This is a genomic window from Aquimarina sp. MAR_2010_214 (assembly GCF_002846555.1).
Classification (GTDB): Bacteria; Bacteroidota; Bacteroidia; order Flavobacteriales; family Flavobacteriaceae; genus Aquimarina.
In genome coordinates, this window is record NZ_PJMS01000001.1 from 1,787,818 (window position 1) to 1,903,160 (window position 115,343).

Sequence of the window (115,343 nt, forward strand, 5' to 3'; positions counted from 1 at the left end):
GATTGCACAGATTATTTATAATTGGGAGATAGCGAAACAAGAAGAAGGACAATTGTTTTCAGAATTTTTCAATCTATTTAGTTTCGGAATGGGACTGGTCAGATATGCTCCTCTAGAGGATAAAAAGCTTACTTTCCTGTCGGACTTTGGATTGCGCGTTATCGCAACAGAACATACTAATGTCAATTTCATGGCGGTCAAATCAATTTCACAAAGCTTTCGACCTGTACATAGCAAAATTTTCACTTGTAGCCTTGATATGGACCAAAATCAGTGTGATAAGGAGCATGTGGCGCAGCTCTTAGCAGAGATTAGGTACAATAGCTCAGAAAGTGAGGTTGCCTATCGTCATGGAATACGATGGTTACCATTCTATGAAGAGCTTAGACCAGATAATAATACTGGTCAATCCCAATTGACTAAGAAAGGAATTTACCTTTTTATAGGAGAAGCTGACCCTTTATCATTACAATTAGCGAAGCATTTGTGTCAAACTTATGATGCTACTGTGGTTTTTGCCGGTAGTGAGTTTCCTGATCAAGAGACTTGGGAAACTGATAGAACAAAAGAAGGGTTGCCTAACGAAATGGCACAAAAACTACAAGAGCAGCAAGAATTCAAGACCCAAGGTGATAAGATTCTCTATTGGCATGTAGATAATGGTAACGTTAAACATTTATCCTCAACAATAGATCGTATCAATGATGATTTTGGGGTCTTGGCAGGAATTATCTATACACAAGCCGAAACATTGAAGAACATCAACCTCTCTGCAACGGATTTGGATAAGAATCTGGTAACCCAACGATTGGAAGAAAGTATTAAAGGGTTTATCACCATATGGGCTTTGAAGCAACAGAGGGAAGTAGGGTTTTTGTGGATTCCCGCAGCACTCAATGCTTTCTTTGGTCAAAATGATCTTAGTATCAATGCTGTCTTTGATGCCTATGTACAAGCTTATCTGGAGCTTCACGCCCACCAACTTGACGATTGGTTTCAAGTATATATCAATGAAAGTGGCTTCGAATCCACGATAAGTACTTTTGAAGATTCACTTCGCTTGCCCTCAGGGCAAACTTTATGGGCTTCATCACAAAACCCTTCTGTACTTCAGGGGCAAGACTTAGAAATTTTGGAGTCAAGTACTGAAACTATAAAAAATAACACCGAGCGACCTACGTTGAGTGTTGTTTATCAAGCTCCTTGTAATGAGGTGGAGAATGGTTTGTGTAAGCTCTGGTCGTCTTTCTTTGGCTATGAGCAAATTGGTGTCAATGATGATTTTTTTGAGTTAGGTGGTGATTCGCTCAAAGCGATGTCTCTACTCCAACGGATACACCAACAATTTGGTATCGAAGTGGGATTACAAGATTTTTACGAAAAAGCTAACATAGCAGCACTGGGAGTGGAGATTGAACTGGCCAACCAACTGATAGCCGTTCAAAAACAAGAAAACAAAAGAAAAACTATAAAAATTTAAACTATGAATATCATCGATCTCGTAGGTGAGTTGAATGACCGTAAGATCAACGTCACCCTAGATGGTAATGACCTGCAACTCAGTTTTGATGATGAATACATTGATGAGCAGATTATCGAAAAAATTAGAAGTCATAAGGCAGAATTAGTGGCTCACCTAAGGAAATATTCGGTAAGCAAACATGCACTGAGTGCAATTAAGCCTTTAGCAACCGCAAGAAACTACGATATCTCTGATGCACAGAGAAGACTGTGGGTTTTAAGTCAGTTTGATGACGGCTTATTGGCCTATAATTTGCCAAGTATCATAGACCTCAAGGGATCGTATGACATACCAAATTTTAAGCGAGCTATTGATGCGGTCATCGATCGACATGAAATTTTAAGGACTGTCTTTAAGGAGGATGAAACTGGTGAGTTGAAGCAATGGGTATTGTCCCGTGAAGCATTGGCTTTTAGCGTATGCGATAAGGATTTTAGAAATTGTGAAAATCAACAGGGTGAGGTAGATGTCTATGTAGAGCAAGATTCTTTCCAACCCTTTGATCTTGAACAGGGGCCTTTGATACGAGCTAGTCTTTTACAAGTAGCAGATAATCAATATGTTTTCTATTGTAATATGCATCATATTATTAGTGATGGTTGGTCTATGAAGGTATTGGTTCAAGACGTTCTCACGTATTATGAAGCTTTTAAACAGGGCAGAACACTGATATTACCTGGTTTGGAAATACAGTACAAAGATTATGCAGCATGGCAATTGGGTATGCTGCAGGAAAACCAGTCCAATAACCACAAGGCTTATTGGACCGAACGTTTGCAAGGAGAACTACCCCAATTTGACTTGTTGGGGAAACAGCAACGCCCGAAGATAAAAACCTATCAGGGGAAGACCTTGGAGACTATTTTAACTAAAGAACAGACAAGTCAGTTCAAGGCATTTGGACAACAACAGGGTGGCAGTCTTTTCATGACTTTGTTGGCAATATGGAAAGTGCTCTTGCATCGTTATACAGGACAAAATGATATGATCATTGGATCACCGGTAGCAGGCAGAAACCATCCGGATCTTGAAAATCAAATTGGTTTTTATGTCAATACACTGGCACTTAGAAGCCGGATTGATCCTGAACAGACTTTCATCGAATTTTATAGTGATGTTAGATCGTCTGTGCTGGAGGCTTTTGAACATCAAGTGTACCCATTTGATCGATTGGTAAATGACCTGGATCTCAAAAGGGACACGAGTAGGAATGCCATCTTTGATGTGATGATCATCTTACAGAATGCAGGTGAACAAGTGCAGGGATTCACCCCGGATTCAACGCTACTTAATGGCATATTCGATCATGGTAAATCTATGTCACGATTTGATATAGAAATCACACATGAAGAATTGGGTGAATACCTTTCCATTAAGGTCAACTATAATACTGATCTCTATGAACAGGAAACAATTGTGAGTTTGATAGGACATTTCCAATCCATAGCTCAACAGGTATTGATGAACAATAGCCAGATCGGTAACATCAGTTATCTATCTCAGAGTGAACGAGTACAGCTGTTAAAAGGTTTTAATGATACAGCTGTAGATTATAGTAAGGTGTCTGTGATAGAACTGTTTGAAGATCAAGTGAAAAAGACGCCTAACGCTATAGCAGTTTGCTGCAGTGAAAAGCAGATGACTTACAGGGAGTTGGATGAAATGAGCAATCAATATGCCCACTGTTTAAAGGAACATTTGTGTATTATACCCTTAGATAACATTGGCGTTATGCTAGAGCGCTCTGCTTTGAGTATTGTACCAATACTTGGAATTCTTAAATCAGGAGCTTGCTATGTACCTATTGATCCAACTTACCCAGAAGCCAGGATTCAGTATATTCTCAAAGATGCACATATTCAACATGTGTTGACCCAGACTAATTTGATGGAAAAGCATGATATACCAAAACAAAAACTATGGGATATCACCAAAATGGACTTCTCTACCTATTCCCGGGATAATCTTCTACCGGTTAATACATCTGGGGATGATGCCTTCATTATCTATACTTCAGGGTCTACGGGTCAGCCCAAGGGAGTTCGGCAGACGCATCGCATGTTGACTAATCTGGTTCAGTGGGATATAGAACAGTCAGGCATTCGACCAGGAACACGTTATTTACAATATGTTTCCTTTAGTTTTGATGTTTCCATGCTGGATGTGTTTTTTAATCTTTGTGCAGGAGGAGAACTTTATATTTCTAATGAGCAGGAGCGTACTGATCACTTACTGTTAAAGAATGTGATCATAAAAAGAAAGTTGCAGGTGCTATCCTTTCCTTTTGCGGCCATGAACAATTTCTTCAACCAACTGGAGTTGAAAGATTTTGATGGGCACAGTATTGAGCACATCATAACTGCTGGAGAGCAGCTCTATTTAAGCAGTCCTTTATCAACATTTTTAGAAACTAATCCCGAAGTAGTGCTTCATAACCACTATGGTCCTTCAGAGACACATGTCGTAACGAGTCATTCCATGAGTGCGAAACAGGGAAATCTCGAAAAGCGAGCACCAATTGGCAGAGCCATTTCTAATACAGATATTTATATACTAGACACCCGTCTTCAGCCGGTGCCATTGGGGGCCAAAGGTGAATTGTATATTGGAGGGGACAACTTGGCCAATGGTTTTCTCAACCTACCCGAAGAGACTGATAAACGTTTTGTGTCACACCCCTTTAAAGAAGGAGAACGGGTATACAAGACAGGAGATTTGGCTTATTATAGACCTGATGGGATCATCGAATACCTTGGTAGGAAAGATGATCAGGTTAAGGTCAGAGGATTTAGAATCGAACTGGGAGAAATAGAACATGCACTTCTGCAATATGAAGCGGTATATGAAGCCGTGGTTCTGGTCAAGGACCAGAATCTGCTCGCCTATGTGATTCATAAAGCAGAAGGAAATTCAGATGAGTTGCGAAGTTTTTTGAAGCAGCGCCTCCCTGAGTATATGCTTCCATATTATTACGTGTCTTTGAAGGAATTTCCTTTAACTTCTAATGGTAAAGTGGATAAAAAAGCGTTGTTGGAGATTGGGGATACTGGTTTTGAGTCTAGTGCAGCTTATGTTGCTCCACAATCTAAGCAGGAAAGAAAGGTTGTTGAGATATGGGAAAAGATATTACAAAAGGAAAAAGTAGGGGTCAATGATGATTTTTTCGAATTGGGAGGGCATAGTCTTAACGCAACCAAGCTCATCGCAGCATACCATAAAGCATTTGGGGTTAAATTGAGACTGCAAGATATTTTTACCCATTCTACACTCTGTGCTCAAGTAAGCTTAATTAAGTCCTCTAAAGAAATAGCGTTTGAAGAAATACCCAATGCCCAACCTCAAGAAAACTATCCACTTTCCGAAGCGCAAAGAATGATTTGGGTCAAGAGTCAGTTTGTAGAAGGCTCTAGATCTTATGTAATGCCTACTGTACGAGAGCTTAAGGGTAACTATAATATTGATATCTTAAAGAAAGCACTATTCGCTCTTATAGATCGACATGAAGTATTAAGGACGGTCTTTAAAAAAAATGAAATAGGAGAAGTAAGACAATACGTGTTGTCTCCTGAAGAATTTTCCTTTGAGTTTGATTTGATAGACATTCAGGAAGAGGAAGACCCCGAAGGATATATTAAGCAATATGTTTTTGAAAAAGACTACCTGAATCAATTCAATCTAAAAACAGGACCTTTGTTCAGAGCTGGATTCTTTAAGAAAGCAAAAAACAGTTATGTTTTTTATTTCACTTTCCACCATATTGTCACAGACGCTTGGTCAGTAAATATCATGACACGTGATTTGATGGCACTTTACAATCAGATTAAACAAGGGGAACCCTCTAGTCTCCCGGTATTAAGGATTCAATATAAAGACTATGCTACTTGGCAACAATCAGAATTGCTCAAAACAGAGAATAAAGTGCATGAGAACTACTGGCTAAAGAAATTTTCCGGAGATTTATCTCGGATAACTTTGCCATTTCAGAAGAAACGTCCAAAAATTAAGACTCATAATGGTAGGTACTTGAGTTGTTATTTATCCGAATCCTTGACAGAAAAGATGGATGCATTTAGTCTAGCTCAGGAAGGTAGTTCTTATATGACTTTGCTTGCGGTCTGGAATATTTTGTTTTACAAATACACTGCTCAAGAAGATATTATTATCGCCTCGCCAATTGCTGGTCGCGAACATGTCGATCTACACGATCAAATAGGCTGTTTTATCAATACACTAGTTATGCGCCCTTATCTTGATTCAGAGAAGACTTTTTCAGAATTTTACGATAAAGTGAAGTCAGAGACCTTAGATGCCTATGCACACCAAAAGTATCCGTTCGAGCTAATAGTAGAGAAACTTGATACCAAGAGAGAGCTAGACAGAAACCCTGTGTTCGATATTATGCTTGCCGATCAAAAGGTTGGACACTTATTTTCTGGAGATGCTTTTGAAAATAAGAAATTAACAGAAAGCGAACTGGAAAATATCGAAGATTTAGGAATGAGGTATGCTAAGTTTGATCTGGAACTACACTTTTATAGGGTCCAGGCATCGACTAATTTTCGCCTGAAGTACAATACGGATCTTTTTGATAGGAAGAATATAGAATCAATGGTGAATAGGTTTAAATTCTTACTTGCCGAAGTATTAGATAACCCCGATCAAAAAATCAAAAACATTTCAGTTATCACCACTTCCGAAAGAGAGAAAATACTAGGTAAATTTAATAAAGCTTCTGAAGTTATAAAAGATGACAATATCGTAAGCCTGTTCCGTCAACAAGTTATGAAAAATCCGAATAAGATTGCTATAGAGTGTGATGGCAATGAAATCTCTTATATCGAATTAGATAAGTTAACAAATCAACTGGCTAACTATATGGTTCATAATCATGATATTGGTATTAATGATATCGTTGGAGTTAGTTTACCGCGAAGTGAGTGGTCCGTAATTTCGATGCTGTCAATATTGAAGGCCGGAGGAGCGTACTTGCCGATCGATATTAATTATCCTGAGACTAGAATTAATTATATAATCAATAACAGTCAATGTAAAGTCTGTATTGATGCCGAGGTCTTGAAATGTTTTCATCAAGCAAAAGATGGACTTCCCAAAACCGCACCAGATATATGTTTAGAAGGAGATAATTTGGCTTATGTTATTTATACCTCCGGTTCCACAGGTAAACCCAAAGGAGTTCTGGTTCCACACCGTGGTGTAGTGCGCTTGAGTAAGATGGAGAACCTTCCATTAGATGCAAATACTACAATCTTGCAGTTGTCCTCTGTGTCCTTTGACGCGGCAACTTTTGAGATTTGGTGTTCTTTGCTCAATGGAGGCCAACTGGTTATGTATCCTGAACAGTTCGTGGATTTGAAAACTGTTAATCAGATTATCCAAACAAAAATGGTCAATACGATTTGGCTAACAGCGGCCTTATTCGATCAGTGGGTCAACAGCGGTATTGCTAACCTACCATTGCGTTATATCCTATCAGGTGGAGACGTACTAAGACCCCAAAGTGTGGCCCGTGTTTACGAGCAGCTCCCTAAGGCTTGTGTGATCAATGGTTACGGCCCTACTGAAAACACAACTTTTACTTGCTGCTATGAAGTACCTCGAGATCATGATTTTTCCACAAATATTCCTATCGGTAAGCCCATCTTAGGGACGCAGGTATATGTCTTGGATGCTCAGGATCGATTATGCCCTGTAGGTATTGTTGGAGAACTTTGCACTACAGGCTTGGGCCTTTCTCATGGATATCTGAACCAGCCTGAACTAACACAGACCAAATTCATAATTCACCCTCTGGCTGCTCCGGAAGTAGGAAAGTTGTATAAGACCGGGGATTTGGCTAAATGGTTACCAGACGGGACTCTTGAGTTTGTAGGTAGGGTAGACGATCAGGTAAAGATTAGGGGCCACAGGATAGAATTGGGAGAAATCGAAAAGGCTGTCACTATGTACTCGAAAGCTATTCAACAGGTCGTTGTGAGGCCTACAGAATTCAATGACGAAAAATTATTGGTAACCTATTTTACTGCTCGGGATTTTGAAGATAAAGAAGGATTGAAAGATTACCTGACCAAAACCTTACCGAAGTATATGGTCCCGAGTTTCTACATTGCTCTAGATGAAGTTCCTATTACTTCCAATGGAAAAATTGATGTTGATGCACTTCCCTCGGTACAGGAAAAAGACATGATCAAAAAGGAATACATTGCTCCCAAAAATGAGATGGAAGTACAGGTATTACAGGCATGGAGAGAAGTCTTGGGTATCGAAGATATTAGCGTTACAGACAACTTCTTTGATATAGGAGGAAGCTCTATTGCTATTACTAGGCTTTATGATAAGATTTCGACTATGACCGCTCAACCGCCCAAAATGGCCAGTTTGTTTGCTTACAATACAATCAGAATGCAATCAGAATATCTTCAAAAAGAAGTACAACCTAGTCAAGAAACAATGGAAATCAATGAAATTGATTTTTGATGAATTAGTTGAGCAATGCTGATATCCCCACTATCTCTTTGTTTACTTGCTTACTATAGAGAATGGATTACTTTTTCAACTTTATCATTTAATCTGGATGGTACAGAGGAAACCACTATTAATCTTCTTGTGGACCTCCGGGTTTAGGTATAATAAATATATAATTATTACAATTTTCACATGAACGATATAGCAATTATTGGGTATTCCGGTGTTTTTCCCGGAGTTGACTCCTTGGATGAATTAGCTTGTCAATTGAAAGAAGGCAATACGGCTATTCAAAAAATCACTCGAAAACGACTGGAAGACACATGCTTACCTTACAAGGAGTCTTATTACCTCGCGGGATATTTAGATAATATCACCAGCTTTGATCCTAAGTTTTTTGGGGTTTCGCAAGGAGAGGCAGAACAGATTACCCCACACCAGAGGTTATTATTGCAAGAAGCCTATAAGACTTTCGAACATGCTAATTATCGACCTTCTGATCTGAAAGGATCTAATACGTCAGTATACGTCGGTGATGTGGATACAAATTATTACCTCATGGCTAAGCATCCATCTCCAGCACTGATAGCTGGTAATATGAAGTCACTCAATGCCGGCAGGATAGCTCGTTTCTTTGATCTTAGAGGTGGGGCTTACAGTATAGATACAGCATGTTCTTCTACACTAACAGCTATTAATTTGGCATCTACGGATCTATCCTCTGGACAGTCGGACATGGCTTTGGTCTGTGGTGTAAATCTCTATATTTTCCCTGCAGAGTCAGATACGGGAGTCTCTATGGGTATAGAGTCTGCAAAGGGTAAGTGTGCACCTTTTTCTTCCTATGCTGATGGAACTCTTTCTGGAGAAGTAGCGGCTTGTGTATTGCTCAAAGACTATGAAGGCGCACTGGCCGATGGTGATACGATTCATGGGGTGATCAAAGGTGTCGCTGTGAATCAAGATGGGGCATTGTCCTCGAGTATTACAGCACCTAGTAGTGAAGCACAGACCATGGTTATCAAAAAGGCATTAAAGAATGCAGGCATGACCCCTGAAGATGTGACCTTTATTGAAGCTCATGGAACAGGTACCAAATTGGGAGATCCTATCGAAATTGAAGGGTTGGCTCAGGTGTTCAGTGGTTTGCCAGAAAATGAACCGGTTTATTTATCCACAATAAAGTCTAATATTGGTCATACTAATAGTGCTGCAGGTATTGCAGGGTTGATTAAGGTGCTTTTATCCTTTAAGACAGATACTTTGTTTTCTTCGGTTCATGCATTTCCTCTCAATGAGTATATCGATTTTGATGAAGCAAGAGTTTCTGTTTTGAAGAGTTCGAAACCTTGGGGAAAAATTAAGAGAACAGATAGGAAAGTAGCAGGAATCAGTTCATTTGGATTAATGGGAACCAATGTACATATGTTGGTGGAGGCGCCACCAAAAGTAAAAAGATCTTATACTAAGAAGAAGAGGCGACAACTATTCTGTGTGACCGCCAAGAGTAAAACATCCTTGGAAGCTTATAAAATTAAATTAAAAGATTTTTTGGATCAACCCCGATTGTCTCTTTCTACTCTTGCAGAAACACTCCATACTTCGAGGGAGATATATGCGCATCGACAATTACTTTGGGCAAGTGATGCCGAAGAATTAAGAATCGGACTGGACAGTAATCAGGGTTATTTAGAGAAAACCAATGGTAAATCTAACGTAATACTGGTTTTTGATGAGATGATGAATATTAAAGCGAAAACATGGCAAAAATATGCTGAGTTTTTTCCAGCATTAACTCTTACAAAGCAAAAAACAACTTTTACTTCTGCCCAGATATCTTTGTTAATTCAGCTTCAAACTTATGAACTATGGAGAAATTCAGGGATGCAGATAACAGATATGATCGGTAGTGGCCTTGGAAAGTTGACCATCAGAGTCTTAAAAAAAGAAATTAGTCAAGAAGAGGCCATGGTAATGGCTAATGAGCAGGCTGGTAAGCCGCCCAATCCAGAAGTTTTGAAACAAAAAGCCATGAATTTGTTGCAACGCTATAAAGAGGGTGTTTCTTTGGTTAATATTGGTTACCAGGGTATCTTAGGTGAAATCTTTAAAAATAAGACCGATGGCACAATTGCAGAACACTATGTCTTCGGATTAACAGAGTCAAATGCTTTTGAACAAGCTTTATATACCCTATTCAAGCTAGGAAATCAGATCGATCCAAGAATCTTATATCTTGGAAACCAACGTTCAACTATAGTTTTACCTACCTATGAATTCGATAGTGTGAGATGTTGGCTGAGGCCTGAAGGAGATTTGTTCACAGATGAACCATCACCAACGGATGGATTATTAATAAAAGGTACCTTACAAGATGAGGCACTTCGGGATTTACCTATTGTGATTCGGCTACAACAACTCTGGGAAGAAGTATTAAAAACCGATATAGATGAAGGAAGCGATTTTTTTGAGTTAGGAGGACATTCTCTGAATGGCCAACAACTGATCAATAGAATCAATGATGTTTTCGGAATTGAAATTGAAATTGATGAGATTTTTGAACACGGTACTCCTATAGATATGGCAGAACGCCTGACATCATTGGGATGCACATCGGTATCGCAGAAGACAAAGGGCGAAGTGATTCCCGCAATACAAGCGCAGGATAGTTATCCTGTCTCCTATGCACAAAATCGACTATGGTTGTTGGCAAAACTATCCAATAATAGTCCTAGCCTTCATGTTCCATCCACAACTTTTTTAGAAGGCCAACTGGATTTGGATATCTTGTCTAAGGCTTTCAAACAACTCTTGCAACGGCACGAGTCTTTGAGAACTATTTTTATTTTGGAAGGATCAGGCCTGAGACAAAAGGTTTTGAGTGTAGAAAAAACCGGTTTTGTACTAAATTATGAAAGTAGGATTGGTGATACTGAAGCTGAATCAAGTACTTATCTCAATACCTTACAAATGAGTCCTTTTGATCTAGAGAAAGGACCATTGATCAGGGTAAATGTTCTTCAAGTTGAAGCTAACAAATACTTGGCAGGCATTACCTTGCACCATATCATTTGTGATGGCTGGTCAATCAATATTTTACAAAAAGAACTGTTTCATATCTATAATGCCCTCAGCAATAAAAAACCCGTACAGCTTCCGGTATTGAATATCCATTACAAAGATTACTCTGTATGGTTACAGAACAAAGAATCTTCACAGGAGTTTCAACAAGCCAGAGCATATTGGTTGAAGCGGTTTGCAGTGCCATCGCCAGCACTTAACCTAAAAGGCCAAAAAGCAAGGCCTAAATTGAAAACATACCGAGGAAGGATAGAGCGGTTTGTCATGCCTGATTCCTTAACCAAGGATGTTCAAAATCAACTTAGAAAAGAAGGTGGTACATTGACTATGTTATTGAATACAGCCATCAATGTAATGCTTTATAAGCTTTCAGGTCAGACAGATGTTACCATAGGAATGCCATTCGCAGAGCGAGTGAATCAATCTCTAGAACATCAGATAGGGTTGTATTTAAACATGTTGGCGTGTAGGACGAAGTGGAATGGAGAGCTTTCTTTTAAAGATTTGCTGGCCAAAACCACCACTGTTCTGAAAGAGGCGTATAAACATAAAGTCTTTCCTTTTGAGATGTTAGTCAATGAATTAGACCTTAAAAAAGATCATAGTCGATTTCCATTGTTTGACGTTGTCTTGTCAGTACAGAATTTTGTGGATATAAATGTTTTGGATGAGATCAACGATAACATTACAGCTCCTGTTGAGGTCAAACCGACGCAAGAATCCCATCAGAATACGGCGCAATTTGATTTAACTTACCGTTTTTTTGAAGGAGAAAAAACCATATACTACGAGGTAGAGTATAATACCGATTTGTTCAGTGCAGATACTATAGCACAATATCATGAATACCTAATGCAGATTTTCGATGACTGTATCAAATACCCTGATCGACCTTTGAAGGAAATATCATTCTGCTCGCCGGCATCGGTACAAAAGCAATTAGAGCTATTGGCTGGTAGTCAGGATACTGTTTCCATAGAGGGAAGTATCGTAAAGCATCTTAATCAAGTATTTTTACAACGGGCCGATAGTACAGCCTTAGTCTATGAAGGACAAAAGTATACCTACAGAGAGCTGAACCTGCTTTCTAATCAGGTGGCTAATTATCTTCTGGAACAGCACACTGTTGAACAAAATGATACCATTGTGGTCTCTGTGAACATGTCTCCATTATTGATTGGTTCCCTTCTCGGTATTCTGAAAGCCGGACTAATCTATGTACCGGTAAACAACACTATACCAAAACAACGCCAAGCCTATATTCAGGATCGAGTGAAGGCCAAGGTGGTCATCGATAATGCCTGGTTGGAAGAGTTTATGGCTGTAAGAGATGAAATTTCAGAAGATCAACCGATTATCGAGACTACTGCTGATGATGCAGCTTACATTATATTCACTTCTGGCTCTACAGGTAAACCGAAAGGGGTGATTATTTCGCATAGGAGTCTATTGGCGTTACTTCTTAATTGCAAGGACGCCCACTACGATTTCTCAGATGAAGATGTATGGACACTCTATCATAATTACTCTTTTGATGTCTCTATTTGGGAGATTTTTGGTAGCCTTTTGTTTGGGGGGCAATTACATCTATTACCCAAAGAAAAAATCATGGATTTCAAAGCTTACATCAATACAATCAATTCACAAGGTATAACGATACTCAACTTTACTCCCAAAGTATTTGCCGAATTTGAGCGCTTTAGGGTGCAACATCAATTGAGGTGTCCAAGTGTACGCTATGTAGTATTTGCCGGAGATACCCTTTATCCAAATATCTTGCGACAATGGAGTATAGATCATCCTGATACTAAGATGATCAATATGTACGGTATCACAGAAATTACTGTACATGGCAGTTTCAAAAAATTAACAACAGAGGATATCGAACAGAATGGTCAGGTCAGTAATATTGGAAGTGCTCTTCAGGGAGTGAAATTTTACTTGTTTGATGAGCATCTCAGATTGTTGCCTGAAGGTGATATCGGTGAGATTTATATATCTGGTAATCAGGTAGCTAAAGGCTATTTTGAACAAGAAGAACTCACTGATGAACGCTTCATTAATGAAGAACACTACGGTCTAGGACGCTTGTATAGAAGTGGCGATTTGGCCAGGTGGCTACCCGATGGTAATCTGGAGTTTATCGGCCGAAAAGACAATCAAGTGCAGATCAATGGTTTTCGGGTAGAGCTTAATGAAATCAAATGTGCACTTTTGGAAGTGACAGGTGTCGAAGATGCTCATGTCAGCTTGGTACAAGAGGAAGGTACTGATTACCTGTTAGCCTACTATCGTGTAGCCAAGAACGAAGATGAAAAAGAACTCAAGAAGCAATTAAGCCTACAGCTACCCCACTACATGATTCCCAACTTTATGGTACAGGTAGAAGTATTTCAACTTAATAGTAATGGGAAAATAGACACAGCGCAGTTACCTACTATTAGTGACATTAAAAAAAGAGGTTCTATTCAATCTCAAACTACTGAAGATAATATCTTAACAGAGGTCCAACGTATTTTCTGTGAAGTACTAGGCTATGAAAAGGTCAAAGAAGATATCAATTTTTTCGATTTGGGAGGTAACTCACTGCAATTAATAAGATTGCATGGAGAAATAGATGCCCAATGGCCTCAACTATTGATGATATCGGATCTGTTTGAATTGAATACCTGTCAAGCTATTGCTACACATCTCAAGAAGCAGTTTAAGGATAGTGTAGAAACTGGTGAAAACAAGGAGGAGACTACTCCAAATGTAGAATTTTTAGAAATTTAAAAATATCAAAATATGATGAATGAAGTAGCATTGACCGGAATCAGTCTTCGTTGTTCCGAAGCAGACACTATTCCCGAATTTTTGGACATCATAAGTAAAGCAAAGGTTTGTATGGTACAGCCCACCAAAGAGCGGCTAGAAATCGGAGGTATACCATTGGATAAGGAATACTTTCCGTTCGGTTACCTAAAAAGGGTGGATCAATTTGATCATGAGTTTTTCAAAATTTCCAAATCGGAAGCCGATGCTATTGATCCTATGTATCGAATCTTATTAGAATTGGTTTGTGAAGCTATTGAAAACAGTGGCTATAGTTTAGATATAGTCTCCAAAAAGAAGACTGGGCTTTTTGTTACCACCAATCAGAGTTTTTACAACCTGATGTATCAATCTTCTCAACAGGGGCTAGATTTTACTGGTAAAATGCCAGCTATGGCAGCTGGAAGGATAGCGCATCTTCTAAACATTAAAGGTCCTGTTTTCTCTATAGATACAGCTTGTTCATCTTCGTTAGTTGCAGTACACGAAGCTATTCAAAAATTGAAAACAGGAGAGATTGACATAGCCATCGTTGGCGGAGCTAGAGTTTTGTTTGAGTTTTATGAACGGAAACATTTAGTACATGAGGATATTGCTATCCTAGCTCAAGATGGGCAGTGTCGAGCCTTTGATAATGAGGCAAACGGTACTTCTACAGGTGAAGGTGCTGCAGTTGTTGTACTTAAAAGAAAGGAAGACGCACTCAAGGATGAAGATCATATTTATAGTATACTCAGAGGCTCTGAGGTAAATCATGATGGAGCCCGCTCTAATGGCTTGACAGCGCCTAGTCCAGTTGCTCAGAAGGAGCTATTACTCTGCGCCGCTGAAAAATCAGGAGTGCCACTTCGGTCTATAGGTTATATAGAAACCCATGGTACTGGAACAAAACTAGGAGATCCTATCGAATACAAAGCAATCAAAGAAGCATTTGAAGACGAAAACGAAGAACATCAAGTGAGGCTGGGTACTTTAAAACCTAATATTGGTCATTTGGATAATATGTCTGGTCTATTTGGATTGGTTAAAGCCAGTTTGACACTGAAAGAAAAGAAATTCTTTCCTTTAGCTAATTTTGACACTCTTAATGAATTGATTACTCCTAATTCTCATGTGGTCATAGAGAAGGCAGGCGCAACCTGGTCTAATCTTCAAAGAGATCCTCGTAGAGCAGGAGTCAGTTCTTTTGGAATGAGTGGGACAAATGCTCATGTGATACTAGAAGAGTATCAACCTAACAAGCTTCAAAAAGAATCAAACCAAGATCAAGAACCATTATGGATCAAGCTATCTGCAAAAAATGCAGCCTCTTTAGAAGAATATATATCAAGAGCTAAACAGTTTTTGAAGCAAGAGAAAGAAGAGTGTTTGGGAGATGTGACTTTTACCTTTAACCAAGGCAGGACAGACTACCCCTATCGTATTGCTTTTTCAGGTTCGAATAAAGAGGAGTTACTTATGGCTTTGGATGTACAGCTAAAAAGTACGAGTAGTAATTCCCAGTTGCCTAAAGTACATCAAAAAATAGCCTGTTTACTACTATCAGATGAACTTAGCAAAGTCGATGTCGATAACTTTAATCAGGGAGATGGAGGGCACTTTTATGCTAAAGCTCAACAAACTCTTGGGCAGAAAGTGATGACAGAAGCATTAGGTCAAACCATTGCTTACCAATCAGCCTTGTATGGGCATTTGCAGAGCAAGGGCTTTCATTGCAGTCATATAATTTGCAATGGATACCTAGCCAAGAAATCAAAAGAACTGATTGAAAGTGGTTATTGCAATATTGATTCTGGAGTTGAAAAACCAATTAATGAGCCTATAAATTGGGATAGATTGGCTGAGTTGCTTATTCGACTATCAGAGCAAAATATAGCGCTCATAGTAGTAGGTAAAAACGAGAATAACCTAAATCGTCTCACTAATATGGCACAAGAGCAGAAGTTGACTCTGGTTCGCGCCGTTGATACTTTGAACAAAGGCTGGGAGAATTTTTGGGCTTCTTGCTATAATGCAGGGTTTTCCTTTGATTGGGATGCTTTTTATCCAAAAGGGAGGTACCAAAAAAGGGTAGTGCCTACTTATCCCTTTCAGAAAACTTCCTGTTGGAATCCTATCAGGAATCTTTTGTTTAATGAAGAGGTACAGGAAGAAAGTGCTAATGATCAAAGCTTTGATCTCTCAGAAACGGAAGAAAAGGTAGTTTTAGAGATACTTAAGAAAACCTTACAAAATGAGAAAGTCACTCTTACAGATGATTTTTTTGATTTAGGAGGTAATTCGATAGTAGGGACACAATTCATCAATCGGATTAATGATCTTTATGAAATAATAATAGAGTTCGATGAACTTTATGAATGTTATGAAATCGGAGATATTGTTAGTCTGGTCAAAGAGCGTCGTAAGGAGGCTGAGAAACCAGTAACAACTCCAACGATCTTATCTCATAAAGAAAAGACGGACTACTTTCCCTTGACTAATACTCAATTAAGATTTTGGATAGACTCACAGACACCCCAAGGTTTGGCCGCTTATAATATTAATATGAATGTTCGCATCAAAGGAATGCTACAAGAAACAGTACTTAATAAAGCGTTCGAGTATTTAATTCGTCAACATGAGAACTTTAGATTATTATTCGTGATGAACGAATCTGGAGAAGTAGTTCAGAAGCTAGTCCAGCCTGATGAAATACAATTCACATTAGAGAAAACCGATGTCTCCGGAAATTCAGATGCAGTTATTCAGGAATTTATAACACAGGTTTATCATCAGCCTTTTGATTTAGAGAAAGGTCTCTTACTCAGAGCAAAGTTGTTGCGTCTAGGTGCTGAAGAAGTGGTATTGGTAATGTCTTTTCATCATTTAATTTTTGATGGATGGTCAGCAGGTATTTTTTTAAATCAGCTGGTGACTCACTATCAACAGTTATTAGTAGGTGTAAAACCATCTCCTGTTGTTGGACCAACTTATACAGACTATCTAAAGTGGTTTGCAGAAAATACCACCAAAGAGCGAATGCTCCTACACCGTAATTATTGGAAGGAGAAATTATCAGGAGAAGTGTCTCAACTGGATTTAGGACAAAAAAGGGAACAGCAGTCATTTAATGGTAAAAAGGAAAAATACTTGATTGACAGGGAGGTATGTTCCCAACTAGAGGCCCTAGCGATAGCAAATAGAACAACTTTGTTTGTTACTTTATTGACAAGTATCCGGTCTTACCTTTATAGATTATCCGGACAGAATATCATCATTGGAACTCCCATTTCAGGAAGAATGGAGAAGAGATTTGAGCAGTTACTTGGTTTATTTCTGAATACATTACCGTTGAAAACGAAGATTCATAAAAACGGGACAATGATTGACTGCTTAAAGAAAGAACGTGATACGGTTACAGGAGCACTACAACACCAAGTATACCCTTATGATGCTATTCTCGATGATAAAAATCATCATAAGGAAGCGGGTTTTTCTCTATTCAATGTACTAGTTGTCTTGCAAAATCAAAATCAGCGTTTTGATATCGTCAGTGATGCATCTGTCGATCTTCCATTTCAAATCTCACCCGGTTATGAGGTGAATGATACGCCTGCACAGTTTGATTTGACTTTTACCTTTCACCAGACAGTGCATGCTTTAGAATTAGAGTTGTGTTACAATACCGATGCCTTTACTATGGAGATGATCAAGTCACTGATGCATAATTTTCAGTTTTTCCTCTCTCAATTATTAGAAAATCCTAATGAAAAGATATCAGCTATTAAACTAGTTCGACCAGAAGAAAAGTTACAGATTTTGGCGTTGAATGAGAAGCCTTCAACGAGCAGTGGCATGACCTTGCTAGATCTTTTTCAAAAACAAGTAGAACAGCATCCAGAAAATGTGGCTATTAAATTTGGATATAACATTTTGAATTACAAAGAGTTAAATCGGATTTCTGATGAAATGGCAATGTATTTGTCACAGCAGTATGCTCCAAAAACGGACGACTTAATAGCTGTTGAGCTGGTTAGAAGTGAATGGCTTCCGGTTACCATACTGGGTATCCTTAAAACTGGAGCAGCTTATTTGCCTATTGATCCAGGTTATCCAAAAGCGAGGATTGATTTTCTGAAACAAGATAGCCAATGTCGAATGAGCGTGGATGAAACAGAATTGCAGAAATTTATGCAACAACGAGCACATCAATGCGATAATTATCAAGTCCCAGAGATAGACGAAGAGCAATTGGCTTACATTATTTATACTTCAGGAACCACGGGACTCCCTAAAGGTGTGATGATAGAACACAAGAGCATTGTCAATTACTTACAGCACCAATCAGTCTTTTTTGAGGTAGATGAGCAAGACACCTTTTTATGGTTTTCTAGTATGTCATTTGATGCTTCGGTGGAACAATTGTTCCTTCCATTGGTCAATGGGGCAAAGCTTTTCATCCCCACTAAAGAACAAATATTAGATACTACTTTGTTCGAGACACTTCTAGTGGAAGAACAGATTTCACACCTTCATGGGGTGCCTTCTTTCCTTCGTACTCTACGATACAAACCAGAGATGTGTTTGAAGCGCATCGTATCGGGAGGAGAACCATTTGATAACAAGGTTTGGGATACTTGGCAAGGGAAAGTACAGTTGTACAATAAATATGGGCCTACCGAAGCAACCATAACTACCCTTGAAACCGAAGTGAATGAAACCGTCCTTAATCTTCGATCGATCGGCCGTCCTATTCGTAATAGTACTTGTTATATTCTTGATACTAATGGTAGCTTGCAACCTATTGGGATGGTAGGGGAGATTTGTTTAGGAGGTTCATGCCTGGCCAGAGGGTATTTTGGTCTACAGGACCTGACAGAACAAAAATTTGTTCCTCATCCACTTTTGGAAGGTGAACGACTCTACAAAACTGGGGATTTAGGCAGGTGGTTGCCGGATGATAGCGTCCAATACATAGGACGTGTAGATAATCAAGTAAAGATTCGAGGACATAGGATAGAGTTAGAAGAAATTTCTTATCATTTACAGAGCTTCAATCAAATTCAGGAGGCAACTGTAATTGCGCAGGAGCTGAAACCAGAAGAGTTAGAGTTGGTGGCCTATTTCGTAGGTCCACAGTTAGAAGATACTAGTGATCTTCATGATTACCTTGCTGAAAGGCTCCCTTTTTATATGATTCCTTCATATTACTTGAATATGAAATCGTTACCGCTTACTGCTCATGGTAAGATAGACCGTCATTCTTTACCTTTGCCTTCGGATCATTTGCTTACAGACCAGCGAAGTTATGTTGCTCCTAGTACAGCAACTGAAAAGACTTTAGCGAAAATATGGGAAACGTCACTTGAAATTGAAAAGGTAGGAGTAAAAGACAATTTCTTTATGCTTGGAGGTAATAGTATAAAAGCAATTAAGGTGATTTTTCAAATCAACAAAGCTTTTAGTCTTAATCTGAGTATTAATACGTTATTTATCCACCCTAAATTAGCCGATTTAGCAGCATATATAGACTTCGAAAAGAAACAGTTAATCTTGACTGCTGATAAAAGTACGTTAAACGAAATAGAACTATGATTGAGTTTCTTAATGAAATAACTGCCGCAGGAATTTTAGTGGAAGTATCTGAAGGCAAGTTGAAGTTGTTTTCCGAACAACCAGAGATAGCTCCAGACTTATTGATCGCCATCAAGGAGCGGAAAGGAGAGATTATTGACTATCTTCAACAGACTAGTACAACGGTTACCTCGCCAACTCTAAAAATACCAAAAGCTGCTCCGGGTAGCGTCTATCCTTTGTCAGATGCACAACGTAGAATGTGGATTTTGAATCAGTATAAAGGAAGTTCTGCTGCTTACAATATGCCGAGCACCGTAGAGTTGGGTAACAGCCTGGATATGAAGGCAATGACCAAGGCTCTACATGCTGTCATTGACAGACATGAAGTATTGCGTACTGTCTTCGAAAAGACGGAAGAAGATGAACTTTGCCAAAGGATACTTTGTCAAGAAGATTTAGATTTTCAGGTAGGGTATATTGACTTGACAAATCCACAAACAAAAGTGCGCAGTATAGAGGCTTACGTTGCACAAGATGGTCATAAAACTTTTGATTTGGAAAAGGGACCGCTATTGAGGGCTTGTATCTTTAAAACAACCAACGAAAGGTTTGCCATGTATTATAACATGCATCATATCATTGGTGATGCTTGGTCAATCAAAGTTTTAGGTCGTGATGTAATGGCTTATTATGAATATTTTGCTAAAGGAGTAGCTGTCAAACTTCCGGAACTTAAAATCCAGTACAAGGATTATGCCGTTTGGCAGTCGTTACAGTTAGATTCAGAACAACAGCGTGCACAAGGAACTTATTGGTCGAAGCAACTATCCGGAACTTTACCTGTTCTTGATCTTCCCGCATACAAGCATCGACCACAAGTAATGAGCTACCGTGGTGAAGTACTTAAAACTTATCTGAATCCAGAGATTACCCAATGTTTGAAAAAATTTGGTCAAGAACAGGGAGGAAGCTTATTCATGACTTTGCTAGCAATTTGGAATGTACTTCTTTATCGTTATAGTTCGCAGACTGATATCATTATTGGTACTCCCGTGGCAGGTAGGAACCATCGGGATTTAGAGTTTCAGATAGGCTGTTACGTCAATACATTGGCGTTGCGTCAGCAAATTAATCCTAGAGAGTCTTTCGCTGATCTTTATAACAAGGTCAAAGCCATGATACATCAAGCCTATGCTCATCAGTCCTATCCTTTTGATAGATTAATAGACGATCTGGGTATACCAGCAGATAGAAGCAGGAGTGTTTTGTTTGATGTCATGTTATTACTGCAGGAAGAGGAAGCCCATGAAAGTGAAATGCATATAGAGGCAGAACCTATCCAGAGTGGAGAAATCATTGGTCCTGTCTCATGTATAGCAAAATTTGATATCACTCTTTCTTTTATTGAGCACCAAAAAGGGTTAATGTTTCAGGTTATTTATAATTCAGATGTTTATGAATCTGAAATGGTGACTAATTTGATAAAGCATTTTATGGCATTGCAGACCAAATTAATGGAACAGCCTGAGCAAAAAATAGAAATGGTCAATTTCCTCAATTCATTTGAGAGGAAAGCCTTGATCGCTGACTTTAACGGTACAGAATTTGATTATCCTAAAACCAAGAGTTTGGTAGACCTCTTTAAGGAACAGGTTGCAAGTAGGCCTCAACAGGTAGCTTTGGTAGACCTCAAGGGTAACTTGACTTACCAGGAACTAGACATTATGTCCGATATTTTGGCTCAATGTCTTGTCTATGAATACAATACCACATCTGATGATTTTGTAGCGATTAAATTGCCCAGGGGCTTGTCCATGATTGTCGCTATAATCGGAGTGCTTAAATCAGGGGCAGCCTATGTGCCCATGGATGTGGACTACCCATTGCAAAGAATCCAATTTATCGAAGAAGATAGTCAATGCAAAACAGTCATAGACGTGGTAGCCTATCAACGGATGACTTCTAACACTATAAAGAAGGAGGTCAAATTACCAGAAGTAAATTCTGATAATTTAGCTTATGTGATCTATACCTCAGGTTCTACAGGAAAACCTAAAGGGGTTATGGTAGAGCACAGGAATGTTATCAATTTGATTACTTATCAAACAGAGAAGTTTGGCATTAACTCCTCAGACAGTTTTATACTGTTTTCGAGCATCTCTTTTGATGCGTCTGTCGAACAAATTTACTTGACCTTATTTAATGGGGCGAGACTCTATGTGCCCTCAAAAAATGAATTGTTGGATAAGGAACATTTTACTCGATTGCTTGTCGAGCAGGAAGTGACTCATATTCATGCAGTCCCTTCTTTTCTAAGAGACCTTATCCCTTATACATCTTCCGGTATTCGTCGTTTGGTCTCGGGGGGTGAGCTTTTTGAACCCTCGATATTTGATAACTGGTTTGGACGCCAAGTAAACATCGTTAATGAATATGGTCCTACAGAAACAACTGTAACATCACTTGAGTATTTTTTAAATGATGATTCAGTTGCTCCTTCTGTCATTGGAAATCCGATAGCCAATACTCAAGTATATGTAATGGGGGAAGGGCAGACCTTACAACCTATTGGTGTGCCTGGAGAACTTTACATTGCAGGAGATGGTGTGGCTAGAGGATATTTGAACAGACCAGAACTCACTTCAGAACGGTTTCTGGAAAACCCTTTTGTAGAAGGAGCAAGGATGTATAAAACAGGAGACTTGTGCCGACGTTTGGCCGATGGTCGAATCGAATTCTTGGGAAGGATTGATGATCAGGTAAAAGTAAGGGGTTACCGAATAGAATTGGGTGAAGTGATGCATGCTTTAGTACAATTACCACAAGTAAATACAGCAGTAGTTGATATTTGTGATGTAAAAGGAGACAAGTGTTTAGTCGCTTACTATACTTCGGCAGAACAGGTGCCTTCTACTATTTTAATCCAACAACTTTCGACTACGCTACCAGAGTATATGTTGCCCTCTTATTACGTACAATTAGAGAAGATACCACTTAATGCCAATGGCAAGATCGATCGAAGGGCCCTTCCTTCGCCTTTGGATCAACCTCACTTGCAATATAGTTATGTACCTCCCTCAACTGAAACAGAAATCAAGCTAACGGAAATATGGGCAATAGTACTTGGAGTTGATAATGTTGGTATCGAGGATAATTTCTTCACCATAGGTGGTACAAGTCTTAAAGCGGTTAAAGTTATTTTAAAAATTAATAGACAGCTGAGAGTTAATTTGGTCATGGATGTCTTGTTTTCTTATCCCAGAATTGTTGATTTGGCGAATTACATCGAAACCCTTCAGTTTAAAAGTGATGTTACTTCTGCAGCGACAATAGAAATCAAAAAGGTAGAAGAGAATGATAGCTACCCACTATCCGATACTCAGCGTAGAATGTGGATTATGAGTCAGTTTGGAGATGGAGCATTGGCATATCATATGCCCGTTACAATAGAACTATCGCAAGATATAGATTCATTAATTTTAGAAAAGGCCATCAAGGCAGTAATCGATCGTCATGAAATACTAAGAACGGTTTTTGTGATGGGCGAAGGTGATGAGATACGCCAACGGATACTTGATCCAGAGACTTCGGGTTTTTCTTTAGGTTTCTTTGATTTGGAAACGAAGAGTAATGCAGCCTCTTTAGTGAAAAACTATATTGCAGAAGACCGTTATAAGACTTTTGATTTTGAAAATGGTCCTCTTCTAAGAGTAATGCTCTTTCGAATTTCCTTTGATAGTTCAGTACTCTACTACAATATGCACCATATAGTTGGTGATGCTTGGTCCTCTCAATTGCTTGCTCAAGAAGTGATGGCGCATTATGAATACTTCCAAACCGGTAAGGAAATTAAACTTCCTGCTTTACGCTTACAGTATAAGGATTACACGGCTTGGCAGCTCAATCAATTGCAATCAGTAGAGAGTGAACGGCAGAAATCATACTGGTTGAAAATTTTATCTGGTGAACTTCCTGTACTGGAGTTCCCGGGTACCAAACAGCGCCCTCAAATAAAGACTTACCGAGGTGAGTCTTTGATGATGTGTATTGACCGTGAAGCCACTGCAAAATTAAAGTTGTTCAGTAGAAAAGAGGGTGGAAGTCTTTTTATTACACTCCTATCTTTGTGGAATGTTCTATTATACCGTTATAGTTCTCAAAAGGATTTGATCATAGGTTCGCCCGTCACGGGCCGTGACCATCCAGATTTAGAATATCAGATGGGCTGTTATGTTAATACCCTTGCTTTACGTAATAAAGTAGACCCAGAAGACAGCTACAGTACCTTTTACCAAAAAGTTAAGGCGGCTACCTTGGGTGCTTATGCCCACCAAAGATACCCATTTGATCGACTGATAGATGAGCTTAGGGTTCGAATTGATCAAAGTAGAAGCCCTTTGTTTGATGTTATGCTCGTGCTACAAGAAGAAGTGAGCTTAAGTCAAGAAACTGATGATGAATTGAAAATTGGCGAAGGACTAGAGCTGGCTTTTGCCAAATTTGACTTGACAATTGTGTTCACCGAGGTACAGGATCGACTGGTTTTTCAAGTTACCTATAATTTAGATATATATAGTCAAGCTTTAGTGCAAGATTTAATGACGCATTTTGTCCGATTACAAGATCAGCTAATGAGAACCCCGGAGCAAGAAGTGGGTAAGGTAAATTTTTTGTCAGATCAGGAACAAAAACGTCTCTTAGAGGAGTTCAATCTCACTGAGTTTGATTACCCAAAGACCAATACCATTTTGGATTACTTTAAAGAACAGGTTTTATTGCACCCTAATCGGCCAGCAGTTGTGGACAGTAATCGTGTATTGACCTACCTGGAACTCAACGAGCAATCAGATTTTTTTGCATCTTATCTGAGTGGTTTACTAGGAATAGTTAAAGGCGATTTGGTCGGTTTGAAACTTCCCAGAAGTAATGATATTGTGATTGTTATTCTAGGAATTCTCAAATGCGGGGCCGCTTATTTGCCCATAGATATTGATTACCCTCAGGCCAGAGTAGACTTTATTGAGCAAGATAGCCGATGCAAGGTTATTATTGATCACGATAAGTGGGCCAATTTTCAGGATAATATCTTTGATTGGCATGGAAAACTTGTTCTACCTTTAATTGATTCAATGGACTTGGCCTATGTTATTTACACTTCTGGCTCTACAGGTAAGCCAAAAGGAGTTATGATAGGACATGGAAATGTAGTAAACCTGATAACTTATCAAACGCAGTATTTTTCTATCGATGAAAGTGATTCTTTTATCCTCTTCTCAAGTATTTCTTTTGATGCTTCCGTTGAACAATTGTTCCTAGCATTATTCAATGGCGCTAAACTCTATGTGCCTTCTAAAGAAGAGTTATTAAGTGAAGAGGAGTTTGGAAGAATGTTGGTTGAGCAGCAGATCAGTCATATCTTAGCAGTCCCTTCTTTTCTGCGTCATCTGAAACCGGAAAGCGCTCCATATTTACGACGCTTATCCTCTGGTGGAGAAGCGTTTGATCCAAGGTTGGTCGATCCGTGGAAAGATCAAGTACAGATCATTAATCAATATGGTCCGACCGAAACAACCGTTACTTCTGTTGAACATTTTGTAAAAGTTGATGATCCAACACCTTGCGTGATTGGAAAGCCCTTGGGTAATACGCAGTGTTACATCTTAGGGGATGCTCTGGCATTGCAACCAATAGGTGTGGCTGGAGAACTCTACATAGGTGGACATGGTTTATCTCAAGGTTATCTTCATCGAGAAGAATTAACCAAAGAACGCTTTATAGAGAATCCTTTTGTCCCGGGTAAACGTATGTACAAGACCGGTGACCTTTGCCGTTGGCTACCTAATGGTGAAATTGAATTCTTGGGTAGAGTGGATTATCAGGTCAAAATTCGAGGATACAGGATAGAGTTAGGAGAGATTGAGCAGTATTTATTAGAAATAGAGAATATTAGTGAAGTCGTTGTACATGCACAAGAATCTGCGGATGACTCATACTTGGTAGCTTATTATATATCAAGTAAAATTATTGATAGTGAATATCTTGTAAATGAGATGAAGCGTAAGATCCCTAACTATATGGTGCCTTCTTACTTTGTAGCTTTGAAAGCAATACCGCTTAACGCCAACGGAAAAATAGATAAAAAAGCATTACCTGAACCCGCAAAAGATACCAAGAATACCTATGTAGCTCCAAGTAATACAGAAGAAAAAACTTTGTTAAATATCTGGGCCAAATTATTACGGTATGAAAAGAAGAAGATCAGTGTTGAGGATGATTTCTTTGATTTAGGAGGACATTCATTGAAACTAATGGCGTTGAGTACAGAAATAAAGAAAGAATTTGGTATTCAGTTGCCGATGACAACGCTTTTTCAAGCTACAAACATTAAAGCACAAGCCCAAAAACTCATGTCTCTGATACAGAGCGAACAAAGAATTATTCCAGATACAGGCCTCATATTACTTAAAGACACTCAGGAATCTAAACAGCAATTGTTTTTGATCCATGATGGTAGTGGTGATACGCAAGGCTACATGGACTTAGTTGACAATATAAATGGCTACAGTATCTGGGGCGTTAATAGTGATACGCTTCGATTTTTGGCTCCACAGAACATTAAGTTAGAAGTCATAGCAGAAAAGTATGTGCAAATGATCAAGCGCACTGATCCTAATGGTCCGTACCAAATTTTAGGGTGGAGCCATGGGGGTGTGATAGCCTATGAAATGGCTAGGCAAATAGAAGCTTCAGGTAGTCGGGTGGACGTTCTTATTATGATTGATTCTCAATTCCCTAAAGCCGATTTGGTCACCCATTCGTTTTCAGGCAAGAAGTTTAACTTGAAGAAAGAGCAGCAATGGATAAACAAATTTCAACAGATTAATAATATCCATTTACCTGTCGGTTCTACCGTAAAGGAGTTGTGGGATGGACTCGTAGCATTCATGAAAGAGGAAGGTTGGTCTTCTGATAAGCTTAGAGAGCATATCCCCGAGATGTTTCATCGATTGATACCTAATTTTGAATTACTGGAGCCTGTGGATTTGATTCGTTGTATGAATACCATTCGTAGTATTGCAATGTCGGTGGCGGCTTACGTACCGCAGGGTTCTATAGAAGCAAAACTATATTATATAAAAGCCCAAATCTCAGAATTTGATACCACTTCCTTGATGCAGTATGGAAAAAATGATGTTATAATCAAGGAATTAGAAGGAGATCATTTTTCCCTGTTGCAGTATCCTGATGTGCAGGAACTGGCAATAGTACTGCAATCGTACCTGCACAAAAAGACTATTGTTCTGCCTACAAAATAAACTTACTATAATACGTTTCAACACAAGCAAAAGTTCTGGTCCTAATATGACCGGAAGTACAACCTAAAAAATATAGAATTAATCATGAAAATGAGAATAATTGCTTTCCCCTTTGCCGGGGGCAATAAATATTCCTTCAATTTCCTTAAGAAAAGCCTAGATGCTAATCAGATAAGTTTTGATGTACTGGAATATCCCGGTCACGGGAATCGTATTAGACAACCTTTACTAACTGATTTAAATGACATTGTTCAAGATGCAATAGAGCAGATGCTCCGTCTGTTAGAAAATCATCATGGACCATATATGGTGTTTGGACATAGTATGGGGGCATTGGTAGCTTATCAGGTCTGTTCTCAAATAGCCGAACAAGGTCTTCTTGAACCGATCAGGTTAGTGGTGTCTGGTAGTAGTGCACCAACCCAAAAAGAGATGGAACGTTTCCATGACCTGCCAATGACAACGTTTTGGGAAAAAGTCAGCGAGTTTGGAGGGATGCCCAAAGAAGTCTTACAGGATGAGCAAATAAAGAACTTTTTCGAACCTATTCTCCGTGCTGATTTCGAAGCTATTGAAAACTATCAATATGTACCCCAGGAAAAATTATCTCTGCCCATTGATGTCTTTTATGGTACAACTGATAAAATCAAACAAGAGGCTCTTCATGCTTGGAAACAGGAGACCAAAGGGGAGGTCAATATACGACCTTTAGAAGGCGATCACTTCTTTATTTATGATCATCAACCTTTTTTTATTGACTATTTCCAAGAGTTATACAGAGCGCAAGCGATTGGTAGCTTTGCATAGTTCAGTCGATTTTTTTTAATTTTTTTATCTGAAAAATTATTGAAGCCTTTATTAAAGAAAAAGAAAATATCATGTATAAAATATCTGTAAAAAATGTAATGTTCCTAATGCTTTATGCCTTGCCGAACACTATCTTAAGTTTTGCCATTATATATATTATCAACAATGCTCTAGCTGGAAAAGAAGTTTTTTTAAAAGATTACGTAGGGTTAGTTTTTATAGCAATATTGGTATACACCTATTTATTAAATATTGTTTTTCAAAAGCAATTAAATAGATATTCATTTAAATTGCTATATGATAATGAAAAAAAATTGTTTGAACAAATGTTGCAAATACCTTTAAATGTTTTAGAAAAATTAGGAACACAACGTTTTTATACAGCAGTAGAAGATTTACGAACTTTTTCTTTTTTACCATATACTGTAACTCATACTGTTAACTCATTGTTAATGCTGGTGCTGTGCTTAATATACATGTTTACATTATCTGTTTTCGGAGCATTAACTGTAATTGGTTTAATAGTTTTAGTGGCAGGATGCTATTTTGTGATTATGAACTCTATGTCTAAACAAGTAGAAACTCTTAGAAATTACAACGATGGATATTATAAATATGTAAATGATGTAATGAACGGATTTAAAGAATTACAATTAAGTTTTTTTAGAAGGGAAAACTTAATGAATCGATTTTTAGTTCCGAATAGAAATAGTGCAGGAGAGTTAGATTTCAAAATTAGTTATGTGTTTTTATCGATCAATCTAATTAGTCAATATGGATTGTATTTTGTAATAGCAATGATATTATTTGTAATGCCAGAATTTGGAATATTAGAAAGAGACGATGTAATTGCTTATGTGGTTATTATATTATTTATTTCGGGGCCTATAAATAACTTAATTAATTTACAGCAAATGTATACACGTTTTATTGTTGCCAATAAACGAATTAAGGCTTTTATACGCGATTATAATGTGAAAAGCGAAGTACGTAAACCTACAAAAACAGCTTCTGAATTTAATTCTGTAGCATTTAATAATGTTTCTTTTACGTATGAAAATGCTAAAGGAGAAAAAGATTTTTGTTTAGGACCTATAAACTTAAATGTAAAACAAGGAGAAGTTGTATTTATTGTTGGAGGTAATGGCTCTGGTAAAAGTACTTTTATAAACATATTAACAGGCTTATATACACCTTCTGAAGGAGAAATTATATTGAATAATGAAGCTTATGATGGTAAAGAAGAAAAACTTCAAAATTTAATTGCAGCGGTTTTTACAAACAATCATATTTTTTCACATAACTACGAAGATTATACGCTTGAAGGAAATGAGAAATATAAAGATCTACTTCGATTAATGGAACTAGATAAAATAGTTAATGATGATAAAGATGAATCGGTACGAAGGAACTTTTCAAAAGGGCAAAGTAAGCGTATATCTTTAATATTTGCTTTGCTAGAAGATAAACCAATATTGGTATTGGATGAATGGGCTGCCGATCAAGATCCTAATTTTAGAAAATTCTTTTATGAAGAATTGATTCCCAAATTTAAAAAAGAAGGAAAAACAATTATTGCGGTTACTCACGACGATGCATATTTTGATAAAGCAGATCGAATTTTGAAATTTGATTATGGACAAATAACAAAAGATATTAGTGCCAAGGAAAAAAAAGAGTTTTCTGAATCACTTTGGTTGTAATACAATATTTCAATTTCATTTAGGATAAATTAAAGACTGTGGATAGTTAGAAAATTTGAAGTCAAAGATTTTACGAATTTAATTCTATTTAACATTCTAATATCAGATTGAGTCTTTCGATTTAAGCTTAATAAAATTACCAAAAATTATTTGTTAGACTAAGATAAAACTTATAGCTAATATTCATTAGAAATAACTTCATTTTAAGTAGTAGAGGAGTTTGTCAAATAATTTAAAGAATATTATTTCAAAATAGAAGGAATAACACTCACTATTATTAAATCTTCATGTTTTATTTATGAAACTTACCCTTCCTCAACAAGATGTTTATTTTGAACAATTGTTATATACCGATTATCCAATTTACAATATTGGGGCTAAAATTTTAATAGAAGGCACTATAGAGGTTTCTATTTTTAATAGTGCTTATCAATGTTTAATTAATCAACATGATGCCTACAGAACCTATTTTTTCGCGGAGAATGAAGAAGTCTTTGCTGCTATAAGTAAACGTTTTGAAGTTGCTTTGCCTGTTGTAGATTTTTCTGAAGAAGAAAATGCAGATGAAATGGCAAATGTTTTTATGCAAAAAGAATTTGTGAAGCCTTTTGATATGTTATCAGGAGAGGGATTGCATAGATTTATTTTAGTAAAAGTTTCATCAACCAAACATTATCTTTTTTCGGTATATCATCATATTATTACTGATGGTTGGGGAACTTCTTTGATGTTTCAACGTTTGATTAAAAATTATAATGAACTTTTAAAAGACGGAAAAGTTACTTCTACTTATCCATATAGTTACAAGGATTTTGTAAAAGATGATGAAAACTATCAGCAGTCAGAAGAATACAAAGACGATAAAAAATATTGGGTAGAGAAATTTGATACCTTACCAGAAAATCTTTTTGAAAAGAAAGAAACACACAATCAAATTAATAAAAGTAGCCGTAAAAGATTAGTTGTAGAAAGAAGTACCTATAATGGACTAAATACTTTAGCAAATGAAAACAAATCATCTACCTTTCATTTATTATTAGCACTGCTATATACCTATTTTGGGCGAAAACATCAAAATAACGATTTTGCTATTGGACTACCTGTTTTAAACAGAAGCAAATCTGTTTTTAAGAAAACAGTAGGTCTTTTTATGGGAGTAGCACCATTGAGATTGGAATTAAATTTTGAAGATACTATTAAAGAATTAGTCTTTGCTATAAAAAATCAGTTACGTAAAGATTATAGGCACCAACGTTTTCCTTTAGGTAAATTAATAAAAGAATTACAGGTTTTTCAAGAAAAAGAAAAGATGTTTAATATTACACTTTCTTACGAAAAGCAAGATTATGCTAGTAATTTCGAAAATACAAAAACAAGGGTGATTCCATTAACGCATCAATCCGAAAGAGTAGCACTAGCAATATATATTAGAGAGTTTGACGAAAGTGAAGATGTAAGTATCGATTTTGATTACAACCAGAATTATTTTGATGAAGAGAGTATAACACAGGTTACCACACATTTTGAATGTTTACTTGCTAATGTACTTGATGCTCCGCACAAAAAACTAAAAGATTTAGAGTATTTAACAAAAGAAGAAGAACATCAATTATTACATGTTTTTAATAATACTGATATAGCTTATCCAAAAGACCAAACGTTCTTAGATGTCTTTAGCAAACAGGTGAAATTAACTCCAAATAAAATAGCGGTTTTTGATGAAATTCAGCAATACTCATACGCAGAAATAGATGTTTTATCCAATCGAATAGGTTCTTATATTGCAACATATTCGGCAGAAGATGAAGCTGATAATATAGGTGTTCTATTAGAACGATCTGCAACAACCCTTGCTGTAATGTTAGGCATTTTAAAAGCAGGTAAATCCTTTATTCCTTTAGATCCTATATTTCCAGCAGATCGATTACAATACATAATAGATCAAAGTGATATGAAACTATTAATTTGTGATCAACAACAATCTTCTTTCTACAGAATTAATACGTTAACATTAAACGACTTACTGAACAAAGTAAAAACAGAAACTAAAGGAATTTCATACTCTGTAGCTTCAACAGATACTGCCTATATTATTTATACTTCAGGTTCAACGGGAAATCCGAAAGGAGTAGAAATAGGACATCAATCATTGTTAAATTTTCTTTTAAGTATGCAAAAAAAGCCAGGTATACAAAAAGAAGATATCTTATTTGCTGTAACTACTTATTCTTTTGATATTTCTATTCTTGAGCTTTTTGGACCATTAATATCAGGTGCTACCGTATATATGGTAAGTAATGTTGTTTTAAAAGATCCCGTGAAATTAATTAAAGCTATTGAAGAAGTAAAACCTTCTGTTATTCAAGCCACTCCCAGTTTTTACCAAATGTTATTTAATTCTGGATGGAAAGGAAATACAAACTTAAAAGTATTATGTGGGGGAGATTTATTAAGTGAAGATTTAGCGAGTTTGTTATTGAAACATTGTGGAACATTATGGAATATGTACGGACCTACAGAAACTACTATTTGGTCTAGTGTAAAGCATATTACAAGAAAAGAAGAAGCTTCTAATATTGGTATGCCTATTCAGAATACACAGTTTTATATTGTTGATTCTTTTTACAAACCTTTGCCTATTGAAAGCAGTGGGTCATTATATATTGCTGGTGATGGATTGGCAAAAGGTTATTTTAAGGCTTCTGATTTAACAAAACAAAAATTTAGCCCTAATATATTTAAAAATGGAACCTTGTTTTATGCAACAAATGATGTGGCTAAATGGAATAGTAAAGGAGAAGTAGAGTTTTTGGGTCGAGAAGACAATCAGGTTAAAATAAGAGGATATCGAATAGAACTCGGTGAAATTGAAATGAAATTAAATGCGCTGTCATCAATTAAACAAGCCGTTGTTGTTGCCAGAAAGCAAAGTAATCAAGATGCTTTTTTAGTAGCATATGTAATTAAAGAAAACGACGATTATATTGCTCAAAGCTGTATTACAGCTTTAGAGAAGGAGCTCCCTAAATATATGGTGCCTTATACCTTTATTGTAGTCGACGATTTTCCGTTAACTCCTAATAAAAAAGTAAATAGAAAAATATTATCTGAAAAAGCAATTGCTCAAATATCTAAGCAAAAAGAGTTTAGACAACCAGAAAACGAATTACAAAAGAAACTAGTTGCGTTTTGGAAAGACGTATTAAAATATGAAGGCGAAATAAGTATTGATGATAATTTTTTCTCTTTAGGTGGACATTCTTTAAATGCAGTAAAATTAATTCATCAAATTCATCATGAATTACAATATCCTATCAACTTAAAAGTGCTCTTTGATTTTCCTACTATAACTTCTTTGTCTAATTATCTTGCTACGGCACATACAAAAGAAATACAAAGCATACCACTAAGCAAATCTAAGGGTTATTATAAAATAACACCTTCACAACATGGTATTTGGCTAGCTTCGCAACACAAAAACAGATCTATAGCCTACAATATGACTTCTGCTTTTCATATAGAGGGAAGTATTAATGTCGCTAAAATAAACAAAACTGTACAGCAATTAATTTTAGACCACGAAATTCTTAGAACCAATTTTATAGAAAGAGAAGGAGGAGTGTATCAAAAAATAAAAAACATAAAAAATTTTGATTTCAAAATATCAGTAGAAAATTCAAATAAAGATGGTATTTCAGAGTATATAGATCAATTTGTAAACGAAGCGTTTAATTTAGAAGAAGATCTCCTTTTGAAAATGAAATTGATACAAATGAATGAGGTAACAGCTGTTTTAGTTTTTTGTGCACATCATATTGTATTAGATGGTTGGTCTTTAGAACTATTTACGAGGCTATTTTTGCAATATTACAATAACAAAATTGAATCTAATGCTCACAATAAAGAAAGTATTCAATACAAAGATTATGCGGAATGGTTTAATACGATTAATGATTTTGAAGAAACAACTCCTCTTTGGGGTAAATATTTAGAAGACTTCGCACCTAAGGAAAGTTTTTCTTTAGATTTTTTTGAAAAAGAAGAAACCTATGCAGGAGATCATTTTAGATTTGAATTAGATTCAGACCAAACATTGGTATTAAAGTCGTTTTTGAAAACACAAAAAACGACCATGCATAACTTTCTAATAACAGTTTTGAATATTTTAATTTTTAAGCTTAGTAAACACGATGATATTGTTTTAGGAACTGTGAATTCTGGTAGAGATAATCCACAATTAAACAGTATGATAGGAATGTTTGTAAAAACATTGCCACTTAGAGTAAAATTAAAGAAAGAAGATACCTTTAATACTGTTTTAAAAACGGTACAGGAAACAGTATTGCAACTAGACAACCTTCAGAACATACCAGAAATTTATAAAAATAAAAACTTGTTTGATGTTTTGGTTGCTTTTCAAAATCCAGATTTTTCATATCAAGAAAAGATTCGTTTAAAAGAGGCAAAACTTAAACCATATTTGGTAGATACAAAATATAGTAGAGTGCCATTGTTATTTAATTTTTTTGAGACCTATGGAAAATTAAACGGAATTATATCATTCAATACAGGGAAATACGACAAAGAAACCATTGAGTTAATTGTTTCAAAATACAAAAAGTTACTTCATCAAGTTATAACAAATCCATCGATAGAAATATCAAAATTAGAAATATTACTAGATTTTGAAATGCATGATGTTGTCGATATCGGCTTTAATTTTTAATACGCTTTAATTTGATTTATATTTTATACTCTTCTATAAAAGAAGATAATCATAACGATTTAATTGATCGTTATTTACCTATGTTTTCGAATCATTTTCAAAACAGAATAGCAAAATACAGACGATGGCAAGATGCCCAATTATCATTATTAGGTAGGGTATTACTAAAAAAGGGTATGGAGAAGGTGAATTGTAGTTTTGATGAATCAGATTTGAAATATTCCGATTTTAATAAACCATATTTTAATAGTTGTGTTATTAATTTTAACATCTCACACTCTGGAGAGTTTGTGGTATGTGTTTTAACAGATATAGGAGATGTAGGAATTGATATTGAAAAAATAGACTCCATAGAAATAAATGACTTTAAATCGCAAATGACCCCTAATGAATGGGAGCAAATTAGCACTTCTGAAAACACAAAAAACTCTTTTTTTAAATACTGGACACAGAAAGAAGCCATTATAAAAGCACATGGAAAAGGACTTTCTATTCCATTAAAATCTTTCGAAGTTCAGAATAATAAAACAGTAATAGACACAGAGAATTTCTTTCTAAAAAAAATAAAGATAAGTAATGATTATTACTGTCATTTAGCACTTAAAAGTAGTTTATATGCTAAAATTACTATACAAGAAATAATATTTTAATCTTAATTAAAATCAACAATGAGTAAATTTATAATTTTATTTATAACCTTAATTCCTATCTGTTCCTTTGCTCAAAACACCAATGTACAATTTGAAGAAACGACATCTTTTTATCCAAACGAGGAAAGTCTTAAAAAGCATGAGATTGAATGGGGTGTTTTTACCGTTCCAGAAGATTGGGATAATATCAATAGCAATACTGTAAAATTAGCCATAGCAATATTGAAAAACACATCAAAATCAATAAGTAATAATCCAGTAATAATTGTTGATGGTGGTCCTGGAGCAGGTTCTATTGAAGGAATTGGGTGGTGGTTGAATCATCCTTTACGAAAAAAGAGCGATATTATTTTGATGGATGCTAGAGGAACCGGTTTTTCTGAACCAAGACTTTGTCCAGATTTAGGGAAAAAGTTTTTAAACATACTTGCTAAAAATCAACATGCGGTGCAAGACGATGAAGAAAAAGTTTTAGAAACTATAAAATGTAAGCAAGAACTAGTGGCTAAAGGGATTGACCCAGATGCATACCATAGTAAAAATATGGCAAAAGATTTACATGCACTAAAAGAGTATTTAGAATATCCAAATTGGAATGTATATGGTATTTCTTATGGTACATATGTAGCACAGGTATATGCAAATGATTTTCCGAATGACGCAAAAACATTGATATTAGATTCACCTATTTCTAATATCGAAGAATATTATGTTTACAATACATCTAACTACATTTCTAGTATAAATAAAGTTTTTGAAGATTGTAAAAATGATCCTGATTGCAATTCAGCATATCCCAATTTGGAAGATACTTATTATAATGTTATAGAATCGTTAACAAAAGAACCCATTACAGTAAAGGTTGATACTTCTATTATTGAAGAAGGAACATTTACCTACAATGTAGAGGATTTTAAAGTAGCAATTCATCAATCATTATATCAAAAAAGATTAATTGAAATATTACCTCTATTAGTATATCAGTTTCATAATAGAAATGAAGATGCGTTAAGTGCTTTGGTAGTTGCTTTTTCTGGAGCTTTAGGTTTGGATTATGGTTTGTATTACTGTGTAACTTGTAACGAAGCAATTCCGAATAATTCAATAGAAGACTATAAGAATGATTTGAAAAAGCACCCTAAATTAAAAGGGGGGGTGTCTTTTTATGGTTCTGATTTTTCTGTATGTAATAAATGGAATAATACGAAAAATAAAACAGTGTATGTAGATAGTTTAGCTTCAAGAATAAATGCTCCATCATTAATTTTTACGGGAAAGTTTGACCCAATAACTCCTGCTAGAAATGGGGATTCTCTTGCAATTCATATTAAAAATGCACATTTGGTAAAAACTGCATCGCTGGGTCATGCTTCAAGTTTATCAAGAGAAGGATTTAAAATAGTCAATACTTTTATAAATATAGATGCTGCAGAAATTCAAGAGAATAATAAGAAAGCTTCTAAAGTATCTTTTATCAAAGATGTTTATGTGAACGGAGGTATATCAAAATTAGGAAATAGTCTTAATAATTTTGATCTACTATTCTTTACCCCCCTTGTGATTGCATTGCTAATTTCATTAGTAGCAATTTTTGCATACTTAATTGAACTTTTTAGGAAAAAACAAAAAAGTACGGCTGATAAGTTAGTTCGAATACTGTTGATTATTAGTTCTATTTTGGGAGTAGGAATCTTGATTGGTTTTATATTGGCTATTAACGATGCTGCATCTATTAATTTTTACATCCTTGCGTTTGGAATCTCTACAAATTGGGGTTATTTATTTCCTTTGTTCTATGTTTTTATAGGAGTATTACTTTTAAGTATGTTATACTTTGTTTTCTGTGTTAAAAAGATAGATAATCGAAGTGTTGTATTTACTGTGTTATTTTCTAATATATTAATAGGGTCTTATTTTATGTATTGGGGTTTTTTGTAGAATTCCTGGATAAGCCTTTGTTGAACTTGATTTAGTGTTCGGTAAGACATTGAGGGGGCATTTAGGCTTAATTACACAATTTTGAAAGAGTATCATAAATTCTGTATCTTTTTTGACGGATTATTAATAAAACAAACATTTTACAAGATAGCGGAGTGCCTTAAAATTGACTCACAATCTCTGTGCAAAAAGTTCGATATCTGTCCTACCTTCAGTACTTAACCCTCAAAATCTTTGATTTTGAGGGTTTTTTATTTTTAAAACAATTAATAATTCTACCAGATAACAATATAATTGATGATATGAGAGAAACTTTTTTTCTTTATACTTAGGAGAATATTGCCTGTCTTCATATCACTTCTAGTGGGTAATCTTTATTCTGTGTTTTTCGATGTACTGATCATACCAACACTTAGCACCGTTCTAAATCCTAGATGCTCTAGTGAGGAGTCCATGCTAGTAGCCATTCTGGCGCTATTACGATAACTGGCACAATAGGAATCACTACATAAAAAAGAACCGCCTTTTATGACCTTTTCTTGCAAAGCAGGGTTATTAGGATTATAAGGCTTTACAGCACCCTTAGGATTATGAGTTAAACCTTGTTGTTTTAATTGATTGTAATACGTTGTATTGTACCAATCTTGCGTCCATTCCCAAACATTTCCGGCCATATCATATAGGTTATACGAATTGGGAGGATAGGAGCGTACGGGAGCTTTATTTTCATAACCGTCTGTTTTGGTGTTTTGTAAAGGAAACTCTCCTTCCCACGTATTGGCATAACTACTTAAGCTGTTGAGGTCATTTCCCCAGAAAAAAATAGTGTTTTTTTCTTTCCCTCTGGATGCATATTCCCATTCTGCCTCAGTGGGTAATCTTCTTTCTGCCCATTTGCAATACGCCACAGCATCTTCATAGGCAATATGCACAACAGGGTACTTGTCTTTTTCTTTAATAGAACTTTTTGGACCTAAAGGGTGTTTCCAATTGGCTCCGATCTTCCATAACCACCATTGAGAATAGTCAAAAAGATTAGGAACACTCTCTTTGGTTTTTTTAAAAATTAGTGATCCAGGTTGTAATATAGAGTCATGAGGTTTGGGAGCGTTGGGAGGCAATTGTTTTTTCATTTCTTCCCAAACAATTTCTCGCTCTGCCACAGTAATATAGTTAGTAGCATCAACAAATTTTTTAAATTGTGCATTTGTCACTTCTGTTATATCCATAAAAAAACCATCTACCGAAACAGAATGAGCAGGAGTCTCATGTTTCATAATCATAGAATCGTTTTCTACAGCTCCTTGACTAAATTTTCCTCCGGGTATCCAAACCATTCCTTCTGGTATTGTTATTTCTTCCGGTAAATTTTTAATGATTTGTGTCTGTTGTGTAGTTGAGGTTTTTTTAGCTTTTTTGGGCTCTTGTTCTTTCTTACAACTTGCAATTATTGTCAAAAAGATAAGTAGTAGTGTCTCTTTTCTATATCTTTTGCAGTATTTATTTTTATTCATTTAGGAATTGTGTTTTTATATCTAAGTTGTTTTAAGCTGGTTATTCAAATGTAATCTTTTTTAGATCATTAAAAGACAAAGTTTTTTGGTGTGCTCTACAAAACGATAAAAGCTGCTTTTAATCGAAAATTGATCTTTTAATTAGACTGTTTTCTTATTTTTTGAATAGTATAATTATATTTTGGTATCTAATTATCAGGTAGTTACTTAAAATATTTCTAATGAAAAAGGAGCTAGATATTTCAGAGATACAGTTAATCATACGCAATTTAGTCGCATTTATAGTGGTAGAAGGAAAGGAGTATGTGAGTGATAAAAAAAAGAAAGCATATGTATCTGGATATGTACAACTTTTGATAAAAACTATTCATCTTGTAGATGATCAGGAGGAACTCTCAATAATAGAAGATATTGCGGAGGATATCTTGACTTATCTCGAATAAAAAAACACCACTATTGATATTATTATGATCGAAAAGAGCTTTTTTAATGCGTTAAGAAAGTCCTCTTTTTTTTAAAGTAATAATAACTTTTATATCTTATGCGTTTTAATATCCAAATCTATAGCGCTGTGGACGAACAAGATTATATTGAACGGTTAAAAAACGAAAATAAGTTACTTCAGGATAAGCTGGATAAAATTAATAAAGGGAAACAGAAAAAAAGAAGATTCAGATGGTGGCTCTTAAAAAAGTCTAGTACTCCAATTTTCGGCAATCGACTTAAGAGAAGTATTAGTGCTGCTATTAATGAGTATAAGGAATATAAAACAGTTTCTGTAGATACGGTTTCCGATGTTTCATCTAGTGTGATCTGGCGAGTGACTAGAATTGGATTGTTTGCATTTTTATTTGCGATAGTTCCTTCATTGGTGTTGATGTTTCAGACAAAGCTATTGGTGAATCAAAATAAATTAATTACTAGTCAGAATAACCTTGTAGAAGCAGATCGAAGATCATCATTAGTATTTGTAATGGGTGATGTTCTTACTGATTTAAATGAGGAATTGAAATATAAAGGCTCTGGTAGTCGTAATATTAGCAAAACATTAGAAGCCAGAATAGTTGGTCTGTGCATGGCGATGAAACCGTATCGTTATATTGATGAAGGGGTATTGATTGAAAAACCAATTAGTCCAGAACGAGGGCAATTACTTTTTACACTTTTAAAAAGTGATTTAGGTTTAGAATCTTCACAAGATATTTTAAATTCTGCAGAGTTTAGATACACGAATCTTAGAAAAGTTAACCTGGGAAGAGGAGTTAATCTTAAATTTGCACGATTAGATTACTCTGATTTAACAGAAGCTCAGATGCCCGCTGCTAATATGGAAAGTACTGACCTTAAAGAGGCACGAATGAGTAAAGTTAATTTATCCGATGGTAATTTAAAAAGAGCACGATTGCATAATGCTAATCTACAGCGAGCAGAATTATTAAGTGTTGATTTTACAAATGCTAATTTGTATGGAGCAGACCTTAGCGGTGCTGATCTCTCTGAAGCGATATTGTGGGGAACCAAATTAGAAAATGCAAATTTAACAGATGCAATATTGGATAATGTTATTGTAGATAGGCAAGATTGGATAGCATACATTGCGGACTCTTTGGATCTGGAAGGTGCCGGAGAGATCGCGAAAAAATATAGAATCAAAAAACAAGGAAAGAAACAGTTTGTTCTGGTTCCCAAAAAATAACCCTATTTATCGCTCATAAAAATTAGGTTATGTACTTTTTTAACAAGCCAGTTTCCTGCGGGAAAATATAATGCAAAGAATAAAGCCATTCCTAAACTGAAATTTTGAGGACTAAATACTTTATCCAGAATATTGTCTGGATATACATAAGATGACTGAAGCCAATATCCTAAAAATTCTAATATTCCCATGGCAACTAATCCATATGCATATTGCTCAAAAAAAGTATATTCCTTTAAGATAATTGAAATGGGTACCATATATAAGATGTAACATGTAATTACTTGCCACCAATACGTAAATCTGGCAATTTCTACTTCGGTCCCAAAACGATTCATCCCCAGTCCCCATAGGAAATAAATAACGATATAGGTTAGAATTAAGGTTTTTGGCGCTTCTTTTAGAGTATTTATATGTTTAGACAGTATTCTTTTCATTATGAAGATATAGTTGAGCAATCATACGGAAAAACGGCTTTTTGGTAATACTATGTTTTTCTATTCCACTCTTGTAAATAATAGTTTCTAATTCTTTATTAGTAAAAGCTCGTTGTATAGCAATCAATCCATCTTTCTTTGCCATATCCGAAACAGGAAGTATAAAACGTATTGTTTTAAACATATGGTATGCCATTTTACTTCTATACAATTCACTAAAAATAATATGTTTTACGGTATTAGATTGTAATTTTTTTAAAAAATCACTTAGATTTTCGTTATTAAAATGGTACATAAAATGACTGCTGATCAATAAATCACAATTGGGTAGAACAAAATCCTTATCTAAAATATCGGCGGTATTAAAATTAATATGACTAGGATCAGGATTATTTTGTAGTGCATAAGAAATGCTTTTAGGATTGCCATCAATTCCTGTAAATAGGGCTTTTATATTATGTTTCTTTAATGTTTTTGAGATATGTGCAATGCAATCTCCACCACCACAACCAATATCAACAACATGAATTTTTCTCGTAGCTGGTTGTGTTTTAAAATAGTGCATTATCGCCTTACTTAATTGCCTATGATTACCAAAATAAGTATTGATAAATTTTAAGCTGGTTAATGTTGTATCAAGTATCTCTCCTGATAGGGATAAGTTGTCTAGTTGCTCAGGTTTATGTAATCGAACTCTAAGGTTCACAATATTGTATTAATTAATGATACTAGTATTTTTAGTCCTTAGAATAATAATAACTTTACAAAAAAAGACGAAATTCTATGACTAATGATGGTATTAATGAAATAATTAGGAGAAGACGATCTGTTTTTCCGGCACAATACAATGAAAAGGCTGTACCCAAAGCATTGATTAAAATGATATTAGAAAATGCAAATTGGGCTCCGACACATAAACTCACACAGCCTTGGCGTTTTAAGGTAGTAGAAGGAGAGGCTAAAGATCGACTGGGAGTGTTTTTATCAGATACATATACCGATATCACTTCTAATGACGATTTTTCTCCGTTTAAGCATACTAAAATTATCAATAAGTGTAAATCGGCTAGTGCCATAGTGGTAATATGTATGCAACGAGATCCAAAAGAGCGTATTCCTGAGTGGGAAGAAGTTGCATCAACTGCAATGGCAGTACAGAATATGTGGTTAACATGTACGGCAAACGATATTGGTTGTTATTGGAGTAGCCCTAAGTTGATCAACTATATGGGTGATTTTTTTGATTTTGAAGATGGAGAGCGTTGTCTAGGTTTCTTTTATCTCGGGTATTATGATGAAGATGAGAAGAACACTTCAAAACGAGAATCGGTAGAGAGTAAAGTACAATGGATGGAATAAAAAAACCATCCACATTGTGGATGGTTTTTACAAGTCATACGACTTATTGTATTTTAAAATACGACTACTGCTGAGTCAATTTTTTAGCAAGTTCTTGAGCTTCTTTAGCTTTTGCAGTCATATATGCTGTAAATTTTTCAGCATCCTCACCAGTTAATTTACCAGCAATTTCTGAGGATTTTTGACCTAATTTTGTTGCTTCGTCACTAAGTCCAGCAAAAGCAGTCATGTCTTTGCTCTCTACAATTTTAGCATATTTAGCCATATATTCTTCATATGCATTTACATATTCTTGAACTCCTTGGTCGCTAAAAGTAGGAACACCGTCAACAGCTTCTTCTACTTTTTCTGCAACTTCTTCTACTTTTTCTGCAACTTCTTCAACAGCTTCTTCTGTTTTGTCAGATGCTTCTTCAGCTTTATTAGCAGCATCTTTACAAGAGATTACTGTTAAGAACATTAGAGCTAAAGCTCCTAAAAAAAATTTTTTCATAATAAATAGATATAGTTAATTTTGGTTACTTAACGCCAAATCTAATACTTTATTTTATCTATTCGAAATTTAAGATGGGTAAAAAATACACACTGGGTTTTATTATTTGGCTATTATATAAGTCGAAGTCCTTATTATACTTGTAAACTAGGGGTTTATATAGATAAAGATTTCTTAACCTTATGATATTATAGTTCGCTGTTTTTCTCGGTTAAGTATTTCCAGTAGCGTTTTGGGAGGTGTTGTTTATGTAATTTGTCGTTTTTTCGAGATTTTATATTAACATTATTATAGTATGTTCCCCATAGTTTTTGAAATTCGGTTTCATTCTGAGCGAGTGCTTCTTCTGAAATTCGAGCATTTTTTGTAGAAAAACCTTCAATCGTTACTGTTTCTACAGTGTTTAGATCGTAGTAAATACCATAATTCCTTTTGATATCATAGATAACCCATTGCTGATCGGCATAGCGATCCTTAAAATGATGAATGATCAGAGGTAAAACATTAAAATCTGGTTCAACAGTGGCGGTGTATATATTGTCATTGGTTAATTGAAAACGTACAAATGCTTCCATTCTGTGTTTTTCTCGAGCTACCATTCTGGCAACCTGGCTAATTTTTAGAATATCTTTATTACTGAAATCAATATTTCTATTGTTTTTTTGGGTAAAAATGTTTTGTACATAACTCAATAATGTATTCTCTACGCCTTTGATTTCACTCAAAAATACTTTAAAGAAATCTTGTTGTTCATTACGAGTTGTTTTAGATTTAAACCCTTTCCATACTCTAGATGCTTTATGCTTCTCGGTAATAACTTCTTCTGTTATTGTAAATAATTGAGTATTGGTTTCTGATTCTTTTCTAATAATGGCATCAGATATTTTTTGATCATATACTATAAAAATACAACTTAAAAATCCTTCAAAACTTCCATCATATAGTAATATCGTTTGCGGATTCATGAGTATTGATATTAAGAGAAAAGACTTAATTGTTGATTAAAATATTTTTTATACTTGCTATTGGAGTTCTTTAGGATTTTGGATTTTAATGTATGAGGATCCAGGTCTTTGTTGTAAAAATCCTTAGAACTACAGGTGATAAAATATTGTGCTCTGTTTATGGCTATCCCAATGGCCTTAAGATGAGACCAATCTAAGTTTCTAAATTTTCTAGCTTGTAATATTTTGAATACAGATTGCATGCCGATACCGGGAATTCTGGCCAATATTCTTTTATCTGCTTTGTTTATATCAATAGGGAAGAGGTGTAGATTGCGTAATGCCCAACTTAGTTTTGGGTCAATATCTAAATCTAGATTTTTGTGAGTGTCATTCAATATTTCATTAACAGAAAACCCATAAAATCTTAATAACCAATCGGTTTGATACAGACGATTTTCCCTAAGTACAGGAACCTCAGTGCCTAAGGATGGCAATCGGGAATCTGTCATAACAGGAATATATCCAGAGTAATATACTCGTCGCATATTAAATTTTTTATAATAATAAGTGGCAGAATACATGATATCTCGATCGCTCTCGCCAGTTGCTCCAATGATCATTTGAGTACTTTGTCCAGCTGGGGCATATCTGGGAGTGCTTTTTATAATTTTACGCTCTGCTTTATATTGAATGATTTCATTTTTAACCTTTTGCATCGGTTTTATAAAATCTTCATGTTTTTTATCTGGTGCCAATAGTTTTAATCCGGATTTGGTAGGAATTTCAATATTCACACTTAATCGATCAGCATATAACCCTGCCTCACGCATCAATTCATCACTGGCGCCGGGAATGGATTTGAGGTGGATATAACCATTAAAATTCTCTTCTAACCTGAGTTTTTTTGCCACAGCAACTAATCGTTCCATAGTGAAATCAGAGTTTTTAAATATTCCAGAGCTTAGAAATAGCCCTTCGATATAATTTCTTCTATAAAAATTAATGGTTAAATCAACTACTTCTTGAATTTTGAAAGCAGCTCTTTTGATATCATTACTTTTTCGGGTAATGCAATAGGCACAATCATAAATACAATGATTTGTAAGTAAAATTTTTAATAAAGAAACACAGCGTCCATCTTCTGTATAACTATGACAAATTCCGAAACCTGTATTATTTCCTAACCCTTTTTTAGTATTGGCTCTTTTACCTCCGCTACTGGCGCATGAAACATCATATTTTGCAGCATCTGCCAGAATGGATAGTTTTTGGCGTATTCGTTCAAACGACATAGATACACTCTGTAGAAGTTTTTATTTGATTTTTTACGGTTCTTATGATTTCTTCTATATCAGTTAATATTTGATAATCGGTGAACCTTAGAACAGTAATTCCTAATGAAGAAATAAATAATTTTTTTGGTGCATCTAAGTTATAGATGTCTGAGAACTCGTGTGCATAGCTATCAATTTCAATAGCGATTTTTGATGTAGTACAATAAAAATCGAAATTGTAATTTTTTACTGCCTTATTTCTAAGAAAATGAAACCCTTTTTCTATGAGTTTTTGATGAAGTTGATCGACAGTGGTTATAGAGCTATCCAGTGAATGTCTAATGATTTTCTCTGATACTTTTTGGTATAAAGGAATGATTTGTGAAGACATAGTTGATGTATTTAGTTGTAATTTTTCCAAATTTATGGAATTTTTCCATAAATATTAAAATAAAATTATGTTAAAATTGGAAATATTCCATAATCTTGTATCTTTGCTACTAATTATCCCAGGTCACAGCACCATTTTTATATGATAATACTATTAAAATTTCGATTTTATGGATAATTCAACTAACCAAACCATAAAGCGTTTTAAACAAATTCGCGAGGAAAACCATTATACCCAATCTGATTTTGCTAAGGTTTTGCAGATTAAAAACTCTACAGCTGATATAGAAAGAGGTAAGACCAAGATCTCAGGAAAAGTTGTCGCCAGATTATTACAGGAATTCAATATTAATCCCTTGTGGTTGTTTGGAGAGAGTACCCAAAAAAAAATACAATTACATCTGGGAGATGTATCTCCAAAAGTAGTTACTATAGATTCTCAAAATAATGAAAATATAGTGTTGGTAAATGTAAAAGCCGCAGCTGGGTATCCTCATAATGTTCAGGATTTAGACTGGTATCAGCAATTACCTGCATTTGATATTCCTTTACCAGAATATCGTAATGCTACATATCGTGGTTTTCAGGTAGAAGGAGATAGTATGCTGCCATTACTAGAGCCCAAAGAGTGGGTGATTGGTAAAGCAGTAAATAACCTTTCTGAAGTGAGTAATAATACAATTTGTGTAATCGTTTTAGAAGATAGTGTGGTGGTAAAAAAGATTAGAAAAAACGAAGATGCTTCTATATTAACGCTAATTTCTTTAAACTCTGAATACTTACCGTATACTATCCAAACTCATCAGATAGTAGAACTTTGGGAAGTAAATAGCAAATTAAGTTTTAATATTGATGCTAATTCTGATGCTGCCAGTATGAAACAACTACAAGAAGCAATGCTCGAATTAACCTCAGAAGTGAGGAGTATGAAACACTAATTTATGAATCCAGACTCTTGCGCATGATTGATGGCTTCATCATAAGTATGAACAAGAAGAATAGGAGAGGCGGTAAAGGAATGTATAATCTTCTTAATTCGTTTTTCTTTTCTACGATGCTTTACGTTTCTTAAGTAAATTGCTAAAATACGATCAGGATATTGCTCTGCAATTTTGGTATAAATATCAGCATCTTTTTCTCCACTATCCCCAATAAGAATAAATTTAAGATGTGGATACGTGGTTAAAAGATTTACAATTTCAGATTGCTTATGCGGAACTTTAGGTTTTGGTGTTTTATCAAAAGGTGTTCTAAAATCTCTTAGTAAAATAGGGCCTTTAGGGAAATGATGCTTGTTAAAAAACGCACTTAAATAATCATATAAATTCCATGGACTATTACTCACATAAAAGAACGGATTAACAGGAGATCCTTTTGTGCCCAGATGTAATTTTTCACAAAATTTTACGGTGCCTTCTATTGCAGTTCTTTTATCAAAATTTTTGAAAAGTGTATTAGCAATAACTCTCCATTTAAATAATGAGGAGACACCTGTATGTATAATAGTATCATCAATATCGCTTATAATTGCGAATTCTGCCTGATCTGATGGGACAAGCATTTGGCTTTTAAATATGTTTTTATTGCTTATTTCTTTGCGTGTACCTCCTTTTTTGTAGGATACACTATACGAAATCCAACCTTTTTCATTTATGTATTTAGAAAGCGTAGGGATATCGAGTTTTAGGTTGTAATACCCTTCTGGATCTGTACTGGTTTCTATAACTTGTCCATCGGGTAATTTTAGTTCTATCTTGATGTTCCGGATTTCATCACTTTCAAGCTGCCTGTATATATTCCGTAAAGTTTTGAATATATTTTGATTTGTACTAAAATCAATATTTTCATCTTCAAGAGCTCTTCCTGTTGCACGGAAAATAGAATTTGTACCGTAACCAAGGTAAGTATTGATACGTAAAGCTTTTTTCTTAAACATGAAAAATATAAATTTTAGTAATTTGCATGGGCTTCGTTTGGTGTAATTTTATGTATTAGTCGTAGTTATTTAGTTTTTTTGAAAAATAAATTCGTTTATGTCCTTTTGGGAAATCAATAATTTCACCAGTTACAGTATATCCATTCTTTATATAAAATTCTTCAGCCTGAAAATCAAATGTATCCAACATCGCTATTGTAGCTCCTTTTTCTTTGGCTATTTTTTCAACATACTTTAAAAGTGATGTCCCTATTCTCTTGTTTCTGTAACCTTGTTTTACCCATAATATTTTAATCTCTAAACCATTCCAATACCCAATTCCTGCCAACACTCCACCAATTTCTTCATTGTCTTGATTTTTAATTACATATTCTAGTGGAGTCCAAACATCAGATAGAGCAGGAACTTTACTTAAATTGTATTCATTTATCCCAGCTACAATTTTTTGGATATTATCTTTATTGCATGATTCAATGGTAAATGTATCTGTCATGTTATTTTTACTGTTAGTTAGGATACTGTGTTGTGGTTAGTTTTTATATTCTGTAATATTCATGGGATATTTTGACTTAATCCGATTTATTATTTCCATCCGATTTTGAGCCCATTTAGGGTATTCAGACCATTCTTTTTCGGTTTTGAAATAAATAACCTGATTTACTTTTTTAGTTAGTATTTCTCTGTCAATTTCAATGTATTCCCATTTTTTATCAATTTTTTGGGTATAGGTAATTCCATCTCTTCCATTTCCATAGGCATTCCAACCTAACCTTTCTTGCCATAATTTGTTAATCAATCCAATTAATAGAAAAATGGTAATTAACCCAGTAATAGCTATTACTCCTGTAAGTAAGAAATTCATTTATTTAACTTCTTGTTTTTTATATTAACCACAATATAAAAATAAACAACCTCGCCCAAAGAGCGAGGTTGTCTTATACATTAATTTTAGGATTCTTATTTTATAGAAGCTTTAATTGCTTCAATTTCTGCTTTTACTTCGGCTTCTGATCCTTTCAATTCTTTTACATCACGTTTAATGTTTCCTTCTTCAGAAGTTTCTACGGTAACAGTAGCGATTGCTAGCTCACCTTCCATTTTCATACGAACTTCGATTTTCTTTTCTGAAGCATTATTTTCTGATTGTGTTACTTCTATAGTGTTAGTTGCAACAGCAGTTTCAGAAGTGTGTCCACCTAAAATAGGAGCAATTACAAGTCCTATAAGGCATGTTAATTTAATTAAAATGTTCATTGATGGACCAGAAGTATCTTTAAATGGATCTCCAACAGTATCACCTGTTACTGCAGCTTTATGAGCATCAGAACCTTTATAGGTCATTTCTCCATTAATTTCTACACCTGCTTCAAATGATTTTTTCGCATTATCCCAGGCACCACCTGCATTGTTTTGGAAAATTGCCCATAACACACCACTTACGGTAACTCCTGCCATATATCCACCTAGCATTTCTGCAATGGCTTTAGTGTCCATTCCAAAAATCATTGGAATAAAAGCTATTACTAGTGGAAATCCAATAGTCAATAAACCGGGTAACATCATTTCTCTTAAAGATGCTTTAGTAGAAATAGCTACACATTTATCGTATTCTGGTTTTCCTGTTCCTTCCATAATCCCTGCAATGTCTTTAAACTGGCGACGTACTTCTTGTACCATTTCCATAGCAGCTTTTCCTACAGCATTCATTGCTAAAGCAGAGAATACTACTGGCACCATGCCTCCAACAAATAACATGGCTAAGACAGGTGCTTTAAAAATATTAATTCCGTCAATTCCTGTGAAGGTAACATAAGCGGCAAATAAAGCTAAAGATGTTAGGGCAGCAGAAGCAATAGCAAATCCTTTTCCTGTTGCTGCGGTTGTGTTCCCTACAGAATCTAGTATATCTGTTCGTTCTCTTACTATCGGTTCCTGTTCACTCATTTCTGCGATCCCACCAGCATTATCGGATATTGGTCCAAAAGCATCAATAGCTAATTGCATAGCTGTGGTAGCCATCATTGCAGAGGCTGCCAGTGCAACTCCATAAAACCCTGCAAAAGCATAAGATGCCCAAATAGCTCCTGCAAATAATAATACAGAAGGGAATGTAGAAATCATCCCTGTTGCCAAACCAGCAATAATATTTGTTCCTGCACCTGTACTTGATTGTTGTACGATTTTAAGGATAGGTGATTTGCCTAGTCCAGTATAATATTCAGTTACAGAGGAGATTACTGCTCCTACTAATAAACCTACTAAAGTTGCATAAAAAACTCTCATTGAAGAAATCTGTACAGAGCCTTCTCCAAAAAATTCCATAGTCATAGTCTCAGGAAGCATCCACTTGCATAATGCAAAACAGGCTACTGCTACTAAAATAATAGATGTCCAGTTACCAATATTAAGTGCTCCCATTACTTGAGCTTCTTTCGCATCATTACTTTTGATTTTGACAAGTATTGTACCTATTACAGAGATGATAATTCCAACACCTGCGATTGCCATTGGCAATAAGATTGGTCCAATACCTCCAAAAACATCTGTAATAGAACCTCCCATATCTTTGATCACATAGTTACCTAATACCATAGCTGCAAGGACAGTTGCCACATAAGATCCAAATAAATCTGCACCCATACCAGCAACATCACCTACATTATCCCCCACATTATCTGCAATGGTAGCAGGGTTACGTGGATCGTCTTCTGGAATACCGGCTTCTACTTTACCAACCAAATCTGCTCCTACATCTGCTGCTTTGGTATAAATACCTCCACCAACACGAGCAAATAGTGCAATAGATTCTGCTCCTAAAGAAAATCCGGCTAAGGTTTCTAAAACGACAGTCATTTTGTCGGCAGAAGTCCATTCACCTCCCATAAAGACATTATAAAATATAATAAAGAAAGTTGTTAATCCTAATACGGCTAACCCTGCAACGCCAAGTCCCATTACTGTACCACCGCCAAAAGAAATTTTAAGTGCATTTGGCAAACTAGTACGAGCTGCTTGAGTGGTTCTAACATTTGTTTTGGTAGCAATTTTCATCCCTATGTTTCCAGCAAAGGCAGAGAATACTGCTCCAAAAATAAAAGCGATCACAATCAGCCAGTGTGTTGTGTCAACTACTATAGAAACTATAAATAATAAAACACTTACTATTACCACGAATATTGCAAGTAATTTGTATTCTGCATTTAAGAAAGCTAAAGCACCTTCATAAATATGATCCGAAATTTCTTTCATTTTACCATCACCTGCATCTTGTTTCATCACCCAAGATTTTTTAATAAGCATATAAACTAGCCCTAGTAATGCCAAAACAATGGGCATATAAATCATATTCGATTCCATTAAATATATATTAAGTTAATTAGTCGCTAAAAGTAGTAAAAATACCCTAAATACAAAAAGATAGTTAGGCAGCAATAATTTTAAATAATTAATTGTGAAAAAAATGAAAAAAGCTACTGTTTTCAGTGAATATATTATAATAATACCGCTCTATTTTTGTGTAAGTTTAAAAAAAGTAAATAGATATATGTTTTTATATTTTTATAGAACTGCGTTTCTGATAATATTTCATAGTATTTTTTTTACAAATTATGTAAATGCTCAGTATGCATTCGAAAAATATTCTGCTCCATCCTACAAAACATTTAATGTGTGGAAGGAATATGATAAAATAGCTACTAAGGGAACCTATGATTGTACTTTATCGATAGATCAATTTTTTGATAATAAGGATAGTTTAACTATTCAATTAACTTGGTTCGCTGCCCAAATCGATTTTGGGATGATTCGTATTTTTCGCAATAAAAGGCAAATTCAAAAAATGAAACAACCAGGTTCATTTTCTCCTATAACTATGAAAGGAGGACTTGTTTTGGTGTCGGATATTAACGGTGATGGGTATAAAGATGTAAAGTTGATACAACAAGGTACAGGAAATGGAGTGATGAGTATGCTTGTTAAGGTCTTGTATTTATTTCAAAAAAATGATGCATTATTTCAAAAAGTATCTTTTGATGATATGGTGTTTGAAGAGCATCGAGCAGAAAGAGATGTTGATGATGATGGTAATCATGAAATCATAACAATGAATCTGGAACATGCTAATGGACACAGTTATTGGGCTTATAATGTTTTTGAGTATAGTGATGAGAGTTTAAGAAATGTAAATTTTAAAGTAGATTATCCAATTCTTATTCAGTATACATATAAAAGGAATTATGAAATTACTCAGCATATGAGTAAGCTTCAAATGAAGAAGTATGAAAGAGAATTACCTTCTGGGTATGATGTAAAATAAAAAGCATGGTGTTTTCTTTTAAAGAAAACACCATGCTTTTTAAAGTTTTTAGAATTGATATTTAGTAAATACTAAATAGTCCTTTTGGTTTATTTTCTAGTTCATCAAAACGTTTAACACAGGCCTTGATAATATCTTTAGCTTCATCGATATTACCCCATCCACCTACATCAACTTTTTTTCTCTCTAAATCTTTATATACCTGAAAAAAGTGTTCTATTTCTTTTATTAGATGAGGATTCATTTCTTTTAGATCGGCAAGTCGGCTTGCAATAGGGTCAGAAATAGGGACACATATGATTTTTTCGTCGGGTCCTTTTTCATCTGCCATATGAAAAACACCAATAGGTTTTACTTCCATTACACAACCAGGAAATGTTGGTTCTGTAACTAATACTAAAACATCCAAAGGGTCTCCGTCTAAAGCCAGAGTTTCAGGAATAAATCCATAATCAGCGGGATACATCATGGAAGAAAAGATCATACGATCGTATCTGATTTTTTTTATATCAAAATCATACTCGTATTTATTTCTACTTCCTTTTGGTATTTCAATTAGTACGTCAAAGCTTTCTTTAGTAGCTGCGCTCATAATTATATTCTCTTTTTAATGGGCGGCAAATATAGGTATTACAAGGGGTTAGTTAAAATTTATATAGAAAAAATATTACTTTTTTAGTTAAATCTTAATATTGTAATAATCTAAAAGGTTTTTAAGCAAAAATACACGGTGACAATACAGAAAAGTATAATGACTGCATAGTGTTGTTTATCTTTAAAAAGTCATAATAAAGCGATTTTAGAAATAAAACCCAAAAGATCCGGTAACTCCAAAATTACGGGCATCAGGATTATCAAAATAGTTTCCTCTAAAATGAAAATCTATTCTGAATATCTTGAAAATATTTCCTACACCTAAACTATATTCCCAATAAATTTCGTCATTAGGAGCTCCTACACTTTGTAAAAATCCTGAAGCATCGAGCGCGATATTTTCATTAGACAATTCTCCCCAAACACCTCTTATACCAACTAATTCTCTTAGGTTGAGCTTTCTTAGTAGCGGGATTCTAGAAAATATTCTACCGTTAAAATTATGTTCTAAGTGAAGAGAGGTATAAGTATCTGTAACAAATTCATAATAGTTTAATAGCGGAAAAGTATTATATATAGAGAGATAGGTTTGATTTCCTGGGATAACACTTAACAAGCCTAATGGGACTTCGCCAAATGTTTTTCCAACTTCTAGCGAGCTGTTTAATACACCAAAACCTCCAATGTTCCATGGTTGTCTATAGAAAAACTGTAGTTTTTGATATTCAAAATCACTTTCTATCAATCCTTTTACACCAACACTATAATTTAGGAATAAAGTTGAGAAATCTCCATCATTCACAACAATTCTATCCACACCATACCCTGTTGTTTTTCTACCTGGTGTATATGTAATTTGCGTGGCTATTTCCGTTTGTTTGATTTGAGTTCGTAATTCGTTGGTTTCGGGATCAAGAAAATCTAAGCTGAATAATGAGCGATCTGCGGGCTTCAAAGTTCTGTAAGATCCTGTTACTCCAACTGTAAGATTCTTTTTTGGCTCTATTTGCATAGAAAACGCAGATAGATTGATAGATGTAAGTCTATCATTGTCTCCTGTAGCAATGACAGAAGAGGAAGCCAGGCTTCTCCCTTCAACATTATTAGTATTGGTTAGACTGGCACCAAGTTGCTCTACATCTCGTCGGTTTCCGGCAGCTACGATAAGTCTTGATTTTCGGTCGACAAGATATTTTCCTGAAATCCCATATTTAAACTTATTGTCTTTAAAGCCATAAGCACCATATCCTTCGATACGCCATCTATCATTAGAAGTGAAATAGGTTCTACCACCTGCTCTAAGTCTAAACCCTTCAATATCATTAAATCCAATAGTATTGAAAAGTGGTCCAAAATCAAAACCATTAAACTCTACATACCCTGAAGCTAATATGGTTCCAATGTTATAAAGGCGTTTAAAAGCTTTTACCGTTTTAAGGGTGTCAAGCAGTTTGTAAACTTTTTCTTCATCCTTATTAAGTTTTTCCATTCTGGCATTAGCCCAGAAAGAATCCTCCCTATTATAAATGTCTTGATTATATGGATCTACTTGGCTTTGATAGAATTTTTTGTCTTTTTTTATGTCAAATTTATAATTGTCATATAAAGTTGTTCTTTTGCCATATACTCCCCGTGATTTTTCTTTTTTACTAAAAGCGAAGTCGGACTGAAAATAATCTTTGGTAATTAGAAAAATAGAATCATTTAACACATCAAACTCTTGTTCGATATATAAATCTTTCACCCAATTAATATTGGCACTCTTTGTAACTTCTAAGTTTATTTCTTTAATGGCCCAAGTGGTGTCATTTACCCAAAAGTCTCCTTTGAAAGTCAATTCATTTTTTCTTCTGGGGTAATATATGATGTTATAACACCATTTGTTGCCTATATAGGCACTATCTGTTAAGACGTAATTATATACGCTAATCCCGGTCCGAGATAGTGGACTGGTAAAGCTTTTATCAAAGAATTTTAAGTAATTTTCATATACATCATAATCAGAGTACAGATCTTTAACAAATGCAATTAAAGTTTGATTATCACTAAATCCGGCATTTTTGTTTCCTGCCAGTACTTCTTTCTCTTCATTAATGATATTATCACCATATACTTTAGAAAGCGCTTCATTAAGAAAAATAGGTAAATAGGTTTTTCCGGTAATCCTTGATGTATCCACATCATCAAAAATAAATTCCATACCATTAAAAATTCTACTGTTAACCAAAGCACTATCAATGGTGTTGAGATCGAATTCTAATTTCTCATATTTGTCATAGGTGTATTGTTTAAATTTCTTAACACCGTTTTCTCGTCGATTTTTCCATATTTTCCTTAGAATATCAATAGCTGGATTATTTTTTTTGGAAGTTTTTCCTTTATAAATAACAACTTCATCCAATGCGGCAGCTTCCTCTTCGAGGCTGATTTCCATTTTGTAGGTAACCCGTTTAGCTAGTTTTATGGTCTTAGTCTTAAAACCAATAAATGAAACTTTGACATTAGAATAATTATTATCAGACTCCAGATAGAACCTGCCATTTTCATCGGTTATGGTCCCTATTGTAGAATTTGCAAATACAATGTTAGCAAAAGGGACAGGTTGCTTATTACTATCATAAACCTGGCCACCAATTTTAGTTTGTGAATGAAGAAACGTACAGCAGGATAAAGTAAAAAGTATTCCTAAAATCAAATGTCTCATCTAAAATTATTAAGATTATTACTTGTGATAATTAGTGGATCACCTCAATTTTTGGGCCACTTTTATATTCTATGGTGTTCCGAAAACAGATGAAACGCAAAATAAAGGAGTTCATTTTATTTATACATTACTTTTTTAACAGCTTTAACAACATCTTTACTATTTGGTAACCATTCTTCCAATAGTTGCGGAGAATAAGGTGTTGGTGTGTCTGCTGTATTAATTTTTATAATAGGGGCATCTAGATAGTCGAAGATATTAGATTGTACCTGATATGTGATTTCTGAAGAAATATTAGCTAAAGGCCAAGCTTCTTCAAGAATAATTAATCGATTTGTTTTTTTTACAGAAGTGAATATAGCATCTAGATCTAAAGGGCGAACGGTTCTTAGATCTATGATTTCACAGGAAATATTTTCTTTAGCCAATTCATCTGCTGCTTTATAAGCTTCTTTAATAATTTTCCCAAATGAAACGATAGTAACATCGTTGCCTTCTCTTTTTGTTTCTGCTACTCCAAGAGGAATAGTAAACTCACCTTCTGGCATTTCACCTTTATCACCATACATTTGTTCACTTTCCATGAAGATGACAGGGTCGTTATCTCTAATAGCAGATTTTAATAATCCTTTGGCGTCTTTTGGGTTTGAAGGAACTACGACCTTTAATCCCGGTGTATTGGCAAACCAATTTTCAAAAGCTTGCGAGTGTGTAGCTCCCAATTGACCTGCAGAAGCGGTAGGGCCTCTAAAAACAATAGGAATATTAAATTGACCACCACTCATTTGACGCATTTTTGCAGCATTGTTAATGATTTGATCAATTCCTACTAATGAGAAATTAAACGTCATGAATTCGATAATAGGTCGATTACCATTCATGGCACTTCCAACACCGATACCTGCAAAACCTAACTCAGAGATAGGAGTATCAAGAACTCGATCCGGGCCAAACTCGGCTAGCATGCCTTTGCTTGCTTTGTATGCTCCGTTATATTCTGCCACCTCTTCACCCATTAAATATATGGATTCATCTCGGCGCATTTCTTCACTCATTGCTTCGCAAATTGCTTCTCTGAATTGTATGGTCTTCATGTGTTTCTTTTTATTGTTTTTAGTTGACACAATTAATTTTTCAAAATGAAAATTATTAATATGAATTAAAATTATTACTGATTTTAATTATTTATATTTTTTCGCAAAAAAAATATTTTGTATCATAACGAAGGCAAAAGTAGCAATTAAAACCCTTTGATAGGGGTTGAATATTGAAAAAATTTATTATGCACGCATAGTAAATTATACTTTTTATTTGTACCTTCGCTTTTATTATTAAATTCTCAAAAAATACATATATAAAATGAAAATATTAGTTTGTATTAGCCATGTGCCAGACACAACTTCCAAAATTAATTTTACGGATGGAGATACTAAGTTTGATACCAATGGAGTGCAGTTTGTAATTAACCCTAATGATGAATTTGGATTAACTCGTGCAATGTGGTTTAAAGAAAAGCAAGGAGCATCTGTAGATGTTGCAAATGTTGGAGGTCCAGAGACAGAACCTACTTTGCGTAAAGCTTTGGCGATTGGTGCGGATAATGCAATTAGAGTAAATACTGAAGCTACCGATGGTTTTTATGTTGCTCGACAATTAGCAAAAGTTATACAGGATGGTGGTTATGATCTGGTTATTGCTGGTAGAGAATCTATTGATTATAATGGTGGTATGGTGCCAGGGATGATTTCTGCTCTTACAGGTGCTAATTTTGTAAATACATGCATTGGTTTAGAAGTCGAAGGAGATATGGCAACAGTTACTCGCGAAATTGACGGAGGGAAAGAAACTTCTACAGCTAAATTACCTTTAATCGTTGGTGGACAAAAAGGATTAGTAGAAGAAAGTGATTTGCGTATTCCAAATATGAGAGGAATTATGATGGCTCGTAAAAAACCACTTACGGTAGTAGAGCCAATTGAAGCAAATCAAGAAACAAAAGCTGTTCAGTTTCAAAAACCAACTCCAAAAGGAGAAGTAACATTAGTAGATCCTGAAAATATAGATCAATTGGTAACATTATTACATAACGAAGCCAAAGTAATTTAATAAGGTTATAATCAAAATGTAAACATTACTGAAGTTAAATCAGTACAAAAAAATATCATATATGTCAGTTTTAGTATATACAGAAAGTGAAGGCCAGAAATTTAAAAAAGCCGCTTTCGAAGTAGCATCTTATGCAAAAGGAGTTGCTACTATGCTTGGTACAACAGTAACCGCTGTAAGTATTAATGGAGGAGATAGCAGTGAATTAGGAACCTATGGAGTAGATAAAGTTTTAGAGATAAAAAATGATAAACTATCTACATTTAATGCAAAAGCATATGCAGATGCAATAAAACAAGCAGCAGTGCAAGAAGGAGCAAAGGTTGTTGTAGTAAGTTCTACGGCAGATAGTAAATTTTTAGCGCCTTTATTAGCTGTGCATCTTAATGCTGGATATGCGTCTAATGTTGTGGAATTACCAGAAAGTGTATCTCCATTTAAAGTGAAGCGAACTGCATTTACTAATAAAGCATTTAACGTTACAGAGATGCCAACAGATGTAAAAGTAATTGGATTGTCTAATAATGCTTTTGGTCTTAAAGAAAATGAAGGAGCTGCAGCTTCTGATGCTTTTGATCCGTCGCTTTCTGATGGTGATTTTGGAGTGCAGGTAACCGCTGTAGATAAAGCTACAGATAAAGTTTCTATTGCAGATGCAGAAATTGTAGTATCAGGGGGACGTGGATTAAAAGGGCCTGAGAATTGGGGAATGATAGAGGAGCTTGCAGATGTGCTTGGTGCTGCTACAGCATGTTCTAAGCCAGTAAGTGATATGGGATGGAGACCTCATAGTGAACACGTTGGGCAAACAGGAAAACCGGTTGCTTCTAACTTGTATATAGCCGTTGGAGTTTCTGGAGCTATTCAACACCTAGCGGGGATTAATGCCAGTAAAGTAAAAGTGGTAATTAATAACGATCCTGAGGCACCTTTCTTTAAAGCCGCAGACTACGGAATAGTAGGAGATGCTTTCGAAGTAGTGCCAAAACTTATTGAAAAATTAAAAGAATTTAAGTCGAATAACGCATAATTTTCATAAATTGTGCCCAATTAGGGGCTGTTTGAACCTATGTAGTAATCAGCATGTTCAAACAGCCCTTTTTTTATTGAGAGCAATATGAGTTTAGTTCGACTGAACATAAAAGGAATATCATACAGTCAAACCCAAAATGGTGCTTATGCGCTAATTTTAAGTGAGGTGGATGGAGAAAGAAAGTTGCCAATTGTTATAGGTGCTTTTGAAGCACAATCTATAGCTATTGCTTTGGAAAAGGAAATTAAACCACCAAGGCCACTTACACATGATCTTTTTAAGAATTTTGCAGATCGGTTTGATATTATAGTAAAACAAGTAATTATTCATAAACTAGTAGATGGTGTCTTTTATTCTAGTGTTATTTGTGAACGCGATAAAATTGAAGAAATCATAGACGCTAGAACAAGCGATGCTATTGCATTGGCTCTACGATTTCAAGCTCCTATATTTACATATAAAAATATTTTGGATCAGGCTGGTATATACCTTAAAGTAAATCCTAAAAAGGATGATGAAACCGATCCCGAAAGTCTTTTAGTAGATGAACTGGTTTCTGATGATGTTGAAATGGTAGGTAAAGAAACAAGTTATAAAGATTTATCTATCGAAGAACTCAATCGAATGCTTGACCAGGCAGTTACTAATGAAGACTATGAATTAGCAGCAAGGATTCGCGATGAAATTTCCAAACGAGGCTAATTTGTATGTCAGCATTAAAGATCTAATCTATTTTAAATGAGCTCAATTTTTATGAAGAAAGGATTACTTACTTTTCTGTTATCACTATTTGTTTTTACCATATTATCAGCACAATCCATAGAGAAAAAATGGGTTTTAGAAAAAGTTAATGGAACTCCAGAAGAAACTTTTGCCGTTAAAAAGGGAGATTATCTTTCACTAGAACAGGGCCAGTTTTCATATTCTTTTAATGGTGCTTCAGAAACGCTACAAGGAGATTATTTACAGCAAAATAGCGTTTTATTACTTTTCCCTGAGACAGCTCAGGATTCTATCATACGATATAAAGTCAATACCTTAACAGATTCTACTCTGGTCATTTCAAAAAATAATATATCATATGCTCTTGTCACTCAAAAAGAAACAGTACATGTAGCTTCTGTTGAAGAAGTTAATCAGCTTATACCTAATCAAGGATTTTCATTTAATAGTTTATGGAGAGGTGTTTTAGGAATGATTGTTCTTCTGGTTATCGCTTATTTATTTAGTGCGAATAAAAAAGCCATCAATTGGAAAACAGTTGGATTAGGTGTTGGATTTCAATTAATAATTGCTATTGGAGTTTTAAAAGTACCGTTTGTTCAAACGATATTTGAATGGGTTGGAGGCCTATTTGTTAGTGTTTTAGACTTTACTAGAGCGGGAAGTAAATTTCTGTTTGAAGGTTTGGTTGTAGATATGGATACTTTTGGTTTTATATTCGCTTTTCAAGTATTACCAACTATTATCTTCTTTTCAGCTTTAACTTCCTTATTATTTTATTTAGGTATTATTCAAAAAGTAGTAAAAGGCTTAGCTTGGTTGTTGACCAAAGCACTCAAGATATCTGGAGCAGAAAGTTTAAGTGTCGCTGGTAACATCTTTTTAGGCCAAACAGAAGCGCCTCTATTAATTAAAGCATATTTAGAAAAGATGAATAAGTCTGAAATGCTATTAGTTATGATCGGTGGCATGGCAACTGTTGCTGGAGCTGTACTGGCAGCATATATTGGGTTTTTAGGAGGAGACGACCCGGTTTTACGATTACAATTTGCAAAACACCTATTAGCAGCATCAGTAATGGCAGCTCCTGGAGCAATTGTTATTTCTAAAATACTATTTCCGCAAACAGAAAAAATTAATACAGACGTGCATGTTTCTTCAGAAAAAATAGGATCTAATATTTTAGACGCTATAGCAAACGGAACAACTGAAGGCTTAAGACTAGCTGTAAATGTTGGTGCTATGTTATTAGTGTTTGTAGCCTTTATTGCTATGCTGAACGGTGTATTAAGTTGGGTTGGAGACATCACTTCTGTAAACACTTGGATAGCATCAAACACAGCCTACCAAAGCTTATCTCTTGAACTTATTTTAGGTTATCTTTTTGCGCCATTAATGTGGATGATTGGAGTCGCCAAAGAAGATATAGCTTTAATGGGTCAACTCCTAGGAATTAAATTGGCAGCGAGTGAGTTTGTAGGATACATACAATTAGCAGATTTAAAAAACCCAGCTAGTGCATTACATTTTACCTATGATAAATCCGTGATTATGGCTACTTATATGTTATGTGGATTTGCAAATTTTGCTTCAATTGGGATACAAATAGGAGGTATTGGTTCATTGGCACCTGGTCAGCGAAAAACACTATCTGAATTTGGTATGAAAGCACTTATTGGAGGAACTATCGCATCCTTATTGTCTGCGACAATTGCAGGGATGATAATCGGATAACTTTCAAGTATTAAAGAATTGTTAAAAACTATTGTACAACTATCCTTTAATCAATAAATAGAAAAGCGTCTCATATGCTATTTTTTGTATATTTGAAGAGCACTTATAACACTTATAACTTTAAAGATTAACATAAACTGTAAGAGAGAATATGAAGCAATATCTTGATCTTGTGCGTCATGTAATTGAAAATGGTAATGCAAAAGAAGATCGAACTGGCACAGGCACAAAAAGCGTTTTTGGTTATCAAATGCGTTTTGACCTTAGTGAAGGTTTCCCTATGGTTACTACCAAAAAACTACATCTAAAATCTATAGTCCACGAATTATTATGGTTTTTGAAAGGAGATACTAATATAGAGTATCTTCAGGAAAATGGTGTTCGTATCTGGAATGAATGGGCCGATGATAATGGAGATCTAGGTCCTGTATATGGTCATCAATGGCGTAATTGGGATAGTAATGAAATTGACCAGATCAAAGAAATAGTAGAGACGCTAAAAAACAATCCCGATAGTAGGCGTATGTTGGTATCTGCCTGGAACCCAAGTGTTCTTCCAGATACATCAAAGTCTTTTTCAGAAAATGTGGCGAACGGTAAGGCAGCATTGCCTCCTTGTCATGCTTTTTTCCAATTTTACGTAGCTAATGGTAAACTATCTTGCCAATTGTACCAACGTAGCGCAGATGTTTTTTTAGGAGTGCCATTTAATATAGCTTCTTATGCTTTATTTACCATGATGATGGCACAGGTTTGTGGCTATGAAGCAGGTGAGTTTATACATACTTTTGGAGATGCTCATATCTATAATAATCATAAGGAACAATTAGAGCTTCAGCTATCTAGAACACCTCGTAAATTACCTAGGATAGTACTGAATCCAGAGGTGAAAAATATTTTTGGCTTCGTTTTTGATGATTTCAAGTTAATAGACTATGATCCACACGCTCACATAAAGGGTGAGGTTGCAGTTTAAGCCCAAATTTTAAATGAACTACGATGAAAAAAACATTACTTATTTTAACACTTTTGCTTTCGGGAATTTCTTTTTCCCAAGATGCTATAATTTTATCGAAGGAGAATGCAAATGAAAAAGGAATCACACCATTGTGGCCTAAATGTGATAAATCAAGACAAGGCCCTGTAGAATGTTTTGATAGTAAATTGAGAAGGCATATTCTTCAAAATTTTGAATACCCAGATGCTGCAATGGAAGATGGATTAAGCGGTACAGTAACGGTAGAATTTATTATTAATAAAAAAGGAAAAGTAGAAGTGCTTGAGGTTACAGGAGCACATAGATATTTACAAAGAGAAGCTATTAGAATTATTAGAGCTATACCTAAGATGAAACCTGGGAAATGGGGAGAAAAGCCAATAGCCGTAGCATATTCTGTTCCAATTACTTTTAGAAAACCACAATAATATATGGATTGGTATTCCAATTTTAACATTGGATTAACCTAGTTAAAAGATAAGAAATAATAAAAATCAGTAAATTTGAGTGTATGCGTAAGTCGTATACACTCTTTTTTATGATCATTACAGACAATTTACTGACCTCTTTTTTAAAAACCCGATCAGATACAGAAGAAATTTGTGCTCCTCTCGAGACCGAAGATTATGTGATTCAGCCTATTGTAGATGTTTCTCCTCCAAAATGGCACTTAGGGCATACTACCTGGTTTTTTGAAGAATTTATTCTATCAAAATATGTAATAGGTTTTAAACGATTTCATACAGAGTATGCTTATGTTTTTAATAGCTATTATGAAAGTGTCGGAAAACGGGTAATACGAACCGATAGAGGAAACCTTTCTAGACCAACAGTAAGTGAGGTGTATGAGTATAGGGATTATATTACTTCGCATTTACAGACTTTTTTAGAAGAAAATGATGATCCAAAAATTCGAGAATTGGTAGAAATTGGTATTCATCATGAAAAACAACATCAAGAATTATTGATTACAGATATAAAATTTATATTAGGGAATAACCCGTTGTTTCCTAAATACAATGATACGTTTTCTGAAAACCCTATTTTTGATGATGATCAAACTTCTGAATATAGTACCGTAGAAGAAGGTGTTTATGAGATTGGATATGAAGGGAATAAATTTTGTTATGATAATGAGCTTGGTAGACATAAGGTATTTCTCAGAGAATATACCATTGCAAATACACTTGTAACAAATAAAGAATATCTTGAATTTATTGAAGATAAAGGATATGAAAATAGCCTGTTGTGGCATGCAGAAGCTTGGGATTGGATACATAAAGATGATATTAAAGCTCCGTTATATTGGCATAAAATTGATGGGCAATATTATCAGTATACCTTACAGGGATTAAAAACAGTAGATTATACAGTTCCGGTTACTCACATTTCATTCTATGAGGCATTTGCTTTTGCCCAATGGAAAGGAGAGCGATTACCTACAGAATTCGAATGGGAAATTGCTCAATCTCTTTTCAAGTGGGGAATACGATGGGAATGGACAGAAAGTGCATATTCACCATATCCTAACTACAAAAAAGCCCCTGGAGCATTAGGGGAGTATAACGGAAAATTTATGGTGAATCAAAAAGTGTTACGAGGAGGATCTATAGCTACACCACGAGGCCATACAAGACCAACATATCGTAATTTTTTTCACCCACACCTTAGATGGCAATTTACAGGATTGCGATTAGTAAAGGATAAATAACTCTATTTTTTTACATGAATTCTAAAGATCAAAAAGTACTGATTTCTACTTTCGAGAAAGAAGTGAGCGAAGGTTTAACTGCGTTTCCAAAATATTTGTCGTCTAAATTTTTTTATGATGAAGTGGGGGATGAACTCTTTCAACAGATAATGGCATTGTCAGAATATTATCTCACACGAGCAGAATATGAAATTTTTGAGACTCATAAATCCGATATTATTCGAAATTTTGATGAAGTTAAAGAAGGTTTTGATTTAATCGAATTAGGAGCTGGAGACGGAAAGAAAACAAAAGTATTATTACAAGAACTACTAAATCAACATTATGATTTTACGTATAACCCTATTGATATTAGTGAAAATGCTATTGATGGATTAGTAAAGAATTTAAACCAGGAAATGCCAGAAGTTACTGTGCAAGGACAGATTGGTGAGTACTTTGAAGTCTTAGATCGATTGAAACATATGAGCGATCGTAAAAAAGTAATCATGGTTCTAGGATCTAATATAGGTAACTTATTGCATCCAAGAGCCATTCAGTTTTTGAAAAAATTGCACAATGCAATGCATACTGGCGATCTGCTTTTTATTGGATTCGATCAAAAAAAACATCCCCAGAAAGTTTTGGATGCATATAACGACAAATCTGGAATAACAGCAGCTTTTAATAAAAATGTTTTAGCAAGAATTAATAAAGAACTTAATGGAAATTTTGACCTGGACAAATTTATGCATTGGGAAACTTATGATCCCGAAAATGGAACTGCTAAAAGTTATTTGGTAAGCAAAGAAAAACAAACTGTTGATATTGATAGTTTATCATTACAAGTTCACTTCGAAGCCTGGGAAAGTATTCATACCGAGATTTCCCAGAAATATGATGATGATATTGTAAAATGGTTGGCAAAAGAATCTGGTTTAAAAATCGTGAAATCTTTCTCAGATCAGAATAATAATTATAAAGATTATCTAATTACAAAATAGGCATAAAAAACACCCAGAATATGAAAGCAATTTGGAATGAACAGGTAATAGCAGAAAGTAATGATACCAAAGTAATAGAAAACAATCATTATTTCCCACCAGAAGCTATAAAAAAAGAATTTTTTAAATCAAGTGATACACATACCAATTGCCCCTGGAAAGGAGTGGCATCTTATTATACAATCGAGGTAGATGGAAAAGAAAACAAGGATGCCGCATGGTATTATCCAAACACTAGCGATTTGGCAAAACAAATTAAAGGATATGTTGCCTTCTGGAAAGGTGTTGAGGTTGTGGATTAAATTGTAAATGGTGAAATATAACCATAAGACATTAACGATAACGATGTAGTATATCAAGTAACTTTTCTAGATCTTCTTTGGTATTATAAAAGTGAAGGCTAATTCTAATCCCTGATCCGCGAAGAGAGGTGATTATATGATGTTTTTTTAAATGTGAATGTAGTTCCTGATCGCCTTCTATATTAAAAATAGTACTATGTTTTTGTCGCTTTACCACATTTTCTTCTAATAGATTTAGTTTGGTGAATTCTGATTTTGCATACTCACATAGTTTGTTCATATGATCTTCTATAGTGGCAATGCCTATTTTGTTTAAAAAGTTAAGAGAGTATTGTAAACTTCCAAAATTGAAGGTGTCCAAATGACCACATTCATACCTTGCTTGCAAACTTGTATATGATGAATCATAATTGGTTTTGGTAGCTGCATCGATATATGAAGAAGGTGTAATCTGATTTAATACCTGATGGTTAAACAACATAAATCCATTACCATATCCACCCAGTAACCATTTATAGCCACTACAACCTAAGATATCAATTCCCGAAGCATTAAAATCAAAAGCTCTAGTGCCACAAAACTGTGTAGCATCGGCAATAAAAAGTATATTAGGATGCTTGACTTTTAATAGAGTAAGAAAATCAAGATCTATTGCAATACCATTAATATATTGCACCAGGCTAAAAGCAAAAATATCAGGCTTGTGTTCTTGTATGGCATTTTCAATATTTTGTTCTATTGTAGCATCTATCGTAGCATAGCAAACATTAAATCCTTTACTGGTAACAGCAAAGTTAATAGATGGGTAGTCTTCATCTAATAATAAGACTTTTTTATTTCTATCTAATCCATCCAATATCGTATTGAACCCTAAAGAAAAATTAGGAGTTAATACTACATTGTCATTAGAACTTCCAAAAAATGATGCGATAGTTTTACGTACATTATTTAAAAAACCCTGCTGATGATCTCTAAACAGGCTTCCACCAATAAGGAAGTCTAAATCATGCTCTTGTCTGAAATTTAAAAGAGAATCATAGAGTAATCCAGAAGACGCGGTGTTGAGATAGGTATTATGAGATAAAACAGGAAACTCTTTTCTTAAATTCTTCATAAGTAATTTTAGTGCTTTTTAGTAAAAACTATATCTTTACTTGCCAGTACTAAGTTAGCATTAATATGTTTTTAAAAAAGAAAGAAACAATACAAATTGATCCGCAGCAGCGTGAGCTATATGAACATGCGCGTAAACGTGTTATTCAGAAAAAAAGATTATTTCAACATTTCATCATTTTCTTAGTTGGATCAGTATTTTTTGCAATTCTCAATCTAGCATTAGGCTACGGAAAAGAGGTTGTGCTATTTGGAATAGACTGGTATATTGTTTCCATATTGTGTTGGGCATTTCTTTTGGTAATACATTTTTGTAATGTATGGCTGTTTAGTACATTTATGGGGCAAGAATGGGCGGATCGCCAGATGGAAAGATTAATAGCCAAACAAAAAGAAGAGATTGTTTTGCTTCAAAAAGATATAGACTTGATGTACCCCAAAGAAGAATTGGTTAAAAAGAAAGAAGGGTTTATAAAAGGAAAAGCATCAGAGATTGTAGAAGAGTTAAAAGAAACTAAGAATATGATTACAATGATTGCAGCGGCAGGAGAAAATAATGCCTTAGGTAAGGATAATGACCTGGTTTGGCATTTGCCAGATGATTTTAAGCGGTTTAAAAAACTAACAACCGGGCATCATATTATTATGGGACGTAAAACTTTTGAAACTTTCCCTAAATTACTCCCAAACCGTGTGCATGTTGTGATCACCAGAAATACTGGTTATCAAGCAGAAGGAGCAATAGTAGTACATAATATGCAAGATGCTTTAGAAATTGCAAAAGGGGATACACAACCTTTTATTATAGGAGGCGGCGAGATTTATACCATGGGGATGGATCATGCAGATTGTATCGAATTAACCAGAGTGCACGAAACATTTGAAGCAGATGCTTTTTTTCCTGAAATTGATACCAAAATTTGGAAGCTGGATAAAGAAGAATTTCATGATGTAGATGAAAAGCATAAGCATCCCTTTACGTATTATACGTACACAAGAAAATAATGCTTTCTTCAGGGCTTACATCTCATTTTGAAGAATTACTTTTAGAAAAGATACAATCTATACGGCCATTATCGGGGGGAGATATTAATCAGGTCTGTCTTATACAAACTAATCAGCAAAAGATTGTTGCCAAACTTAATAGTACTTCAAAATTTCCTGGGATGTTTGAGGCCGAAGCCAAGGGATTACAAATATTAAAAAACTCCAATACATTTATCATTCCAGATACTATTTATTTTGGTGAATTTGAAGATGTCGCTTTTTTGATATTAGAATATATTAATTCTGGAAAACAAGCAGATAATTTTTGGGAGATATTTGGAGAACAATTGGCGATCTTACATCAACAAAACGAATCTTATTTTGGTTTTGAGAATGATAATTATATTGGTAGTTTACCACAGTATAATACGATGTGTGGTTCTGCATACGAATTTTATGTAAGCCAACGATTACAACCACAATTTGAATTAGCACAACAAAAGGGATTTGAATTTTCAGACTTAGATACATTTTATAAAACGATTAAAGATGAAATTCCAGACGAAAAACCAAGCCTGATTCATGGTGATTTATGGAGTGGTAATTTTATGATTGATACACTGGGATATCCTTGTCTTATTGATCCAGCAGTTGCTTATGCCCCTAGAGAAATGGATATGAGTATGATGCATCTTTTTGGAGGTTTTAATGTTAAAGTATTTGATGTTTATAATGAAATTTTTCCGCTAGTAGGGAATTGGAAAGATCGATTATCGATTTGGCAATTGTATTACCTTTTGGTTCACCTTAATCTGTTTGGGGGTTCATATTACAATAAGGTAAAGAGTATTGTGAACCGGTATTCTTAATTTAAAACGAGTTATTTGCGTCAGGGATAGTAGTAAAAATCCCGCAGTATTGTATTGCTGAGCTACTCTACTGAGCTTGACGAAAGTGTTATCTACGGATAAATAATACGAGGAATTGTAACGAATAGCCCGCCCGGACGCCCAAAACAAAAATTCTAACCACTCATACCAACTTTATCCTTACTTTTGTCAAAATTTTAAATACACAGTATCATATGAACGCATATGTATTTCCTGGTCAAGGAGCTCAATTTTCGGGAATGGGTCTTGATCTATATGAAAACTCAGAAATTGCTAAAGAACTTTTTGATAAAGCTAATGATATCTTAGGGTTTGAGATTACCAAAATTATGTTTGAAGGTACCGCAGATGAGTTAAAACAAACTAAAGTTACACAACCTGCTATCTTTCTACATTCGGTTATCTTAAGTAAGGTATTAGGAAATAGTTTTAAACCAGATATGGTAGCGGGACATTCTTTAGGAGAATTTTCTGCTTTGGTTGCTAACGGAACGCTTAATTTTGAAGACGCTTTAAGATTAGTGTCCAAACGAGCAATGGCTATGCAAAAAGCATGTGAGTTGAAACCATCTACAATGGCAGCTGTTTTGGGATTAGAAGATGCCGTAGTAGAGCAGGGGTGTGAAGCAATAGATGGGATTGTAGTACCAGCAAATTATAATTGCCCAGGTCAATTGGTGATTTCTGGAGAAGTAGATGCTATCGAAAAAGCATGTGAATTGATGAAAGAAAAAGGAGCCCGAAGAGCATTGGTATTACCAGTAGGAGGAGCATTTCATTCTCCATTGATGGAGCCAGCCAGAGAAGAATTGGCAGCGGCGATTGAAGCGACTACATTTAATATACCTAATTGCCCGGTGTATCAAAATGTAACAACAAAAGCAGTTACAGATCCCGAGGAAATTAAAAAGAACCTGATCGCACAGCTTACTGCACCTGTAAAGTGGACACAAAGTATGCAAAACATGATCAAAGATGGCGCAACATCATTTACCGAAGTTGGCCCAGGAAAAGTATTATCAGGATTAGTGAAAAAAGTAGATCGATCTATGGAAACTATTTCGGCTTCGATTTAAGGAATATCAACAATATATTATAGACCTCGCAGGAGATGCTAAGATAAGTTTAGTATTCGTTTGTGAGGTTTTTTATTTCGCTTTAGTAAAAGCTATTTTTACAGCTAATCCTGTTAATACAGAAGCCATAAACCATTTCTGAACTCTTACCCATAATGGATTTTTGGTAAACCAATCAGCCATTTTTGCAGCCGAAATAACAATTAGAAAATTGATTGAAAAGCTAATCATAACTTGTATGATGCCTAATTGAAAACTTTGCCCTAAAACTGATCCATATTCAGGTTTAATAAACTGCGGAAAAAAGGATAAATAAAACAAAGCCATTTTGGGGTTGAGTACATTGGTAAGAAGTCCGATATTAAATAATTTAATGGGTTTGTCTTTTTTTAAAGAACGATCGGCGTCGAATATTTTAGTACCACCAGATTTAACAGTGTTATATGCCAAATACAATAAATAGCCAACTCCTAAAAACTTAACAATTACAAAGGCATAAGGTACAGCAAAGAATATGGCAGTTAACCCAAAAGATACCATAAGAATATGAAATAAAAACCCGCAAATAACTCCAAAAAGTGAGATAATTCCGGCTTGTTTTCCCTGAGATAAAGATCTCGAGATAAGATAAATCATATTTGGTCCCGGAGACAGTACCATTATTAATGAAGCAAGAGAAAACATAAGGAGTTCGTTGATAGGAATCATATACTTTTATTACAGATGTACAGGGTAAAAATATTGTTTTTTTCGCAATTGCGCAGTGCTGACCTCAATACTTGATTACAATACTGCTCTTTTTTATTTCAATATTGATATGAGATGTTAAACATATGGGTTAAACTTATTCCATTTCTCATTTGAGTTTATAAAAATAAAACACTCTTTTTTTCTTTCTATTTCATTATGAAAGTAAAAACTCTTGCTACGCCTATATTTTGTATCCAATCAAGCTGAGCACAAGTTTTTCTTATTTATGTATAGATCATTTTTGTTTACAATAAATACAACTGAGTTTACAGATTTCTGTACTTATCTATTACGGAAAAACCATAATTTCGTTTTTTATTACGATGTAAAATCATAAAGAATACTATTAAAAAGACAATTTTTTGTGTTTCGTAATGCAGTGTATATCTTTAATCTATAGTTATGAATAGTATTATCAAACAGATCGAATTTATAAAACGTATTGATCAGCTTATTCGCTTGCAAGCTACGGGATCACCAGAAGAGCTGATCTCAAAACTAAGAATTTCAAAAACCAAACTGTATCGCATTATAAATACGATGAAAATGTTAAACGCTCCTATTGAATATGACATCACTGTACAAAGTTTTATATATGCCGAACCAGTGGATTTTACTTTTGGATTTTATACAAAAGATCGAAAAACAAATATTCTTAATCCTTTTATAGGGTAGTTAAGAAGGGGATATAACTACGAAACTTAAAACCCTCATCTCATTTTAAAAAAACTTTCCATTTTTTTTCTCAGTTCCGAAAAATGAAACTGGGATGATTTAATATTGCTATTGAAATACGATTAAAAAACAAGATCAGTCATTAAATATTTACTTTATGAAAAACATCACCATAGTACTTTTTTTCTTTTGTTGTAGTTTCTATGCTCAGGAGTTTACTCCGGATTATATAGAGTATCATGCGAAATACACTCCAGAAACTCCGAATGCCTCTACTTTTACGATTTATGGAAATACTCCTGTAAATCATGCCACTGGTGTTCCGAAAATTGACATTCCTTTATTTACGATAGAGGAAGACGGGATGTCTGTTCCTATTTCATTATCCTATCATGCTTCAGGAGTCAAAGTTGATGATCTGTCGAGTGTTGTTGGCTTAAAATGGACTTTAAATGCGGGGGGTGGTATCTTCCGGCAGGTTAATGATAATCCTGATGAAACAGGTTGGTTACAAGCCAATTCCAGAGGATTTGTAACTCCTGATTGGATAGCTGCACAAGGTAGGATTGATGTTTGGGAGACTCAACAGCTAATAGGTCATTCGGATAAATATAAAGATTATTATCCTGATGATTATAATTATACATTTTTAAATCATTCTGGGGCTTTTATCTTTAATCAGGACGGAACCATCCAGGAAGAAAAAGAAAGCGCTTTATTTTTTGAGAAAAATTCAGGTGTTGACAACTCTTTTTATTTTAAAGCACACGATGGTTATGGAGCTAGGTATCATTTTAATAATGACAATATAGAATCCAATGGGAAACATATTCTTTTTGCAAGTGATGCAGGGGGCTTAAGTCTAAATAGAGAAGGTAGCGTAACAGGTTGGATGCTCAATAAACTGGTTACTAAAAATAATAAACAGATTAATTTTGCCTATACTCCTTATACATTAGAATATGAAATTACGAATGCTTCGAATTCTTTAAATGTTGCTCCGGGTTGTGTTGAAACCTCTCCTCAATGCGGATGTTCCGGGACGGGTATTATTTCAAAAACATCGGTATCTTCTACGGCTGTTAGGTACACCTCTGTAAATCAACTTATCAGCACAATTGAATCTTCGAATATCAAGGTAAGTTTTAATTATACAGAAGACGCTACATTGTCTAATTGGAAGAAACAACTTAATTCGATTATTGTTTTAGATAAAATAGCCAATAAAACTAAATCCTATACCTTTACATATAGCAAATTTCCTGGAGATTCACGTTTACGGTTAGATCAGATACAAGAGATTGGTTTTGATCACCTTACCAAACCAGCATATAAGTTTTATTATGAGGCTGGAAGCCTTCCCGCTCTCGGTAGTATGTCAAAAGACTTTCATGGTTATTACAACGGTAAAAGCAACACGTCTCTAGTGCCTTATTCGGTAGCAGCCTATCGTACTATTACACCTACATATCGCGCTAGACTTGCCGATCGTCGAGAAGATTTGTCGTATCTTAAAATCGGAACTTTACGTAAGATTGAATACCCTACAGGAGGTTCGACCACTTTTACTTACGAAGCCAATGCTGTTCCTTCAACAACAAATGATAATCCAGTATACGTAACCAAGTATGCGTCAGCACTTGCATCAAGTGCTTATACAATATCAGGTGATTATAGAGTTTTTAAGGGTGAATTTAAAGTGAGAAAAGACTTAGAAAGTTCAGGTACACCTGTCACCTATACCGGATCTTCCGATATTTGTAATTTTGATCCGTTGGAGCCGAGTATTGACTGCTCACAATTTAACATCTACCCAAAACACAGTGATGGCAGTTTGGGAACGCCTGTTTTTTCTCCTTTTAAGGTAATTGGAGTAAATGGTAGCATAATTCTTCCTAAAGGAGATTATGTGCTAGAACTGAAAGTAGAAGAAGCAAAACTAGTTGCTAACCCAACAGCTTTGATTTCTGTAAACCTGAGTTGGGACGAACAAGAAATTACCGCTAAGTCAACACATTATGTTGGGGGATTACGAGTAAAGTCCGTGATCGATAAAGATATTAATGATGCGATTACAAAACAAACTCAATATAGTTATAAGGGATTAACAGGACATAGTTTAAATGTTAATAATACCACTAAAGGATATGGTGAGAGTACCGTATTTTCTTCAGATAACATTGGTATAAACCCAGCCCTTATTAAATCGGGATATTTCTATGATCAGGTCACCATTGATCAAATAGGAACTGATGATAGGATCAGAACAATAGAATACTATAGCGAGGCATTTCGAAACAAATCATATGCTTCTCAATTAGTAAAACAAGAATTATATAAAGAAAATAATAAAGTTAGAGATATCGTGTATACTCACGATAATACAATTACAAAAACATTACAATTTTGGACTCTTAGTGATAAAGTACTTTGTTTTACGCCTGCAGGAACTGACAATACCGTTTTGGGATATACTAACCCTAATTCGACGAACTATTATCATCGTAGAGATGTACTCTCCAAGAAAACCCAGATTGATTACCATTCTAAACCCGGAGAACCTTTTAATGCTTCGGTTACCCAATATAAATATGAGTATAATGATAATGTGCAGGTAATCAAAGAGGAGTTGGATGGTAGACTGTATGCAGAAAGTGAACAAGCTATTGTTGATAATAATTATAGCATAGTTCCCGATGGTAGACATGTAGAAATCCGATATACCTATCCTAAAGATCACCAGTCAGAAAACACGACCATTGCAGCTTTACATAATAACCACCAAACTAGCTTACCTGTAAGTAAAAAAGTGTATGCTAACGGGGATCTTATCCAGGGTCAGTTTATGAATTATGACACTCAGGGTAATGTGATTGCTACCTATAAGCATCATAAAGGGCAATCTACTTATCAACCTGCTGTAGGTCATATCCCTTCGGATTATGAATTATATCAGGAGTTTAAGCTTGAAGCAGGAAAACCAATAGAAGTGCAACGCAAAGACGGGCTTCCTATCGCGATCTTATGGGATACAACACATACCTATGTTTTGGCACAATTGATAGGAGTCACCAAAACTGAATTGGAAGGAGTTAGCGGAGCTGTTAATTTAAAAACGACAACCGATAGTCAGCTCAATACACTCTATAGTAATTTACGAAATACTTTTACAAATGGGCAGATCACCACTTTTATTCATGAACCGCTAAAAGGAGTGGTGCAGGCTACCGATGCCAGGGGATATACTACCCAATATGATTATGACGGTCTGAGCCGATTGATATCGGTAAAAGATGCCGATAACCATCTGATCTCAGAGAATAAGTACCATTATAAAAACCAACAGTAAGCACTACAGAAAATGAAAAATATAAAGTTAAAAAATATTGTATTCCTTGCCACTTTGTTTTGTGTTCTACAAGGATATGCCCAAGTACCTATTGGTGATGGGAATGGAAATAATGCTTATTTTCGAGATGGTGATGGCGATGGATATGGTAATCCTAACCAACGTGTTGTGCAAAGTACACAGCCTTCGGGTTATGTAACCAATAACCTGGATCGTGATGACGGTAATGCTTTAATTACCAATGTAGCCCCTAAATATTTCTATAGAGATGGCGATGGCGATGGGTTTGGCAACCCAAACAATAAGAAGTATCAAAGTGCTCGACCTTCAGGATATATACTCTCTTCGGGAGATTGTAACGATGGTAATGCAAGTTTACATCCCAATACGGTATGGTACCGTGATGGTGATGGAGATACCTGGGGAAATCCTGGTGTAACCAAAAAGCAATGTGCTCAACCCTCGGGTTATATTCTTAGAGCAGGAGATTATGATGATGGTACTGGACTGATCATTAATATCGCACCCAAGAACTTCTATCGTGATGTCGATGGAGACAGTTTTGGAAACCCTAATGTTAAAACCTATCGTAGTATTCAGCCTTCGGGTTATGTAACCAAGAGTGGTGATTGTTATGATAATGATCCTGCGATACACCCCAATACGATCTGGTATCGTGATGTCGATGGTGATGACTGGGGGAGCGATCAAGGTATAGGTAATGATGACCCTCCGACATTACAACAGTGTGAACAACCTATAGGATATGCTATTAAGAAGGGTGATTGTAATGATTACAATGAAAACATGCATCCGGAAACCGTTTGGTATAAGAACGGTGATGGCGATGGTTTTGCAGAGACAACTACAATTCAGTGTGTAAGCCCAGGAACAGGGTATACCTATGAAGTGTTACCCTTAGGAGATTGTAATGATGGTAATGCTGCGATACACCCTAATACAGTTTGGTATAAAAATAGTGATGGCGATGGTTTTGCAGAAACAACAAAAACTCAGTGTGCTAATCCGGGGTTAGGTTACAGCTTAACAGTAAAACCTTTAGGGGATTGTAATGATGGTAACGCTGCAATACATCCTAATACGGTTTGGTATAAAAATAGCGATGGCGATGGTTTTGCAGAAACAACGAGAACTCAGTGTACCAATCCCGGAGTAGGTTACAGCCTAACAGTAAAACCCCTGGGGGATTGTAATGATAATGATGCAACGATCCACCCTAATACAGAATGGTATGCAGATACTGAAGGTGATGGTTTTGGAGATCCAAATACTACCAAAAAACAATGTGGACAACCTACGGGATATGTATTGAATAATAATGATCAATGTCCGGAAGAATCAGGAACACAACAAGGGTGTGTTTTTTCTAATGAGAATTATGTCTTTACAAGGGCGTATCAAGAACCTATGACCTCACCAGGTCAGATAGGCGATAGCAAAGATGTGATTGAGAGTATCACCTATTTTGATGGTTTGGGAAGATCGATCCAGCAAACAGCTATTATGGCTTCACCAAATGAAAAGGATATCATCACCCATATCGAATATGATGCCTATGGCAGGCAGTCGAAACAATACCTGCCTTTTGAATCAACCAATACAACGGGGAGCTATAAAACAGTAAGTATTACTGATGATATCAACCCATACTATAAAGCTAGGTATCCAAAGGATTTTATAGATGTAGATGCAAACCATCAAGGTTTTAATGCGTATTCAGAAAGCGTGTTCGAAGCTTCTCCTCTTAATCGAGTGTTAGAACAGGGAGCTCCAGGAAAATCCTGGAAAGCCGATAAAGAAATCGATATCGATCATACTATCAAATTTGAATATAGCGGTAATACAGCGGCAGAGCATATAGTTTACTTTAAGGTGAGTTTTGCAAATCCTGATAATACAGCAACACCTACTTTAACAAAAGTAAGGAGTTATGTTTCTGGAGAACTTTTTGTCACCATCACCAAAGATGAGAACTGGACTCCGACGGATGGGAATCTACATACCACCCGAGAGTATAAAGACAAACAAGGACAGGTCGTATTAAAGAGAACCTATGCTTCGACAAGCTCAGCAACAGGAGCACCGAGCGTAGTCGAGGCACATGACACGTATTATGTATATGATAAATATGGTAACCTTACTTATGTGATTCCACCCAAAGTAACTACTGCTGATGGTATCTCTGCTACTGAGCTTGCCGAATTGTGCTATCAGTACACATATGATTACCGTAACCGATTGATCGAAAAGAAGATTCCTAGTAAAGATTGGGAGTCTATTGTATATAACAAACTAGATCAACCGATCTTAACTCAGGATGCAAACCTAAAAGCAGACAATACCTGGCTCTTTACCAAATATGATGCTTTTGGAAGAGTAGCCTACACTGGTAAAATCAGTATCACAGGAAAAGATCGCAAACAACTACAAACCGAAGCAAATGCCTATGTAGATGAGCTATGGGTAACCAGAGGAGTTAGGGTTAGCATCGGAGGAGTAGATATGTACTATACTGATGGTGGTTATCCAAAAGCACTTGCAGGTGAAGTATTAAGTATTACTTACTATGATGATTATGGATTTTTGGGAGCTACTCCACAGCAAGCTTTTATAAAGCCGAATACTATTTATGGTGAAGCAGTTTCAGATCAAACCAAAACATTGGCAACCGGAAGTTTAGTAAAAATACTAGATACCTCATATTGGACAACTACAGTTACCTATTATGATAAAAAAGCAAGGCCGATTTATATCGCCAGTAAAAATGAATATCTCAACACTACTGATATTATAGAGAGCAAGCTTGATTTTGTAGGTAAAGTAGAAGAAACCAAAACCAGCCATACCAAAGACAGCAACGCTGCAATTGTAACGATAGATACATTTACTTATGATCATATGGGTAGACTAAAAGAGCAAACCCAAAAGATCAATACCCAAACCCCAGAAGTTATTGTGGCTAATACCTATGACAACTTAGGACAATTGAAATCTAAGACTACAGGAGGAGGATTGCAAGAGATAGATTACACCTATAATGTACGAGGTTGGCTGACTAAGATTAACGATCCTAATACTGCTCTTGGAAACAAACTGTTTGCTTTTGGGATTAATTACAATACCCCACAACACGGGGCTACCGCATTGTTTAATGGTAATATTGCAGAAACAAAGTGGAAAACTGCCAATGATAATGTAGAGCGATATTACAAATATGGGTACGATGCGCTAAACCGAATCACTAGTGGGAGTAGTAAAGACAATAACTACAACTTAAGTGATGTTACCTATGATAAGATGGGTAATATTATGAGTCTTACTCGTAGTGGTTTTCAGAACTCAAGCACATTTACGGGTATGGATATATTGGGATATACCTATGACAGTGGTAATAAGCTACAAAAAGTAACCGATACCGGTAATAAAGGATATGGATTTAAGGATGGTATCAACACCACTGGTAATGATTATGCGTATGATACTAGTGGGAACATGATCAAAGATCAAAACAAAGGGATTACAGGGATTACTTACAATCATTTAAATCTGCCTAAAACAGTTACCATAAATAATGCAGATCATACCGGAAATATTACCTATATTTACGATGCCACTGGAGTGAAATTAAAGAAGATCACAACAGAGGGAAGTTCATTAACAACAGAGTATGCCGGTAATTACATCTATAAAAATGGTAATCTAGAGTTCTTTAACCATCCTGAAGGGTATGTAGAGAAAGAAGCAGATGGGTATAAATATGTATACCAGTTTAAAGACCATCTGGGGAATATTAGGTTATCCTATAAAGATGCTGACAAGAATGGCTCTATCTCTCAAAGTGAGATTATAGAAGAGAAGAATTATTATCCTTTCGGTATGACTCATTCTGGATATAATAGTATACTACGAGGAAGAAATCATAATTATGGTTTTGGTGGGAAAGAAGAACAATCAGAACTTAGTCTAGAATGGTTAGATTTCTCAGCAAGAAACTATGATTCTGCATTAGGTAGGTGGATGAACATTGATCCATTGGCAGAAGCCTACTATGAGTGGTCTCCATATAATTATTCATATAATAGTCCTTTGAAATTTACTGACCCTACTGGTATGGGACCAGAGGATTGGGTTGACAAAAATGGTAATCTTGTTTATGACCCAAGTTTAAATGATGGCAAAGGAGGTTTTACTGAACACGCTACGAATACCGATAAAAATATAGCGAGATCGCTAAGACAAACAGAAGAAGGAGAAGCTCAATTTCAAGAATTAGTAACTTCTGAAGCCCAAATACAAGTTGAGTTAGACTCAGACTCACCCATAAAGACAGATAAGAAAACTGGCAATGTTATTGCTGGAGAAACAAATAACAGCGAGGTTGAACAAGACTTAAAAACGGGAGATGTTAAAGTTTTAAAGTCAAAAATAGTTTTATTTGAAAAAACTATTGATGCAGTTGTAGATGCTACCGAAAACCAAACGGTCGAAGTTGGAGGAGAATCAATAAATGGTTTAAACTTTAGTGAGGTTTTAGGTTCCGTTTTTGGTCACGAAATTGAACATACTACAAATGAAAATGAAAAAACGGCTAGAACAAATGGTAATACAGAAACTAAGCCTGTGCAAATTCAAGTCAAGATAATACAACAATTAAAAAAGAATAAAAAGAATTAAAATGATGAAGAATATTGTAAAAATGATTTGCTTGTTATTTGTATTAAGTGGTACATCTAATGCTCAGGATAGTGATATTAACTTATCAAATAATTTAAAAAAAGATATTGCTGAATTTTTAATATCTAAGGATGTTTTAAAAGAGACAGAAGATATAACAAGGTATTTTAAAACCATCTATATCACCAATTTAAATAATAATGATTTTAAAATTGATGAAGAAATAGGTGTATATGCTGTTGGAGCTTCTATAAGTCATACACCAACTTTTTTATTGTTACAAAATAAAAATCAATATGATATCTATGAAATAAACAACCTTAAATCACTTCTAAATAAAGTATTAGAATTATTAGAGAAAAAAGAAGATTTAGAGGATCAAACTATTGTTAATTATATCAATAATATATTTAAAGCATACAATAATAATCTAGCAAAATCACAACAAGGTTTTGTGATTAAATAAAAACGGATGCTCTACGAATGTCTCTGACTTCGTAACGGTAAGAGTAAAATAAATGATAAGAAACAGTCATCTAGAAATAGGTGGCTGTTTTTTTATTGTGCTAGTTTTTGAGTAAGGTCTGCTTTAAGTACAAATGCAGATAGAAAATCTTTTACGGTCTCTTTTTGTTTATCAGAAAGGTTCTGTGCTTTATTAAAAAGACTTAGTAAATCTTGGTCGTCAATAGTTGTTTGTGCCTTATTCTCTCCATGAACTAATCGATCTAATGACACTTCTAATATATCAGCCATCCTATTGGCAACTTCTAGAGAAGGTATAGAAATATTACGCTCATACTTAGAAAGGTTCGTTACATGTACTCCTACCTTTTTGGCAAAAGCTTCTTGTGAAAACCCTTTTTGACTTCTTAACTCTTTAAGATTATTACTAAAACTATCCATAGTCTAAACACTAGTTAAAAGCACTATATATACTTATAATGCTGTACAAATCTACAAATCATATAGCGAATAATATCTATGACATGTAAAAAACATATCGAAAAGGATTAGTTAAATAAATCAAATTCGCTATGTTTGTAATCGAAAACGATTAGTAAAAACTTTTCAACAATGTTAGACACCACCAACCCACATAACTACAGTTACATCACAAAACAGTTAGAAATCCACATTCTAGGAGGTATTAAGTTTAATAATCTAGAACGTATGCGAGTTACACTAAGCATACAGAAACCAGAAAATCACAATGTGTTGCGTCATAGTATTGATTTATATAATGATAATACAATAGAGAGATTAGTTAGAAAAGTGGCAGAACGTATAGAAATAGGTACATCAATAGTGAGGCAGTGCCTCCAAGAGCTTACCGCAGCACTAGAGCAATACCGTATCGATCAGATTAATAAAGAGCAAGAAGTTCCTGTACTTAAATCATTATCTAATAAAGAACTGCAAGCCGCAGAAACCTTTTTGCGAAACAAAGACTTACTAAAAAACACCAATGAACTCATCGGTAAATCTGGTGTGATTGGTGAAGAAACTAACCGATTATTAATGTACCTGATCTTTACGAGCCGTAAAACATCAAATCCATTACATTGTATCAGTCTTGGTAGTTCGGGAGTTGGCAAAACACACCTGCAATCTAAAGTAGCAGAATTAATCCCTGATGAAGATAAAGTAGAAATCACAGTATTATCGGCAAATGCCTTTTACTATTTTAATAGAACAGAATTACAACACAAGTTAATCTTAATCGAGGATCTGGACGGAGCAGAAAGTGTACTCTACCCATTACGGGAGTTACAATCTAAAAAGAGGATTACCAAAACAGTAGTTCATAAAGACAAAAAAGGAACAACCAAAACTATACACCTTACTGTAGAAGGTCCTGTATCTGTTGCAGGATGTACTACTCAGGAATCTATTTATGAGGACAACAGCAACAGGAGTTTCCTGCTCTATATCGATGAATCTAGTGAGCAGGATAAAAAGATCATGCACTACCAGCGCGCCGAGTCGGCGGGACGAGTAAATAAACAAGAGGAGTTTATCGCAGCTAGGTTTTTACGAGATGTACAACGAATCTTAAAACCTATCAAAGTGATCAATCCATATGCAGAATACTTAGAGCTTCCCGAATCTGTATTTAAACCTAGAAGAACCAATAGCCACTATTTACAATTTATAGAAGCTGTTACTTTTTATTGCCAGTATCAAAGAGAGCGTAAATATGATAAGCAAACGGGCGAAGAATATATAGAAACTACCATCGAAGATATACAAGAAGCCAACGAAATTATCAAAGAGGTTTTACTACGTAAAAGTGATACCATAACAGGAGCGGTACGAAACCACCTAGAAAGGCTCAAAGCCTACTTAAAAGAAAATACTCAAACTACGTTTACCAATACTGAAATCCGAAGAAACCTACGGGTAAAAGAAACCACCCTACGCAGATACAATACACAATTACTGGAAGAAGGCTATATCAAACGGGTAAAGAAAGCTAAGACCAAAAGCTACTGTTTTGAGATTATAGATATCAATGAATATACAAACCTTAAAACCCAAATAGACAATGCATTAAATACTTGTCTGCATCGACTCGATACCGCCAGTTCGCCACCAAGTCGCCACCAAGTCGCCACACCCTAAATGGCGAGGTTAAAACAAAGAAAGCTAGTTAATTAACTACTTCTCGCCACTAAACCTTAAAAAACACATACCGTATGAAAAAATTAAAGCTACAAAACGATAGCTATAAGATACTATTGTCTGATTTTAAGGACTGGTTAGATATCTTAGGCTATAATGAAAAAGCAGTGTATTACACTCCCATCTTTATACAGGAGTTCTTCTATTGGTTAGAAAACCATGATATCCAACGTTTAGAACAAATTACTATCGATACTGTAAAAGCCTATTATAAATATTTAGGAGAACGCAGTAACCAACGTACAAGTGGAGGACTAAGCAAAGCCTATCTGAACAAACATCAAAATGCCCTTAGAAAGTTCAGGGAATACCTAAAAAAACATGGAGCCAGAACCTTTAAAATACATCTTCGCTTAGAAAAGAAAGAAAGTGCCATAAAAGATATCCTTACCCAGTCAGAGGTCAAACAACTCTTTGAAGTGACCAGTTACAGTAGTAAGTATCAGCGTACCCGATTAAGAGATAGAGCAATCCTTGTTATATTATACAGTTGTGGTTTACGCAGAAAAGAAGCCGTTAGCCTTGATATTGGTGATATCCTTTTTGATGCAGGACGTGTGTTTGTTAGACAAGGTAAAAACTATAAAGAACGTTACGTACCCATCAACAAACACAACTTACGAATCTTAGAAGATTATATCTACGAAGCACGCCCCATGTATAACGGTAGTCATGGTACAGAAGCTTTACTTATCAATAAATATGGTAACCGTATGCACGGTCAGGGTATGAGCAGAAGGTTACAGCATTTATTAACCCTTGTAGATGATCAAACCCTAAAGGAAAAACATATTACTCCACATTGTCTTAGGCATAGTATTGCAACCCATCTATTGCAACAAGGTATGCGTATAGAAGACATACAACAGTTCTTGGGCATAGTTCTTTAAAATCAACACAGATATACACACATTTACTCGAATTATTATGAAAGATTATTATACCTATTTAGAAGAATTACAGCATAGTGAGCAAACCATAAAAACCAACCTTTACAATATTAATAAACTGAAACAGTGGTGCAGATCAAAACGTACCAAACCAGAAAATCTAACCTACAAACAAGTACTTAACTATATCAACCACCTAAAAACTACGAATCAACCCCAAACCATCAATAGACATATTTGGGCAATCAAACATTATTGTACCTATCTGATAGAACAAGGGTATCGAACAGATAATATTGCAGATGATCTTAAAGTAAGAGGAGAACGTAAAAAGGTCTTCCACAACTTGCTTACTAGTGATGAACTCGAAGACCTGTTTTACAGTTATGAAACCGATAAGATATGGAAGGGTAATTTTTATTACAAAGCCACTGCAAAACGTAATAAAATGGTAGTAGGATTATTGGTCTACCAAGGAGTATTAAGCAATAACTTTAAATCGTTAGAAGTTGAGCATGTAGACTTACGCAAAGGAACTATCTATATCCCAAGTACTCGACGTAATGCATGGAGAAAGTTAGCCTTAAAACCCTGGCAGATTATAGAACTCAAAGAATATATAGAAGAAATACGACCTATCCTGCAAGATCACATAGGTACAAATGATGAAAAGCTGTTCCCTCTAAATACTCCACAGTTCAATACCATTTTACACCCGATCTTAAAAAAGCTAAAAACCTATAATCAAAAGGTCACTAACAATACTCATATCAGAGCAAGTGTTATTGTAAACTGGTTAGGACAATACAATATCAGGAAAGTACAACAAATGGCAGGACATAGGCATATTAACTCTACAGAATCTTACAAACAAGATAATTTAGAGAGTCTGCATGAAGCTATAGACAAGTTCCATCCAATACATTAAACTACAAAATCCATCCTTATGAAAATAGAACTTATCATTACCGACAAAGAAGAATTAAGTTATTTACAAAGTTCCTTAGCCGTAGCGATACATGAGTTAAGTGCATCAGAAAAAAACCATGAAGATAGTATTTATTGGTTATCACAAATCTTGCTTTTATCTTACGAGTAGTATAATAACCAAGTGTCTCCTTACAGTCGAAATATTATTATGGGCGCAGCAAGAAAAATGCTTTGCCCATAAGCTGTTATAAGGTGTTCCTTCGTCACGCCACAAGCTATTTTTTGTTATTCCACAAGTGCAGAAAAAGCACTTGCTCCATACCGTTCCAACTTCCTCATCTTCGGTCGTCAGTTTACACTACAAACAAATAGCCTTGCTCTGTTCCTCTCTCACCCGTAGCTACTTTTTTGCTTAAAAACGATAAAGAACGCTATCGCTGAATACTAAATTAAGCAAAACCGCTACTTCATGGGCTACGCCGCTTGGTCGCAACCTAGCCGATTATTTATGTTGAAGTTAATATCTGATAAAGCTGAAAACATAAAAATCGTCTGGCACACAAAACCGTTACACTCCTTTTTGTGTGTCGGTTGCTCCTCTCCGCTAGGCTCTCGCCTTGTTCTGCGTACACGCAGTTATCTTCAATCGCCAGATGGCTATGATTAATCTTGAAGCTGAAGGTCAGCCGCAACAGCAGTTGCGCACTTCAGCTTCAAGATCAATCGTTCTTACTCAGACGGTAAACTATTTTAGTAAAAAGCGGAATGCGGTGGGTGATGTAGTAGGTCTTCCGCTTTTTATTAAAATACTAGCCAAATGGCGACTGAATGCCACGCAAAGAGCATAAAAACAGCCTAAAATGCCTCTAAACCCTTCCAAATCACGTCTACGACACGATTATATAGGTGTAATATTATAATATCTTCCGTAAAAATAGCTCGTTAGAAGTCAGATTTTTTAATGATAGCAGCTTGTGCGCGGCTATTTTACATAGTTGCGTTATAGGCCCTGACGGCAGGAAGAGCGACTATAACTACCAATTATGTAAAGATAGCTTTGACTATGCGGCTGGCATTAACAGTAAATTACTATTTTAGCTTAGCAGAGGGATAGATGACAGGTAGAACGTTCTTATTTTTTGCTCAATAGCAAGGTAACCGTGTAAAAAAAGGGTATACCGCTTGTTTTTTTACGTAACTGATTATACAGGTAATTACATCTATAAAAATGGTAATCTAGAGTTCTTTAACCATCCTGAAGGGTATGTAGAGAAAGAAGCAGATGGGTATAAATATGTATACCAGTTTAAAGACCATCTGGGGAATATTAGGTTATCCTATAAAGATGCTGACAAGAATGGCTCTATCTCTCAAAGTGAGATTATAGAAGAGAAGAATTATTATCCTTTCGGTATGACTCATTCTGGATATAATAGTATACTACGAGGAAGAAATCATAATTATGGTTTTGGTGGGAAAGAAGAACAATCAGAACTTAGTCTAGAATGGTTAGATTTCTCAGCAAGAAACTATGATTCTGCATTAGGTAGGTGGATGAACATTGATCCATTGGCAGAAGCCTACTATGAGTGGTCTCCATATAATTATTCATATAATAGTCCTTTGAAATTTACTGACCCTACTGGTATGGGACCAGAGGATTGGGTTGACAAAAATGGTAATCTTGTTTATGACCCAAGTTTAAATGATGGCAAAGGAGGTTTTACTGAACACGCTACGAATACCGATAAAAATATAGCGAGATCGCTAAGACAAACAGAAGAAGGAGAAGCTCAATTTCAAGAATTAGTAACTTCTGAAGCCCAAATACAAGTTGAGTTAGACTCAGACTCACCCATAAAGACAGATAAGAAAACTGGCAATGTTATTGCTGGAGAAACAAATAACAGCGAGGTTGAACAAGACTTAAAAACGGGAGATGTTAAAGTTTTAAAGTCAAAAATAGTTTTATTTGAAAAAACTATTGATGCAGTTGTAGATGCTACCGAAAACCAAACGGTCGAAGTTGGAGGAGAATCAATAAATGGTTTAAACTTTAGTGAGGTTTTAGGTTCCGTTTTTGGTCACGAAATTGAACATACTACAAATGAAAATGAAAAAACGGCTAGAACAAATGGTAATACAGAAACTAAGCCTGTGCAAATTCAAGTCAAGATAATACAACAATTAAAAAAGAATAAAAAGAATTAAAATGATGAAGAATATTGTAAAAATGATTTGCTTGTTATTTGTATTAAGTGGTACATCTAATGCTCAGGATAGTGATATTAACTTATCAAATAATTTAAAAAAAGATATTGCTGAATTTTTAATATCTAAGGATGTTTTAAAAGAGACAGAAGATATAACAAGGTATTTTAAAACCATCTATATCACCAATTTAAATAATAATGATTTTAAAATTGATGAAGAAATAGGTGTATATGCTGTTGGAGCTTCTATAAGTCATACACCAACTTTTTTATTGTTACAAAATAAAAATCAATATGATATCTATGAAATAAACAACCTTAAATCACTTCTAAATAAAGTATTAGAATTATTAGAGAAAAAAGAAGATTTAGAGGATCAAACTATTGTTAATTATATCAATAATATATTTAAAGCATACAATAATAATCTAGCAAAATCACAACAAGGTTTTGTGATTAAATAAAAACGGATGCTCTACGAATGTCTCTGACTTCGTAACGGTAAGAGTAAAATAAATGATAAGAAACAGTCATCTAGAAATAGGTGGCTGTTTTTTTATTGTGCTAGTTTTTGAGTAAGGTCTGCTTTAAGTACAAATGCAGATAGAAAATCTTTTACGGTCTCTTTTTGTTTATCAGAAAGGTTCTGTGCTTTATTAAAAAGACTTAGTAAATCTTGGTCGTCAATAGTTGTTTGTGCCTTATTCTCTCCATGAACTAATCGATCTAATGACACTTCTAATATATCAGCCATCCTATTGGCAACTTCTAGAGAAGGTATAGAAATATTACGCTCATACTTAGAAAGGTTCGTTACATGTACTCCTACCTTTTTGGCAAAAGCTTCTTGTGAAAACCCTTTTTGACTTCTTAACTCTTTAAGATTATTACTAAAACTATCCATAGTCTAAACACTAGTTAAAAGCACTATATATACTTATAATGCTGTACAAATCTACAAATCATATAGCGAATAATATCTATGACATGTAAAAAACATATCGAAAAGGATTAGTTAAATAAATCAAATTCGCTATGTTTGTAATCGAAAACGATTAGTAAAAACTTTTCAACAATGTTAGACACCACCAACCCACATAACTACAGTTACATCACAAAACAGTTAGAAATCCACATTCTAGGAGGTATTAAGTTTAATAATCTAGAACGTATGCGAGTTACACTAAGCATACAGAAACCAGAAAATCACAATGTGTTGCGTCATAGTATTGATTTATATAATGATAATACAATAGAGAGATTAGTTAGAAAAGTGGCAGAACGTATAGAAATAGGTACATCAATAGTGAGGCAGTGCCTCCAAGAGCTTACCGCAGCACTAGAGCAATACCGTATCGATCAGATTAATAAAGAGCAAGAAGTTCCTGTACTTAAATCATTATCTAATAAAGAACTGCAAGCCGCAGAAACCTTTTTGCGAAACAAAGACTTACTAAAAAACACCAATGAACTCATCGGTAAATCTGGTGTGATTGGTGAAGAAACTAACCGATTATTAATGTACCTGATCTTTACGAGCCGTAAAACATCAAATCCATTACATTGTATCAGTCTTGGTAGTTCGGGAGTTGGCAAAACACACCTGCAATCTAAAGTAGCAGAATTAATCCCTGATGAAGATAAAGTAGAAATCACAGTATTATCGGCAAATGCCTTTTACTATTTTAATAGAACAGAATTACAACACAAGTTAATCTTAATCGAGGATCTGGACGGAGCAGAAAGTGTACTCTACCCATTACGGGAGTTACAATCTAAAAAGAGGATTACCAAAACAGTAGTTCATAAAGACAAAAAAGGAACAACCAAAACTATACACCTTACTGTAGAAGGTCCTGTATCTGTTGCAGGATGTACTACTCAGGAATCTATTTATGAGGACAACAGCAACAGGAGTTTCCTGCTCTATATCGATGAATCTAGTGAGCAGGATAAAAAGATCATGCACTACCAGCGCGCCGAGTCGGCGGGACGAGTAAATAAACAAGAGGAGTTTATCGCAGCTAGGTTTTTACGAGATGTACAACGAATCTTAAAACCTATCAAAGTGATCAATCCATATGCAGAATACTTAGAGCTTCCCGAATCTGTATTTAAACCTAGAAGAACCAATAGCCACTATTTACAATTTATAGAAGCTGTTACTTTTTATTGCCAGTATCAAAGAGAGCGTAAATATGATAAGCAAACGGGCGAAGAATATATAGAAACTACCATCGAAGATATACAAGAAGCCAACGAAATTATCAAAGAGGTTTTACTACGTAAAAGTGATACCATAACAGGAGCGGTACGAAACCACCTAGAAAGGCTCAAAGCCTACTTAAAAGAAAATACTCAAACTACGTTTACCAATACTGAAATCCGAAGAAACCTACGGGTAAAAGAAACCACCCTACGCAGATACAATACACAATTACTGGAAGAAGGCTATATCAAACGGGTAAAGAAAGCTAAGACCAAAAGCTACTGTTTTGAGATTATAGATATCAATGAATATACAAACCTTAAAACCCAAATAGACAATGCATTAAATACTTGTCTGCATCGACTCGATACCGCCAGTTCGCCACCAAGTCGCCACCAAGTCGCCACACCCTAAATGGCGAGGTTAAAACAAAGAAAGCTAGTTAATTAACTACTTCTCGCCACTAAACCTTAAAAAACACATACCGTATGAAAAAATTAAAGCTACAAAACGATAGCTATAAGATACTATTGTCTGATTTTAAGGACTGGTTAGATATCTTAGGCTATAATGAAAAAGCAGTGTATTACACTCCCATCTTTATACAGGAGTTCTTCTATTGGTTAGAAAACCATGATATCCAACGTTTAGAACAAATTACTATCGATACTGTAAAAGCCTATTATAAATATTTAGGAGAACGCAGTAACCAACGTACAAGTGGAGGACTAAGCAAAGCCTATCTGAACAAACATCAAAATGCCCTTAGAAAGTTCAGGGAATACCTAAAAAAACATGGAGCCAGAACCTTTAAAATACATCTTCGCTTAGAAAAGAAAGAAAGTGCCATAAAAGATATCCTTACCCAGTCAGAGGTCAAACAACTCTTTGAAGTGACCAGTTACAGTAGTAAGTATCAGCGTACCCGATTAAGAGATAGAGCAATCCTTGTTATATTATACAGTTGTGGTTTACGCAGAAAAGAAGCCGTTAGCCTTGATATTGGTGATATCCTTTTTGATGCAGGACGTGTGTTTGTTAGACAAGGTAAAAACTATAAAGAACGTTACGTACCCATCAACAAACACAACTTACGAATCTTAGAAGATTATATCTACGAAGCACGCCCCATGTATAACGGTAGTCATGGTACAGAAGCTTTACTTATCAATAAATATGGTAACCGTATGCACGGTCAGGGTATGAGCAGAAGGTTACAGCATTTATTAACCCTTGTAGATGATCAAACCCTAAAGGAAAAACATATTACTCCACATTGTCTTAGGCATAGTATTGCAACCCATCTATTGCAACAAGGTATGCGTATAGAAGACATACAACAGTTCTTGGGGCATAGTTCTTTAAAATCAACACAGATATACACACATTTACTCGAATTATTATGAAAGATTATTATACCTATTTAGAAGAATTACAGCATAGTGAGCAAACCATAAAAACCAACCTTTACAATATTAATAAACTGAAACAGTGGTGCAGATCAAAACGTACCAAACCAGAAAATCTAACCTACAAACAAGTACTTAACTATATCAACCACCTAAAAACTACGAATCAACCCCAAACCATCAATAGACATATTTGGGCAATCAAACATTATTGTACCTATCTGATAGAACAAGGGTATCGAACAGATAATATTGCAGATGATCTTAAAGTAAGAGGAGAACGTAAAAAGGTCTTCCACAACTTGCTTACTAGTGATGAACTCGAAGACCTGTTTTACAGTTATGAAACCGATAAGATATGGAAGGGTAATTTTTATTACAAAGCCACTGCAAAACGTAATAAAATGGTAGTAGGATTATTGGTCTACCAAGGAGTATTAAGCAATAACTTTAAATCGTTAGAAGTTGAGCATGTAGACTTACGCAAAGGAACTATCTATATCCCAAGTACTCGACGTAATGCATGGAGAAAGTTAGCCTTAAAACCCTGGCAGATTATAGAACTCAAAGAATATATAGAAGAAATACGACCTATCCTGCAAGATCACATAGGTACAAATGATGAAAAGCTGTTCCCTCTAAATACTCCACAGTTCAATACCATTTTACACCCGATCTTAAAAAAGCTAAAAACCTATAATCAAAAGGTCACTAACAATACTCATATCAGAGCAAGTGTTATTGTAAACTGGTTAGGACAATACAATATCAGGAAAGTACAACAAATGGCAGGACATAGGCATATTAACTCTACAGAATCTTACAAACAAGATAATTTAGAGAGTCTGCATGAAGCTATAGACAAGTTCCATCCAATACATTAAACTACAAAATCCATCCTTATGAAAATAGAACTTATCATTACCGACAAAGAAGAATTAAGTTATTTACAAAGTTCCTTAGCCGTAGCGATACATGAGTTAAGTGCATCAGAAAAAAACCATGAAGATAGTATTTATTGGTTATCACAAATCTTGCTTTTATCTTACGAGTAGTATAATAACCAAGTGTCTCCTTACAGTCGAAATATTATTATGGGCGCAGCAAGAAAAATGCTTTGCCCATAAGCTGTTATAAGGTGTTCCTTCGTCACGCCACAAGCTATTTTTTGTTATTCCACAAGTGCAGAAAAAGCACTTGCTCCATACCGTTCCAACTTCCTCATCTTCGGTCGTCAGTTTACACTACAAACAAATAGCCTTGCTCTGTTCCTCTCTCACCCGTAGCTACTTTTTTGCTTAAAAACGATAAAGAACGCTATCGCTGAATACTAAATTAAGCAAAACCGCTACTTCATGGGCTACGCCGCTTGGTCGCAACCTAGCCGATTATTTATGTTGAAGTTAATATCTGATAAAGCTGAAAACATAAAAATCGTCTGGCACACAAAACCGTTACACTCCTTTTTGTGTGTCGGTTGCTCCTCTCCGCTAGGCTCTCGCCTTGTTCTGCGTACACGCAGTTATCTTCAATCGCCAGATGGCTATGATTAATCTTGAAGCTGAAGGTCAGCCGCAACAGCAGTTGCGCACTTCAGCTTCAAGATCAATCGTTCTTACTCAGACGGTAAACTATTTTAGTAAAAAGCGGAATGCGGTGGGTGATGTAGTAGGTCTTCCGCTTTTTATTAAAATACTAGCCAAATGGCGACTGAATGCCACGCAAAGAGCATAAAAACAGCCTAAAATGCCTCTAAACCCTTCCAAATCACGTCTACGACACGATTATATAGGTGTAATATTATAATATCTTCCGTAAAAATAGCTCGTTAGAAGTCAGATTTTTTAATGATAGCAGCTTGTGCGCGGCTATTTTACATAGTTGCGTTATAGGCCCTGACGGCAGGAAGAGCGACTATAACTACCAATTATGTAAAGATAGCTTTGACTATGCGGCTGGCATTAACAGTAAATTACTATTTTAGCTTAGCAGAGGGATAGATGACAGGTAGAACGTTCTTATTTTTTGCTCAATAGCAAGGTAACCGTGTAAAAAAAGGGTATACCGCTTGTTTTTTTACGTAACTGATTATACAGGTAATTACATCTATAAGAATGGTACACTAGAGTTCTTTAACCATGCAGAAGGCTATGTAGAGAAAGAAGCTGATGGGTATAAGTATGTATACCAGTTTAAAGATCACCTTCAAAATGTAAGACTCTCGTACTCAGATAAAAACAAAGATGGTTCTATCTCGCAAGATGAAATCATACAAGAGAATAATTATTATCCCTTCGGTCTGCAACATAAAGGGTACAATTTTGCCGTGAATGGTCGAAAACATCAATGGGGTTTTGTAGGAAAAGAAGAACAGAATGAACTTGGTTTGGGTTGGATTGATATAGATGCACGTAATTATAACCCTGAACTTGGACGATGGATGAATATTGATCAGAAATCAGAATTGTTTTACGGTTGGACACCATATAAATATGGCATGAATAATCCAATACTCTTATCTGATCCAGACGGTAATTGTGAGTTCTGTAAAAAAGTTTTAAAAAGTGCTGTGAATGCTTACAAAACTACTCTCTCCAATACTTATGAAGGAGCAAAACAACTTGTTAATAGTCCAATACAGACAGTTAAGAAAGCTGCGAGTAATCACTTTAGCAAATTAAGCAGTCCACAGGGATTAGTAAGCTTGGCAAAAGATGCTGCATCAGTAGCAACGGCTGGAATGACAAATGTAGCAAGTGATGTAGTAGAATCTGCTTTATCTCAAGACTCAGCCTCTACAATAGGAAATAAAATAGGAGAAAGAGCCGCTGATGTGACAGTTGAAGCAGCCGCTATAGCTACAGGTGAGTTAGTAGGTAAAGGACTAAAAAGTGCTGTTAAAGCACTTAAAAATGTTGGTAAAGCGAAAACTAGCAAATCATTTGCTACGAAAACTTTTGACGAATCTAGATCATTAGTTAATGATATTGAATTCTCGGGTACAATTTCTGGAGAAGGTGGTGCAATGACTGTTGAGATAGAATTAATTCTTGCAGATGTTACAAATACAAATACGATGAATCAGAAATTAATAAAATCTTTTGAATCTATAGCTTCAGAGAACGGGATGTCTAATATTAAAGTGATCGGAACTGTTGTTAATGAAACTTCTGCAGCAAAGGCTGCAAAAGCTTATATTGAAGCAGGGTACAACGTTTCTACAAAAACTGTTAATGGAGCAACGGAACTTACAAGGACAAAAACATTAAAGTAAACATGGATGATATAAGGAAACATGAATTAATTATTGAAAAACTTAAAGAAGTTTATGGTGATTTAGATAATCTTAAAACTAATAATGAGGTTTTACATACAAGAATTTTTACAGATATAAGTGATTTTAGAATTAATTCTATATTTAAATTGAAAGATAGCGAATTACCTGTTTTAGAATGTGGATTAAATAAAAACTATATTTTAGCTACTACTAAATCATTATATAGTATATATAATAATACTAAGTATGAAATGGAGTATCAGGATTTTTTAAAAAGTGACAGAAAATATTTTTTTAAAAATGCTGATATAGCAGCAGGTAACACTCGTGTATTTAAATACTATTTAAAAGATGGGAGTGTTTTTTTTTATGAAATAGATTCTCTTTATCCAGCAGATATTATACACAATACAATTGTTCTTAGTAAGCGTTTTCAAAAATATGATGAAACATGATAATGGGTAATGGGTCAAATTGGTGCTTTTGAAAAAAAAGCAATATAAAGATTGATTATCAAATAAATTATATAATTAAAAAAGAGTTGTAGAAATACGACTCTTTTTTTTATGCTATAAAGTGAATGAAACACACAGAAGTACTTATATCTCAAAGAATTCTTTTACTTCTACACCAATAGCTTTTGCTATTTTCAATAAAGTAAGAGAAGTTACATTTTGTCTGCCATTTTCTATACTAGAGAGGTTAGGTTTCTCCATTTTGATTTCTGCGCATACATCAAGCTGGCTTAATCCTTTTTTTCTGCGGAGTTTAGCTATGTTTCTTCCTATTGAGTATAAAAAAGTATTTTCTTCTGTCATAGTATAGTTATGACAAGTTGCACAATATAAAAGCTCAATAGGTTATGATATATAATAACTATTATTATATTTATACCAGATTTGTTAAAGAATTAGAATATTGATTTATCTACAATGAGAAAGCTAATCCTGATAATATTATTATATGTACTTTTTGTTAGTTGTGTTTCTCAATCCAAATATGAGAAACTAGAAGCCAGAGAAGAATATGCCAGAGAAACAGCTAAAGAGTATATACATCTATATGATTCCCTTATATATGTAGTGATCCCCAAGCTTGAAGAAAAAATAAAACAACAAAATAAATCTCGCAGACGAACTAAAACAAAATCTAAATTTTATACCGAACAACAAGCATTAAACTTTGTTAAAGACTGGTATGGTTTCTATAACGCTGAATGGATCTATAGAAACCCTAGAATTAGAAGAAGCGCGAATAATGTATTTGTTGTTTCTCTCGAAGAGGCCACTAAGAGCACAGGAAGAAGGACGATTAAAATTAATAAAGACCTAACTACTACAGAAACTGGAGAAATGATATATACATGGTACTCAAATGTGTATGAGCTAACTATAGCAAATAATGGAAAATACAATTTTAAACCAAAATTTTAATTTAACACCGTAACAAAATGAAAAAACTTTTTGCATTTTTTCTAGTCATACTACTATATGCGTGTAGTAGTGATAATAATGAAACGCCAGAAACTAATAATCCTGACACTCCTCCTATCACAGGAACAACAAAACTTATAAAACAGGTTGTTTCACAGAAATTCGAACAAGAACATAATGGATATTATCCTGATCAGTTCGTATATACTGATAAAAAACTTGTTAAAGCCTTATTTTATGGATGCTCTGGTATGATGTATCAGTTTGAGTATGGTAGTAATGGAAAAATAGAAACATATTACAGAAAAACAGGATTCAAACCAGAAGATTTGTCCACAGATATTTCAGGTGCAGAATTTGTTGTAGTTGGCTCTCTTAAATATGACAGTCAAAATCGAGTAATTGAACAGAGTGATTCTAGAGGCTTTAAAATAGATATCGAATATGATCAGAATAGCAGAATTACTAAAATGTTAGTTAAAGAAGATGAGTTAAGAGCCCCTATATCACTAGTTGTAGAAGAGTTTGACGAAAATGGTAATCCTATTAAAATAAATTCAGATATATGCAATTATGACGATAAAGTAAATCCTATGTATGTGTTATTCAATAAATTTGGGATCTTCTATCTAGAAACTTGCAATTCATTAGATAATCTAAATACACGATCTTATTTCAATTCTCCTTCAAATCCTAAAGAACATTTTGAGGATGGAAAACTTACATTTTCAGCAATCTATGAGTATGATCAAGATGGATACCCTACAAAAGCAACATATACAGATAGTAACAGTAGCATTCCTTTCTCAGATATAGATACTTTTTCTTATAATTAAGCATAAACAAAACGTACCTAAATCATAAAAATTCATGACCCATCAATTTTGATGGGTTTTCTTATATAATGCACCTCTGGTAACCCGAAGCGTGGTGTTAGTATACCAGAGGAGGAGAAAACTAGTAAATTACAATCAAATAATACGAGCACAGAAAAAACAGATAAATTCATTAAATCATAATTATTTTGATCTGCTTATTACTTTTTGTTTCTAAGAGCACTAAATACGAATAATTGCACTAAATCACTTAGATCAATATAGGTAAATAAGAGCACTTTAACAGTTGTAAGATTAGTAAGTGAGTTCTAAAAGTATGAGGTTGGTTTTTTTAAAGATAAATACTTGAAAAACAGTTAGTTATTAACAATTTTTGTTAATAAAACTTATAGGAAAAAAGTGTCTATTTTTGTATATTTGTATTGTTGTTTTTGGTGAAGCATGAACTTAGAAAACATAAGTAAGAGATTAAAAATCTCCATATATAAAACTCTAATTGTAGCTTCACCAAAAGTATAGCAATTAGGGTTTTTCTTTTTATAAACCTTTACAATTCAAATCTATATGATTTGTAGACCTTATACACAAAGTAAAGTGTATAACAGCCTAGAGGATGCCAACAGCACAGTTATAGGTTCAGACGTCGGGTTGTAAAGCTCTATCATTTTTACATAAGAGCTTGAGATCTCCCCGATAGGGTTGAAAAATTGCCAACATATAATGTTGTGGGAGAACTACTTAGAGAAGTTCTTGGAGGTGGGGTGATCTTAGGATCATTAGCGTACGGCACAATGGAAATTGTTGGTTAATATCGCATCATAGTAATATGATGTCAAAGTAGTAAGAGTCTTTTCTTGGTGCTAAGGGGTAACTTATGTTTAAATCTGAGATAATAAATATTGTAAAGTATATGAAGGTCAGTAATTTGTGCAGTCGTGCTATAATGTAAAACATCGCCTAGTCTACCAGAGGTAGAGGAAAAGTAAAAGTTACATTCTATAATCATAACCAGATAAAAATCTACAGATTAGTAATTTGATTTTGAAATGATTATTGTTTTACCAGAAAGGGCAAGAATTAGTAAAATATTGATATCTGTAATAGAATTTTGAACTTTAGGTACAAAAATCGGGATTCTGAGAATTAGTATTAATCTCTGAATAAATACTACTCCTTTTTGTCTCCTCTGGCAACAGCAAACTACTGAATACAGGTAGAATAACTTAATTTTAGAAATCAGGAATATTGCTGCTAAAGTATCTTTAACTAATAGGATTTATTAAATTAGTTCTTCATAAAAGAAATATAGTTGTAAATGGGAACTATATTGGAATTGTTAAGCATAATACTAATGGATTCACTAGATAAATTTTGTAAAATACTTAGGAACAGATCAGAGGAAAATAAAAAATCTTTTGATGTATTGTTTCGAAATCAGTTATATGGTAATTGTTTCTCAATTCTAAGGCAAGAATTGGATTCAATGATAAGAGTGATCTACTTGTTAAATATTTCAAATTTAAATCAGAGAGGGTCTTTTATTCAAAAAACTCTCAGTGGGGAGAAATGGTCATTTATTAATCATAATAATAAAAAACAAAATGTGACGGATAAAAATATGGTAGATTTAGCTGATAATCTGAATGGTTGGACACAAAGCGTTTATAAATTTGGTTGTGCATTTATTCATTTGTCTAATTTTCATGATTATCTAACAGAGGATCCTTTTAAATCATTACCAGATCTAGAAAAAGACGCTATAATTCATCAAATGAAAAATTATCACTCTGCAAATTTGAATAGAGGATCTTCTTTAAATGAAATTATTGTTCATCTACCTTTTGTTATGGAGAAAATTACCTCAAATTTTGAATGCGAAATAAAATCACTAGAAGAGAAGAGGATAAAAAGTACTTAACAAAATAATCTATAAAATCATGGTTGGCTAGTAACTTACTAATTTTGTTTTTGTATATGTGTAACAACATATTTTTGAAAGATTAATAGAGTAAAAACTAATGCAAAATCATTATTTACTTTTATTATATTTCTAGTATACACTGAACATTGTATTAAAAAGAAATGAGAGGAAAACAATATAAAAATAAGTTAGATGCTAAATCTGCTTCGGAAGGAATACAATTGGCTAAGGAAAATGCAAAATCGTTATTGATTGATGCAGAATTACTTTTTGAGAATGGAAGATTTGAAAGAAGCGTTTCTCTTGCGATACTATCTATCGAAGAATCTGGTAAATCCAGTATCATTAGGACAATTCTTATTACGGATGACCCGAAAGAGCTAAAAAAAGAATGGCAAAACTATCGAAAACACACTGCAAAAAATCTCTCTTGGATATTACCTGAATTGGTAACTAAAGGAGCAAGAAATATAGAAAACTTTAGACCAATATTTGATTCTCAAAGTGATCACGGTCAGATATTAGATAATTTAAAACAATTATCATTCTATACAGATGTTTTTTTATCAAAAAAATGGAGTATTCCGAAGAATGTAATTGATAAGGAAATTGCAGAAATGATATTATTATCTGCTAGAATATTAACAGATAAAGGTGATAATGACGGAATAGATTCAGAAGAGGGATTAAAACTATGGATTAAACATATAAAACCAGTTTGGCAAACAAGCATGAGTAAAATGAAATACGCTATAATAGGGTGTTATAAAGAAGCAGCAGAACTTGGAATTATATCTCATAAAAAAGTTACAGAAATGACAGAATTTTTAAAATAGCAATAGTAGCACTAGAATCCTACATAAGTCATAGGTAATTCACCGTATATAACTTTCTCCTTCTCTGGTAAACTAATGATCTGTGTACTGCATTAGTTACAACTTGCTAGTATTTCTGGTTTAAATATATTTTTCAAGGTGGGGTGATACAATTATTACATATCCATAAGCGTGTGATAATTAACAAGTCACCCTGCCTTTTGTTTGATAATATCGTAAGTCTGTTATTTATGTATTGCCAGAGGAAGGCAAAATAATGATGTTACAATTAGCTACACTTCTTATTAGTACAGGTACAGTAAGATTTTTATAATTTTTTTGAGAAAATTTTCATAGAGCTGTATGAGGTTGATAATTAGCAAGACACCCCTCCCTTTTTTGAGGAAGGGGAAGTACCCCCACCTTGTTAATTATTAAATATCAAGCTTATGGTAACTGTATCAGATTACAAAAAAAGAATCACTCAAGAAGGAGATGAATTTCTAGTACTTATTCTACAAGGTGGCGTAGAAGCTGTGAAGAGCAATACTACAGGCAAAATGTATTTTACAGCAAAACAATGCTCTGTGCCAACTACATTTGATGAGCTAACCTGTCAAAGTATTATAGGAAGTCAGTTTCCTGGTACTATTGAGAAAATACAATGTGATCCCTATGAATACATTTCGGAATCAGGGGATACACTTACACTAGAGCATAGATGGCAATATGTAGATAATACAGAAGAAATGATAGCAGAGCATCTTGTAGAAGATGTCGAAGTGATTTAGGATTTTAATTAAAACAGGAGTTTGCACACGTAAGCTCCTGTTTGTTTTTATATATAAAGATCTCCCTCTTTTTCAGCTAAAATCAAATCCAGCCAAACTACTCCTATTACTAATATATAGCTATAATACACATGACCCAGAAAAAATCAACCAATAGATTAATGTATTGCAATCCCTACAGAATTATGATTTTAAACAAATACAACAAACTTCAAGAGCTGCATTGTCCATTTCTGGTAGCAGTAAAATATAACATTTCTGGATTATCAGAAGGGCAAAAGGTACAGGTAGAATTAGTAAAACTATCTCATAATAGTAAAATAGTTTATATCATACAGAACAAGTGTTATTATTACTACCATTTTAATATTATGGACAGCTGAAACAGGCTATAAACACTCACTTTTTTAAAAATGAAACATGCTAGACACTACAAATCCTCAAAACTATGAGTACATCACTGATACGTTAGAAATTCATATTCTAGGAGGTATCAAATTCAACAATCTAGAAAGAATGCGAGTTACTATGAGTATACAAAAACCTAAAGAGAATAATGTATTACGCCATAGTATCGACCTGTATAATGATACGATGGTAGAGAAACTGGTACGTAAGATTGCAGAACGCATTGAGATTGGTACAATAATCACCAGAAAGACACTGCAAGAACTTACAGCAGCCCTAGAACAATATCGTATTGATACGCTAGAAAAAGAAAATGCAGCTACACAGCAACAGATCAAAGTATTATCAGATAAAGAACAACAGGAAGCTATTAAATTCTTAGAATCAAGTAACCTACTACAAAAGACTAATGAACTCATAGGTATATCTGGTGTTATTAGAGAAGAAACCAACAGATTATTGATGTATCTGATCTTTACGAGTAGGAAAACAAACAATCCTTTACATTGTATTAGTTTAGGTTCCAGTGCTATGGGGAAGAGTCATTTACAAAGCAAAGTAGCAGAACTGATACCAGAGGAAGATAAAATAGAGATCACAGTACTCTCTGCAAATGCCTTCTATTACTTTAACAGAACGGAGCTTAGAAATAAACTGATTCTTATTGAAGACATGGATGGTGCAGAATCTGTATTATATCCGCTTAGAGAATTACAGTCTAAAAAGAGAATCACTAAAACTGTAGTGCATAAAGATTCACGTGGTCAGAGCAAGACCATTCATTTAGTTGTAGAAGGGCCAGTATCTATTGCAGGCTGTACAACACAAGAATCTATTTATGAAGATAATAGTAATAGAAGCTTCTTACTGTATATGGATGAATCAGAGGTGCAAGATCAAAAGATCATGCAGTATCAACGTAGATCCTCCGCAGGTAAAATTGATAAGAATGAAGAATATGAAGCAGCAAGATTTTTACGAGATGTGCAGCGTGTATTACAACCTGTTAAAGTGATCAATCCATATGCAGAATATTTATCCCTCCCTCTGGCTGTATTTAAGCCCAGAAGGACTAATACACATTACTTGCAATTTATCGAAGCTGTTACTTTCTATTGCCAGAGGAAGAGAAAAAGAAAGTATGATCAGCAGACAGGAGAGGAATACATCGAAACTACTATTGAGGATATTAGAATGGCTAATCATCTGATAAAAGAGGTGTTGTTACGTAAAAGTGATACCATTACAGGAGCATGTAGAAACTATCTAGAAAGATTAAAATCTTATTTAGAAGAAAACAAGAAAAACTATTTTACTGCATTAGAAATCAGAAGAGTATTAAAAATAAAGAAAACAACACAATGGAGATACCACAAGCAGCTAATTGAAAATTATTATATTAGAACACAGAAAAATGAAAAAGGAGATACAATAATACGATATGAAATTACTAATCTTGATGAATACAAGGACTTAGAATCTTCTATAGCGCAAGCACTACAAGATTGTATTACTAAGATTAATAACATTTCCTTACCAGAATAAAGGTGTTCCACCGTTCCAATCCTGTTCCATTGTATAAATGGAACGGATAATTTGTAGAAATACAATAGCTTAACTGAGCTGTTCCACAAGATTCATAAAAACACATACCGGATGAAAAAAAATAAGTCATGAGCATTGACAGGCATTACCTATGAAAAAACTGAAATTAGAAAATAGAAGTTATAAGAAGATTTTAGAGGATTTTGAGCAGTGGTTGGATATCTTAGGATATAATGAAAAGGCAGTATACTACACACCAATATTTATACAAGAATTCTTTTATTGGCTAGAACAACGGGATATCCAAAGATTAGAGCAGATTACTATAGACACTGTAAAAAGCTATTACAAATACCTGAATGAAAGAAGCAATCAAAGAAGAGATGGAGGATTAAGTAAAGCATACCTAAACAAACATCAAAATGCACTTAGAAAGTTCAGGGAATACCTGAAAAAGCAAGGAGGTATAGCTTTTAAAATACACTTACGCTTAGAAAAAAGAGAAAGTGCTATAAAAGATGTGCTCACCCAATCCGAAATTAAACAACTTTTCGAAGTAACCAGTTACAGTAGTAAACACAGACATACAAGAATACGAGACAGAGCTATTCTTGTAGCATTATACAGTTGTGGATTAAGAAGAACAGAGGCAACCAGTTTAGATATTGGTGATATTCTTTTTGATGCAAGACGTGTATTTGTACGGCAAGGAAAGAATTATAAAGAACGCTATGTACCTATCAATACATATAATTTGCAGATTCTGGAAGATTACATTTTTGAGGCAAGACCAATATATACTGGCAGTAAAGCAACAGAAGCATTGTTTATTAATAAATATGGGAACAGATTGCACGGTCAAGATATGGGCAGAAGACTACACCATTTATTAACTCTTATTGATAATGAAATATTAAGGGAAAAACATATTACACCGCACTGTTTACGACATAGTATTGCTACTCATTTACTACAACAGGGAATGAAGATTGAAGATATACAGCAGTTTCTGGGGCATAGCTCTTTAAAATCAACACAGGTTTACACTCACTTACTCGAATTATTATGAAAAATTATTATACATATTTAGAAAAACTAAATCATAGTCAAAGTACTATAAAACGGAATGTTTACAACATTGGTAAGCTACAAGAATGGTGCAGATCAAAACGTACCAAACCTGAAAACCTAACATATAAACAATTCCTGAATTATATGAATCATCTGAAAACTACAAACAAACCAGAAACTATTAACAGGCATATCTGGGCAGCTAAACATTATTTTACGTATCTGATAGCGCAGGGAGTTCGAGCAGATAATATTGCAGAGGATTTAAAAGTACGAGGAGAACGTAAAAGAGTATTTCATAATTTACTTACAGGTGATGAACTGGAAGATTTGTTTTACAGTTTTGAAACAGGTAAGATTTGGAAGAATAACTTTTATTACAGAGCTACAGCTAAGCGTAATAAAGTAATAGTGGGATTATTAGTATATCAAGGTTTGATCAGTAATAATTTAAGATCACTAATACTAGAGCATGTTGATTTACGCAGAGGGACAATATATATACCAAGTACAAGAAGAAATGCACAGAGAACACTAACTCTAAAATCTTGGCAAATTATAGAACTCAAAGAATATATTGAAGAAATACGCCCAATCCTACAAGATCATATAGATACATATGATGAAAAGTTGTTTCCTCTTAATACACCACAGTTTAATGTGATTTTAAGGCCTACTCTAAAGAAATTGAAAACTTATAATCAGAAGGTTATTAATAACAACCACATCAGAACAAGTGTAATTGTAAATTGGTTAGGGCAATACAATATTAGAAAGGTACAGCAAATGGCAGGTCATAGATTTATTAGCTCTACAGAATCTTATAAACAAGATAATCTAGAAAATCTGCATGAAGCTATTAATCAATTTCATCCATTGAATTAACAATAATATGAAATCATAAGGTTCAGGAGTTGTAGAGCAAAAGCCAGTGATTACCCCAGATTACGGGCTGATCAAAGGAGTTCTTCAATCAGGCATGCACAGCTACACAAGTTGCTATGCACCGTAACAGCTTCCTCACCTTTGGTCGTCAGCAATTACTACTTGTCTTCACGTGATGCCTTCAATCATCACCCGTAGCTACTCTTTTGCTTAAAAACAATAAGGTACGCTATCGCTATACTTTTTATTAAGCAAAACCGCTACTACATTGGCTACGCCGCTATCTCGCAGCTTAGCTAAAATATTGTGAAGGAGCTATTATCAAATTATGGTCACAATATTTTATCTGGCACACAAGTCACTACGTTCCCTCTTGTGTGTCAGCTGCTCCACTTCGCAAGGCTACGCCCAGTTTTGCATGCATGCAGCTCATCTTCAATCACCAGATAGGCTAGGATTACTATTAAAGCAGAAGATCAGGCACATAATCTCATGCAACTTCTATTTTAATAGAAATCACAATTATTTCTTATGTTTTCATTACTGCTCTCTCTGGTAAACTAACATAGCACTACATAGTAAAGCAAATACTGTTTTGTTAATGTGGTAGAGAATATAGATTTTACTATTTTAGCTATGAAGATTGATAGATGAGAGAGGACGTTCTTAAATTTTACATTTTAGCAATAGTAGACCAGAAAATAGGTTCAAAAAGCTAGATTTTTTGTATAAAGGAGTATGCCGGTAATTACATCTATAAGAATGGTGTATTAGAGTTCTTTAATCACCCAGAAGGCTATGTAGAAAAAGAAGCAGATGGATATAAGTATGTATACCAGTTTAAAGACCACCTTGGTAATATCAGATTATCCTATAAAGATGCGGATAAGAATGGTTCTATATCGCAAAGTGAGATTGTGCAGGAGAAGAATTATTATCCTTTTGGACTCCAACATCAATATGGTGGAAATGATCCTAGATCAGCTGTAAATGGTAGAAAGCATAATTATGGGTTTAATGGGATAGAACTTACCGAAAGTTTAGACCTGAACCTTTATGAAATGGATTTACGACAATACGATCCTGCAATTGCAAGGTGGACAAGTATTGATCCTGTTACACATCATTCTAACTCTACTTATAATGGTTTTGATAATAATCCTGTGTTTTGGGCAGACCCCAGCGGTGCATCGGTTGAACAAATTAATGGAGGTGTTCGATATACTGGAGAACATGCAAAACTTGCTTTTGGAGCATTACAAAAACAATATGGAGGAACAGATCCAAAAAAGAAGAAGAAAGGAGAAAAGAAAAAAGCTACAGTAACTACAGGAGATCCCGTAGCCTACGGTATTGAAGGAGATAACAACAGAAGTGAAATGCCAGATTTTATAAAAAGTGCGGATGTTGGCCATTATAACACTTCATTTACAGGGACGACAGAAGAATATAACTTGCAATATGGTACGGATTATGTAGCAGGAGAACAGAATTACAATAAATACTATTATGATTTCTATTACAGGCCAAGATTAAGTGCATTAAGAGGTAGTATTCAAGCATCACAAGCAGAAGCAGCAGAAATGTTGATGTATATATTACCAACAGGTCCTACAGCTGCAGTTGGAGCAGTAAAGGGAGCTATGTCTTTAGGTAGATTTTCAAAACACCTAAAAACTACTTATCAAGTGATCACTAAAGGGGTTAGAAGAGCTAAAACTGGAGATATTATGTTTTCAGTGGGAGTAAGGAATAGAGTAACTAATTATATGATTCGTCTAGAAAGAGGGAGTTTTAATACCAGGAAAGGGGTTCCTATTTTTACAACACATATTAATTATGGTTTAGGTGGCGGCAAGAAACATTTATTTTTGAACCGTATTAAAAAAGCAAAAATAAAACTATGATATCGATAAAAAATATTATTAAAGAGCTTAATGTTTTTTTGCAAAAACAAACTACTGAGAATAATTATATAATAGTTGTTAGTTATTTATTAGACAATTATATGTCACTAATATCAGATTTAATTATAGTTGATTTTTCAGTAACAGAAAAGGAACATCACTTATCATTTAAAAAAAGTAGTGAAGATTTTATTTTCTTAGCTTTAACTAGAAAATATATTGAATTGCGTTTTCTTTCCCATGAACAAATGGTCTTCTTTGATGAGACTGAAAAATTTGAAAAGCTAGAGGTTTTATTAAGATCTTTTTTTAAGGGAGAATATCAAATTGAAATTCAACGGAACAAGAATGGAAAATCAATTTATAAACAAATTAAGTGGTTAAATAAGGATTTGGAACTTTTTAATGAAGAATACGAACTTAGTAGTTCTAAAGAAGTCGAAACTATTGATAACCTAAAGGGTATAGATTTCACGAGTGATGCTCGGTAATAGGTCAAACTGGTGCTTTTAAAAAAGAGTATTATAAAGTTTGATTATCAAATAAATTATATAAGTAAAAAAGAGCTGTAGAAATGCAGCTCTTTTTTTATGCTCTAGAGTGAACTAAGAAAACAGTTCTCTAGCCTACCAGAAAGTAGAAAAATAATAATACAACCCTATTAAAACCAAATCTATGCTAACAAACAACATTGCTGAGATACAGATCAGCTACTCATCTCATATCACTAAAAAGAACAGAACAAAAATTAAGAGTTCTACAGATGCTTATAACGTATTTCTCAATACTTGGAATCAAAAAACTATAGAGCTACAAGAAGAATTTATTAGACTACAGGTACAAATTATCGTAATAGCCCTAGATAGATTTCCAAAAATATTCTAAAAATACCCTAAAGATTTCTTAAAGTAAAATAAAAAATAGGGTCTTCTAAAAGTTAGCTGTTGTTAGAAATGAAATAAGACTTTATCACGTTGATGTGAGACCTTTAATTTCATACCATGATTTCATATCAACATGATAGAACAACAACAAACAAACAATAAAATTATGAAAATGTTTAAAAGCAAATTAATTATTAGTGTATTAGTGGTTTTATTTACCATAAGTATCACTAGCTGTGATAAGGACGATGATGCCACTCCTCCAGTAGTAAATGAGGTATCGATTAAGTTAGATAAGTCTAGTGTTGATTTTGAAAAAGTAAAACAAGGTGATAGTAAAGAAGTAATTTTAAAACTTACAAACAGTTCTAAAGCAACTATAAATAGTTTGTCATCTAAGGTTACTATTTCTGGAGGAGCTATAGGTGTTTCTTTTAAATTTTCACCTTTAGCGCCAGGAAAATCAATAAATATTCCTGTTAAATTCACATCAGCAAAAACTACTAAATTAGGGATTTATCAAGGTAAATTAATTTTAACACCTTCAAATGGAAAACCGGTAGAAGTAAGCCTGTCTGTTAATGTAGTTAAAGCAGATGATAAACCTGTTGAAGGTAAAGTTGTAGTAGATAAAAATGCTATAAACTTTGGAAGTTTACCAAAGGGAACAGGAACAGAATCTATGAAAGAAGTAATTGTTAAATTAACTAACAATACAAATAAAACTCTAGAAGGGCTTACACAAAAGCTTTCTACTTCAGGTGTTGGTTCTGTGAAAGCAACTCTTGTTAATTTTTCTTCATTAGCACCAGGGAAATCAATTAATATCCCTGTTAAGTTTACTTCTGGAGATACAGACCCAGGTAGTTTTAAAGGTACATTGACTTTAACTCCATCTATAGGAGAACCTATTATAGTAAATCTTTCTGCTATGGTAATTGCTGCTAATGTTACAGGTTCTATTGTAGTGGACAAAAATTCTATTGACTTTGGAAGCTTACCAAAAGGAACAGGAACAGCATCTATGAAAGAAGTAATTGTTAAATTAACTAACAATACAAATAAAACTCTAGAAGGACTTACACACAAGCTTTCTACTTCACCAGGTGTTGTTGGTTCTGTGGAAGCGACCCTTGTTAATTTTTCTTCATTAGCTCCTGGGAAATCAATTAATATCCCTGTTAAGTTTACTTCGGGTAATACAGATCCAGGTAGTTTTAAAGGTACATTAACTTTGACACCATCAATAGGAAACCCTATCGAAATAAAACTTTCTGCTACCGTAACCGATTCTGGAACTGTGACAGGACCTACTACAGGTAAGGTAGTTGTCGATAAACAGTCTGTTAATTTTGGAAGCTTTTCAAAACCAGGCTTAGCGAAGAAAGTAACTATTAAATTAACCAATAATACCAATAAGACCATTAACAGCATTAAACTAGACTTCTTTACTTCAAGTACTAATGGGTCTTCTTCTAGCAGTATTACTCTTTCTGGTAATAGTTCTACTAGCCGTACACATCTTACTAATAATGGTTCTATAAAATTAGGTTCAAAATTTTCACCTTTAGCACCAGGAAAAGATGTATTTATTACTCTTGATTTTACTTCAGGTAATTCTGGGAATTTTAATGGTAAATTGACTATAACTCCATCTATAGGAGCACCTATTGATGTACTTTTATCTTCTTCTGTGAAGTAATTCGCAATGTAGAGTTGGGATAAAAGCAGGCTAAATATCGGCTAGGTAATACCCTACTGATTTAGCAGAATGACCAAAATAAAAATGATAAATTAGTAAAAATCCACAGCAGTGATGTTGTGGATTTTTATATGATTATGAAGAGAGTATTTTTAGTTTTATTGTAAAAATAAGGATAAGTACTACTTACTTGTTTTAACTTCCCCTATAATGACACCAAAGTTTCCTTCTAATTGATGCTGATTTTTAGAGGGTAAATATACTCTGGAGACAAATCCATCCAGATATAATGCATTTTTACAACCATGTTGTTTAAAAAAGAAAGCAAAATCATAAAAATTAGTTTTCTCTTTAGAAATTGCAAAAAGAAGATTTCCATTGGGTAAAATTCCTACTCCGTTTCTAATATGAACATTAGAAGACCCTTCTCTAAATTTGGAATGGATTTTTCCGTCAATCACGAGCATAGGACCAGATTGTGTGGCATATTTGATGTTCTTACTACCCATAAACATCTTTGTGGTGCAAATGACAGCTTTGTTTTTTTTAGTCAAATAAAATATCCCATTAGGCTGAAGATAAAAATTACCATATCCACTTTGAGATGTATCAATCCTGGTTTTGATTTCTTCATTTTCAATATAAAGCCCTTGCGGAGATAAGTCTTTGTTATACATCCCTCCATTCATTGCAAAAACCAATTCCTTGTTTTGTTTTTCTAGTTCTGATTTTAAATTTTGAAAGCTTTTGTAATTACTGAGATTTTTATTTTTCCAATAGAAATGTAACTCTTGTTGCAAGGGATTTATCTCGTAGCTTAAAAATCGAGATTTTTCAACCTGGGTTTCTGATTTTTCAACAAAAAAGAAACTGGTGAATAGTATCAGAGCTCCAAGTATTATGATAGAGCTAATGAGTTTTTTCATTATTTGTTAGTTCTTATATATTTTTCCATCTTTCATTACAAATACGACATTCTCCATCGCATTAATTTTTTGAGTAGGATCATCATTTACTGCTATGATATCGGCTAAGAAACCAGGAGTAATTTGTCCGATCTGATCTTGCATATTCAGGATTTTGGCGTTGGTGGTGGTAGCACTTTGTATAGTTACCATTGCAGGCATACCAGCTTCGACCATAAAACCAAATTCTTTTCCGTTTTGTCCGTGTTTAAATACTCCTGCATCGGTACCAAAAGCGATACCTACACCGCGATCATATGCTTTTTTAAATGTATTTTGAATTTTTGGACCGATCTCCAAGGCCTTAGGAACAATAATAGCAGGGTAATACCCGTCAATAGCTGCTTTTTCGGTAACCTCTTTTCCTGCGGTAATGGTAGGTACTAAATATGCATCATGCTGCTTCATTAAATCCATAGTCTTTTCACTCATTAATGTGCCATGCTCAATCGTTTTTACACCACCCAAAATGGCACGTTGCATTCCTTCGTCACCATGAGCATGTGCTGCTACATGAAATCCATAATCTTTAGCAGTTTTGCATATTGCTTTAATCTCTTCTACAGTAAACTGTGGATTAGAGCTACTTTTTGCAACACTTAATACGCCACCAGTAGCTGTAATTTTAATGAGATCTGCCCCATTTTTATAGCGTTGTCGTACTGCTTTTTTTGCATCTTCGATACTATTTACTACACCTTCTTTAGGGCCTGGATCACCGATTAAAGATCTTTTACTTCCGTTAGTGGGGTCTGCATGTCCACCAGTGGTAGCTAGAGATTTGCCAGCTGTAAATATTCTGGGTCCTTTAATTTTACCTCTTTTAATTGCTTTTTTTAGTGAAATATTGACTCCGCTTCCTCCCAGATCCCGCACTGTAGTAAAACCTGCCATTAATGTTTTCTTTGCAAAATCAACAGAATTATAAGCAACATCTGCTTCACTATCTGTATATTTTTGCAGATAAGCCTTAGGGTTTGTTTCCATTTCAAGGTGTACGTGCATATCAATCAAACCGGGCATCACTGTTTTGTTTTTAAGATCAATAGTGATGTCATTTTTTTTGCCAGTTACAAAACCATTTTCGACTGTAATAATTTTATTTCCGGAAACGACAATTGTTTTTTCTGTTAGAACTGTACCTGTTTTGGTATCAATTAATTTCCCGCATTGTAGGTAAGTATTTTGAGCTAAAATGGTCGTGCTAATCAATGCAAAAAGTACTGTGTATAGATATTTCATATGTGATGGTGTGTGAAAAATTACTATAAATTAAAATATACAAAAAGAACAATTTAAAATAAATTGTTGTGATTGAGGGAGAGATTATGATTTCTTTTAGAAATAGAAGGTAAGTTTTAAAGCCTCATAAGCTTTTAAAACTTGTGAGGCTATAGAGTTTTTATAAATGATATAATCAAGTTATTCTAATAACTCTTCTAGATTTTGTTCTATATACTGTGGTATAGCATTTATATCAATAATCTCATCAGACAGACCTTTTTTCTTTTCCTGTAGTTGCAATATTTTTTCTTCGATAGTATTCTTGGTAATAAATCGAGTTACCATTACATTATTGGTTTGTCCTATACGATGGGATCTGGCAATTGCTTGCTTTTCAATAAACGGATTCCACCATGGGTCTAATAATACTACATAAGATGCTTTGGTGAGGTTGAGTCCTACACCGCCAGCTTTTAGAGAAATAAAGAATAAAGATACCGCATCGTTTTTCTGAAACTCATATACCACCGCTTCTCTATCTGTACCTTTGGTCTGGCCAGTTAAGGTTACATAAGAAATATTATGTTCCCTGCACCATTCCTGGTATAAGTCAAGGTGAGATACAAAAGAACTGAATACAAGTACTTTTTTATTGGCTTTGACCAGTGTCTCAAGGTAATGTGTAACATCCTGAAATTTTCCTGATGGATCTTTTGTTTTATTGTCTATAAGTTTAGGATGATTTACAATCTGTCGAAGTTTGGTGAGTGTATTAAGAATATGGATCTTATTTGTTGATTCAGCATCAATACCTAGTAGTAGATTTCTGGCTGCTGATTTCTGAGATTCGTATTGCTTCTCCTGTTCAGGAAGCATTTCTGTATATATCGTTTGTTCTGATAATTTGGGAAGGTCTTTGGCAACCTGCTCTTTAGTTCTTCTCAGTATAAAAGGATCTATCAATGTTTTTAGCTCTTTGATACATTCTGGATCCTGATGTTTTTCTATCGGAATTTTAAAGCGATCCTTAAAAAATGGATAACTACCTAACATTCCCGGGTTAATAAATTCCATCTGAGACCAAAGATCAGATAATGAATTTTCTATTGGTGTACCACTCAGAGAAATCTTATGGGTAGTATGTATATTATTTATCGCCTGAAATATTTTAGACTCTTTGTTTTTGATTTGTTGACTCTCATCTGTGATCAGATAGGTGAAATTTATTTTTTCTAAAGCAGTAATATCTTTTGATACTGTAGTATAGGTAGTGAGAATAATATCGTAAGTCTCTAGATATGGAGTAATTTTTTTACGATCAGGGCCTATGTATTTAACAATATTAAGATGTGGAGCAAATTTTATTATTTCCTGTGCCCAATTAAATACCAAAGAAGAGGGGAGTACAATCAAAGCTTTGAGGTAGGTTTTTACTTCTAGAGGATCGATAAATAAGTCTAACCGAATTTTTTCAACCTTTTTATCTATGGGCTCTAGTTGTTCTTTTGCATAAACGAGCATCGCAATAGTTTGCAAGGTTTTCCCTAATCCCATATCATCTGCTAAGCAGGCACCTAATTTATTGTAATGATGATTGACCAACCATTGCACTCCTTTTTCCTGATATGGTCGTAATGTCGCTTTAAGTTTAGATGATGGTTCATAATGATGACTGGTAGCATCTTCAATACTAATTTCTTCTGGCGGAATGATATCCTTTAACAGGATGTAGTTACTTTTAGTAATACGTATGTTTTTATCTTGTATCTGCCCAAAATCTACAAGTTTTTTATATCGTGTCATCCACTCTTTTGGGATAATGAAAACTTCATCATCACCGATTGGGAAAAAACGATTATTTTGCTTGATATGTGTTATAAATTTTGAAAAAGGAATTTCTTGATTTCCAATAGCAACAACTCCTTTAATATCAAACCAATCATTCTCTTGTTGACTGCCAATCTCGATGGTATATGCATCAATATTGACTGTTCTATCATCTAATAAAGGTAGTTTTATCTCAAATTCATCTGCTTCTAATTGTTCCTTGTTCAGTGTTAACCAGTTTAGGATTTCAAAAGGATCATCAGAAACTTTAGTTTCTAGTAATAGATTGTTATTTACCTGTAACCCTTTTGATATTAGTAGGTCAATAATCTCTTGCTCAGCTTCTGGATTACGTTTGGTTTGGATAATTTGAATTTGATCATCATCTTTAAAATGCACATTAGAAACCGTAGTTTTTGTGCTATTATAGTCAAAAAGTATAGTGTCATATTCAAAAATAACCTTAATCACATAGGTATCTTGTATAAAATCCCGGATAATTTCTATTCCATAAGATGCTATATCTTGATGTGTAATAATATCAAAACCATGGGTTATAACATCTACATTTTTAATTATGGGTATGATTACTTTTTCTAAGTAAATTTTGATATGCTTTTGGGCAATGGTAATTTTTTCTTTATCAAAAAAAGGTTTTAATTTATTGGCATTTAGATTTTCAATTTGGTACAAGTATTTATCTACTATAATCCACGAAGGCTCGTTAAGTAATATTTGGATATCATTATTTTTAGGAATAATGAGAGTGTCTTTGTTTTTTAGAGAAAAAGCATATTCAATGCCTTCATCTATCTTAGTGAATTCTAGAATGGGCTTCAGTATAGTGTTGCCAATCGATAATTTATGGTTTTCGAAAGGATCTTTTCTTTGAGCATTACTAGTTATTGCATATTGATTAGTAACAATCAGGGAATAGAAAACAGATAATTTTTTGCTTATATAACTAAGTACAACTTCGTTTATTTTTGGATCTTTTAATACATCTGAAAAGGTTAAGCTTTTTCTCCTTTTTACAGGCATAAATTGTTGTTCTAATGCTTTGATTTTTAAGGATGAGCATATCTCTAGTAATTGCTCATGAGGAGTGTCATGAAATATGATTTCGTAGCTTTCTAAAGTTTCAGGGGTTGCTTGTTTTTCTACATAGCCAAGATGGCCATTCGTTATTGGTACAACATATGCTTCTGGTAAAAGGGGAATTTTAGAAAGACTGTGATCAACAAGGTTATAACAAATGCAAAGGGAATCCATGAAAAATGAATAAGTTTAAGAGATTAAATTAGGTTTAGAGAAGATAGATTTCTTTTCCTTCTTCCATTTAAAACAAAACCAAAAACATCAAAGAAACTCTTCTTCAATGTTTTTCGACTTCGTCTTATTTTTTTAAATACTTCAGATGGTTACAGATTTGCCTACAAAATCAATAACAGTTTTAGTGATAAAACCAATTTGTTCATCATCTAATTCTGTATGCATTGGTAAAGAAATGACTTCTTTGATTAATTGATTGGTTATAGGAAAATCAGCTTCGTTATAGCGTTCATCCTGATATGCTTTTTGACTGTGCAGAGGGATAGGGTAATAAACACCACAAGGAATTCCATTATCATTTAAATGTTTAGCCAGAGCATCACGATCTACATCGATTACTCTAAGTGTATATTGATGAAACACATGAGTGTCTTCTTTGTCAATAATAGTTGGAGTAATGATATGTTCCTGATCGGCAAAAGCCGCTGTATATTTTTTTGCTGCCTCTCGTCGGGCACTATTATAGCGATCCAAATTAGGAAGCTTTATCCTTAGTACTGCAGCTTGTATCGAATCTAAACGAGAATTTACCCCCACAACATCATGATGATATCTCTTATACATTCCATGATTTACTACTCCACGTAGGGTATGTGCCAGATCATCATCATTAGTAAAGATAGCACCACCATCTCCATAACACCCTAAGTTTTTAGAAGGGAAAAAAGAAGTAGACGCTACATGACCTATGGTTCCGGATTTTGAAGTATTTCCGTCTTTAGAATGATAACTTCCTCCAATACCTTGAGCATTATCTTCGATTACATATAAATCATGCTCTTTGGCGATAGCCATAATAGCATCCATATTGGCAGATTGTCCAAATAGATGTACAGGTACAATAGCCTTCGTTTTTGGAGTAATTGCTTTTTTTATGGCTTCGGGATCAATATTAAAAGAATCAGGTTCTACATCTACCAGAACAGGAGTAAGTTGTAACAATGCAATTACTTCTACTGTTGCAGCAAAAGTAAAATCCGCAGTAATTACTTCATCCCCAGGTTTTAGGCCTAATCCCATCATTGCAATCTGTAATGCATCTGTACCATTAGCACAAGGGATGACATGTTTTACTCCAAGATAATCCTCTAGTTCTTTTTGAAAACTATGTACTTCAGGACCATTAATAAAAGCTGTGGATTGTATAACATCAAGAACAGATGAATCTATATGTTCTTTGATTTGTTCATATTGACCCTTAAGGTCAACCATTTGTATCTTCTTCATAAATGTTTTATTGTAACCTCACGAAAGTACAAAATATTGATACTATTGCCAATGGAATTTTAGATAAAAGAAATGTATTTTAGCAATTCATAAAAATTATCATTTTTGAACATTTTATATAACATCTTTATTGCAATATTTAGTGGCGTACTTCCTATAATAGGTTTGTTAAGCCCTAAGCTTAAATTATTTGTTAATGGAAGGAAAACAGTTTTTGAAACTCTTGAGAAATATTTTCCTTCTCAAGATCGTGTTATCTGGTTTCATTGTGCATCTTTAGGAGAATATGAGCAAGGTGTTCCTGTAATGGAGGCCCTAAAGAAAAAGCATCCTGATCATAAAATAGTAGTCACTTTTTTTTCCCCGTCAGGTTATGAAGCCAAGAAGAACAGTGCTTTGGCTGATATTATTGTGTATCTACCTATGGATACAAATGCAAATGCCATTCGGTTTATACAACTTGTAAAACCCGAACTTGCTGTCTTTGTAAAATATGAGTTTTGGCCTAATTACCTGAAAATATTACAAAGCAAAAATATTCCAGCAGTATTTATATCTGCAACATTTAGAGAAGATCAGGCATTTTTTAAATGGTATGGTGGTTTTATGAGAAAAACTTTGCAGACCATAGATCACTTTTTTGTTCAGGATAAAATATCCCAAACACTAATAGAAAAACAAGGTTTTACTAATGTTACTTTGAGTGGAGATACACGTTTTGATCGGGTGTCTCATCAAATAGAAATGGATAATCATGTTGGTTTTATTTCAGATTTCATTAATGAGCGACTTTGTATAGTGATAGGAAGCTCATGGCCAGAAGATGAAGAAATTTTTATAGAGTATATAAACGATGCTCCTAATGAGATTTGTTTTATTGTTGCTCCTCACGAAATAAAAGATAGTAGCGCAAATGCATTGAAACAAAAGATCAAAAAGAAAACCGTTTTATATTCTGAAAAAGAAGGAATAGTGCTAAAAGATCAACAGGTATTTATTATGAATACTATTGGGTATTTATCTCGAATATATAGTTATGGCGATATAGCATATGTAGGTGGAGCTATGGGAACGGGGGGATTACATAATATTTTAGAGCCGGCAACTTTTGGAATCCCAATCATTATTGGTAAGAATTTTGAAAAATTTAGAGAGGCTAAGCAACTTCAGAAATTGGCAGGCTTATTTTCGGTTTCGAGTGCGAATGAATTTAGCCAAATACTAAATAAACTTGTCGAGGATAAAAAACTTAGAGAAAAAACAGGAATGATTTCTGGACATTTTATCAATAGTAATACAGGGGCTACTGGAATGATTATGGCGTATTTAAATAAGAAAATTAATTAGAATAGTAGTAAAATGACAAAGAATCGTGATGATTTTTAACTACTACACAGTGACAGCCTGATTAAAATATCGTCTAAACGGAAGCATTTCTTTGTATACAGTAATCACCTTGTCCATAAAATCTTCTCTAAGAATATCTTCTTTGGTTAAAGGATGTATTACAGCAAATGTTCTATGGCGTAGCAGATCGATATATTCATGATCAGAAGGATAGCCTTTGGGAGTAGTTTTTAGTTTATCTTTATCCAGGTACATTCCTCCAAAGGTCTGTTTAAAGCTTTTTTTGTTTAAAACCTTGATTAATTCATCTCCATTATAATCAATCGCTTCTCGAATACTATTCAGCATTTTGTTCTCTGGTCTCCAATAACCACCAGCCAATTCGCACTCGTTAACCCCAATTTGGATATAAAAATCACCTTGCTTGGTACGTTGATCCAATCCTGCAGCAAAATGATCCTTATATACAGGCTTATTAGGATGAAAAAGTAAGTTGTTATTAATACGATTAATTCCTTTTTTACCTGATGTAGGATAGTAATTGGGGTCGATTGTAGCTAATTTTGCATCCAATTCATCTAGCCATTGAATAAATGACTTGCGAATAGTTTGATACTGTTTTCTGTTAGCATCCATCCATTCTTTATGATTATTGGCCTGTAAATCCTGTAGAAACCGAAAGAGTGCATTAAAATCCATCTTGACTAAAAAAAGATTAGAATAACCCGTTTAACTCTGCATCGATTCGATTTATAATACTCCCCAGATCTTCTGGATTATCCACAAAATTGACATTGTCTACATCTACAATAAGAAGATTGCCTTTATCATAATTATGTGCCCATGCCTCATATCGTTCATTAAGTCTACTTAGATAATCAATACTAATTGTATTTTCATATTCACGTCCACGTTTATGAATCTGATTGACCAGATTTGGAATACTACTTCTAAGGTAAATCAATAAATCAGGACCTTCGACTACATTTTCCATAAGATCAAAAAGTGATCTGTAGTTTTCAAAATCACGATTGGTCATAAGCCCCATTGCATGTAAGTTTGGAGCAAAAATATAAGCATCTTCATAGATCGTTCTATCCTGGATAATATCTTTTCCGCTTTCACGAATATCTAATATCTGTCTAAAACGACTATTAAGGAAATAAATCTGAAGGTTAAAAGACCAACGCTCCATTTTATTATAAAAATCCTCTAGGTAAGGGTTCTCTAATACATCTTCAAAATGAGCTTCCCATTTATAATGTTTAGCAAGTAATCGGGTCAATGTTGTTTTTCCGGCGCCGATATTTCCAGCTATTGCTATATGCATAGTTGATTGTTTTTCTTGAGGTGTTTTGTAAAAATGTACGTTAAAGTTCGGGCGTAAATATAGTGGATTTTATGAGTAACATAAAAAGGATAGAAAAGAATTTCAGTAAGATGTGTATTTTAAAACTTAAGTACTCCCTTGATCAAGGTAAATAACTTGTAAAATATGACCTGTAATTATAGAGTAGATTATTACGACTAATTGAGTGCAACCTAAAAAAACTATAATGACAACATATAAAATATTGGGAGTTTCATTGCTAATAGTGATAATGTCATGTAATCAAAATCAAAACGATACGTCCAAAGATGTACAAACGAATTCACAACAAAAAATGGAAATTATCAAAGCGCAGGGTGTAATTACAAAAGTTAGTTCTAAAAACTTTGAAGATACTTATAATACATTAGTAGAAATCATTACGAATAATCCGAACCTAAAGATTGTAGCACAATTGGATCATCAAGCAAATGCGGCATCAGTAGATCTAGAATTAAATCCAACACGAGTAATTATGTTTGGTAATCCTAAATTGGGAACTCCTTTGATGCAGAATTCTCAAATTACAGGATTAGATCTTCCGCAAAAGATTCTAATATGGCAAGATGATAAAGGTGTTGTTAATGTTTCATACAATGATCCCGGGTTTTTAAAACTTCGTCATGAGATTAATGGTAAAGATGATGTCTTAGCCATCATTTCTAAAGCTTTAGATAATCTTTCAAAAGGAGCTACAGGAGTATGATAACTAATTAGGTGATGTTTAATAGAAATAAAAAAGATGCCTAAGAAGGCATCTTTTTTATTTCTATTTGTTATTGTGTTTTTAGGAGTTCTTTGTAGTGATCTTTATAGATATATAGCATAAAGATGTTTAGGGCTAAGAACACAACACCGATGA

85 protein-coding genes (2 of these 85 only partly in view) are annotated in these 115,343 nt (G+C 34.5%); 59 read left to right on the forward strand and 26 right to left on the reverse strand.

Annotated elements, in window-relative coordinates; genetic code table 11:
- The 10 genes from ATE84_RS07560 to ATE84_RS07605 all read left to right on the forward strand — a co-directional run.
- Positions 1-1,480 carry the end of a type I polyketide synthase gene (locus ATE84_RS07560; protein WP_101447234.1) on the forward strand. Its footprint begins 2,954 nt before the window's first position, so 1,480 of the gene's 4,434 nt are visible here — the last part of the coding sequence; the start codon falls outside the window, past its left edge; its stop codon occupies positions 1,478-1,480.
- Between the two features lie 3 nt (positions 1,481-1,483).
- Positions 1,484-8,017, forward strand: a complete 6,534-nt coding sequence (locus ATE84_RS07565) for a non-ribosomal peptide synthetase (protein ID WP_101447236.1) — start codon at positions 1,484-1,486, stop codon at positions 8,015-8,017.
- A 180-nt stretch (positions 8,018-8,197) separates the two neighbouring features.
- Positions 8,198-13,861 carry a non-ribosomal peptide synthetase gene (locus ATE84_RS07570; RefSeq protein ID WP_101447238.1) on the forward strand — a complete coding sequence of 1,888 codons (5,664 nt, stop codon included), beginning with the start codon at positions 8,198-8,200 and terminating at the stop codon, positions 13,859-13,861.
- A 12-nt stretch (positions 13,862-13,873) separates the two neighbouring features.
- Entirely contained in the window at positions 13,874-19,474 is a 5,601-nt protein-coding gene (locus ATE84_RS07575) for a non-ribosomal peptide synthetase (protein WP_101447240.1), read from the forward strand.
- Positions 19,471-26,772, forward strand: a complete 7,302-nt coding sequence (locus tag ATE84_RS07580; RefSeq protein ID WP_101447242.1) for a non-ribosomal peptide synthetase — start codon at positions 19,471-19,473, stop codon at positions 26,770-26,772. Before ATE84_RS07575 ends, ATE84_RS07580 begins: the two co-directional genes overlap by 4 nt.
- Before the next feature lie 84 nt (positions 26,773-26,856).
- Positions 26,857-27,579: a thioesterase II family protein gene (locus ATE84_RS07585; protein WP_101447244.1), complete on the forward strand. Its 723-nt coding sequence runs from the start codon at positions 26,857-26,859 to the stop codon at positions 27,577-27,579.
- A gap of 71 nt (positions 27,580-27,650) precedes the next feature.
- Entirely contained in the window at positions 27,651-29,282 is a 1,632-nt protein-coding gene (locus ATE84_RS07590; RefSeq protein ID WP_101447246.1) for a cyclic peptide export ABC transporter, read from the forward strand.
- A 298-nt stretch (positions 29,283-29,580) separates the two neighbouring features.
- Complete coding sequence (locus ATE84_RS07595) at positions 29,581-34,008, forward strand: non-ribosomal peptide synthetase (RefSeq protein WP_101447248.1); 4,428 nt, start codon at positions 29,581-29,583, stop codon at positions 34,006-34,008.
- An 11-nt stretch (positions 34,009-34,019) separates the two neighbouring features.
- Positions 34,020-34,658 (forward strand): 4'-phosphopantetheinyl transferase superfamily protein, encoded by a 639-nt coding sequence (locus ATE84_RS07600; protein ID WP_101447250.1) that lies wholly within the window; start codon positions 34,020-34,022, stop codon positions 34,656-34,658.
- An 18-nt stretch (positions 34,659-34,676) separates the two neighbouring features.
- Positions 34,677-36,596, forward strand: a complete 1,920-nt coding sequence (locus ATE84_RS07605; protein WP_101447252.1) for an alpha/beta fold hydrolase — start codon at positions 34,677-34,679, stop codon at positions 36,594-36,596.
- A 374-nt stretch (positions 36,597-36,970) separates the two neighbouring features.
- Here ATE84_RS07605 and ATE84_RS07610 read toward each other — a convergent pair whose 3' ends face one another.
- The gene (locus ATE84_RS07610; protein ID WP_101447254.1) at positions 36,971-38,110 is read right to left on the reverse strand and encodes a formylglycine-generating enzyme family protein; all 1,140 of its coding nucleotides are present in this window, start codon (positions 38,108-38,110) and stop codon (positions 36,971-36,973) included.
- Between the two features lie 221 nt (positions 38,111-38,331).
- Here ATE84_RS07610 and ATE84_RS07615 point away from each other — a divergent pair, with 221 nt between their 5' ends.
- Both ATE84_RS07615 and ATE84_RS07620 read left to right on the forward strand, forming a co-directional pair.
- A complete protein-coding gene (locus ATE84_RS07615) occupies positions 38,332-38,553 on the forward strand; it encodes a hypothetical protein (RefSeq protein WP_101447256.1) in 222 nt (73 codons plus the stop codon).
- Between the two features lie 128 nt (positions 38,554-38,681).
- Positions 38,682-39,806: a pentapeptide repeat-containing protein gene (locus ATE84_RS07620; RefSeq protein WP_233195766.1), complete on the forward strand. Its 1,125-nt coding sequence runs from the start codon at positions 38,682-38,684 to the stop codon at positions 39,804-39,806.
- Between the two features lie 2 nt (positions 39,807-39,808).
- Here the strand turns inward: ATE84_RS07620 and ATE84_RS07625 are convergent, their stop codons facing one another.
- Together ATE84_RS07625 and ATE84_RS07630 are read right to left on the reverse strand one after the other, a co-directional pair.
- Positions 39,809-40,243, reverse strand: a complete 435-nt coding sequence (locus ATE84_RS07625) for a hypothetical protein (protein ID WP_101447260.1) — start codon at positions 40,241-40,243, stop codon at positions 39,809-39,811.
- Positions 40,224-40,949 carry a methyltransferase domain-containing protein gene (locus ATE84_RS07630; RefSeq protein WP_101447262.1) on the reverse strand — a complete coding sequence of 242 codons (726 nt, stop codon included), beginning with the start codon at positions 40,947-40,949 and terminating at the stop codon, positions 40,224-40,226. The genes ATE84_RS07625 and ATE84_RS07630 overlap by 20 nt, the downstream gene beginning before the upstream one ends.
- Positions 40,950-41,026: 77 nt before the next feature.
- Between ATE84_RS07630 and ATE84_RS07635 the strand changes: the two genes are divergently transcribed.
- Positions 41,027-41,602 carry a nitroreductase gene (locus tag ATE84_RS07635; RefSeq protein ID WP_101447264.1) on the forward strand — a complete coding sequence of 192 codons (576 nt, stop codon included), beginning with the start codon at positions 41,027-41,029 and terminating at the stop codon, positions 41,600-41,602.
- Between the two features lie 64 nt (positions 41,603-41,666).
- Here ATE84_RS07635 and ATE84_RS25835 read toward each other — a convergent pair whose 3' ends face one another.
- The 4 genes from ATE84_RS25835 to ATE84_RS07655 all read right to left on the reverse strand — a co-directional run bounded on the left by ATE84_RS25835 (position 41,667) and on the right by ATE84_RS07655 (position 44,707).
- Positions 41,667-42,095 carry a hypothetical protein gene (locus ATE84_RS25835; RefSeq protein ID WP_143273592.1) on the reverse strand — a complete coding sequence of 143 codons (429 nt, stop codon included), beginning with the start codon at positions 42,093-42,095 and terminating at the stop codon, positions 41,667-41,669.
- Between the two features lie 188 nt (positions 42,096-42,283).
- On the reverse strand, positions 42,284-43,060 hold the full coding sequence (locus ATE84_RS07645; RefSeq protein ID WP_101447268.1) for a TIGR03915 family putative DNA repair protein: 777 nt from the start codon (positions 43,058-43,060) through the stop codon (positions 42,284-42,286).
- 11 nt (positions 43,061-43,071) lie between these two features.
- On the reverse strand, positions 43,072-44,334 hold the full coding sequence (locus tag ATE84_RS07650) for a putative DNA modification/repair radical SAM protein (RefSeq protein ID WP_101447270.1): 1,263 nt from the start codon (positions 44,332-44,334) through the stop codon (positions 43,072-43,074).
- Positions 44,324-44,707 (reverse strand): endonuclease domain-containing protein, encoded by a 384-nt coding sequence (locus ATE84_RS07655; protein WP_101447272.1) that lies wholly within the window; start codon positions 44,705-44,707, stop codon positions 44,324-44,326. Before ATE84_RS07655 ends, ATE84_RS07650 begins: the two co-directional genes overlap by 11 nt.
- A 169-nt stretch (positions 44,708-44,876) precedes the next feature.
- Between ATE84_RS07655 and ATE84_RS07660 the strand changes: the two genes are divergently transcribed.
- Positions 44,877-45,644, forward strand: a complete 768-nt coding sequence (locus ATE84_RS07660) for a LexA family transcriptional regulator (protein ID WP_101447274.1) — start codon at positions 44,877-44,879, stop codon at positions 45,642-45,644.
- On the opposite strand, the gene ATE84_RS07665 is transcribed toward ATE84_RS07660, so the two are convergent.
- The 4 genes from ATE84_RS07665 to ATE84_RS07680 form a co-directional block, all read right to left on the reverse strand.
- Positions 45,641-46,642, reverse strand: coding sequence for an App1 family protein (locus tag ATE84_RS07665; protein WP_101447276.1), 1,002 nt, complete (start codon positions 46,640-46,642; stop codon positions 45,641-45,643). The genes ATE84_RS07660 and ATE84_RS07665 overlap by 4 nt on opposite strands.
- A gap of 55 nt (positions 46,643-46,697) precedes the next feature.
- On the reverse strand, positions 46,698-47,135 hold the full coding sequence (locus ATE84_RS07670) for a GNAT family N-acetyltransferase (protein ID WP_101447278.1): 438 nt from the start codon (positions 47,133-47,135) through the stop codon (positions 46,698-46,700).
- A 36-nt stretch (positions 47,136-47,171) separates the two neighbouring features.
- Positions 47,172-47,504: a hypothetical protein gene (locus ATE84_RS07675; protein WP_101447280.1), complete on the reverse strand. Its 333-nt coding sequence runs from the start codon at positions 47,502-47,504 to the stop codon at positions 47,172-47,174.
- Positions 47,505-47,599: 95 nt separating this feature from the next.
- A complete protein-coding gene (locus ATE84_RS07680; RefSeq protein ID WP_101447282.1) occupies positions 47,600-49,999 on the reverse strand; it encodes a sodium-translocating pyrophosphatase in 2,400 nt (799 codons plus the stop codon).
- 187 nt (positions 50,000-50,186) lie between these two features.
- Between ATE84_RS07680 and ATE84_RS07685 the strand changes: the two genes are divergently transcribed.
- A complete protein-coding gene (locus tag ATE84_RS07685) occupies positions 50,187-50,957 on the forward strand; it encodes a hypothetical protein (protein ID WP_143273593.1) in 771 nt (256 codons plus the stop codon).
- Positions 50,958-51,018: 61 nt separating this feature from the next.
- Here ATE84_RS07685 and ATE84_RS07690 read toward each other — a convergent pair whose 3' ends face one another.
- The 3 genes from ATE84_RS07690 to ATE84_RS07700 all read right to left on the reverse strand — a co-directional run bounded on the left by ATE84_RS07690 (position 51,019) and on the right by ATE84_RS07700 (position 55,379).
- Positions 51,019-51,549 carry an inorganic diphosphatase gene (locus ATE84_RS07690; protein ID WP_101447286.1) on the reverse strand — a complete coding sequence of 177 codons (531 nt, stop codon included), beginning with the start codon at positions 51,547-51,549 and terminating at the stop codon, positions 51,019-51,021.
- Positions 51,550-51,756: 207 nt separating this feature from the next.
- On the reverse strand, positions 51,757-54,255 hold the full coding sequence (locus tag ATE84_RS07695; RefSeq protein ID WP_101447288.1) for a DUF5686 and carboxypeptidase-like regulatory domain-containing protein: 2,499 nt from the start codon (positions 54,253-54,255) through the stop codon (positions 51,757-51,759).
- 116 nt (positions 54,256-54,371) lie between these two features.
- Positions 54,372-55,379 carry a pyruvate dehydrogenase complex E1 component subunit beta gene (locus tag ATE84_RS07700; protein ID WP_255411995.1) on the reverse strand — a complete coding sequence of 336 codons (1,008 nt, stop codon included), beginning with the start codon at positions 55,377-55,379 and terminating at the stop codon, positions 54,372-54,374.
- Between the two features lie 235 nt (positions 55,380-55,614).
- Here ATE84_RS07700 and ATE84_RS07705 point away from each other — a divergent pair, with 235 nt between their 5' ends.
- The 9 genes from ATE84_RS07705 to ATE84_RS07745 all read left to right on the forward strand — a co-directional run bounded on the left by ATE84_RS07705 (position 55,615) and on the right by ATE84_RS07745 (position 63,844).
- Positions 55,615-56,361, forward strand: a complete 747-nt coding sequence (locus ATE84_RS07705) for an electron transfer flavoprotein subunit beta/FixA family protein (RefSeq protein ID WP_101447292.1) — start codon at positions 55,615-55,617, stop codon at positions 56,359-56,361.
- Positions 56,362-56,422: 61 nt separating this feature from the next.
- Positions 56,423-57,391 (forward strand): electron transfer flavoprotein subunit alpha/FixB family protein, encoded by a 969-nt coding sequence (locus ATE84_RS07710; RefSeq protein WP_101447294.1) that lies wholly within the window; start codon positions 56,423-56,425, stop codon positions 57,389-57,391.
- Between the two features lie 87 nt (positions 57,392-57,478).
- A complete protein-coding gene (locus ATE84_RS07715) occupies positions 57,479-58,096 on the forward strand; it encodes a bifunctional nuclease family protein (RefSeq protein ID WP_024770597.1) in 618 nt (205 codons plus the stop codon).
- Positions 58,097-58,147: 51 nt separating this feature from the next.
- Positions 58,148-59,851, forward strand: coding sequence for a NupC/NupG family nucleoside CNT transporter (locus tag ATE84_RS07720; RefSeq protein WP_101447296.1), 1,704 nt, complete (start codon positions 58,148-58,150; stop codon positions 59,849-59,851).
- A gap of 151 nt (positions 59,852-60,002) precedes the next feature.
- A complete protein-coding gene (locus tag ATE84_RS07725) occupies positions 60,003-60,827 on the forward strand; it encodes a thymidylate synthase (protein WP_101447298.1) in 825 nt (274 codons plus the stop codon).
- A 23-nt stretch (positions 60,828-60,850) separates the two neighbouring features.
- A complete protein-coding gene (locus ATE84_RS07730) occupies positions 60,851-61,276 on the forward strand; it encodes an energy transducer TonB (RefSeq protein WP_101447313.1) in 426 nt (141 codons plus the stop codon).
- Positions 61,277-61,386: 110 nt separating this feature from the next.
- The gene (gene egtB / locus ATE84_RS07735) at positions 61,387-62,559 is read left to right on the forward strand and encodes an ergothioneine biosynthesis protein EgtB (RefSeq protein WP_101450905.1); all 1,173 of its coding nucleotides are present in this window, start codon (positions 61,387-61,389) and stop codon (positions 62,557-62,559) included.
- A 14-nt stretch (positions 62,560-62,573) separates the two neighbouring features.
- On the forward strand, positions 62,574-63,542 hold the full coding sequence (egtD, locus tag ATE84_RS07740; protein WP_101447315.1) for an L-histidine N(alpha)-methyltransferase: 969 nt from the start codon (positions 62,574-62,576) through the stop codon (positions 63,540-63,542).
- 20 nt (positions 63,543-63,562) lie between these two features.
- Positions 63,563-63,844: a DUF427 domain-containing protein gene (locus ATE84_RS07745; RefSeq protein WP_101447317.1), complete on the forward strand. Its 282-nt coding sequence runs from the start codon at positions 63,563-63,565 to the stop codon at positions 63,842-63,844.
- A gap of 31 nt (positions 63,845-63,875) precedes the next feature.
- On the opposite strand, the gene ATE84_RS07750 is transcribed toward ATE84_RS07745, so the two are convergent.
- Positions 63,876-64,958 (reverse strand): aminotransferase class V-fold PLP-dependent enzyme, encoded by a 1,083-nt coding sequence (locus tag ATE84_RS07750; RefSeq protein WP_101447319.1) that lies wholly within the window; start codon positions 64,956-64,958, stop codon positions 63,876-63,878.
- Between the two features lie 65 nt (positions 64,959-65,023).
- On the opposite strand from ATE84_RS07750, the gene ATE84_RS07755 reads away from it, so the two are divergent.
- From ATE84_RS07755 to fabD, 3 genes are all read left to right on the forward strand, one after another.
- The gene (locus tag ATE84_RS07755; RefSeq protein WP_101447321.1) at positions 65,024-65,962 is read left to right on the forward strand and encodes a dihydrofolate reductase; all 939 of its coding nucleotides are present in this window, start codon (positions 65,024-65,026) and stop codon (positions 65,960-65,962) included.
- A complete protein-coding gene (locus ATE84_RS07760; RefSeq protein ID WP_101447323.1) occupies positions 65,962-66,813 on the forward strand; it encodes a fructosamine kinase family protein in 852 nt (283 codons plus the stop codon). Before ATE84_RS07755 ends, ATE84_RS07760 begins: the two co-directional genes overlap by 1 nt.
- Before the next feature lie 215 nt (positions 66,814-67,028).
- Positions 67,029-67,910: an ACP S-malonyltransferase gene (fabD, locus tag ATE84_RS07765; RefSeq protein WP_101447325.1), complete on the forward strand. Its 882-nt coding sequence runs from the start codon at positions 67,029-67,031 to the stop codon at positions 67,908-67,910.
- Positions 67,911-67,982: 72 nt separating this feature from the next.
- On the opposite strand, the gene ATE84_RS07770 is transcribed toward fabD, so the two are convergent.
- A complete protein-coding gene (locus tag ATE84_RS07770; protein ID WP_101447327.1) occupies positions 67,983-68,618 on the reverse strand; it encodes a LysE family translocator in 636 nt (211 codons plus the stop codon).
- 444 nt (positions 68,619-69,062) lie between these two features.
- Here ATE84_RS07770 and ATE84_RS07775 point away from each other — a divergent pair, with 444 nt between their 5' ends.
- From ATE84_RS07775 to ATE84_RS07790, 4 genes are all read left to right on the forward strand, one after another.
- Entirely contained in the window at positions 69,063-69,335 is a 273-nt protein-coding gene (locus ATE84_RS07775; protein WP_101447329.1) for a hypothetical protein, read from the forward strand.
- Positions 69,336-69,492: 157 nt separating this feature from the next.
- Positions 69,493-72,684, forward strand: coding sequence for an RHS repeat domain-containing protein (locus ATE84_RS07780; protein WP_101447331.1), 3,192 nt, complete (start codon positions 69,493-69,495; stop codon positions 72,682-72,684).
- 12 nt (positions 72,685-72,696) lie between these two features.
- Positions 72,697-77,379, forward strand: a complete 4,683-nt coding sequence (locus ATE84_RS07785) for a DUF6443 domain-containing protein (RefSeq protein WP_101447333.1) — start codon at positions 72,697-72,699, stop codon at positions 77,377-77,379.
- 1 nt (position 77,380) lies between these two features.
- Positions 77,381-77,845 carry a hypothetical protein gene (locus tag ATE84_RS07790; RefSeq protein WP_101447335.1) on the forward strand — a complete coding sequence of 155 codons (465 nt, stop codon included), beginning with the start codon at positions 77,381-77,383 and terminating at the stop codon, positions 77,843-77,845.
- A 92-nt stretch (positions 77,846-77,937) separates the two neighbouring features.
- Here ATE84_RS07790 and ATE84_RS07795 read toward each other — a convergent pair whose 3' ends face one another.
- The gene (locus tag ATE84_RS07795) at positions 77,938-78,285 is read right to left on the reverse strand and encodes a helix-turn-helix domain-containing protein (RefSeq protein WP_101447337.1); all 348 of its coding nucleotides are present in this window, start codon (positions 78,283-78,285) and stop codon (positions 77,938-77,940) included.
- A 171-nt stretch (positions 78,286-78,456) separates the two neighbouring features.
- On the opposite strand from ATE84_RS07795, the gene ATE84_RS07800 reads away from it, so the two are divergent.
- From ATE84_RS07800 to ATE84_RS07825, 7 genes are all read left to right on the forward strand, one after another.
- Positions 78,457-80,004, forward strand: coding sequence for a hypothetical protein (locus ATE84_RS07800; protein WP_101447339.1), 1,548 nt, complete (start codon positions 78,457-78,459; stop codon positions 80,002-80,004).
- A 74-nt stretch (positions 80,005-80,078) separates the two neighbouring features.
- Positions 80,079-80,954: a tyrosine-type recombinase/integrase gene (locus ATE84_RS07805; protein ID WP_101447341.1), complete on the forward strand. Its 876-nt coding sequence runs from the start codon at positions 80,079-80,081 to the stop codon at positions 80,952-80,954.
- Positions 80,955-80,991: 37 nt separating this feature from the next.
- Positions 80,992-81,882 (forward strand): tyrosine-type recombinase/integrase, encoded by an 891-nt coding sequence (locus ATE84_RS07810; RefSeq protein WP_101447343.1) that lies wholly within the window; start codon positions 80,992-80,994, stop codon positions 81,880-81,882.
- 18 nt (positions 81,883-81,900) lie between these two features.
- Positions 81,901-82,053: a hypothetical protein gene (locus ATE84_RS26075; RefSeq protein ID WP_158237205.1), complete on the forward strand. Its 153-nt coding sequence runs from the start codon at positions 81,901-81,903 to the stop codon at positions 82,051-82,053.
- Positions 82,054-82,543: 490 nt separating this feature from the next.
- Entirely contained in the window at positions 82,544-82,732 is a 189-nt protein-coding gene (locus tag ATE84_RS07815; RefSeq protein ID WP_143273594.1) for a hypothetical protein, read from the forward strand.
- Positions 82,733-83,066: 334 nt separating this feature from the next.
- Positions 83,067-84,095 (forward strand): RHS repeat domain-containing protein, encoded by a 1,029-nt coding sequence (locus ATE84_RS07820; protein ID WP_101447347.1) that lies wholly within the window; start codon positions 83,067-83,069, stop codon positions 84,093-84,095.
- 1 nt (position 84,096) lies between these two features.
- The gene (locus ATE84_RS07825) at positions 84,097-84,561 is read left to right on the forward strand and encodes a hypothetical protein (RefSeq protein WP_101447335.1); all 465 of its coding nucleotides are present in this window, start codon (positions 84,097-84,099) and stop codon (positions 84,559-84,561) included.
- A 92-nt stretch (positions 84,562-84,653) separates the two neighbouring features.
- Here the strand turns inward: ATE84_RS07825 and ATE84_RS07830 are convergent, their stop codons facing one another.
- Complete coding sequence (locus tag ATE84_RS07830) at positions 84,654-85,001, reverse strand: helix-turn-helix domain-containing protein (protein WP_101447337.1); 348 nt, start codon at positions 84,999-85,001, stop codon at positions 84,654-84,656.
- A 171-nt stretch (positions 85,002-85,172) separates the two neighbouring features.
- Between ATE84_RS07830 and ATE84_RS07835 the strand changes: the two genes are divergently transcribed.
- From ATE84_RS07835 to ATE84_RS07860, 7 genes are all read left to right on the forward strand, one after another.
- Positions 85,173-86,720: a hypothetical protein gene (locus ATE84_RS07835; RefSeq protein WP_101447339.1), complete on the forward strand. Its 1,548-nt coding sequence runs from the start codon at positions 85,173-85,175 to the stop codon at positions 86,718-86,720.
- Positions 86,721-86,794: 74 nt separating this feature from the next.
- Positions 86,795-87,712: a tyrosine-type recombinase/integrase gene (locus ATE84_RS07840; protein WP_101447349.1), complete on the forward strand. Its 918-nt coding sequence runs from the start codon at positions 86,795-86,797 to the stop codon at positions 87,710-87,712.
- Positions 87,709-88,599 carry a tyrosine-type recombinase/integrase gene (locus tag ATE84_RS07845; protein ID WP_101447343.1) on the forward strand — a complete coding sequence of 297 codons (891 nt, stop codon included), beginning with the start codon at positions 87,709-87,711 and terminating at the stop codon, positions 88,597-88,599. Before ATE84_RS07840 ends, ATE84_RS07845 begins: the two co-directional genes overlap by 4 nt.
- An 18-nt stretch (positions 88,600-88,617) precedes the next feature.
- Positions 88,618-88,770 (forward strand): hypothetical protein, encoded by a 153-nt coding sequence (locus ATE84_RS26080; protein ID WP_158237205.1) that lies wholly within the window; start codon positions 88,618-88,620, stop codon positions 88,768-88,770.
- Between the two features lie 490 nt (positions 88,771-89,260).
- Positions 89,261-89,449 carry a hypothetical protein gene (locus tag ATE84_RS07850; protein WP_143273594.1) on the forward strand — a complete coding sequence of 63 codons (189 nt, stop codon included), beginning with the start codon at positions 89,261-89,263 and terminating at the stop codon, positions 89,447-89,449.
- Between the two features lie 334 nt (positions 89,450-89,783).
- Positions 89,784-90,989: an RHS repeat domain-containing protein gene (locus ATE84_RS07855; RefSeq protein WP_101447351.1), complete on the forward strand. Its 1,206-nt coding sequence runs from the start codon at positions 89,784-89,786 to the stop codon at positions 90,987-90,989.
- Positions 90,990-90,991: 2 nt separating this feature from the next.
- A complete protein-coding gene (locus ATE84_RS07860; protein ID WP_101447353.1) occupies positions 90,992-91,447 on the forward strand; it encodes a hypothetical protein in 456 nt (151 codons plus the stop codon).
- A 144-nt stretch (positions 91,448-91,591) separates the two neighbouring features.
- On the opposite strand, the gene ATE84_RS07865 is transcribed toward ATE84_RS07860, so the two are convergent.
- The gene (locus ATE84_RS07865) at positions 91,592-91,810 is read right to left on the reverse strand and encodes a helix-turn-helix domain-containing protein (protein WP_101447355.1); all 219 of its coding nucleotides are present in this window, start codon (positions 91,808-91,810) and stop codon (positions 91,592-91,594) included.
- 114 nt (positions 91,811-91,924) lie between these two features.
- Between ATE84_RS07865 and ATE84_RS07870 the strand changes: the two genes are divergently transcribed.
- From ATE84_RS07870 to ATE84_RS07925, 12 genes are all read left to right on the forward strand, one after another.
- Entirely contained in the window at positions 91,925-92,425 is a 501-nt protein-coding gene (locus ATE84_RS07870) for a hypothetical protein (RefSeq protein ID WP_101447357.1), read from the forward strand.
- A 17-nt stretch (positions 92,426-92,442) separates the two neighbouring features.
- Positions 92,443-93,261 carry a hypothetical protein gene (locus ATE84_RS07875; protein WP_101447359.1) on the forward strand — a complete coding sequence of 273 codons (819 nt, stop codon included), beginning with the start codon at positions 92,443-92,445 and terminating at the stop codon, positions 93,259-93,261.
- Positions 93,262-94,612: 1,351 nt separating this feature from the next.
- Positions 94,613-95,179: a hypothetical protein gene (locus ATE84_RS07880; protein WP_143273595.1), complete on the forward strand. Its 567-nt coding sequence runs from the start codon at positions 94,613-94,615 to the stop codon at positions 95,177-95,179.
- 164 nt (positions 95,180-95,343) lie between these two features.
- Complete coding sequence (locus tag ATE84_RS07885; protein ID WP_101447363.1) at positions 95,344-96,018, forward strand: AbiV family abortive infection protein; 675 nt, start codon at positions 95,344-95,346, stop codon at positions 96,016-96,018.
- A gap of 428 nt (positions 96,019-96,446) precedes the next feature.
- Entirely contained in the window at positions 96,447-96,788 is a 342-nt protein-coding gene (locus ATE84_RS07890; protein ID WP_101447365.1) for a hypothetical protein, read from the forward strand.
- Between the two features lie 420 nt (positions 96,789-97,208).
- On the forward strand, positions 97,209-98,741 hold the full coding sequence (locus ATE84_RS07895; protein ID WP_101447367.1) for a hypothetical protein: 1,533 nt from the start codon (positions 97,209-97,211) through the stop codon (positions 98,739-98,741).
- A gap of 151 nt (positions 98,742-98,892) precedes the next feature.
- Positions 98,893-99,810: a tyrosine-type recombinase/integrase gene (locus ATE84_RS07900; protein WP_101447369.1), complete on the forward strand. Its 918-nt coding sequence runs from the start codon at positions 98,893-98,895 to the stop codon at positions 99,808-99,810.
- Entirely contained in the window at positions 99,807-100,697 is an 891-nt protein-coding gene (locus ATE84_RS07905; protein ID WP_101447371.1) for a tyrosine-type recombinase/integrase, read from the forward strand. Before ATE84_RS07900 ends, ATE84_RS07905 begins: the two co-directional genes overlap by 4 nt.
- 917 nt (positions 100,698-101,614) lie before the next feature.
- Positions 101,615-102,604, forward strand: coding sequence for an RHS repeat-associated core domain-containing protein (locus ATE84_RS07910; RefSeq protein ID WP_101447373.1), 990 nt, complete (start codon positions 101,615-101,617; stop codon positions 102,602-102,604).
- Positions 102,601-103,095 carry a hypothetical protein gene (locus ATE84_RS07915; protein ID WP_101447375.1) on the forward strand — a complete coding sequence of 165 codons (495 nt, stop codon included), beginning with the start codon at positions 102,601-102,603 and terminating at the stop codon, positions 103,093-103,095. Before ATE84_RS07910 ends, ATE84_RS07915 begins: the two co-directional genes overlap by 4 nt.
- A 184-nt stretch (positions 103,096-103,279) precedes the next feature.
- Positions 103,280-103,489, forward strand: coding sequence for a hypothetical protein (locus ATE84_RS07920; RefSeq protein ID WP_101447377.1), 210 nt, complete (start codon positions 103,280-103,282; stop codon positions 103,487-103,489).
- A gap of 165 nt (positions 103,490-103,654) precedes the next feature.
- Positions 103,655-105,190, forward strand: coding sequence for a DUF1573 domain-containing protein (locus ATE84_RS07925; protein WP_158237206.1), 1,536 nt, complete (start codon positions 103,655-103,657; stop codon positions 105,188-105,190).
- 182 nt (positions 105,191-105,372) lie between these two features.
- Here ATE84_RS07925 and ATE84_RS07930 read toward each other — a convergent pair whose 3' ends face one another.
- The 4 genes from ATE84_RS07930 to ATE84_RS07945 all read right to left on the reverse strand — a co-directional run bounded on the left by ATE84_RS07930 (position 105,373) and on the right by ATE84_RS07945 (position 111,765).
- On the reverse strand, positions 105,373-106,116 hold the full coding sequence (locus ATE84_RS07930; RefSeq protein ID WP_101447381.1) for a phosphodiester glycosidase family protein: 744 nt from the start codon (positions 106,114-106,116) through the stop codon (positions 105,373-105,375).
- A 6-nt stretch (positions 106,117-106,122) separates the two neighbouring features.
- Entirely contained in the window at positions 106,123-107,397 is a 1,275-nt protein-coding gene (locus ATE84_RS07935; RefSeq protein WP_101447383.1) for an amidohydrolase family protein, read from the reverse strand.
- 180 nt (positions 107,398-107,577) lie between these two features.
- Positions 107,578-110,478 carry a DEAD/DEAH box helicase gene (locus tag ATE84_RS07940; RefSeq protein WP_101447385.1) on the reverse strand — a complete coding sequence of 967 codons (2,901 nt, stop codon included), beginning with the start codon at positions 110,476-110,478 and terminating at the stop codon, positions 107,578-107,580.
- 141 nt (positions 110,479-110,619) lie between these two features.
- Positions 110,620-111,765: a DegT/DnrJ/EryC1/StrS aminotransferase family protein gene (locus ATE84_RS07945; protein ID WP_101447387.1), complete on the reverse strand. Its 1,146-nt coding sequence runs from the start codon at positions 111,763-111,765 to the stop codon at positions 110,620-110,622.
- 105 nt (positions 111,766-111,870) lie between these two features.
- Here ATE84_RS07945 and ATE84_RS07950 point away from each other — a divergent pair, with 105 nt between their 5' ends.
- Complete coding sequence (locus ATE84_RS07950; protein ID WP_101447388.1) at positions 111,871-113,112, forward strand: 3-deoxy-D-manno-octulosonic acid transferase; 1,242 nt, start codon at positions 111,871-111,873, stop codon at positions 113,110-113,112.
- A 42-nt stretch (positions 113,113-113,154) separates the two neighbouring features.
- On the opposite strand, the gene ATE84_RS07955 is transcribed toward ATE84_RS07950, so the two are convergent.
- Complete coding sequence (locus ATE84_RS07955) at positions 113,155-113,811, reverse strand: DUF2461 domain-containing protein (RefSeq protein ID WP_101447390.1); 657 nt, start codon at positions 113,809-113,811, stop codon at positions 113,155-113,157.
- A gap of 16 nt (positions 113,812-113,827) precedes the next feature.
- A complete protein-coding gene (locus ATE84_RS07960) occupies positions 113,828-114,442 on the reverse strand; it encodes a deoxynucleoside kinase (RefSeq protein ID WP_101447396.1) in 615 nt (204 codons plus the stop codon).
- A gap of 226 nt (positions 114,443-114,668) precedes the next feature.
- Here ATE84_RS07960 and ATE84_RS07965 point away from each other — a divergent pair, with 226 nt between their 5' ends.
- Positions 114,669-115,187, forward strand: a complete 519-nt coding sequence (locus tag ATE84_RS07965) for a DUF302 domain-containing protein (RefSeq protein WP_101447398.1) — start codon at positions 114,669-114,671, stop codon at positions 115,185-115,187.
- A 70-nt stretch (positions 115,188-115,257) separates the two neighbouring features.
- Here ATE84_RS07965 and ATE84_RS07970 read toward each other — a convergent pair whose 3' ends face one another.
- On the reverse strand, positions 115,258-115,343 hold the 3' end of the coding sequence (locus ATE84_RS07970; RefSeq protein WP_101447400.1) for a DoxX family membrane protein. It continues 295 nt past the right edge of the window; 86 of the gene's 381 nt are visible here — the last part of the coding sequence; its start codon lies off the right edge, out of view — the gene reads right to left on this strand; its stop codon occupies positions 115,258-115,260.

Excerpts from the sequence above, each read along its gene's own strand:
- ATE84_RS07565 (WP_101447236.1), top strand. The coding sequence starts at position 1,484 with ATGAATATCATCGATCTCGTAGGTGAGTTGAATGACCGTAAGATCAAC.
- ATE84_RS07570 (WP_101447238.1), top strand. The coding sequence starts at position 8,198 with ATGAACGATATAGCAATTATTGGGTATTCCGGTGTTTTTCCCGGAGTT.
- ATE84_RS07575 (WP_101447240.1), top strand. The coding sequence starts at position 13,874 with ATGATGAATGAAGTAGCATTGACCGGAATCAGTCTTCGTTGTTCCGAA.
- ATE84_RS07580 (WP_101447242.1), top strand. The coding sequence starts at position 19,471 with ATGATTGAGTTTCTTAATGAAATAACTGCCGCAGGAATTTTAGTGGAA.
- ATE84_RS07585 (WP_101447244.1), top strand. The coding sequence starts at position 26,857 with ATGAAAATGAGAATAATTGCTTTCCCCTTTGCCGGGGGCAATAAATAT.
- ATE84_RS07590 (WP_101447246.1), top strand. The coding sequence starts at position 27,651 with ATGTATAAAATATCTGTAAAAAATGTAATGTTCCTAATGCTTTATGCC.
- ATE84_RS07595 (WP_101447248.1), top strand. The coding sequence starts at position 29,581 with ATGAAACTTACCCTTCCTCAACAAGATGTTTATTTTGAACAATTGTTA.
- ATE84_RS07605 (WP_101447252.1), top strand. The coding sequence starts at position 34,677 with ATGAGTAAATTTATAATTTTATTTATAACCTTAATTCCTATCTGTTCC.
- ATE84_RS07610 (WP_101447254.1), bottom strand. The coding sequence starts at position 38,110 with ATGAATAAAAATAAATACTGCAAAAGATATAGAAAAGAGACACTACTA.
- ATE84_RS07615 (WP_101447256.1), top strand. The coding sequence starts at position 38,332 with ATGAAAAAGGAGCTAGATATTTCAGAGATACAGTTAATCATACGCAAT.
- ATE84_RS07625 (WP_101447260.1), bottom strand. The coding sequence starts at position 40,243 with ATGAAAAGAATACTGTCTAAACATATAAATACTCTAAAAGAAGCGCCA.
- ATE84_RS07635 (WP_101447264.1), top strand. The coding sequence starts at position 41,027 with ATGACTAATGATGGTATTAATGAAATAATTAGGAGAAGACGATCTGTT.
- ATE84_RS25835 (WP_143273592.1), bottom strand. The coding sequence starts at position 42,095 with ATGAAAAAATTTTTTTTAGGAGCTTTAGCTCTAATGTTCTTAACAGTA.
- ATE84_RS07645 (WP_101447268.1), bottom strand. The coding sequence starts at position 43,060 with ATGAATCCGCAAACGATATTACTATATGATGGAAGTTTTGAAGGATTT.
- ATE84_RS07650 (WP_101447270.1), bottom strand. The coding sequence starts at position 44,334 with ATGTCGTTTGAACGAATACGCCAAAAACTATCCATTCTGGCAGATGCT.
- ATE84_RS07655 (WP_101447272.1), bottom strand. The coding sequence starts at position 44,707 with ATGTCTTCACAAATCATTCCTTTATACCAAAAAGTATCAGAGAAAATC.
- ATE84_RS07660 (WP_101447274.1), top strand. The coding sequence starts at position 44,877 with ATGGATAATTCAACTAACCAAACCATAAAGCGTTTTAAACAAATTCGC.
- ATE84_RS07665 (WP_101447276.1), bottom strand. The coding sequence starts at position 46,642 with ATGTTTAAGAAAAAAGCTTTACGTATCAATACTTACCTTGGTTACGGT.
- ATE84_RS07670 (WP_101447278.1), bottom strand. The coding sequence starts at position 47,135 with ATGACAGATACATTTACCATTGAATCATGCAATAAAGATAATATCCAA.
- ATE84_RS07675 (WP_101447280.1), bottom strand. The coding sequence starts at position 47,504 with ATGAATTTCTTACTTACAGGAGTAATAGCTATTACTGGGTTAATTACC.
- ATE84_RS07680 (WP_101447282.1), bottom strand. The coding sequence starts at position 49,999 with ATGGAATCGAATATGATTTATATGCCCATTGTTTTGGCATTACTAGGG.
- ATE84_RS07685 (WP_143273593.1), top strand. The coding sequence starts at position 50,187 with ATGTTTTTATATTTTTATAGAACTGCGTTTCTGATAATATTTCATAGT.
- ATE84_RS07690 (WP_101447286.1), bottom strand. The coding sequence starts at position 51,549 with ATGAGCGCAGCTACTAAAGAAAGCTTTGACGTACTAATTGAAATACCA.
- ATE84_RS07695 (WP_101447288.1), bottom strand. The coding sequence starts at position 54,255 with ATGAGACATTTGATTTTAGGAATACTTTTTACTTTATCCTGCTGTACG.
- ATE84_RS07705 (WP_101447292.1), top strand. The coding sequence starts at position 55,615 with ATGAAAATATTAGTTTGTATTAGCCATGTGCCAGACACAACTTCCAAA.
- ATE84_RS07710 (WP_101447294.1), top strand. The coding sequence starts at position 56,423 with ATGTCAGTTTTAGTATATACAGAAAGTGAAGGCCAGAAATTTAAAAAA.
- ATE84_RS07715 (WP_024770597.1), top strand. The coding sequence starts at position 57,479 with ATGAGTTTAGTTCGACTGAACATAAAAGGAATATCATACAGTCAAACC.
- ATE84_RS07720 (WP_101447296.1), top strand. The coding sequence starts at position 58,148 with ATGAAGAAAGGATTACTTACTTTTCTGTTATCACTATTTGTTTTTACC.
- ATE84_RS07725 (WP_101447298.1), top strand. The coding sequence starts at position 60,003 with ATGAAGCAATATCTTGATCTTGTGCGTCATGTAATTGAAAATGGTAAT.
- ATE84_RS07730 (WP_101447313.1), top strand. The coding sequence starts at position 60,851 with ATGAAAAAAACATTACTTATTTTAACACTTTTGCTTTCGGGAATTTCT.
- egtB (WP_101450905.1), top strand. The coding sequence starts at position 61,387 with ATGATCATTACAGACAATTTACTGACCTCTTTTTTAAAAACCCGATCA.
- egtD (WP_101447315.1), top strand. The coding sequence starts at position 62,574 with ATGAATTCTAAAGATCAAAAAGTACTGATTTCTACTTTCGAGAAAGAA.
- ATE84_RS07745 (WP_101447317.1), top strand. The coding sequence starts at position 63,563 with ATGAAAGCAATTTGGAATGAACAGGTAATAGCAGAAAGTAATGATACC.
- ATE84_RS07750 (WP_101447319.1), bottom strand. The coding sequence starts at position 64,958 with ATGAAGAATTTAAGAAAAGAGTTTCCTGTTTTATCTCATAATACCTAT.
- ATE84_RS07755 (WP_101447321.1), top strand. The coding sequence starts at position 65,024 with ATGTTTTTAAAAAAGAAAGAAACAATACAAATTGATCCGCAGCAGCGT.
- ATE84_RS07760 (WP_101447323.1), top strand. The coding sequence starts at position 65,962 with ATGCTTTCTTCAGGGCTTACATCTCATTTTGAAGAATTACTTTTAGAA.
- fabD (WP_101447325.1), top strand. The coding sequence starts at position 67,029 with ATGAACGCATATGTATTTCCTGGTCAAGGAGCTCAATTTTCGGGAATG.
- ATE84_RS07770 (WP_101447327.1), bottom strand. The coding sequence starts at position 68,618 with ATGATTCCTATCAACGAACTCCTTATGTTTTCTCTTGCTTCATTAATA.
- ATE84_RS07775 (WP_101447329.1), top strand. The coding sequence starts at position 69,063 with ATGAATAGTATTATCAAACAGATCGAATTTATAAAACGTATTGATCAG.
- ATE84_RS07780 (WP_101447331.1), top strand. The coding sequence starts at position 69,493 with ATGAAAAACATCACCATAGTACTTTTTTTCTTTTGTTGTAGTTTCTAT.
- ATE84_RS07785 (WP_101447333.1), top strand. The coding sequence starts at position 72,697 with ATGAAAAATATAAAGTTAAAAAATATTGTATTCCTTGCCACTTTGTTT.
- ATE84_RS07790 (WP_101447335.1), top strand. The coding sequence starts at position 77,381 with ATGATGAAGAATATTGTAAAAATGATTTGCTTGTTATTTGTATTAAGT.
- ATE84_RS07795 (WP_101447337.1), bottom strand. The coding sequence starts at position 78,285 with ATGGATAGTTTTAGTAATAATCTTAAAGAGTTAAGAAGTCAAAAAGGG.
- ATE84_RS07800 (WP_101447339.1), top strand. The coding sequence starts at position 78,457 with ATGTTAGACACCACCAACCCACATAACTACAGTTACATCACAAAACAG.
- ATE84_RS07805 (WP_101447341.1), top strand. The coding sequence starts at position 80,079 with ATGAAAAAATTAAAGCTACAAAACGATAGCTATAAGATACTATTGTCT.
- ATE84_RS07810 (WP_101447343.1), top strand. The coding sequence starts at position 80,992 with ATGAAAGATTATTATACCTATTTAGAAGAATTACAGCATAGTGAGCAA.
- ATE84_RS26075 (WP_158237205.1), top strand. The coding sequence starts at position 81,901 with ATGAAAATAGAACTTATCATTACCGACAAAGAAGAATTAAGTTATTTA.
- ATE84_RS07815 (WP_143273594.1), top strand. The coding sequence starts at position 82,544 with ATGATTAATCTTGAAGCTGAAGGTCAGCCGCAACAGCAGTTGCGCACT.
- ATE84_RS07825 (WP_101447335.1), top strand. The coding sequence starts at position 84,097 with ATGATGAAGAATATTGTAAAAATGATTTGCTTGTTATTTGTATTAAGT.
- ATE84_RS07830 (WP_101447337.1), bottom strand. The coding sequence starts at position 85,001 with ATGGATAGTTTTAGTAATAATCTTAAAGAGTTAAGAAGTCAAAAAGGG.
- ATE84_RS07835 (WP_101447339.1), top strand. The coding sequence starts at position 85,173 with ATGTTAGACACCACCAACCCACATAACTACAGTTACATCACAAAACAG.
- ATE84_RS07840 (WP_101447349.1), top strand. The coding sequence starts at position 86,795 with ATGAAAAAATTAAAGCTACAAAACGATAGCTATAAGATACTATTGTCT.
- ATE84_RS07845 (WP_101447343.1), top strand. The coding sequence starts at position 87,709 with ATGAAAGATTATTATACCTATTTAGAAGAATTACAGCATAGTGAGCAA.
- ATE84_RS26080 (WP_158237205.1), top strand. The coding sequence starts at position 88,618 with ATGAAAATAGAACTTATCATTACCGACAAAGAAGAATTAAGTTATTTA.
- ATE84_RS07850 (WP_143273594.1), top strand. The coding sequence starts at position 89,261 with ATGATTAATCTTGAAGCTGAAGGTCAGCCGCAACAGCAGTTGCGCACT.
- ATE84_RS07860 (WP_101447353.1), top strand. The coding sequence starts at position 90,992 with ATGGATGATATAAGGAAACATGAATTAATTATTGAAAAACTTAAAGAA.
- ATE84_RS07865 (WP_101447355.1), bottom strand. The coding sequence starts at position 91,810 with ATGACAGAAGAAAATACTTTTTTATACTCAATAGGAAGAAACATAGCT.
- ATE84_RS07870 (WP_101447357.1), top strand. The coding sequence starts at position 91,925 with ATGAGAAAGCTAATCCTGATAATATTATTATATGTACTTTTTGTTAGT.
- ATE84_RS07875 (WP_101447359.1), top strand. The coding sequence starts at position 92,443 with ATGAAAAAACTTTTTGCATTTTTTCTAGTCATACTACTATATGCGTGT.
- ATE84_RS07880 (WP_143273595.1), top strand. The coding sequence starts at position 94,613 with ATGGATTCACTAGATAAATTTTGTAAAATACTTAGGAACAGATCAGAG.
- ATE84_RS07885 (WP_101447363.1), top strand. The coding sequence starts at position 95,344 with ATGAGAGGAAAACAATATAAAAATAAGTTAGATGCTAAATCTGCTTCG.
- ATE84_RS07890 (WP_101447365.1), top strand. The coding sequence starts at position 96,447 with ATGGTAACTGTATCAGATTACAAAAAAAGAATCACTCAAGAAGGAGAT.
- ATE84_RS07895 (WP_101447367.1), top strand. The coding sequence starts at position 97,209 with ATGCTAGACACTACAAATCCTCAAAACTATGAGTACATCACTGATACG.
- ATE84_RS07900 (WP_101447369.1), top strand. The coding sequence starts at position 98,893 with ATGAAAAAACTGAAATTAGAAAATAGAAGTTATAAGAAGATTTTAGAG.
- ATE84_RS07905 (WP_101447371.1), top strand. The coding sequence starts at position 99,807 with ATGAAAAATTATTATACATATTTAGAAAAACTAAATCATAGTCAAAGT.
- ATE84_RS07915 (WP_101447375.1), top strand. The coding sequence starts at position 102,601 with ATGATATCGATAAAAAATATTATTAAAGAGCTTAATGTTTTTTTGCAA.
- ATE84_RS07920 (WP_101447377.1), top strand. The coding sequence starts at position 103,280 with ATGCTAACAAACAACATTGCTGAGATACAGATCAGCTACTCATCTCAT.
- ATE84_RS07925 (WP_158237206.1), top strand. The coding sequence starts at position 103,655 with ATGAAAATGTTTAAAAGCAAATTAATTATTAGTGTATTAGTGGTTTTA.
- ATE84_RS07930 (WP_101447381.1), bottom strand. The coding sequence starts at position 106,116 with ATGAAAAAACTCATTAGCTCTATCATAATACTTGGAGCTCTGATACTA.
- ATE84_RS07935 (WP_101447383.1), bottom strand. The coding sequence starts at position 107,397 with ATGAAATATCTATACACAGTACTTTTTGCATTGATTAGCACGACCATT.
- ATE84_RS07940 (WP_101447385.1), bottom strand. The coding sequence starts at position 110,478 with ATGGATTCCCTTTGCATTTGTTATAACCTTGTTGATCACAGTCTTTCT.
- ATE84_RS07945 (WP_101447387.1), bottom strand. The coding sequence starts at position 111,765 with ATGAAGAAGATACAAATGGTTGACCTTAAGGGTCAATATGAACAAATC.
- ATE84_RS07955 (WP_101447390.1), bottom strand. The coding sequence starts at position 113,811 with ATGGATTTTAATGCACTCTTTCGGTTTCTACAGGATTTACAGGCCAAT.
- ATE84_RS07960 (WP_101447396.1), bottom strand. The coding sequence starts at position 114,442 with ATGCATATAGCAATAGCTGGAAATATCGGCGCCGGAAAAACAACATTG.
- ATE84_RS07965 (WP_101447398.1), top strand. The coding sequence starts at position 114,669 with ATGACAACATATAAAATATTGGGAGTTTCATTGCTAATAGTGATAATG.